The sequence below is a fragment of the Allobosea sp. GW821-FHT09G06 genome (assembly GCF_059416005.1).
This window is the reverse complement of the sequence record NZ_JBWKOI010000004.1, coordinates 275,425-386,701: the sequence shown is the minus strand read 5'-3', so window position 1 is coordinate 386,701 and position 111,277 is coordinate 275,425. Positions and strand designations below refer to the sequence as shown.

Annotated in this window: 110 protein-coding genes and 2 tRNA genes (2 of these 112 running past the window's edge); 79 read left to right on the top strand and 33 right to left on the bottom strand. The window is 66.5% G+C overall.

Annotation, left to right across the window (positions count from 1 at the left end; genetic code table 11):
- The 9 genes from AC07NY_RS21095 to AC07NY_RS21055 all read left to right on the top strand — a co-directional run.
- Window positions 1–411, top strand: partial view of a cysteine desulfurase family protein gene (locus AC07NY_RS21095; protein ID WP_494585492.1) — the final stretch only. 795 nt of this gene lie to the left of the window's left edge; 411 of the gene's 1,206 nt are visible here — the last part of the coding sequence; its start codon lies off the left edge, out of view; it ends in the stop codon at window positions 409–411.
- Between the two features lie 60 nt (window positions 412–471).
- The gene (sufB, locus tag AC07NY_RS21090; protein WP_494585426.1) at window positions 472–1,944 is read left to right on the top strand and encodes a Fe-S cluster assembly protein SufB; all 1,473 of its coding nucleotides are present in this window, start codon (window positions 472–474) and stop codon (window positions 1,942–1,944) included.
- Between the two features lie 149 nt (window positions 1,945–2,093).
- Complete coding sequence (sufC, locus tag AC07NY_RS21085; protein WP_061967769.1) at window positions 2,094–2,846, top strand: Fe-S cluster assembly ATPase SufC; 753 nt, start codon at window positions 2,094–2,096, stop codon at window positions 2,844–2,846.
- Window positions 2,846–4,195, top strand: coding sequence for a Fe-S cluster assembly protein SufD (gene sufD / locus AC07NY_RS21080; protein WP_494585425.1), 1,350 nt, complete (start codon window positions 2,846–2,848; stop codon window positions 4,193–4,195). The genes sufC and sufD overlap by 1 nt, the downstream gene beginning before the upstream one ends.
- Window positions 4,195–4,404 carry a tautomerase family protein gene (locus AC07NY_RS21075; RefSeq protein WP_257734814.1) on the top strand — a complete coding sequence of 70 codons (210 nt, stop codon included), beginning with the start codon at window positions 4,195–4,197 and terminating at the stop codon, window positions 4,402–4,404. The genes sufD and AC07NY_RS21075 overlap by 1 nt, the downstream gene beginning before the upstream one ends.
- Before the next feature lie 4 nt (window positions 4,405–4,408).
- The gene (locus AC07NY_RS21070; RefSeq protein ID WP_336813457.1) at window positions 4,409–5,647 is read left to right on the top strand and encodes a cysteine desulfurase; all 1,239 of its coding nucleotides are present in this window, start codon (window positions 4,409–4,411) and stop codon (window positions 5,645–5,647) included.
- A 15-nt stretch (window positions 5,648–5,662) separates the two neighbouring features.
- Window positions 5,663–6,046 carry an SUF system Fe-S cluster assembly protein gene (locus AC07NY_RS21065; RefSeq protein ID WP_494585424.1) on the top strand — a complete coding sequence of 128 codons (384 nt, stop codon included), beginning with the start codon at window positions 5,663–5,665 and terminating at the stop codon, window positions 6,044–6,046.
- A 38-nt stretch (window positions 6,047–6,084) separates the two neighbouring features.
- Entirely contained in the window at window positions 6,085–6,423 is a 339-nt protein-coding gene (locus tag AC07NY_RS21060) for a hypothetical protein (RefSeq protein ID WP_494585423.1), read from the top strand.
- Window positions 6,424–6,537: 114 nt separating this feature from the next.
- On the top strand, window positions 6,538–7,425 hold the full coding sequence (locus AC07NY_RS21055) for a PhzF family phenazine biosynthesis protein (RefSeq protein ID WP_494585422.1): 888 nt from the start codon (window positions 6,538–6,540) through the stop codon (window positions 7,423–7,425).
- Here AC07NY_RS21055 and AC07NY_RS21050 read toward each other — a convergent pair.
- Together AC07NY_RS21050 and AC07NY_RS21045 are read right to left on the bottom strand one after the other, a co-directional pair.
- Window positions 7,420–7,776: an MmcQ/YjbR family DNA-binding protein gene (locus AC07NY_RS21050; RefSeq protein WP_494585421.1), complete on the bottom strand. Its 357-nt coding sequence runs from the start codon at window positions 7,774–7,776 to the stop codon at window positions 7,420–7,422. The genes AC07NY_RS21055 and AC07NY_RS21050 overlap by 6 nt on opposite strands.
- A 3-nt stretch (window positions 7,777–7,779) precedes the next feature.
- On the bottom strand, window positions 7,780–8,847 hold the full coding sequence (locus AC07NY_RS21045; protein WP_494585420.1) for a malate/lactate/ureidoglycolate dehydrogenase: 1,068 nt from the start codon (window positions 8,845–8,847) through the stop codon (window positions 7,780–7,782).
- Window positions 8,848–9,079: 232 nt separating this feature from the next.
- On the opposite strand from AC07NY_RS21045, the gene AC07NY_RS21040 reads away from it, so the two are divergent.
- Window positions 9,080–9,469: a HesB/IscA family protein gene (locus AC07NY_RS21040; RefSeq protein WP_494585419.1), complete on the top strand. Its 390-nt coding sequence runs from the start codon at window positions 9,080–9,082 to the stop codon at window positions 9,467–9,469.
- Window positions 9,470–9,475: 6 nt separating this feature from the next.
- Here AC07NY_RS21040 and AC07NY_RS21035 read toward each other — a convergent pair whose 3' ends face one another.
- Both AC07NY_RS21035 and AC07NY_RS21030 read right to left on the bottom strand, forming a co-directional pair.
- On the bottom strand, window positions 9,476–10,534 hold the full coding sequence (locus AC07NY_RS21035; RefSeq protein ID WP_492286210.1) for a GGDEF domain-containing protein: 1,059 nt from the start codon (window positions 10,532–10,534) through the stop codon (window positions 9,476–9,478).
- 184 nt (window positions 10,535–10,718) lie between these two features.
- Window positions 10,719–12,191 (bottom strand): DEAD/DEAH box helicase, encoded by a 1,473-nt coding sequence (locus tag AC07NY_RS21030; protein WP_494585418.1) that lies wholly within the window; start codon window positions 12,189–12,191, stop codon window positions 10,719–10,721.
- Window positions 12,192–12,353: 162 nt separating this feature from the next.
- Here AC07NY_RS21030 and AC07NY_RS21025 point away from each other — a divergent pair, with 162 nt between their 5' ends.
- Entirely contained in the window at window positions 12,354–13,049 is a 696-nt protein-coding gene (locus AC07NY_RS21025; protein WP_494585417.1) for an alpha/beta fold hydrolase, read from the top strand.
- A gap of 6 nt (window positions 13,050–13,055) precedes the next feature.
- Here the strand turns inward: AC07NY_RS21025 and AC07NY_RS21020 are convergent, their stop codons facing one another.
- The 3 genes from AC07NY_RS21020 to parE form a co-directional block, all read right to left on the bottom strand.
- Window positions 13,056–13,316 carry a hypothetical protein gene (locus tag AC07NY_RS21020; RefSeq protein WP_494585416.1) on the bottom strand — a complete coding sequence of 87 codons (261 nt, stop codon included), beginning with the start codon at window positions 13,314–13,316 and terminating at the stop codon, window positions 13,056–13,058.
- A gap of 101 nt (window positions 13,317–13,417) precedes the next feature.
- Window positions 13,418–14,359 (bottom strand): LysR family transcriptional regulator, encoded by a 942-nt coding sequence (locus tag AC07NY_RS21015; protein ID WP_494585415.1) that lies wholly within the window; start codon window positions 14,357–14,359, stop codon window positions 13,418–13,420.
- A 156-nt stretch (window positions 14,360–14,515) separates the two neighbouring features.
- Entirely contained in the window at window positions 14,516–16,597 is a 2,082-nt protein-coding gene (parE, locus tag AC07NY_RS21010; RefSeq protein ID WP_494585414.1) for a DNA topoisomerase IV subunit B, read from the bottom strand.
- A gap of 210 nt (window positions 16,598–16,807) precedes the next feature.
- On the opposite strand from parE, the gene AC07NY_RS21005 reads away from it, so the two are divergent.
- The 3 genes from AC07NY_RS21005 to AC07NY_RS20995 all read left to right on the top strand — a co-directional run bounded on the left by AC07NY_RS21005 (window position 16,808) and on the right by AC07NY_RS20995 (window position 19,500).
- Window positions 16,808–17,074 (top strand): hypothetical protein, encoded by a 267-nt coding sequence (locus tag AC07NY_RS21005; protein ID WP_494585413.1) that lies wholly within the window; start codon window positions 16,808–16,810, stop codon window positions 17,072–17,074.
- A gap of 162 nt (window positions 17,075–17,236) precedes the next feature.
- Entirely contained in the window at window positions 17,237–18,628 is a 1,392-nt protein-coding gene (locus tag AC07NY_RS21000) for a hypothetical protein (RefSeq protein ID WP_494585412.1), read from the top strand.
- Window positions 18,625–19,500, top strand: coding sequence for a glycosyltransferase family 2 protein (locus tag AC07NY_RS20995; protein WP_494585411.1), 876 nt, complete (start codon window positions 18,625–18,627; stop codon window positions 19,498–19,500). Before AC07NY_RS21000 ends, AC07NY_RS20995 begins: the two co-directional genes overlap by 4 nt.
- A gap of 6 nt (window positions 19,501–19,506) precedes the next feature.
- Here AC07NY_RS20995 and AC07NY_RS20990 read toward each other — a convergent pair whose 3' ends face one another.
- The 3 genes from AC07NY_RS20990 to AC07NY_RS20980 form a co-directional block, all read right to left on the bottom strand.
- Entirely contained in the window at window positions 19,507–20,610 is a 1,104-nt protein-coding gene (locus AC07NY_RS20990) for a glycosyltransferase family 4 protein (protein ID WP_494585410.1), read from the bottom strand.
- Window positions 20,611–20,819: 209 nt separating this feature from the next.
- Window positions 20,820–22,229 (bottom strand): type I glutamate--ammonia ligase, encoded by a 1,410-nt coding sequence (glnA, locus tag AC07NY_RS20985; protein WP_492286219.1) that lies wholly within the window; start codon window positions 22,227–22,229, stop codon window positions 20,820–20,822.
- Between the two features lie 98 nt (window positions 22,230–22,327).
- Entirely contained in the window at window positions 22,328–22,666 is a 339-nt protein-coding gene (locus AC07NY_RS20980) for a P-II family nitrogen regulator (RefSeq protein WP_257734831.1), read from the bottom strand.
- 279 nt (window positions 22,667–22,945) lie between these two features.
- Here AC07NY_RS20980 and AC07NY_RS20975 point away from each other — a divergent pair, with 279 nt between their 5' ends.
- Entirely contained in the window at window positions 22,946–24,481 is a 1,536-nt protein-coding gene (locus tag AC07NY_RS20975) for an NAD(P)H-hydrate dehydratase (RefSeq protein WP_494585409.1), read from the top strand.
- Window positions 24,482–24,561: 80 nt separating this feature from the next.
- Here AC07NY_RS20975 and AC07NY_RS20970 read toward each other — a convergent pair whose 3' ends face one another.
- Window positions 24,562–25,125, bottom strand: a complete 564-nt coding sequence (locus tag AC07NY_RS20970; RefSeq protein ID WP_494585408.1) for a PRC-barrel domain-containing protein — start codon at window positions 25,123–25,125, stop codon at window positions 24,562–24,564.
- A 269-nt stretch (window positions 25,126–25,394) separates the two neighbouring features.
- Here AC07NY_RS20970 and AC07NY_RS20965 point away from each other — a divergent pair, with 269 nt between their 5' ends.
- The gene (locus tag AC07NY_RS20965; protein WP_494585407.1) at window positions 25,395–25,598 is read left to right on the top strand and encodes a hypothetical protein; all 204 of its coding nucleotides are present in this window, start codon (window positions 25,395–25,397) and stop codon (window positions 25,596–25,598) included.
- 20 nt (window positions 25,599–25,618) lie between these two features.
- Here the strand turns inward: AC07NY_RS20965 and AC07NY_RS20960 are convergent, their stop codons facing one another.
- Complete coding sequence (locus AC07NY_RS20960; protein ID WP_156407096.1) at window positions 25,619–25,786, bottom strand: hypothetical protein; 168 nt, start codon at window positions 25,784–25,786, stop codon at window positions 25,619–25,621.
- A 279-nt stretch (window positions 25,787–26,065) separates the two neighbouring features.
- On the opposite strand from AC07NY_RS20960, the gene AC07NY_RS20955 reads away from it, so the two are divergent.
- From AC07NY_RS20955 to AC07NY_RS20895, 13 genes are all read left to right on the top strand, one after another.
- Window positions 26,066–26,344, top strand: a complete 279-nt coding sequence (locus tag AC07NY_RS20955) for a hypothetical protein (RefSeq protein ID WP_494585406.1) — start codon at window positions 26,066–26,068, stop codon at window positions 26,342–26,344.
- Between the two features lie 89 nt (window positions 26,345–26,433).
- Window positions 26,434–26,508: transfer RNA gene (locus AC07NY_RS20950), tRNA-Lys, on the top strand.
- 169 nt (window positions 26,509–26,677) lie between these two features.
- Window positions 26,678–26,908: an FtsB family cell division protein gene (locus tag AC07NY_RS20945; RefSeq protein WP_494585405.1), complete on the top strand. Its 231-nt coding sequence runs from the start codon at window positions 26,678–26,680 to the stop codon at window positions 26,906–26,908.
- 274 nt (window positions 26,909–27,182) lie between these two features.
- Window positions 27,183–28,277, top strand: coding sequence for a pyruvate dehydrogenase (acetyl-transferring) E1 component subunit alpha (pdhA, locus tag AC07NY_RS20940; RefSeq protein ID WP_494585404.1), 1,095 nt, complete (start codon window positions 27,183–27,185; stop codon window positions 28,275–28,277).
- Between the two features lie 59 nt (window positions 28,278–28,336).
- Window positions 28,337–29,737 (top strand): pyruvate dehydrogenase complex E1 component subunit beta, encoded by a 1,401-nt coding sequence (locus AC07NY_RS20935; protein WP_494585403.1) that lies wholly within the window; start codon window positions 28,337–28,339, stop codon window positions 29,735–29,737.
- Between the two features lie 14 nt (window positions 29,738–29,751).
- Window positions 29,752–31,089 carry a pyruvate dehydrogenase complex dihydrolipoamide acetyltransferase gene (locus AC07NY_RS20930; RefSeq protein ID WP_494585402.1) on the top strand — a complete coding sequence of 446 codons (1,338 nt, stop codon included), beginning with the start codon at window positions 29,752–29,754 and terminating at the stop codon, window positions 31,087–31,089.
- Between the two features lie 17 nt (window positions 31,090–31,106).
- Entirely contained in the window at window positions 31,107–32,546 is a 1,440-nt protein-coding gene (lpdA, locus tag AC07NY_RS20925) for a dihydrolipoyl dehydrogenase (RefSeq protein WP_494585401.1), read from the top strand.
- A gap of 70 nt (window positions 32,547–32,616) precedes the next feature.
- Window positions 32,617–33,390 carry an alpha/beta hydrolase family protein gene (locus AC07NY_RS20920; RefSeq protein WP_494585400.1) on the top strand — a complete coding sequence of 258 codons (774 nt, stop codon included), beginning with the start codon at window positions 32,617–32,619 and terminating at the stop codon, window positions 33,388–33,390.
- Window positions 33,391–33,454: 64 nt separating this feature from the next.
- On the top strand, window positions 33,455–33,793 hold the full coding sequence (locus AC07NY_RS20915; RefSeq protein ID WP_494585399.1) for a GlsB/YeaQ/YmgE family stress response membrane protein: 339 nt from the start codon (window positions 33,455–33,457) through the stop codon (window positions 33,791–33,793).
- An 81-nt stretch (window positions 33,794–33,874) separates the two neighbouring features.
- Window positions 33,875–34,153 carry a GlsB/YeaQ/YmgE family stress response membrane protein gene (locus AC07NY_RS20910; protein WP_494585398.1) on the top strand — a complete coding sequence of 93 codons (279 nt, stop codon included), beginning with the start codon at window positions 33,875–33,877 and terminating at the stop codon, window positions 34,151–34,153.
- A 111-nt stretch (window positions 34,154–34,264) separates the two neighbouring features.
- A complete protein-coding gene (gene lipA / locus AC07NY_RS20905; RefSeq protein WP_494585397.1) occupies window positions 34,265–35,278 on the top strand; it encodes a lipoyl synthase in 1,014 nt (337 codons plus the stop codon).
- A 15-nt stretch (window positions 35,279–35,293) separates the two neighbouring features.
- Window positions 35,294–35,770, top strand: coding sequence for a type II toxin-antitoxin system RatA family toxin (locus AC07NY_RS20900; protein ID WP_494585396.1), 477 nt, complete (start codon window positions 35,294–35,296; stop codon window positions 35,768–35,770).
- A gap of 42 nt (window positions 35,771–35,812) precedes the next feature.
- Window positions 35,813–37,921, top strand: coding sequence for a fused MFS/spermidine synthase (locus AC07NY_RS20895; protein WP_494585395.1), 2,109 nt, complete (start codon window positions 35,813–35,815; stop codon window positions 37,919–37,921).
- A gap of 9 nt (window positions 37,922–37,930) precedes the next feature.
- Here the strand turns inward: AC07NY_RS20895 and AC07NY_RS20890 are convergent, their stop codons facing one another.
- Both AC07NY_RS20890 and AC07NY_RS20885 read right to left on the bottom strand, forming a co-directional pair.
- Window positions 37,931–38,428: a CinA family protein gene (locus tag AC07NY_RS20890; RefSeq protein ID WP_494585394.1), complete on the bottom strand. Its 498-nt coding sequence runs from the start codon at window positions 38,426–38,428 to the stop codon at window positions 37,931–37,933.
- Between the two features lie 2 nt (window positions 38,429–38,430).
- Window positions 38,431–39,636: a bifunctional 2-C-methyl-D-erythritol 4-phosphate cytidylyltransferase/2-C-methyl-D-erythritol 2,4-cyclodiphosphate synthase gene (locus AC07NY_RS20885; RefSeq protein WP_494585393.1), complete on the bottom strand. Its 1,206-nt coding sequence runs from the start codon at window positions 39,634–39,636 to the stop codon at window positions 38,431–38,433.
- Between the two features lie 177 nt (window positions 39,637–39,813).
- On the opposite strand from AC07NY_RS20885, the gene dusB reads away from it, so the two are divergent.
- The 7 genes from dusB to hflX all read left to right on the top strand — a co-directional run bounded on the left by dusB (window position 39,814) and on the right by hflX (window position 49,129).
- Window positions 39,814–40,803 carry a tRNA dihydrouridine synthase DusB gene (gene dusB / locus AC07NY_RS20880; protein WP_494585392.1) on the top strand — a complete coding sequence of 330 codons (990 nt, stop codon included), beginning with the start codon at window positions 39,814–39,816 and terminating at the stop codon, window positions 40,801–40,803.
- 27 nt (window positions 40,804–40,830) lie between these two features.
- A complete protein-coding gene (locus AC07NY_RS20875; protein WP_494585491.1) occupies window positions 40,831–41,964 on the top strand; it encodes a two-component system sensor histidine kinase NtrB in 1,134 nt (377 codons plus the stop codon).
- A 16-nt stretch (window positions 41,965–41,980) separates the two neighbouring features.
- Window positions 41,981–43,432 carry a nitrogen regulation protein NR(I) gene (gene ntrC, locus AC07NY_RS20870; RefSeq protein WP_494585391.1) on the top strand — a complete coding sequence of 484 codons (1,452 nt, stop codon included), beginning with the start codon at window positions 41,981–41,983 and terminating at the stop codon, window positions 43,430–43,432.
- 149 nt (window positions 43,433–43,581) lie between these two features.
- Entirely contained in the window at window positions 43,582–45,846 is a 2,265-nt protein-coding gene (locus AC07NY_RS20865) for a sensor histidine kinase NtrY-like (protein ID WP_494585390.1), read from the top strand.
- On the top strand, window positions 45,843–47,210 hold the full coding sequence (ntrX, locus tag AC07NY_RS20860) for a nitrogen assimilation response regulator NtrX (RefSeq protein WP_494585389.1): 1,368 nt from the start codon (window positions 45,843–45,845) through the stop codon (window positions 47,208–47,210). The genes AC07NY_RS20865 and ntrX overlap by 4 nt, the downstream gene beginning before the upstream one ends.
- Window positions 47,211–47,478: 268 nt before the next feature.
- Window positions 47,479–47,727 (top strand): RNA chaperone Hfq, encoded by a 249-nt coding sequence (hfq, locus tag AC07NY_RS20855; RefSeq protein ID WP_038365847.1) that lies wholly within the window; start codon window positions 47,479–47,481, stop codon window positions 47,725–47,727.
- A 73-nt stretch (window positions 47,728–47,800) separates the two neighbouring features.
- Window positions 47,801–49,129 (top strand): GTPase HflX, encoded by a 1,329-nt coding sequence (hflX, locus tag AC07NY_RS20850; RefSeq protein ID WP_494585490.1) that lies wholly within the window; start codon window positions 47,801–47,803, stop codon window positions 49,127–49,129.
- Between the two features lie 12 nt (window positions 49,130–49,141).
- On the opposite strand, the gene mazG is transcribed toward hflX, so the two are convergent.
- The gene (mazG, locus tag AC07NY_RS20845; protein WP_494585388.1) at window positions 49,142–49,978 is read right to left on the bottom strand and encodes a nucleoside triphosphate pyrophosphohydrolase; all 837 of its coding nucleotides are present in this window, start codon (window positions 49,976–49,978) and stop codon (window positions 49,142–49,144) included.
- A 96-nt stretch (window positions 49,979–50,074) separates the two neighbouring features.
- Between mazG and arfB the strand changes: the two genes are divergently transcribed.
- Window positions 50,075–50,494, top strand: coding sequence for an alternative ribosome rescue aminoacyl-tRNA hydrolase ArfB (gene arfB, locus AC07NY_RS20840; protein ID WP_492286243.1), 420 nt, complete (start codon window positions 50,075–50,077; stop codon window positions 50,492–50,494).
- Between the two features lies 1 nt (window position 50,495).
- Window positions 50,496–51,071 carry a regulatory protein RecX gene (locus AC07NY_RS20835; protein ID WP_494585387.1) on the top strand — a complete coding sequence of 192 codons (576 nt, stop codon included), beginning with the start codon at window positions 50,496–50,498 and terminating at the stop codon, window positions 51,069–51,071.
- Window positions 51,072–51,091: 20 nt separating this feature from the next.
- On the opposite strand, the gene AC07NY_RS20830 is transcribed toward AC07NY_RS20835, so the two are convergent.
- The 5 genes from AC07NY_RS20830 to AC07NY_RS20810 all read right to left on the bottom strand — a co-directional run bounded on the left by AC07NY_RS20830 (window position 51,092) and on the right by AC07NY_RS20810 (window position 55,714).
- The gene (locus tag AC07NY_RS20830) at window positions 51,092–51,238 is read right to left on the bottom strand and encodes a hypothetical protein (RefSeq protein ID WP_494585386.1); all 147 of its coding nucleotides are present in this window, start codon (window positions 51,236–51,238) and stop codon (window positions 51,092–51,094) included.
- 75 nt (window positions 51,239–51,313) lie between these two features.
- Window positions 51,314–52,288 (bottom strand): Bug family tripartite tricarboxylate transporter substrate binding protein, encoded by a 975-nt coding sequence (locus AC07NY_RS20825; RefSeq protein WP_494585385.1) that lies wholly within the window; start codon window positions 52,286–52,288, stop codon window positions 51,314–51,316.
- Between the two features lie 216 nt (window positions 52,289–52,504).
- Window positions 52,505–54,292: a peptide ABC transporter substrate-binding protein gene (locus AC07NY_RS20820; RefSeq protein WP_494585384.1), complete on the bottom strand. Its 1,788-nt coding sequence runs from the start codon at window positions 54,290–54,292 to the stop codon at window positions 52,505–52,507.
- The gene (locus tag AC07NY_RS20815) at window positions 54,289–54,615 is read right to left on the bottom strand and encodes a hypothetical protein (protein WP_492286248.1); all 327 of its coding nucleotides are present in this window, start codon (window positions 54,613–54,615) and stop codon (window positions 54,289–54,291) included. The genes AC07NY_RS20820 and AC07NY_RS20815 overlap by 4 nt, the downstream gene beginning before the upstream one ends.
- Before the next feature lie 190 nt (window positions 54,616–54,805).
- Window positions 54,806–55,714, bottom strand: coding sequence for a LysR family transcriptional regulator ArgP (locus tag AC07NY_RS20810; protein ID WP_494585383.1), 909 nt, complete (start codon window positions 55,712–55,714; stop codon window positions 54,806–54,808).
- A gap of 68 nt (window positions 55,715–55,782) precedes the next feature.
- Between AC07NY_RS20810 and AC07NY_RS20805 the strand changes: the two genes are divergently transcribed.
- Complete coding sequence (locus AC07NY_RS20805) at window positions 55,783–56,409, top strand: LysE/ArgO family amino acid transporter (protein WP_494585382.1); 627 nt, start codon at window positions 55,783–55,785, stop codon at window positions 56,407–56,409.
- Between the two features lie 197 nt (window positions 56,410–56,606).
- Window positions 56,607–58,256 (top strand): MFS transporter, encoded by a 1,650-nt coding sequence (locus AC07NY_RS20800; protein ID WP_494585381.1) that lies wholly within the window; start codon window positions 56,607–56,609, stop codon window positions 58,254–58,256.
- A gap of 51 nt (window positions 58,257–58,307) precedes the next feature.
- Here the strand turns inward: AC07NY_RS20800 and AC07NY_RS20795 are convergent, their stop codons facing one another.
- Window positions 58,308–60,914, bottom strand: a complete 2,607-nt coding sequence (locus AC07NY_RS20795) for a bifunctional acetate--CoA ligase family protein/GNAT family N-acetyltransferase (protein ID WP_494585380.1) — start codon at window positions 60,912–60,914, stop codon at window positions 58,308–58,310.
- A 194-nt stretch (window positions 60,915–61,108) separates the two neighbouring features.
- On the opposite strand from AC07NY_RS20795, the gene AC07NY_RS20790 reads away from it, so the two are divergent.
- Window positions 61,109–62,671, top strand: coding sequence for an amidohydrolase family protein (locus AC07NY_RS20790; RefSeq protein ID WP_494585489.1), 1,563 nt, complete (start codon window positions 61,109–61,111; stop codon window positions 62,669–62,671).
- 5 nt (window positions 62,672–62,676) lie between these two features.
- On the top strand, window positions 62,677–63,597 hold the full coding sequence (locus tag AC07NY_RS20785; RefSeq protein ID WP_494585379.1) for a CobW family GTP-binding protein: 921 nt from the start codon (window positions 62,677–62,679) through the stop codon (window positions 63,595–63,597).
- A gap of 42 nt (window positions 63,598–63,639) precedes the next feature.
- On the opposite strand, the gene AC07NY_RS20780 is transcribed toward AC07NY_RS20785, so the two are convergent.
- Window positions 63,640–63,846 carry a hypothetical protein gene (locus AC07NY_RS20780; RefSeq protein WP_492286255.1) on the bottom strand — a complete coding sequence of 69 codons (207 nt, stop codon included), beginning with the start codon at window positions 63,844–63,846 and terminating at the stop codon, window positions 63,640–63,642.
- 210 nt (window positions 63,847–64,056) lie between these two features.
- The gene (locus AC07NY_RS20775) at window positions 64,057–64,572 is read right to left on the bottom strand and encodes a MarR family winged helix-turn-helix transcriptional regulator (RefSeq protein ID WP_494585378.1); all 516 of its coding nucleotides are present in this window, start codon (window positions 64,570–64,572) and stop codon (window positions 64,057–64,059) included.
- A gap of 153 nt (window positions 64,573–64,725) precedes the next feature.
- Here AC07NY_RS20775 and AC07NY_RS20770 point away from each other — a divergent pair, with 153 nt between their 5' ends.
- Window positions 64,726–65,163: a DoxX family protein gene (locus AC07NY_RS20770; protein ID WP_494585377.1), complete on the top strand. Its 438-nt coding sequence runs from the start codon at window positions 64,726–64,728 to the stop codon at window positions 65,161–65,163.
- Window positions 65,156–65,368: a DUF4287 domain-containing protein gene (locus AC07NY_RS20765; RefSeq protein WP_494585376.1), complete on the top strand. Its 213-nt coding sequence runs from the start codon at window positions 65,156–65,158 to the stop codon at window positions 65,366–65,368. The genes AC07NY_RS20770 and AC07NY_RS20765 overlap by 8 nt, the downstream gene beginning before the upstream one ends.
- 168 nt (window positions 65,369–65,536) lie before the next feature.
- On the opposite strand, the gene AC07NY_RS20760 is transcribed toward AC07NY_RS20765, so the two are convergent.
- Window positions 65,537–65,626, bottom strand: a tRNA-Ser gene (locus AC07NY_RS20760).
- A 471-nt stretch (window positions 65,627–66,097) separates the two neighbouring features.
- On the opposite strand from AC07NY_RS20760, the gene AC07NY_RS20755 reads away from it, so the two are divergent.
- The 7 genes from AC07NY_RS20755 to AC07NY_RS20725 all read left to right on the top strand — a co-directional run bounded on the left by AC07NY_RS20755 (window position 66,098) and on the right by AC07NY_RS20725 (window position 73,361).
- Window positions 66,098–67,156: a septal ring lytic transglycosylase RlpA family protein gene (locus AC07NY_RS20755; protein WP_494585375.1), complete on the top strand. Its 1,059-nt coding sequence runs from the start codon at window positions 66,098–66,100 to the stop codon at window positions 67,154–67,156.
- A 120-nt stretch (window positions 67,157–67,276) separates the two neighbouring features.
- Window positions 67,277–68,437, top strand: coding sequence for a D-alanyl-D-alanine carboxypeptidase family protein (locus AC07NY_RS20750; protein ID WP_494585374.1), 1,161 nt, complete (start codon window positions 67,277–67,279; stop codon window positions 68,435–68,437).
- Window positions 68,438–68,446: 9 nt separating this feature from the next.
- Window positions 68,447–69,097, top strand: a complete 651-nt coding sequence (tmk, locus tag AC07NY_RS20745) for a dTMP kinase (protein ID WP_494585373.1) — start codon at window positions 68,447–68,449, stop codon at window positions 69,095–69,097.
- Window positions 69,097–70,167 (top strand): DNA polymerase III subunit delta', encoded by a 1,071-nt coding sequence (locus AC07NY_RS20740; RefSeq protein ID WP_494585372.1) that lies wholly within the window; start codon window positions 69,097–69,099, stop codon window positions 70,165–70,167. Before tmk ends, AC07NY_RS20740 begins: the two co-directional genes overlap by 1 nt.
- A 21-nt stretch (window positions 70,168–70,188) precedes the next feature.
- Window positions 70,189–71,748, top strand: a complete 1,560-nt coding sequence (gene metG, locus AC07NY_RS20735; protein ID WP_494585371.1) for a methionine--tRNA ligase — start codon at window positions 70,189–70,191, stop codon at window positions 71,746–71,748.
- Entirely contained in the window at window positions 71,748–72,548 is an 801-nt protein-coding gene (locus AC07NY_RS20730) for a TatD family hydrolase (protein WP_494585370.1), read from the top strand. The genes metG and AC07NY_RS20730 overlap by 1 nt, the downstream gene beginning before the upstream one ends.
- Before the next feature lie 9 nt (window positions 72,549–72,557).
- Entirely contained in the window at window positions 72,558–73,361 is an 804-nt protein-coding gene (locus AC07NY_RS20725) for an MBL fold metallo-hydrolase (protein ID WP_494585369.1), read from the top strand.
- Between the two features lie 261 nt (window positions 73,362–73,622).
- Here the strand turns inward: AC07NY_RS20725 and hmgA are convergent, their stop codons facing one another.
- On the bottom strand, window positions 73,623–74,975 hold the full coding sequence (gene hmgA / locus AC07NY_RS20720; RefSeq protein WP_494585368.1) for a homogentisate 1,2-dioxygenase: 1,353 nt from the start codon (window positions 74,973–74,975) through the stop codon (window positions 73,623–73,625).
- A 105-nt stretch (window positions 74,976–75,080) separates the two neighbouring features.
- Here hmgA and AC07NY_RS20715 point away from each other — a divergent pair, with 105 nt between their 5' ends.
- From AC07NY_RS20715 to maiA, 14 genes are all read left to right on the top strand, one after another.
- The gene (locus tag AC07NY_RS20715; RefSeq protein ID WP_494585367.1) at window positions 75,081–75,515 is read left to right on the top strand and encodes a MarR family winged helix-turn-helix transcriptional regulator; all 435 of its coding nucleotides are present in this window, start codon (window positions 75,081–75,083) and stop codon (window positions 75,513–75,515) included.
- A gap of 95 nt (window positions 75,516–75,610) precedes the next feature.
- Window positions 75,611–76,975, top strand: a complete 1,365-nt coding sequence (fahA, locus tag AC07NY_RS20710; protein WP_494585366.1) for a fumarylacetoacetase — start codon at window positions 75,611–75,613, stop codon at window positions 76,973–76,975.
- 86 nt (window positions 76,976–77,061) lie between these two features.
- Window positions 77,062–77,802: a GntR family transcriptional regulator gene (locus AC07NY_RS20705; protein WP_494585365.1), complete on the top strand. Its 741-nt coding sequence runs from the start codon at window positions 77,062–77,064 to the stop codon at window positions 77,800–77,802.
- A gap of 127 nt (window positions 77,803–77,929) precedes the next feature.
- Window positions 77,930–79,138: an ABC transporter substrate-binding protein gene (locus tag AC07NY_RS20700; protein WP_310089868.1), complete on the top strand. Its 1,209-nt coding sequence runs from the start codon at window positions 77,930–77,932 to the stop codon at window positions 79,136–79,138.
- 92 nt (window positions 79,139–79,230) lie between these two features.
- Window positions 79,231–80,133 (top strand): branched-chain amino acid ABC transporter permease, encoded by a 903-nt coding sequence (locus AC07NY_RS20695; RefSeq protein ID WP_257732842.1) that lies wholly within the window; start codon window positions 79,231–79,233, stop codon window positions 80,131–80,133.
- Between the two features lie 6 nt (window positions 80,134–80,139).
- The gene (locus AC07NY_RS20690) at window positions 80,140–81,123 is read left to right on the top strand and encodes a branched-chain amino acid ABC transporter permease (RefSeq protein ID WP_494585364.1); all 984 of its coding nucleotides are present in this window, start codon (window positions 80,140–80,142) and stop codon (window positions 81,121–81,123) included.
- Entirely contained in the window at window positions 81,113–81,898 is a 786-nt protein-coding gene (locus tag AC07NY_RS20685) for an ABC transporter ATP-binding protein (RefSeq protein WP_494585363.1), read from the top strand. The genes AC07NY_RS20690 and AC07NY_RS20685 overlap by 11 nt, the downstream gene beginning before the upstream one ends.
- Window positions 81,891–82,604: an ABC transporter ATP-binding protein gene (locus AC07NY_RS20680; protein ID WP_494585362.1), complete on the top strand. Its 714-nt coding sequence runs from the start codon at window positions 81,891–81,893 to the stop codon at window positions 82,602–82,604. Before AC07NY_RS20685 ends, AC07NY_RS20680 begins: the two co-directional genes overlap by 8 nt.
- Before the next feature lie 30 nt (window positions 82,605–82,634).
- On the top strand, window positions 82,635–83,378 hold the full coding sequence (locus tag AC07NY_RS20675; RefSeq protein WP_494585361.1) for an SDR family NAD(P)-dependent oxidoreductase: 744 nt from the start codon (window positions 82,635–82,637) through the stop codon (window positions 83,376–83,378).
- Between the two features lie 10 nt (window positions 83,379–83,388).
- A complete protein-coding gene (locus tag AC07NY_RS20670; protein ID WP_494585360.1) occupies window positions 83,389–85,086 on the top strand; it encodes an FAD-dependent oxidoreductase in 1,698 nt (565 codons plus the stop codon).
- Window positions 85,087–85,101: 15 nt separating this feature from the next.
- A complete protein-coding gene (locus AC07NY_RS20665) occupies window positions 85,102–85,722 on the top strand; it encodes a glutathione S-transferase family protein (RefSeq protein WP_494585359.1) in 621 nt (206 codons plus the stop codon).
- 22 nt (window positions 85,723–85,744) lie between these two features.
- Complete coding sequence (locus AC07NY_RS20660; RefSeq protein ID WP_494585358.1) at window positions 85,745–86,575, top strand: SDR family NAD(P)-dependent oxidoreductase; 831 nt, start codon at window positions 85,745–85,747, stop codon at window positions 86,573–86,575.
- 13 nt (window positions 86,576–86,588) lie between these two features.
- A complete protein-coding gene (locus AC07NY_RS20655; protein ID WP_494585357.1) occupies window positions 86,589–87,359 on the top strand; it encodes an SDR family NAD(P)-dependent oxidoreductase in 771 nt (256 codons plus the stop codon).
- 14 nt (window positions 87,360–87,373) lie between these two features.
- Complete coding sequence (gene maiA / locus AC07NY_RS20650) at window positions 87,374–88,006, top strand: maleylacetoacetate isomerase (protein ID WP_494585356.1); 633 nt, start codon at window positions 87,374–87,376, stop codon at window positions 88,004–88,006.
- Window positions 88,007–88,012: 6 nt separating this feature from the next.
- Here maiA and AC07NY_RS20645 read toward each other — a convergent pair whose 3' ends face one another.
- Together AC07NY_RS20645 and AC07NY_RS20640 are read right to left on the bottom strand one after the other, a co-directional pair.
- Entirely contained in the window at window positions 88,013–88,795 is a 783-nt protein-coding gene (locus AC07NY_RS20645) for a helix-turn-helix transcriptional regulator (protein WP_494585355.1), read from the bottom strand.
- Between the two features lie 136 nt (window positions 88,796–88,931).
- Complete coding sequence (locus tag AC07NY_RS20640; protein WP_494585354.1) at window positions 88,932–89,624, bottom strand: GntR family transcriptional regulator; 693 nt, start codon at window positions 89,622–89,624, stop codon at window positions 88,932–88,934.
- Between the two features lie 178 nt (window positions 89,625–89,802).
- Here AC07NY_RS20640 and aroQ (AC07NY_RS20635) point away from each other — a divergent pair, with 178 nt between their 5' ends.
- On the top strand, window positions 89,803–90,270 hold the full coding sequence (gene aroQ / locus AC07NY_RS20635) for a type II 3-dehydroquinate dehydratase (RefSeq protein WP_494585353.1): 468 nt from the start codon (window positions 89,803–89,805) through the stop codon (window positions 90,268–90,270).
- Window positions 90,271–90,304: 34 nt separating this feature from the next.
- Here aroQ (AC07NY_RS20635) and AC07NY_RS20630 read toward each other — a convergent pair whose 3' ends face one another.
- On the bottom strand, window positions 90,305–90,952 hold the full coding sequence (locus AC07NY_RS20630; RefSeq protein WP_492286282.1) for a TetR/AcrR family transcriptional regulator: 648 nt from the start codon (window positions 90,950–90,952) through the stop codon (window positions 90,305–90,307).
- Between the two features lie 344 nt (window positions 90,953–91,296).
- Between AC07NY_RS20630 and AC07NY_RS20625 the strand changes: the two genes are divergently transcribed.
- From AC07NY_RS20625 to pcaG, 10 genes are all read left to right on the top strand, one after another.
- Window positions 91,297–91,965 carry an amino acid ABC transporter permease gene (locus AC07NY_RS20625; protein WP_492286283.1) on the top strand — a complete coding sequence of 223 codons (669 nt, stop codon included), beginning with the start codon at window positions 91,297–91,299 and terminating at the stop codon, window positions 91,963–91,965.
- 7 nt (window positions 91,966–91,972) lie between these two features.
- Complete coding sequence (locus AC07NY_RS20620; RefSeq protein WP_257732858.1) at window positions 91,973–92,614, top strand: amino acid ABC transporter permease; 642 nt, start codon at window positions 91,973–91,975, stop codon at window positions 92,612–92,614.
- Window positions 92,615–92,663: 49 nt separating this feature from the next.
- Window positions 92,664–93,497: a transporter substrate-binding domain-containing protein gene (locus tag AC07NY_RS20615; RefSeq protein WP_494585352.1), complete on the top strand. Its 834-nt coding sequence runs from the start codon at window positions 92,664–92,666 to the stop codon at window positions 93,495–93,497.
- A gap of 68 nt (window positions 93,498–93,565) precedes the next feature.
- Window positions 93,566–94,297 (top strand): amino acid ABC transporter ATP-binding protein, encoded by a 732-nt coding sequence (locus AC07NY_RS20610; protein ID WP_494585488.1) that lies wholly within the window; start codon window positions 93,566–93,568, stop codon window positions 94,295–94,297.
- 45 nt (window positions 94,298–94,342) lie between these two features.
- Window positions 94,343–94,792: a type II 3-dehydroquinate dehydratase gene (gene aroQ / locus AC07NY_RS20605; RefSeq protein WP_494585351.1), complete on the top strand. Its 450-nt coding sequence runs from the start codon at window positions 94,343–94,345 to the stop codon at window positions 94,790–94,792.
- An 11-nt stretch (window positions 94,793–94,803) separates the two neighbouring features.
- A complete protein-coding gene (locus AC07NY_RS20600; protein ID WP_494585350.1) occupies window positions 94,804–95,862 on the top strand; it encodes a Gfo/Idh/MocA family protein in 1,059 nt (352 codons plus the stop codon).
- Window positions 95,859–96,689: a shikimate dehydrogenase family protein gene (locus AC07NY_RS20595; protein ID WP_494585349.1), complete on the top strand. Its 831-nt coding sequence runs from the start codon at window positions 95,859–95,861 to the stop codon at window positions 96,687–96,689. The genes AC07NY_RS20600 and AC07NY_RS20595 overlap by 4 nt, the downstream gene beginning before the upstream one ends.
- A gap of 14 nt (window positions 96,690–96,703) precedes the next feature.
- Window positions 96,704–98,611: a bifunctional sugar phosphate isomerase/epimerase/4-hydroxyphenylpyruvate dioxygenase family protein gene (locus tag AC07NY_RS20590; RefSeq protein ID WP_494585348.1), complete on the top strand. Its 1,908-nt coding sequence runs from the start codon at window positions 96,704–96,706 to the stop codon at window positions 98,609–98,611.
- 15 nt (window positions 98,612–98,626) lie between these two features.
- On the top strand, window positions 98,627–99,346 hold the full coding sequence (gene pcaH, locus AC07NY_RS20585; RefSeq protein WP_494585347.1) for a protocatechuate 3,4-dioxygenase subunit beta: 720 nt from the start codon (window positions 98,627–98,629) through the stop codon (window positions 99,344–99,346).
- Entirely contained in the window at window positions 99,330–100,046 is a 717-nt protein-coding gene (pcaG, locus tag AC07NY_RS20580; protein WP_494585346.1) for a protocatechuate 3,4-dioxygenase subunit alpha, read from the top strand. Before pcaH ends, pcaG begins: the two co-directional genes overlap by 17 nt.
- Window positions 100,047–100,061: 15 nt before the next feature.
- On the opposite strand, the gene mfd is transcribed toward pcaG, so the two are convergent.
- Together mfd and AC07NY_RS20570 are read right to left on the bottom strand one after the other, a co-directional pair.
- Complete coding sequence (gene mfd, locus AC07NY_RS20575) at window positions 100,062–103,610, bottom strand: transcription-repair coupling factor (protein ID WP_494585345.1); 3,549 nt, start codon at window positions 103,608–103,610, stop codon at window positions 100,062–100,064.
- 180 nt (window positions 103,611–103,790) lie between these two features.
- A complete protein-coding gene (locus tag AC07NY_RS20570) occupies window positions 103,791–104,087 on the bottom strand; it encodes an FAD assembly factor SdhE (protein ID WP_047577233.1) in 297 nt (98 codons plus the stop codon).
- 143 nt (window positions 104,088–104,230) lie between these two features.
- On the opposite strand from AC07NY_RS20570, the gene recG reads away from it, so the two are divergent.
- Together recG and AC07NY_RS20560 are read left to right on the top strand one after the other, a co-directional pair.
- The gene (gene recG, locus AC07NY_RS20565; protein WP_494585344.1) at window positions 104,231–106,330 is read left to right on the top strand and encodes an ATP-dependent DNA helicase RecG; all 2,100 of its coding nucleotides are present in this window, start codon (window positions 104,231–104,233) and stop codon (window positions 106,328–106,330) included.
- Between the two features lie 125 nt (window positions 106,331–106,455).
- Window positions 106,456–107,289, top strand: coding sequence for an AraC family transcriptional regulator (locus AC07NY_RS20560; protein ID WP_494585343.1), 834 nt, complete (start codon window positions 106,456–106,458; stop codon window positions 107,287–107,289).
- Here AC07NY_RS20560 and AC07NY_RS20555 read toward each other — a convergent pair.
- Window positions 107,279–107,995: a DUF502 domain-containing protein gene (locus tag AC07NY_RS20555; protein WP_494585342.1), complete on the bottom strand. Its 717-nt coding sequence runs from the start codon at window positions 107,993–107,995 to the stop codon at window positions 107,279–107,281. The two genes, AC07NY_RS20560 and AC07NY_RS20555, sit on opposite strands and share 11 nt — an antisense overlap.
- 130 nt (window positions 107,996–108,125) lie before the next feature.
- On the opposite strand from AC07NY_RS20555, the gene AC07NY_RS20550 reads away from it, so the two are divergent.
- The gene (locus tag AC07NY_RS20550; protein WP_494585341.1) at window positions 108,126–108,512 is read left to right on the top strand and encodes a YbaN family protein; all 387 of its coding nucleotides are present in this window, start codon (window positions 108,126–108,128) and stop codon (window positions 108,510–108,512) included.
- Window positions 108,513–108,628: 116 nt separating this feature from the next.
- Here the strand turns inward: AC07NY_RS20550 and glmS are convergent, their stop codons facing one another.
- Both glmS and glmU read right to left on the bottom strand, forming a co-directional pair.
- Complete coding sequence (gene glmS / locus AC07NY_RS20545) at window positions 108,629–110,455, bottom strand: glutamine--fructose-6-phosphate transaminase (isomerizing) (protein WP_494585340.1); 1,827 nt, start codon at window positions 110,453–110,455, stop codon at window positions 108,629–108,631.
- A 120-nt stretch (window positions 110,456–110,575) separates the two neighbouring features.
- Window positions 110,576–111,277, bottom strand: partial view of a bifunctional UDP-N-acetylglucosamine diphosphorylase/glucosamine-1-phosphate N-acetyltransferase GlmU gene (glmU, locus tag AC07NY_RS20540; protein ID WP_494585487.1) — the 3' portion only. Its footprint extends 666 nt past the window's final position; only the last 702 of its 1,368 coding nucleotides appear in the window; its start codon lies off the right edge, out of view; it ends in the stop codon at window positions 110,576–110,578.

Below are 111,277 nucleotides of genomic sequence, written 5' to 3'. Positions count from 1 at the left end.
GAGATCGCTGCCAAGCTTCTGGCGGTCGAATCCGCGCGGCTTTCCGGTCTGCGTGACCGCCTGGAGGCGGGGCTTGCGGCGTTGTCGCCGGAGACCGCGATCTTTGCTCAGGCTGCGCCGCGCCTGCCCAATACCAGCGCGTTCGCGACGCCGGGCCTCAAGGCCGAGACCGTGCTGATCAAGCTCGACCTTGCCGGAGCGGCACTATCGTCCGGCTCGGCCTGTTCCTCGGGCAAGGTCAAGCGCTCGCATGTGCTCGATGCGATGAAAATCGACCCCGCCATGAGCGCAGGGGCCTTGCGGGCATCGCTCGGATGGACCACCTCCGGGGCGGATATCGATCTCTTTCTCGCGGCCTACGAAAAGCTCGTGGCCGCGCAAGCCGATCGGAGCGCCCGGGCTGCCGCCTGACGCGTTCCGCAACACGAAGACCAAACCGGCGGGCCTTGAACCCGCACTGGAGACTGAGAAATGGCAGCGGTCCAGGAGACCATCGATCAGGTCAAGTCGATCGACGTGACCGAGTACAAATACGGCTTCGTCACGGAGCTGGAGGTCGAGAAGCCGGCCAAGGGCCTCACCGAGGACACGGTCCGCTATATCTCGGCGCGCAAGAACGAGCCGGAATGGATGCTGGAATGGCGGCTCGACGCCTTCCGCCGCTGGAAGACCATGACCGAGCCGACCTGGTCGCGCGTGAACTACCCGCCGATCGACTATCAGGACCTTTACTACTACGCGGCGCCGAAGAAGGGCGCCTCGCCGCAATCGCTAGACGATGTCGATCCGGCGATCCTGGAGACCTACAAGAAGCTCGGTATCCCGCTGCGCGAGCAGGAGATCCTGGCCGGCGTCGCCCCTGAGAACCGCGTCGCGGTCGATGCCGTCTTCGACTCGGTCTCGGTGGTCACGACCTTCAAGAAGGAGCTGGCGCAAGCCGGCGTGATCTTCTGCTCGATCTCTGAGGCGATCCAGGAACACCCGGAGCTGGTGAAGAAGTATCTCGCGACGGTCGTCCCGGTGACGGACAACTATTTCGCGACGCTGAACAGCGCGGTCTTCACCGACGGCTCCTTCGTCTACATCCCCAAAGGCGTGCGCTGCCCCATGGAGCTGTCGACCTATTTCCGCATCAACGAGCAGAATACCGGCCAGTTCGAGCGCACGCTGATCATCGCCGACGAGGGCGCCTATGTCAGCTATCTCGAAGGCTGCACGGCGCCGAAGCGCGACGAGAACCAGCTCCACGCGGCGGTGGTCGAGCTGATCGCGCTCGACGATGCCGAGATCAAGTACTCGACCGTGCAGAACTGGTTCCCCGGCGACGCCGAGGGCAAGGGCGGCATCTACAACTTCGTGACCAAGCGTGGCGATTGCCGTGGCAAGAACTCGAAGATCTCGTGGACGCAGGTCGAGACCGGCTCGGCGATCACCTGGAAATACCCGTCCTGCATCCTGCGCGGCGACGGCTCGCGCGGCGAATTCTACTCGATCGCGGTGTCGAACGGCATGCAGCAGGTCGATAGCGGCACCAAGATGCTGCATCTCGGCAAGAACACGACCTCGAAAATCATCGCCAAGGGCATCGCGGCCGGCAGGTCGGACTCGACCTATCGCGGCATCGTCTCGGCCCATCGCAAGGCGACCGGCGCGCGCAACTTCACCAATTGCGACTCGCTGCTGATCGGCGACCAGTGCGGCGCGCACACCATCCCCTATATCGAAGCCAAGACCGCGACCGCGATCTTCGAGCACGAGGCGACCACGTCGAAGATCGGCGAGGACCAGATGTTCTACTGCCAGCAGCGCGGCCTTTCCGAGGAGGAGGCGGTGGCGCTGATCGTCAACGGCTTCGTCAAGGAGGTGCTGCAGCAGCTCCCGATGGAATTCGCCGTCGAGGCGCAGAAGCTGATCACCATCTCGCTCGAAGGCTCGGTTGGATAAGGGCGGTCATCCCGTGCGCGGCGCAGCACGAAAGCGCTGCTCCGCAGACACGGGACCGTCATCAGGACCATCACTGGACAAAACGATCCCGCATCAGCGGCGCACCGCCTCGCGCAGCACCGCGCACGGGATGACACAGGAACGAAACGATGCTCGAAATTCGCAATCTGGTCGTCAAGATCGCCGACGAGGACAAGCAGATCCTCAATGGCCTGAACCTCACCGTGAACGATGGCGAGGTCGCCGCCATCATGGGGCCGAACGGCTCCGGCAAGTCGACGCTGAGCTATGTCATCGCCGGCAAGGAGGACTATGAGGTCCTCGACGGCGAGATTCTGCTCAACGGCGAGAACGTGCTGGAGATGGAGGCCGATGCCCGCGCCGCCGCCGGCATCTTCCTCGCCTTCCAGTACCCGCTGGAGATTCCTGGCGTCGCCACCATGACCTTCCTCAAGGCTGCCATGAACGCGCAGCGCAAGGCGCGCGGGCAGGACGAATTGCTGACGCCGGACTTCATCAAGCAGGTCAATGCCGCCGCCGACAAGCTCGGCATCGCCAAGGACATGCTGCGCCGTCCGCTCAATGTCGGCTTCTCCGGTGGTGAGAAGAAGCGCATGGAAATCCTTCAGATGGCTCTGCTTTCGCCGTCCATGTGCATCCTCGACGAGACCGATTCCGGCCTCGACATCGACGCGCTGCGCATCGTCGCCGAGGGCGTCAACGCGCTCCGCGACAAGAACCGCGGCTTCCTCGTCATCACCCACTATCAGCGTCTGCTCGACCATATCGTCCCGGACACCGTCCACGTCATGTCGAAGGGCAGGATCGTGAAGACCGGCGGCAAGGAGCTGGCGCTGGAGCTCGAGAAGTCGGGCTATGCGGCCTATGGGGAGGCGGCGTAATGGCCATCGTCACCCCGCTGAAGACGGCTGCCGAACAGCAGCTCGTCCAGCAATACGCTGACAGCAAGGCCGAGCTGCCGGGCGGCCCGGCCGTGCGCAAGCTGCGCGAGGACGCCTTCGCCGGCTTCGAGGCCAAGGGCCTGCCGCATCGCCGGCTCGAATCCTGGCGCTATACCGACCTGCGCACGCTGCTGCGCGAGGCGCGCCCGTTGGCCGGCGGCGCTGCCGTCACGGCGGCGGTCAAGGCGCGCTTGGCCGCGCTGAAGCTCGATGGCCTGCGCCTCGTGCTGGTCGACGGCGTTTTCGCGCCGGAACTCTCGACGCTCGACGCGATCCCGGAGGGTGTCTCGGTGCAGTCGCTCGCCGAGGCGCTGGTATCGCCGCGCGAGGACCTGACCCGCATCCTCGCCGGTCCTTCGGTCGGCCATGACGACATGGGCCTCGCGCTCAACACCGCGCTGATGCGCGACGGCGTCTTCGTCGAGATCACTGAGGGCGTCGAGCTGGAGCAGCGGATCGTGATCGTCGCGCTCGCTTCGGGCGAGGAAGAGCGCGCGGTGTTCCATCGCTCGGTCGTGCTTGCCGGCAAGGGCGTCAAGGGCACGATCGTCGAGGTCAGCGAAGCCGCAGGCAAGGCCGCGCAGCAGATCAACGGCGCGATCGTCTTCGAGACCGGCGACGAGAGCGAGATCCAGCATGTCCGCATCGTCACCCGCCAGCAGGCGGCGACGGTCGAGGTGCAGAGCCTGCTCGCGACGGTCGGGGCGCAGGCGAAGTTCGATTCCTTCGCGCTGATCTGCAATGCCGGCACGGTGCGCCAGCAGCATTTCGTCCGCTATGCCGGCGAACACACTGAGGTCGGCCTGCGTGGCGTCAACCTGATCAACAAGGCGCAGCATTCCGACGTCACGCTGATCGTCGACCACGAGGTGCCGCACGGCACCAGCCGTGAATTGTTCAAGACGATCGCGGGCGGCGAGGCGACTGGCGTCTTCCAGGGCAAGGTCATCGTGCGGAAATACGCGCAGAAGACCGATGGCAGCATGAAGAGCAACGCGCTGCTGCTGAATGACGGCGCCTCGATGTACAACAAGCCCGAGCTAGAGATCTTCGCCGACGACGTGGTCTGCGGCCATGGCGCGACCGTCGCGCAGATCGACGGCGACCAGCTCTTCTACCTGATGGCGCGCGGCCTGCCGCGGCCGCAGGCCGAGGCGCTGGTGCTGCAGGCCTTCGCCGGCGAGGCGGTCGAGTTCATCACTGATGAGGATGTGCGCGATCTCGTGATCGGCGAGGTCGAGTCGTGGCTGAAGGCCCGCGAGGCCGCTTCCGAGGTGAGCACCGTCTGATGCCCTACATCAATCTCCAGATCACCAAGGGCGCCTCGCGCCAGCAGAAGGCGCAGATCGTGAAGGAATTCACGGAAACGCTGGTCAAGGTGCTCGGCAAGAACCCGCAGAACACCCATATCGTGATCCAGGAGATCGAGCGCGAGGATTGGGGCCATGGCGGCGAACTCGTCGCCGACAAGGCGCCAGTCACGCCCGGAAAGGCCTGAACCGATGAACGCGCTGGCGAAGCCCTATGACGTCCAGGCCATCCGCAAGGATTTCGCGATCCTGAGCCGGGAGGTCTATGGCAAGCCGCTGGTCTATCTCGACAACGCTGCCTCGGCCCAGAAGCCGGAAGCGGTGATCGAGGCGATGACGCGGCTGATGCGGGAGGATTACGCCAATGTCCATCGCGGCCTGCACTATCTCGCCAACGCTTCGACGGAAGCCTATGAGGCGGCTCGCGAAAGCGCGCGCCGCTTCCTGAACGCGGCGCATCTGGAGGAGATCGTGTTCACGCGCTCCTCCACCGGCGCGCTCAACACCGTCGCTTCGTCGCTCGGGCGCCATCTGCAGATCCAGGAAGGCGACGAGATCATCCTCTCGATCCTGGAGCACCATTCCAACATCGTGCCCTGGCACTACTGGCGCGAGCGCCATGGCGCCGTGATCAAATGGGCACCGATCGACGAGGACGGCAATTTCCTCATCGAGGAATTCGAGAAGCTGATCTCGCCGCGCACCAAGGTGGTGTCGCTGACCCAGATGTCGAACGCGATCGGCACGATCATCCCGATCGCCGAGGTCGCCGCGATCTGCCGCTCCTATGGCATTCCGCTGGTGGTCGACGGCAGCCAGGGCGCCGTGCACCTGCCGGTCGACGTGCAGGCGCTGGGCTGCGATTTCTACGCCTTCACCGGCCACAAGACCTATGGCCCGACCGGCTCCGGCATCCTCTGGGGCAAGAAGGAATGGCTCGACAAGCTGCCGCCTTACGAGGGTGGCGGCGAGATGATCGTCACCGTCAGCGAAGACAGCGTGACCTATAACGACCCGCCACATCGCTTCGAATCCGGCACGCCGGCGATCGTCGAGGCGGTGGGCTTGGGCGCCGCGCTCGACTACATGATGGCGCTCGGCCGCGAGAACATCGCCGCTCACGAGGCCAAGCTCGGCGCCTATGCGATGGAGCGGCTCGGCGAGATGAATTCGATCCGCATCTTCGGCAAGGCGCGGGAGAAGGGCGCTATCGTCGCCTTCGAGATGAAGGGCGCCCATGCCCATGACGTCGCGACCGTGATCGACCGTGCCGGTGTCGCAGTGCGCGCCGGCACCCATTGCGCCATGCCGCTTTTGGCACGATATGGGGTGACATCGACCTGCCGTGCCTCCTTCGGGCTCTACAACACGCTCGAAGAGGTGGACAAGCTGGTGGATGCCCTGCGGAAGGCCGAGAGCCTGTTCGCCTGACCGGGATTTGAAGAGATGACCGACAGCGTCGCCGAAGAACTGAAGCCGAACGCCCCCGCCATGGGCAAGGGCACCGCGTTGCCGCCGGAGGAGATCGACCGGCTGACCGACGATATCGTCGCCGCGCTGAAGACGGTCTACGACCCCGAGATTCCCTCCGACATCTATGAGCTCGGCCTGATCTACCGCGTCGACATCGCCGACGACCGGCAGATCACGATCGACATGACGCTGACCGCGCCGGGCTGCCCGGTGGCCGGCGAGATGCCGGGCTGGGTCGAGAATGCCGTCAGCACGGTGCCGGGTGTTGCCGGCGTCACCGTCAACATGACCTTCGATCCGCCCTGGGATCAGTCGCGCATGTCCGACGAGGCCCGCGTCGCGCTCGACATGTGGTGAGACTGGACGGCTTCACCTTCTGGCGCGCATGATGAGGCATGCGCGCGACGAAGTGGGATTACCTCGTCTTTCCGTTCCTGGCCGCCTTGCTCATCGGCGTGTTCTACGCCGCCTTGCGGCTCGTCGGTTTCTTCGGGCTCGGCGTGCTCGGCCTCATCATTGGTTTCATCACCGTGCGGATGGACCTCGAGCGCGATGGGGCGAGCAGCGATCCGTCGGCGCTGGCCGAGCAGTTCAAGGCCCGCGAGCGGATGTCGCGCGCCGAGCGCGCTGAATTCCAGGCGGCGCAGGCGTTCCGGCTGAAACCGCTCTTCATCGCGCAGGTCGTCGCAGCCGGTTTCGTGATATTCGGCTTCGGATTCCATTTCCTGCTGTGACGGCGGAGACGGATCGCGCTCGCGTGATCGATCGCATGACCGACCTTCATTATTCCCGGTTGGGGAAGGGTGGCATCAAGACAGGGCGAATGATCGTCGCCATCGGAGCCTGCCATGCCGAGCTTTCCCTACGAAACCGTCGACGTCTTCACCGATCGCCCCTTCGGTGGCAACCAGCTCGCGGTCTTCACCGATGCCCGCGGGCTGTCCGACGCGCAGATGCAATCGCTCGCGGCGGAGATGAACTATAGCGAGACGACCTTCGTCCTGCCGCCGGACGATCCGGCCAATGACGCGCGCGTGCGCATCTTCCATCGCACGGCCGAAATGCCCTTCGCTGGCCATCCCAATGTCGGCACGGCCTGCGTGCTGGCCCGCCATGGCCGCGACCGCGGCGGCGTGCTGCGCTTCGAGCAGATGGCCGGGTTGGTCGAGATCGCCGTGGAGCGCGATGCCGCCGGGGCGGTCACGGGCGCCGTCATCGCCGCGCCGCAGGCTTTGTCGCTCGGCATCGAATTGCCCGCCGACGGGATCGCGGCCTGCGCGGGCGTGGCGGCTTCCGATATCGTCACCAGCGGCCACAAGCCGGTCCAGGCCTCGCTCGGCGTGAAATTCGTGCTGGCACAGGTCGCGCCGGCCGCGCTTGCAGGCGCGACGCCCGATATCGCCGCCTTCCGCAAGCTTGAAGGGCAGAATCCGGAATTGCAGGGGCGGCTGTCGCTCTTCGTCTATGCCCGCGACGGGAACGCCATAAGAGCACGGATGTTCGCGCCGCTGGCCGGTACCTGGGAAGATCCTGCCACCGGCAGCGCCAGCGCGACGCTCGGTGCATTGCTCCTGTCGCTCGATGGCGGCGACGAGGCCGCCTACAGCATCACCCAGGGCGTCGAGATGGGCCGCCCGAGCCTGCTGAACGTCACCTCGCGCCGCGCTGCCGACGGCTTCCGCTCGCGGGTCGGCGGCGGCTGCGTGCCGATGTTCCGCGGCGAGGCGCTGCTATAGGCCGAGCTCGGCCCGGGCCCGCTTCGTCAGCCCGGCGGCGGCGAGGCGGTGGCTCTCGGCGAGATAATCGCGCAGCACGTCGTCCGGCATGCTCTCTCCGGTGAGCCACTGGATCCACTTCATGCCGCGCGAGGCGAGATAGGGCGCGGGCCTGAGGCCCGGCTGCTCGCTCAGAATTTCGAAACCCATCGGCGAGCATTTGAAGGAAACGGCCATCTCGCCATCCTCCTGCTGCCGCCCGATGGCGAAGACCTTGCCGCCAACCTTCCAGACATCGGCGCCACCCCATTGCACGACATGGCTGGTGGCGGTCAGCGAGGCACAGAAGGCGTTATAGGCTTCAGGCGACATGGCTCAGTAGCTCTCGGCATCGATGCCGTGCTGCTTGGCGGCGGCGACGATCTGCGACCAGGTCTCGTCGTCCAGCGGAATGCCGGCCGCCTGCCGCTCGATCTTGACCTTGCGCTCCTTGTCGCCGGGCGCCAGCACCGGATTGGCGGGGTCCATCGGCTTCGCCGCGCGCACGAAGGCGAGATAACTCTCGGTGCGGCTGCGGCGCAGCTCTGCATCAGGCTCCAGCCGGGCCGGGTCGATGATGACGCCGAAGAGCGAGTTGATCACCCAGGTCTTCTGCGGCTTCTCGTCGATCCGCGCGGCACCCATCAAGCCGGCCGAGAGCAATTCCGCGATCAGCGAGAGGCCGGCACCCTTGTGGTCGCCGAAGGGCAGCAACGCTCCGAGCGGATGGTCGGGGCTGGCGAAGACATGGGCCGGGTCGGTGGTCGGGCGGCCTTCACCGTCGATGATGTAGCCGGGCGCCACCTGCTCGCCCTTGTTGAGGGCGACGCGGGCCTTGCCATGGGCCATGCGGCTGGTGGCGAAGTCGAGGATCAGCGGATCGCCGCCGGGCACGGGGATGCCGATCGCATGGGGGTTGGTGCCGAAGCGGGCTTCCTTCGCCGCATAGGGCGCGACGATCGGCGGGCGGCCGGCGACATTGACCCAGAAGAAGGAGATCAGCCCGGCGTCGGCGGCGACTTCGGCATAATGGCCGATGCGGCCGATATGGTGGGAATCGAGCAGATTGACGATGGCGACGCCGCCGGCCTGCGCCATCGTGATCGCCCGGTCGATGGCGTTGCGCGCATTCGGCTGGCCGAGCGCGATCTTGCCGTCGATGATCAGGAAGGGCGCCGCATCGACCCGCGTCTGCGGCTGCGAGGCTGGACTCAGATTGCCATCGGCCAGCGACTGGAAATAGAGCGGCAGCATGCCGACCCCGTGGCTGTCGTGGCCGCTGAGATTGGCGAGGACGAGATGATCGGCGGTCTCCTGTGCCTCGGCCTGCGTCCAGCCGGCCTTCACGACCATGTCGCGGACGAGGGCATGCAGCGATTCGGGGCGATGCAGACGATGCGCCATGGTGTTCCTGCCGTTTGGAAGAGGTCTTGTTGGAAGAGGTCGTGGAGCCTCGGGGATTCCCAGGCGCCAGAGTGCATGAGCCGGCCCGTTCCGCAATGCGTGAGGCGGGCAGGGGCTGGATCGCGGGCGCATGGCGCGCCGTCTGCATCTCGACGAAAGCCCTGCCGATCCCTATGTTGTCGGGAACAATCTTGCTTCACCGGGCCTTGAACCCGGTCGAGGAGGGAAACAGATGTTTTCGATACCGGGCCTCAAGGTCATTTCGCTGACCGACGCCGCGGCGGCCCGCATCCGCGAGATCATGGTGCAATCCGCTGGTGGGGATGCTCCGGCGCTCGGCCTCAGGGTCGGCGTCAAGAAGGGCGGCTGCGCCGGCATGGAATACACCTTCGAGATCGCGCGGGCGCTCAACAAGGGCGACGAGGTCGTGAGCGACAAGGGCGCGACGGTGGTCGTCGATGCCAAGGCCGTGCTGTTCCTGCTCGGCACCGAGCTCGACTTCAAGACGGACCGGTTCTCCTCGACCTTCGTCTTCAACAACCCCAATCAGGTCTCGGCCTGCGGCTGCGGCGAATCCGTCGAGATCAAGCCGCGCAGCGAGAGCGCCCTGACGGCGCCCTGAGCCAACTCAGGCGACACGGGTCGTCGTTTCCAGCGCATCCTCGGTGACGGTGCGGTTGCGGCCGTCGCGCTTGGCCTGCATCAGCGACTGGTCGGCCCGGTCCACCAGGGAGCCGGCGGTATCGCCGCGGCGATAGCTGGCGACGCCGAGCGAGATGGTGATCCGGCCGAGATTCACATTGGTCGAGCGCTTGATCAACTCGCGGGTCAGCAGCGCCTGGCGCACCGTCTCGGCGCCAAACTTGCCGGCGATCAGATCGGCTTCCGGCAGGATGATGGCGAATTCCTCGCCGCCGAAGCGGGTGATGATCGCCTTGTCCTTGAACTTGTCCTTCATCGTGCGCGCGACCAGGCGGAGCACCTGATCACCCGTCAGATGGCCATGGGCATCGTTGAAGCGCTTGAAGAAGTCGATATCGGCCATGACCAGCGCGAAGGGTTCGCGGCGCAGCGTCGCCTGATCGATCGATTTCTGCAGCATCTCCTCGAAATGCCGGCGGTTGGCGAGCCCGGTCAGCGGATCGGTGAGGGCTTCGGCGCGCGTTGATTCCAGCGCCTCGCGCAGGTTGCGGATTTCATTGGAGCTGTTGCGGAGCTCCGCCTCGAGCTGGGCTTTGCGCGTGACTTCCTCGCGGGTCGACATCACCAGCGCCTCGACCCATTCGCGCAGCTTGTGGCGGTCGGTCGCGGGCGGCACGTCCTCGGACATGGCGCAGAGACGGCCGTGATAGAGCTCGCTGGAGCCGAGCGCCTTGTCGACGAGGCCCATCATCGCGTCGATCTCGCCGAGCACCTGCAGGCTCGTGCGCTCGGCCTGACGCGAGAAGCGCTCGGTGCTGATGAAGCGTTCGTAGAGGCTGTCGATATCGGCGGCGGAGACCTTTCCGTCGCTGCCGGCGATGATCGCGTTCATCGCGATGCTGACGGCCGGTATTTCGCCGCTCAGATGGGCGTACCAGACCTCGAAGGCGCGAGGATAGCTCGGCGAGCCATGCTCTCGCATCGCCGCAACGACGCGCTCGGCGAGATCATCAGTGCGGGCGGGAACCGAAACCAGGTCGTCCATGCCTTCGCCATCCGGTATGAAGCCGGGTCGCGGCCTTCGGCCACGTCAGCTTCGATCAAACAATCGAAGCGGGACATCCTGTCCGTATATACGGCGGCATGCGCCCGTCCGCCGCGAAGGTCATCCCATCGCGACGAAACGCAATCTAGGGCGATGATGTTAAAAACGGGTTGATGCCGTAACGTTATCCGACACGTGTCGGGCGCAGCAGGAAGGCCGGGACGTGATCGCCCAGCCCCTTCACCTGCGGGCCGTCATCATCGTCGCGCGTCCGCGGCGGGCGCGCACGCCGAGTCTCCTCGTGACGCGCGGCGGGCGCGGGGGCTGTCGCCTCGGAATCGGGCCGGATCGGCACGCGGCGCGGCTTGCGCTGCGTATCGTCCGCATTCTCGACCGTGTCGGACCGCGGGGCTCCTGCTTCGGCGCGCGCGCCACGCTCCGGACGCCCGCGCCCACCGCGCGACGACGAGCGCTTCTCGTCGCGGCGGCCGCCACGGCGTTCTTCGCGCGGCTGGCCAGGGGGCAGGGCATCGAGGCCGGGACCTTCGAAGGCGATGGTCTGGCCGGTCAGTTTCTCGATCGCCGCGACGAGCTTGTCGTCATGGCGGGTGACGATGGTGAAGGAGGCGCCTTCGCGGCCGGCGCGGCCGGTGCGGCCGATGCGGTGGACATAGTCCTCGGCATGGGTCGGCACGTCGAAATTGAAGACATGGCTGACGGCGGGGATGTCGAGGCCCCGCGCCGCGACGTCCGAGGCGACGAGGATCGGGTTCTCGCCGGTGCGGAAGGATTCCAGTGCCGCCATGCGGGCGTATTGGTCCATGTCGCCGTGGAGCGCGACGGCCGGGAAGCCATGGCGCTGCAGCGACTTGTGCAGGGTCGCGACATCGCGCTTGCGGTTGCAGAAGACGATCGCGTTCTGGAGATCGGTCGCGCCCTTGATCAGCTGGCGCAGCGTCTCGCGCTTCTCGAAATCCTGGGCGTTCGAGGCGATCAGGCGTTGCGTGATCGTCGCAGCCGCCGTCGCCGGTCGGGAAACCTCGACGCGGACCGGGTTGTGCAGGAACTGCTCGGAGATGCGCGTGATCTCCGGCGGCATCGTCGCGGTGAAGAACAGCGTCTGCCGGGTGAAGGGAACAAGCTTGCAGACACGCTCGATGTCCGGGATGAAGCCCATGTCGAGCATGCGGTCGGCCTCGTCGATGACGAGCAGCTCGACGCCGGTGAGCAAGAGCTTGCCGCGCTCGACATGGTCGAGCAGGCGGCCGGGCGTCGCGATCAGCACGTCGACGCCGCGGGTGATCTTGGCGTCCTGGTCGCCGAAGGAGACGCCGCCGATCAGCAGCGCCACCGAAAGCTTCTGGTTCACGCCGTAGCGGACGAAGTTCTCCTCGACCTGCGCCGCGAGCTCGCGCGTCGGCTCCAGGATCAGGGTGCGCGGCATCCGGGCCCGGGCGCGGCCGGTTTCCAGGATGGTCAGCATCGGCAGCGTGAAGGCCGCGGTCTTGCCGGTGCCGGTCTGGGCGATGCCCAGAACGTCCTTGCGGGCAAGAACATGCGGAATGGCCTGGGCCTGGATGGGGGTCGGCGTGTTATAGCCTGCGGCCGTGACGGCCGTCAGAACCTTTTCGCTCAAGCCGAGTTCGGCAAATGACATCGCGTATCGTGCTTCTTCTGGGTCGGTGAAACGCGGCGGGATGACCTGCTCAACCACCACGTTGGCGCGACGACAGTTCCTGCGCGCCTTCGGACCCGTGTGGAATGCAAAGAAAACGCGGCAAAGTCAATCATCTAGCCATGAAAGGACTGCTTTAGCCCCATGAAGGAGCCGCTCGTTCTCGTTCCCGGCCTGAGTTGCAATGCTGCACTCTACGCTCCGCAATGGCCTGCGCTGGCCGATGGCCGGCCTATTCTCGTCGCCGATCACGCTCGCGACGACACGTTATTCGCCATCGCGCAACGCCTGCTCGCGGCCGCGCCGCCCCGTTTCGCGCTCTGTGGCCTGTCGATGGGCGGCTACATCGCGTTCGAGGTTCTGCGGCAGGCGCCGGAGCGCGTGACGCGGCTTGCCTTGCTCGATACCAGCGCCAAACCGGCGACGCCCGAGACGAACGAGCCACGCGAGCAGATGATCGCGCTGGCCGAGAAGGGCGCCTTCGACAATGTCACGACGCTGCTCTGGCAGAAGCTCGTGGCACCAGCGCGCCTGACCGACGAGCCGCTGCGCCTGCTGGTGCGCCAGATGGCTGATGATGTGGGGGCGGAAGGTTTCGCACGCCAGCAGAAAGCGATCATGAAGCGGCCGGATTCACGGCCGCTACTGGCGAACCTCGCCATTCCGACGCTAGTTGTGGTCGGACAGGAGGACGAGATCACGCCTGTGGCGGAAGCGCGAGAAATGGCCGGCCTTGTCGGCGAGAGGGCCCGCCTCGCGATTGTACCCGGCTGCGGTCATCTGTCGACGCTGGAAGCGCCGGAAGTCGTGACTGCGGAGCTGCTGCGCTGGCTCGGCTGAGTGCCGTCAGCGGGGCAGGGCGCAGGGGTCGAGCTTCGTCGCGTTCGCGGTCTGGCCGATCGAGCCGGTGATCATCGGGTCGGTGGGCAGGCGCTTCGAGGCGGCGAGACTGACCGCGGCCATGCGCTCCTTGTCGAGCGAGGCGGTCTGGCTCGACAGAAAATTCGCGGCGATGACCGACAGGAAGGCGATGGCCGCGCCGGCCTTGGCGATATCGGCGGCCAGCGTGCCGCGGTTGTCCTTCCAGAACATTTCGATCAGGCGCATGGCGCACTCTCCACGGCCCGTGACATCACGAGCTTTGCGGCAGCATGCGCCCGCAGCAGTAAAAGGATGGTTAGCCAAGTCTTGCCGGACTGCCGACGAGTTTAAGGATCGGCCGCGTTATCGGCCATCCGGCCGGCGAGGCGCGCCTGATTCTCCTTGAACAGCTTGCGCAGCGCGCTCAGCACCGCAGCGACGCCGGGCCTGCGACGCGAGACCTCGTGCGAGACCAGGAAGATGTCGTCGCCCGTCTCCTCGGGTGGTGGCTGAAGGCGGCGCAGGCTCGAATCGGCGTCGCCCATGAAACACGGCGCCATCGACAGCGCCCCGGCCGAGCGGATGCTCTCGTAGCGTGCCGCGGAATCGCCGACGCGGGCCGCGATCGGCCGCCCCGCGGCATAAGCCATGATGTGATCGTCGATCCGCGACGAGGTTTCGCGGTTCACCGAGATGATCGGCGCCGTCGCAGGATCGACATCGTGGCGGACATAGAGCGTCTGCATCAGCCGCCCGACCTTCTGGGCGTAATGGCCGGGCTCGCCGGGAACCCTCGTCATCCGCAGCGCGATGTCGGCCTCGCCGCGTGCCAGGTCGAGCCGGCTGCGCGTGCTGATGATCACGATCTCGACCCCGCCGGCCGCCTGCGAGATCGCCGTCGCGTTCATGGTCAGGAGCATGCTGATCGAGGTGGTGGCGGTGATCCGGACCGGTGCATCGGCGCGCGGGCGGGCGGCGTCGGCGCGGATAGCGAAGCGCTTGGCTGCGGCCTCGACGAGGGCAGCCTCGGCCGCGAGCTCCATGCCGATGGCGGTCGGCACGAGCCGGTTGGCCTCGCGGGTGAAGAGCTGCAGGCCGAGTTCGGTTTCGAGGCCCTTGAGCCGGCGCGCGACGGTGGCCTCGCTCAGGCCTAGCTGCGCCGCCGCCACGGCCATCGACCCGCCGACGACGATGGCGTTGAAGATCCGGATGTCGTCCCAGGACGCCTGTCCGGCTGGCGATGCCAGTTCACCGTCGCGTCCAGATGGAGGGGAAGCAGGCTCGCCCATGCCGTCAGTGGCCAGTCCCAGCTGGAGTGGTGGCGGCGGTCATGGCGGTCCGGGAGGTGAGGAGGGTTCGACATGCGCGAACCCTGCCGGGAAACGTTGCGCCGGGCAGCCCGCCGGGCTTGAGCCCCAGCCCTGCAAACATGCAGGGCTCGCGCTTCACAGGTCGATCAGTTCGCCGGCAAAGGCGGCGCGTTCCTGGATGAAGACGAAGCGCGCTTCCGGCTTGTTGCCCATCAGGCGCTCGACCGTATCGGAGGTCTCCTCCTTCGCCTCGTGGTCGACCATGACCTTGAGCAGGATGCGCTTGCTCGGGTCCATCGTGGTTTCCTTGAGCTGAGCCGGCATCATTTCGCCGAGGCCCTTGAACCGCGATATCTCCGGCTTCTTGCCCTTGAATACCGTCTCGATCAGCTCGTCCTTATGGGCGTCGTTGCGGGCATAGACGCTCTTTCCCCCGTGCTGGAGCCGGTAGAGCGGCGGCACGGCGAGGTAGAGATGCCCCTTCTCGATCAGGCGCGGCATCTGGCGCCAGAAGAAGGTGACCAGCAGCGAGGCGATATGGGCGCCGTCGACATCCGCGTCGGTCATGACAATGACCTTCTCGTAGCGCAGGTCATCTTCGCGGAACTGGGTGCCGATGCCGCAGCCGAGTGCGAGGATCAGGTCGGCAAGCTGCTGGTTCTGGTTCAGCTTCTCGCGCGTCGCGTTGGCAACGTTGAGGATTTTGCCGCGCAAGGGCAGGATCGCCTGGTTAGCGCGGTTGCGCGCCTGCTTGGCGGAGCCGCCGGCCGAGTCGCCCTCGACGATGAAAAGTTCGGAGCCGGCCGCGCCGGCATTCGAGCAATCGGCGAGTTTGCCGGGCAGGCGCAGCTTCCGGGTCGCCGTCTTGCGCGAGACCTCCTTTTCGAGGCGCCGGCGCAGGCGCTCCTCGGCCCGGTCGACCGACCAGTCGAGCAGGCGCAAAGCCTGCTGCGGCGCGGCTGCCAGCCAATGGTCGAAGGCGTCGCGGATCGCATTCTCGACGATGCGATGGGCTTCCTGCGTCGCGAGCTTGTCCTTGGTCTGGCCCTGGAATTCCGGCTCGCGAATGAAGACCGAGAGCATGGCGGCACAGGTCGCCATCACGTCGTCGGAGGTGACCTGCGCCATGCGCTTGGACTGGCCGATGCGCTCGGCATGGTCGCGCAGACCGCGCAGCAGCGCGATGCGCAGGCCCTGCTCATGGGTGCCGCCCTCAGGCGTCGGGATCGTGTTGCAGTACGAGGACGAGAAGCCGTCCTCGCCGGTCGCGAGCCAGGCCACCGCCCATTCGAGCGAGCCGTGGCTGCCATCCTTCGTGATCTTGCCGGAGAAGATCGGCTCGGCGACCAGATCCTTGCCCTCGATCTCGCGGCCGAGATAGTCGCGCAAGCCACCGGGGAAGCGGAACACGGCCTCGGCCGCGACATCGCCCTCGGGCTTCAGCAGCGACGGCGCGCAGGTCCAACGGATCTCGACGCCGCCGAAGAGATAGGCCTTGGAGCGCGCCATCCTGAACAGGCGGGCCGGGGAGAAATGCGCGCCCTCGCCGAAAATCTGCGCGTCGGGATGGAAACGCACCCTGGTGCCGCGCCGGTTGGCGACAGCGCCGACCGTCTCAAGCGGCCCCTGCGGCAGGCCGCGCGAGAAGATCTGGCGATAGAGCGTCTTGCCACGCGCAACTTCGACCTCGAGCCGGTCCGAGAGCGCATTGACGACGGAGACGCCGACGCCGTGCAGGCCGCCCGAAGTCTCGTAGGCCTTGGAGTCGAACTTTCCGCCGGCATGCAGCGTCGTCATGATGACTTCGAGCGCCGATTTGCCGGGGAATTTCGGGTGCGGATCGACCGGGATGCCGCGGCCATTGTCGGTCACGGCGAGCGACCCGTCCTCGAACAATTCGACATCGATGAAGGTGGCGTGGCCCGCCACCGCCTCGTCCATGGCGTTGTCGATCACCTCGGCGAAGAGGTGGTGCAGGGCACGTTCGTCGGTGCCGCCGATATACATGCCCGGCCGGCGGCGGACCGGCTCCAGCCCCTCGAGAACCTCGATGGCGGAGGCGTCGTAGCCGGCCTCGGACAGCGTGCCGTTGCGGGCAGGAGCAGCCGGTGGCGGCGCGGCCTTGGGGGCTGCGGCGGGCGGGCGCGCTTCCGGCCGCGGGCTTGCCGCGTCGGGCCGCTCCGGCTCCGAACCGAAAAGATCGCCGTTATCCGCCATTGCCAACCGATTCTTCCTGATTCGCGACTGTGAACTCTAGCGCATTGCGCACCGCAGCGCCCTGTCAGGAACCGCTTATAGACACCTCATCCATGGATCGAAACCGCTGCGCCGGCGCAGTTCGCGTTCCTGTCACATCCCTGTCGTCGGCATGGGCAAGAGCGGGGCGGAACAGAGCCGTTCAGCCCACGTTAACCATCGGTGCCGAGGATGATGAATACGGTCAGGCCTATGCGGATTTCCGCAATGCGCTATGATCGGCCTAAAGGGGAGAAGGCCGTGGCGTCGCGTCAGTCTGTGCCGGTTGCGGGTATCGCGGGCTTGCAGCGTGCTGCACGCCTCGCCGGCGAATCCTTCGGTCATGAGGATGTCATCGGCAGGCCGCTTTCGGCCGCTGACCCGCACGCCTCGCGCTGGCTCTGGTGGCTGGCTGCGGTCGCGGCATCGGCCGGGCTCGCGGTTCTGCACTTCTCCTGAAAGCCGCCCTCGCATAGCGCGGAAATATCAACCTTTTTGCCCTAGGCCTGTGGCCGGAGGGTAATGAAATGCGCCGCGTCGTTATCAGGATTTCCGCATCGGCCGATAGTGGCGCGCCGCGGCTTGCCGCGTCCGGCACGCTCTGAGCGAAAAATCGCGCCGGTGGGCCAGATCGCCGCTCTCGGAGCTTATGTCTACCAGGCCGTGCTGGCGCTGGGGCTGCTGCTGCTCGTCTCCCGCATCCTGCCGGCGCAGGACTTCACGCATTACTCGCTCTTCATCACGATCAGCCAGTTCGGCAGCATCGCCGCCTTCGAATGGCTGCGCTTCTCTTGCAGTCGGTTCTACCCGGGCACGGACGAGGCGGCGCAGCGCTCGGTGATCCTGTATTCCTTCATGGTCTGCGCTGCGCTCTGCTTGCTGGCCGGTGGCGGCGTTTTCGCGTTCGGCGCGGCTTCGATCGGCATCGCCGTCGGCGGGGCGCTGGTCGCCGTATTCCAGGGCGGCAGCGAATTGCACCTGACCATGCTGCGTTTCCGGCAGGATTTCCGGCTGTTCTCCGTCCTCCAGGCCGCTCGCGCTTCGTTCCTGGCTGTCGGAACAATCTGCGGAACGCTCCTCGCCCCCACGCTGGCCGGCACCGTATCAGGCATGCTGGTCGCTTATCTCGCGTATGCCGTGCTGGCGCGCCTTCTGGCCGGCTCGCTCGCCAACGGATTGCAGCGGCCGCAACGCCACTTGCTCGTGAAGCACCTGACCTATGGCGGCGTCTCGGCCGGGGCATCCGTCGCCGGAATCCTGGCACCGCTCGGGCTCAAGGCTTTCCTGACCGCCATGATCGGTGCGCAGGGGGCAGCCGGCGCCTTGCTGGCGCTCGATCTGTTGCAGCGTCCGTTCGTCATGGTGGTCTCGGCGCTTCAGGCCATCCGCTATCCGGAGATCGTCGCCAGTTTTGACCGCGAGCCGGGTGCGCCGGCATTCCGCGAGCGGCTCGGCGACTATTACGCCCAGCTGGCGAGCTGTTCGCTTGTCACAGCCGCTGCGCTCCTGTGCCTGCTGGCGCCTGCCGCAGCCTGGCTGGTCAAGGCGGAACTGCGCGAAACCTTCCTGCTCGCGAGCCCGGCCGTGACGATCCTCGCGCTGCTGCGGGCCTGGGTGCAGACCTTGCTGCCGACCCCGGCGCATCTGCATCAACGCCTGCGACCGATCATCGGGCTCGCGGCTGCCGATGCCATCCTGCTCAATCTTGGTGCCTTCATTGGCTGGCACCTGTCCGGCGGCGTGCTGATCGGATTGCTCGTCGGCGGTGTGGCCGGAGCGGTCGCTGCGGCGATCGTAGGCATGCCCCTGTTCCTGTCGATGCCATTCCGCTGGCATCGGCTTGCGCCTGTGAGCGCCTTGGCCGCACTTGCCGTCGCCGCGCTCGCTAATGGCAGCGCCCCCCAGACATCCTTGCTGGTCTCGCTGGCGGTCTTCCTGCTTTGCATCCCGCCGGCCGTCGCGACCGTCGGCTCGTTGCTCCAGCGCCGTGGCGTTTCGCCGGAGGCTTCATGAAGATCGTCGTCGGCATCGCGACCGCGGGGCGTCGCGATGTCCTGTCGGAAACACTCGCCCATCTGAACGAGCAGAGCCGCCTGCCGGACGCCATCATCCTCTGCCCGGCAGAGCCGGCCGATTTCGACGAATCTGCCGCCTTAGGCCTTTGCGCGCCTGTCCGTCGCGTCGAGGGGCGTCGCGGCAGTTGCGGCCAGCGCAATGCTGTCCTGGCCGCAGCCGGGGATGCCGATCTCGTCGTCTTCCTCGACGACGATTACATGCTGGCGCGTGATTTCCTGGCCGAAGCGGAGAGGCTTTTCGATGGAAGGCCGGAGATCGTCGCGGCCACCGGTGCGGTACTCGCCGACGGCATCCACGGCCCCGGTATCAGCCCGGACGAGGCGCGCGGCATCCTGGCCGCCGACAAGGGCGAGCCGGAAGCGGTCTGGCCGGTCTACAATGCCTATGGCTGCAACATGCTCGTACGAATGGCGGCGGTTCGGGCCACGGCGGCCAGCTTCGACGAAAACCTGCCGCTCTATGGCTGGCAGGAGGATGTCGATTTCTGTCGTCAATTGGCGGGGCAGGGCGAGATTGTCCACAGCACGGCACTGCGCGGCGTCCATCTCGGCAGCAAGCGCGGACGCACATCGGGCCTGCGCTTCGGCTACTCCCAGATCGCCAACCCGATCTATCTCTGGCGCAAGGGCAACATGACGCCCCATAAGGCGCTGCGCCTGATGGCCGGCAACGTCGCGGCCAATCTCATCGGCAGCCTGCGCGAGCAGCCCTATGTCGACCGCCGTGGCCGCCTGAAGGGCAATGGCATCGCGCTGGTCGATCTGATGCGGGCGCGGCTGAATCCGCAGCGCATCCTGTCGTTCAAATAGGAGCCGTCAGCGCCGCGGCGCGGCCATCTCAGACAGGGTCGCGAGAAGCGTCTCGGCGCTCTTGTCCCAGGAGAAGCGAGCGAGATTGGCCCGGCCTTTCTCGGCGAGCCCTAGTGCATCGCCAGCAGCATCCATGACCCGCTGCATCGCCTCTTCGAGGCTGGCACGGTCGCGCGGATCGAAGTACAGCGCCGCCTCGCCGCAGGCTTCGCGCACGGCCGGGATGTCCGCGGCAAGCACCGGGCAGCCCTGCGTCATCGCCTCCAGCGGCGGAATGCCGAAGCCTTCATAGAGGCTTGGGAAGACGAAGGCGCGCGCATGACGTTCGAGCGCGACGATCTCCGCATCCGTCAGCCGCCCGGTGAAGATCAGGTTCTCGGCGCTGGCGGGAGTGTCCGCCTTGAACACGCCGCTCTTGTCGAGCGCGCCGGCGATGACGAGCTTCCAGCCGCGATCGCCGAGCGCATCGAAAGCCCGGATGGCGAAGTCGACATTCTTGTTGGGCTTCAGGGTGCCCAACATGAAGAAGAAATTCGTGCCTACCAGCCCCAGTCGCTGCAGCACGGTTTCATCCGGCGCCACCCCGGAGAAGTGATCGGTGGCGTTGTAGAGCACTGGGACGGTCTCCGGCGCGACTCCAAAGACCGTGCCGAGCTCACCGCGGGAGAAATTGGAGACGGTTGCGATGCGGGCCGTGCGCGTCAGCCCGAAGCCGAGGAGCTTGTGCGTGGCCCGATAGGAGGCGCTGAAGGCTTCCGGGTGTCGGAAGATGGTGACGTCGTGGATCACGACGAGCTGCCGGCGATGCAGCAGCGGCCCGCTGCCGCCGAAGCCGACGAGGGTATCCCCTGCCGCACGGACCGCGAGCGAGGTCTGCTCCCAGAGATGGCCGGAGAACGGTCCGAAGCGCTCCAGGGCGATATGCTGGAACTCCAGCGTTTCGGGGATGTCTTGAGGGGCGAGGACACGCCAGCGGGCATCCTTCAGCGCCTCGGGAACCGCGCCCGCGCCGATCTGCCGATCGAGCGCCTTCGTCATCTCGAGGGCGAAGCGCTGCACGCCGGTCAGCGGCTGGCCGAGAAAACGGCCGTTGATCGAGATCGTCTGCAAATCCGGGGCACCGCTATTCGGCAATTGTCGCCAGAACCTGCCGGATCACGCGTGAAGGTCCAGTTACCTTCGGCCGGATGCGGTGCCGGAAAGGGCACCGGTGCTGAGTGTTTCGCGCCCTACGCGCATGAAAAAGCCGGGACGTTTCCGCCCCGGCCTGATGTTTCCGAGAATGCCGGTGGCTGCCTGCGCAGGCGGCCGGCAATCGCTCAGTAGGAGTAGTACATCGCGAACTCGACCGGGTGCGGCGTCATCTCGAAACGCGCCACGTCCTGCATCTTGAGCTCAATATAGCTGTCGATGAAGTCGTCGTTGAAGACGCCGCCGGCCTTGAGATAGGCGTTGTCCTTCTTGAGCGCTTCCAGCGCCTCGCGCAGCGAGCCGCAGACCGTCGGGATCTTCTTCAGCTCGCGCGGCGGCAGGTCGTAGAGATCCTTGTCCATGGCCGGGCCCGGATCGATCTTATTCACGATGCCGTCGAGGCCGGCCATCAGCATGGCCGCGAAGGCGAGATAGGGGTTCGCCATCGGATCGGGGAAGCGGACCTCGACGCGCTTGGCCTTCGGCGAGGTCGTCCACGGAATACGGCAGGAGGCCGAGCGGTTGCGCGCCGAATAGGCGAGCAGCACCGGAGCCTCATAGCCCGGGACGAGGCGCTTGTAGGAGTTGGTCGAGGGGTTGGTGAAGGCGTTCAGCGACTTGGCATGCTTGATGATGCCGCCGATGTACCAGAGGCACTCCTGCGACAGGTCGGCATACTTGTTGCCGGCGAAGACCGGCTTGCCGTTCTTCCAGATCGACTGGTGGACATGCATGCCCGAGCCGTTGTCGCCATAGATCGGCTTCGGCATGAAGGTCGCGGTCTTGCCGTAGCTCTGGGCCACGTTGTGGATCGCGTACTTGTAGATCTGCATCAGGTCGGCGGTGTGCACGAGCGTGTCGAACTTCATGCCGAGCTCGTGCTGGGCCGACGCGACCTCGTGGTGGTGCTTCTCGACGACCACGCCCATCGACTGCATCGCGGCCAGCATCTCGCCGCGCATGTCCTGCGCCGAATCCTGCGGCGGGACGGGGAAGTAGCCGCCCTTGGTGGCGATGCGGTGGCCGAGATTGCCGCCCTCGTAATCCGAGTAGCCGTTGGTCGGCAGTTCGACGTTATCCAGCTTGAAGCCGGTGTGGTACGGGTCGGCGGCGATCTTGACGTCGTCGAAGACGAAGAACTCGGCCTCGGGGCCGACATAGACGGTGTCGCCGATACCGGTCGACTTCAGATAGGCCTCGGCCTTCTTGGCAATGCCGCGCGGATCGCGGCCATAGGGCTCGCCGGTGCCGGGCTCGAGCACGTCGCAGTTGATGACCATCGTCGCGGCCGAGAAGAACGGATCCATCGTCGCGGTCGTCGGATCCGGCATCAGCAGCATGTCGGACTCGTTGATGGCCTTCCAGCCGGCAATCGAGGAGCCGTCGAACATCGTGCCCTCGGCGAAGATGTCCTCGTCGACCATGCCGACATCGAAGGTCACGTGCTGCCACTTGCCGCGCGGGTCGGTGAAGCGGAAGTCGACATACTTGACGTCGTTGTCCTTGATCGCCTTCAGGACATCCTTGGCGCTTTTCATTTCAGCATTCCTCTTGCCAGCAGTTATTCAATTTCACGCTGCCGCGACCGGCTCCAATCCGGCCAGCGGCTCGTTGTCCAATGATCGGGGAGACGACCTCAGATCGCGTCCGCGCCGGTCTCGCCGGTACGGATGCGGATCACCCCCTCGATAGTCGATACAAAAATCTTGCCATCTCCGATGCGGCCGGTCTGGGCGGCCTTCATGATGGCCTCGATGGCACGATCCAGCATCTCGTCGGCGAGCACGATCTCGATCTTCACCTTCGGCAGGAAGTCGACGACATATTCGGCGCCGCGATAGAGCTCGGTATGGCCCTTCTGGCGACCGAAGCCCTTGGCTTCCAGCACCGTGATGCCCTGCAGCCCGACCTCCTGGAGCGCCTCCTTCACCTCGTCCAGCTTGAAGGGCTTGATGATCGCTTCGATCTTCTTCATGCGCCGACCGGCCTCCTTTGCATCTCGGGCTCCGGCTTGGACCGGAACGTGGCTGGCAGCGCCATTCTGGAGGGGAACAGGCCCCGCTCCGTCCGGCGAATGCAACCTTGCCTCTGCTCATAGCATTGGCGCCGACGCCCCGCCATGCGGCACCGCCCGCGAACGCGCCTCGTGGAAAGGCAGTAAACAGCACAAAAATTGAGCATCTGCATATCTGTTGATCATAAGCGGCATTCCGCCGCAACTTGCGAGATGGCCGGGCCCGCCGGAAGATGCGGCATGGACGATACCGGCGCCAATATCAGGGACAAGGCAGAGCTTGCCTTGCTGACCACGCAGCAAATGGCGGCGGCCGATCGCATCGCGATCGCGCAGGGCACGCCCGGCATCGAGCTGATGGAACGCGCAGGCCGGGCAGTGGCCGATGCCGTCCTCGACCGGGCAGGGGCGGGAAGCGTCGTGACGCTCGTATGTGGCCCGGGAAACAATGGCGGTGACGGCTTCGTCGCGGCGCGCCTCCTGCGCGAGCGCGACCTGACGGTTCGCGTGGTGCTGCCGGGCGGTGCAGACGGATTTGCCGGCGATGCGGCCATCGCGCTGGGGCGCTGGGCAGGCCCGCTCGAGCCGTTGAGCGCGCTCCATGATCTGCGAAGCGACATCATGGTCGATGCGATGTTCGGGGCCGGGCTGAAGCGCCCGCTCTCGGGCGCCTTCGCCGAGGCGGCGAAGATCCTCAACGAGGCCGCTTGCCCCGTCATCGCGGTCGATATCCCCAGCGGCGTATCGGGCGATACCGGCCTTGCGGAGGGCGCGGCGGTCAGAGCAGACGAAACCGTCACCTTCTTTCGGTTGAAGCCCGGCCATCTGCTCCAGCCGGGCAGGGCGCTTTGCAGCCGCGTGCGGCTCGCCGATATCGGCATCCCCGCCGACGCAGCCCTAAGCGCGATCGGCCCAACGGCCTTCCGCAACGATCCCGCGCTCTGGCGGCATGTCCTGCCCCTGCATCACGCGGATACGCACAAATTCCGGCGCGGCGCAGTCGCTGTGCTCGCGGGCGGCGTGTCGGGCGTCGGCGCGCCGCGGCTGGGCGCGCATGCCGCACTACGCATCGGCGCCGGTCTCGCAACGATCCTCTGCGATCCGGAGGCCTTGCCCATGCATGCTGCGCGAGGGCCGGATGCCTTGATGCAGCGAGCCGTGGGCGATCGCCAGACCCTGGAAGCCTTCCTTGCCGATCGCCGGATTGCCGCCGTTCTGGCCGGCCCGGCGCTAGGGCTCGACCTCCGCGCCGAGGCTTTGATCGGGGCTGTGGTCGATTGCGACCGCCCGGCCGTCTTCGACGCCGATGCGCTGACCTGGCTCGCCGGCCTTCCCGATGGTGGCGCGAGCCATCTCCAGAATCGCGCGAAGAGCGCAGCAACGGTGCTGACCCCGCATGAAGGCGAATTCCAGCGCCTGTTCGGCAAGGACTCCGCCATCGCCGGAGAGCCCTCGAAGCTGGAGCGCGCGCGAAGAGCTGCCGCGGCTTGCGGCGCCGTGATTGTCTACAAGGGCGCCGATACCGTCATCGCCGTGCCGGATGGGCAGGCCGCAATCAATGCCACGGGATCTGCGGCTCTGGCGACGGCCGGATCGGGCGACGTGCTGGGCGGGCTGATTACCGGCCTCCTAGCGCAAGGCATGCCCGCATTCGAGGCAAGCTGCGCCGCCGTCTGGCTGCACGGGCTTGCTGGCGAAAGGCTCGGCATGGGCCTGATCGCGGACGATCTGCCCGAGGCGATCCCGCCGTTGCTATGGGATCTCATTGCCGCCTGAGCCGGCTCACAAAAAGGCCCGCCCCGTTTTCACGAGGCGGGCCTGCTCGCTTACATCAGGGCGTTGCTGCCCATGACGGATCAGGTGCCGGAATAGGTCACGCTCGGCGCGGACTTCAACTGGTCCTTGGTCAGCGTGATCTTGCCGTGGTCCGGATACATCGCCGGCGCCTTGGGAGCCGCCGCAGCCGGCGGGGACGCCATGCCGCCACCCGCGCTGCCGGCACTGCCCGCGCTACCGGACGAAGCGGGCGCCGGGGCCGGAGCCGGCGGCGCGATCGGCTGGTCGCTCCAGGTCACCTGGTCGAACGGGATCGCGACATCCTTGGAACCGATGCCGAGGAAGCCGCCGACGCCGATCGTCACCATCTCGACCTTGCCGGTCTTGTCGACGATCACTTCGGTGACATCACCGACCTTCTTGTCGTCGGGACCGTAGACATCGACGCCGATCAGCTTGCTGGTGCGCCACTTGCCCTGGCCGGCGAGATTGGTTTCAGCCGGCGCGCTGGCGCTCGACTGTGTCGCTGCAGGCGCAGCCGGAGCGGACGAGGGCGGGGTCGGGGCGCTGGTCTGGGCCATGGCCGCAGTCGCGAGCATCGCGACGCCGACGGTGGACAGCATGAAACGATGATTCTTGATCATGTCTTCCTCCAGAGTGTTTCCGCGGTGAAGCGGGTTGATTGGACAACAAACGAGAGGCGATTTGGTTCAGGCCAACGATGAATGATTTTCACGATTTGAAGAGATGCTTGTTGGAAAGGGCCATGACTTGCCGTTGACCTGACGGCGCCGCGCAACGACCAGAATGCATCGGCATATTTGCTTGCTAGCCGAAGCTGTGATCGAATACTGCATTCGTGGAAACGCCGCAGGCGCGACACTGTTCCAACCGCTGGGAAAGAGGTGTGCCGATGCCGACAACCCCGATCGCGCTGACCCTCGATGAGCGCACGCTGGCCGCGCTGGACCGGCACATCGCGCTTCATCGACAAGGGCGCTCACGCGCCGACATCATCGCCGAAATCCTGGCCACCTGGGCTGCCAGCCCCGAGCACGCCGCCGCGCCGGATGAAGGACTGCGCCCGGAAGAGCTCAACGCAAGCAATGATTCCTGAGACGGAGAGCGGGCCGACCGTCAGTCGTCGGCGTCGTCGCGCCGCAATTCGAAAGCGAGCATGGCCTCGGCAAGGGCGTGTAGCTCGCGTTCCTTCTCCGCGCCGTCCGGCATCGCATTCAGCTCTTCGACCCGTTGCTGCGCGCGGTCGTAGTCTTCCTCGGTATGGATCACGATGGGCAGCTTCACGGCACTGATCTCCTGAGCAACCAAGCGCTGTGCGAACGCACGATTGCGCTCTCCTGTGACAATCGGGCGGCTGGCAGCAACGATCCCAACGCCGCCTGGCGCGGTGAGTTCCAGAACACTGCCCCGATATCGGGAGGCGCAGGCATTTTCACAACGCTCTTCGCCGCCTGGCTTAAGTCCGAGGCGGCGCAGCGATGGCGGCGCTTAAGCCTTCGGCAAGGCGAAGCCGCCATCATGGACGCTTTCCGGCACGGTACAAGGCGCCGAAGGGGCGGGTGGATGCGTGGCTTTCTGATTCCAGCCTGCCTGGCGGCAGCAATGATCGCCGTCGCGAGCGAGCCGGCACCCGCGTTCTGGCAGCGCTCGCAGGTCTCGGCCTGCTCGGATGCCACGACCGATGCGGAGCGCCAGCGCCTGCGCTGCTGGGAACTCAATGCCTATGCCGATCCGGGTTGGCCCGCGCTCGGGGCAGGCGGTGGGGCCTATCTCATGCCTGCGCCGTCAGCCCGGCACGGGAGAGGTTACAAGGGCGGCGGCGTAACCCGGCGGCTCGGTTGAAAAATGTGAGGAAGAGAGAGAGGCGCAGCCAATCTGCGCGGAACGAGTTGACCGGCGCCGCTCGGCTCCGTATGTCAGCGGCCCGGTGAGGGCGGGTAGCTCAGTGGTAGAGCACGTGACTTTTAATCATGTGGTCGTGGGTTCGATCCCCACCCCGCTCACCATCGCAGGCCGCTGGTCCGCCGCGATGTCCCGCCTGCTTTCTTAAGCCGCATTAACCTGCCGGAAACCAAACCGCCCTAGCGTTTCGGCATGGTTATTCGCCGCGGCCTTCGCTCGATCTTCGTGACATTGGCTCTCTACCTCGTGTCGGGAGCGGCGGTGGCCTATTTCATGTTCCACGCCCAGCATGGCGCGCGCGGCCTTGAGGCGCGCGGCGCGATCCGGGAATCGCTGCGCGACATGGAAGGCGAGCTCGCCACCCTCACGGCCGAGCGCAAGTCCTGGGAACAGAAGCTCGCCCTGGTGCGCAGCGAAGCGGTCGATCGGGATCTCCTTGAAGAAAATGCCCGCGAAATCCTCGGCCGGACCCATAAGAACGACATCGTCATCATGGGACGCTGAGCAGGCGCAGCCGGCACCTTCCAGGCGGCGAACCGCAATCCGCCTCATCGCTTCGGCCTCGTGGTTCTTCGACAGAAGAGTTCCATCTTTCGATCCAGGGGTTCCAGAAGCTGCGACCCTTAGTTCCGGACGTATCGATTAACTCGATTCCGGTTAATGTTGCCGATCCTTTGTTTTTCAAAGGGTTGGATCATGCTGCATTGCGAGATAGCGTCCTCGCCAAGGTTTTTTTGATCCTCTACAACAATAGTCGGATGACCTTGGAGGACCGCCTATGGCTGTTGCTGCGCGTAAGTCGAAAGCTCCCGCTCAACCCAAAGCCGCTGCGAAGCCGGCGAAGGCCCGTTCGGGCAAGGACGGTGCCAAGGCCGAAGGAGCCCTCAGCAACACCCCGACCTTCACCAAGGACGAAGATCTCCACGCCTATCGCGAGATGCTGCTGATCCGGCGTTTCGAGGAGAAGGCCGGCCAGATGTACGGCATGGGCCTGATCGGCGGCTTCTGCCATCTCTATATCGGCCAGGAAGCGGTCGTCATCGGCATGCAGATGGCCTCCAAGGATGGCGACCAGGTCATCACCGGCTATCGCGACCACGGCCATATGCTGGCCTGCGGCATGGAATCGCGCGGCGTGATGGCGGAATTGACCGGCCGGCGCGGCGGCTATTCGCGCGGCAAGGGCGGCTCGATGCACATGTTCAGCCGCGAGAAGAACTTCTACGGCGGCCACGGCATCGTCGGCGCGCAGGTTTCGCTCGGAACGGGCCTCGCCTTCGCCGACTGGTATCGCGACGACAAGACGGTCTCGATGACCTATTTCGGCGATGGCGCGGCCAACCAGGGCCAGGTCTACGAGAGCTTCAACATGGCCCAGCTCTGGAAGCTGCCGGTCGTGTTCGTCATCGAGAACAACCGTTACGCCATGGGCACGGCTGTCAGCCGCGCTTCCGCTCAGACCGATTTCTCCCGCCGCGGCGTCTCGTTCGGCATCCCGGGCGAGCAGGTCGATGGCATGGATGTCCGTGCCGTGCGCGAGGCCGCGGCCCGCGCCATCGAGCATGCACGCTCCGGCAAGGGTCCCTACATCCTGGAGATGCAGACCTATCGCTATCGCGGGCATTCGATGTCCGACCCCGCGAAGTACCGCTCCAAGGACGAGGTCCAGCGCATGCGCGAGGAGCACGATCCGATCGAGCAGGTTCGCGCCCGTCTGGTTCGCGATTTCAAGATCGGCGAGGACGAGCTCAAGGCGATCGACGCCAAGGTGCGCGAGATCGTCAACGACGCCGCCGAGTTCGCGACCCACGATCCCGAGCCGAATCCGTCGGAACTCTACACCGACATCCTGCTGGAAGCCCCGCGGAGCTGATTGCTCCGCGCCTGCCGGCCTTCATCCTTTTCCCCGCGTCTTAGAATCCGGGTGCGTTCATGCCGATCGACATTCTCATGCCTGCGCTTTCTCCCACCATGGAGGAAGGAAAACTGGCCAAGTGGCTGAAGAAAGAGGGCGATCAGGTCAAGGCCGGCGACATCATCGCCGAGATCGAGACCGACAAGGCGACCATGGAGGTCGAGGCGGTCGACGAGGGCGTGCTTGCCAAGATCCTCGTCGCCGACGGCACCGAGAACGTGGCCGTGAACACGCCGATCGGCGTGATCGCCGCCGAGGGAGAGGATGTTGCGGCCGCGGCCAGCGGCGGTGGCAAGGCTGCTGCTCCGGAAGCCAAGGCCGAGCCGGCGCCTGCCGCCGCGAAGGCCGAGGAAGCTCCGGCAGCCGCCCCGGCAACCAGCGTTCCCGCCCAGGCCAAGGCCTATGATTCCTCCTCGGAATTCCCGGCCGGCGCCGAGCTCGTCAGCACCACGGTCCGCGAAGCCCTGCGCGACGCGATGGCCGAGGAAATGCGCCGCGACAAGGACGTCTTCGTGATGGGCGAGGAGGTCGCCGAGTACCAGGGCGCCTACAAGGTCACTCAAGGGTTGCTGCAGGAATTCGGGGCCAAGCGCGTCATCGACACCCCGATCACGGAGCACGGCTTCGCCGGCATCGGCGTCGGCGCGGCGCTCTCCGGCCTGAAGCCGATCGTCGAGTTCATGACCTTCAATTTCGCCATGCAGGCGATCGACCACATCATCAACTCCGCCGCCAAGACGCTCTACATGTCCGGCGGCCAGATGGGCGCGCCGATCGTGTTCCGTGGTCCCAACGGCGCGGCCGCCCGCGTCGGCGCCCAGCACAGCCATGACTATGCGGCGTGGTACTCGAACGTGCCTGGCCTCAAGGTGGTGATGCCCTATAGCGCTTCCGACGCGAAGGGCCTGCTCAAGAGCGCGATCCGCGATCCGAACCCGGTGATCTTCCTCGAGAACGAGATCATGTACGGCAAGTCCTTCGACGTGCCGAAGGGCGACGACTTCCTGATCCCGATCGGCAAGGCGAAGGTGGTGCGTCCGGGCAAGGACGTGACGATCGTCTCCTTCGGCATCGGCATGACCTATGCGCTCGGCGCCGCCGAGGCGCTGGCCAAGGAGGGCATCGAGGCCGAGGTCATCGACCTCCGGACGATCCGCCCGATGGATATCGAGACCGTCATCGCCTCGGTGCAGAAGACCAATCGCTGCGTCGCGGTCGAGGAAGGCTTCCCGCAGTCAGGCGTCACCGCCGAGATCGGCATGAAGATCATGGAGGCGGCCTTCGATTATCTCGATGCGCCCGTCGCCCGCGTCACCGGCAAGGACGTGCCGATGCCCTACGCGGCCAACCTCGAGAAGCTCGCGCTTCCCAACATCGGCGAGGTCGTCGCGGCGGCCAAGGCCGTCTGCTATCGCTGAGAGGGGGCTGACCGATGCCGACGAACATCCTGATGCCCGCTCTCTCTCCGACGATGGAGAAGGGCAATCTCGCCAAGTGGCTGAAGAAGGAAGGCGACACGATCAAGTCCGGCGACATCATCGCCGAGATCGAGACCGACAAGGCCACGATGGAGGTCGAGGCGGTCGACGAGGGCGTGCTCGCCAAGATCGTGGTGCCGGAAGGCACAGCCGATGTCGCGGTCAACGAGATCATCGGCGTGATCGCCGGCGAGGGTGAGGACGCCAAGAGCGTCTCCGCTCCGGCCGCCGGCGGCGCTGCGCCCGCCAAGGCCGAGGCGCCCAAGAGCGACGCGCCGAAGGCTGAGGCTCCGGCCGCTGCCGCCGCGGCTTCTGCCCCGGCGGCTCCGGCTCCTGCCGGCGGCAGCCGCGCCTTCGCCTCGCCGCTCGCTCGCCGCATCGCCAAGGATGCCGGGCTCGACCTCAATGCGATCAAGGGCTCCGGCCCGCATGGCCGCATCGTCGAGAAGGATGTCGAGGCCGCCAAGGCCGGCGGTGGTGCCAAGGCTGCGCCAGTTGCGGCTGCCGCCGGGGCTCCGGCCGCCAAGCCTGCGGCTGCGCCGCTCGCGAGCGGTCCCTCCGACGAACAGGTCAAGAAGCTGTTCGCGCCGGGCTCCTATGAAGAGGTCCCGCATGACGGCATGCGCAAGACGATCGCGCGCCGCCTGACCGAAGCCAAGCAGACGGTCCCGCATTTCTACGTCACCGTGGATTGCGAGCTCGACGCGCTCTTGAAGCTGCGCGGAGAGCTCAATGCTGCGGCACCGGAGAAGGACGGCAAGCCGGCCTACAAGCTCTCGGTCAACGACATGGTGATCAAGGCGCTGGCGCTGGCGCTCAGGGCCGTGCCGGACGCCAACGTGTCCTGGACCGACAACACCATGCTCAAGCACAAGCATGCCGATGTCGGCGTCGCCGTGTCGATCCCGGGCGGCCTGATCACGCCGATCATCCGCGATGCCTGCCACAAGACGCTCTCGCAAATCTCCAACGAGATGAAGGACATGGCGGCGCGCGCCAAGGCCCGCAAGCTGAAGCCCGAGGAGTATCAGGGCGGCACGACGGCGGTCTCCAATCTCGGCATGTTCGGGGTCAAGGACTTCGCGGCGATCGTCAACCCACCGCATGCGACGATCCTCGCGGTCGGCGCCGGCGAGCAACGCGTCATCGTCAAGGGCGGCCAGCCGGCTGTCGCGACGGTGATGTCGGTGACGCTCTCGACCGATCACCGCGCCGTTGACGGCGCGCTCGGCGCCGAGCTTTTGGCGGCGTTCAAGGGCTATATCGAAAAGCCCATGGCGATGCTGGTCTGAGCGGCGGGAGAGACACCATGGCTGACTACGACATCATCGTCATCGGCTCCGGCCCCGGCGGCTATATCGCCGCGATCCGGGCGGCGCAGCTCGGCTTCAAAACCGCGATCGTCGAGCGCGAGCATCTCGCCGGCATCTGCTCGAACTGGGGCTGCATCCCGACCAAGGCGCTGCTGCGCTCGGCCGAGATTCTGCATTACGGCCAGCACGCCAAGGATTACGGACTGGTGCTGGAAGGCTCGTTCAAGGCCGATCTGGAAGCGATCGTGAAGCGCTCGCGCGGCATCGCCACGCGGATGAACAACGGCGTCCAGTTCCTGATGAAGAAGAACAAGGTCGACGTGATCTGGGGCGAGGCCAAGCTGACCAAGCCCGGCACGATCACGGTCGCCCCGACCAAGAAGCCGGCCATGCAGCCGCAGACGCCGCCGCCGAAGAACGCCAAGGGCGAGGGCACCTATACCGCCGATCACATCATCGTCGCGACCGGCGCCCGGCCGCGCGCGCTGCCCGGTCTCGAGCCGGACGGCAAGCTGATCTGGACCTATTTCGAGTCGATGGTGCCGGCCAAGATGCCGAAATCGCTGCTCGTGATGGGCTCCGGCGCCATCGGCATCGAGTTCGCCTCGTTCTACCGGACGATGGGCGTCGAGGTCACTGTGGTCGAGGTCCTGCCGCAGGTCGTGCCCGTGGAGGATGCCGAGATCGGCGCCTTCGCCCGCAAGGCCTTCGAGAAGCAGGGCATGAAGATCCTGACCGGCGCCAAGGTGACGAAGGTCGAGAAGGGTGCCGACTCCGTCACCGCCCATATCGAGGACGAGAAGGGCGGCAAGCAGACGATCACGGCGGACCGGATGATCTCGGCCGTCGGCGTCGTCGGCAATATCGAGAATCTCGGGCTCGAAGCGCTCGGCGTGAAGACCGATCGCGGCTGCATCGTGATCGACGATCTCTGCCGGACCAACGTCAAGGGCGTCTATGCGATCGGCGACGTCGCCGGCCCGCCGATGCTGGCCCACAAGGCCGAGCACGAGGCGGTGATCTGCGTCGAGGCGATCAAGGGCCTGCATCCGCACCCGATGGACAAGCTGATGATCCCGGGCTGCACCTATTGCCACCCGCAGATCGCCAGCGTCGGCCTGACCGAGGCGAAGGCCAAGGCCGCCGGCCACGAGATCAAGGTCGGCCGCTTCAACTTCGTCGCCAACGGCAAGGCCGTGGCGCTTGGCGAGGATAGCGGCATGGCCAAGACGATCTTCGACGCCAAGACCGGCAAGCTGCTCGGCGCCCATCTCGTCGGCCCGGAAGTGACCGAGCTGATCCAGGGCTTCGTCGTCGCCATGAACCTGGAGACGACCGAGGAAGAACTGATGCACACCATCTTCCCGCATCCGACCCTGTCGGAGGTGATGAAGGAGAGCGTGCTCGACGCTTACGGCAAGGTCCTGAACGCCTGAGGCATACGACGATGACGGAGAGCCTGCGGAGCTGGCTCTCCGCGGGCGCGATGGCGGCGGGGGAACAGCCATGAAGCGCTTGGGTGTGAGGTTTCTCGCCGTTCTCGCGGCTGCCTTGTTCGGCAGCGTCGGGGCCCTGGCCTGCGAAGGCGACAAATGCGCCAACGGCCTGGCCTATGAGGCTTTCGGCGCGGCGCCGGGTGGTTCGCGCCCGGTGCTGGCCGTCTTCGTCCATGGCGACGTCTCGGCTGGTGGGCCGGCCGATTACATGTACGCCTATGCCCGGCAATTCGTCTCCGGACGCAAGAACGTGGTGGCCGTCGCCCTGCTGCGACCCGGTTATTACGACCGCACCGGCCATCGCAGCGATGGTTCCGACAACGGCCGGCGCGACACTTTCCACTCCGGCAATAACCGTGCCGTCGCCGGGGCGATCAGCGAGCTGAGGCAGCGCTATAATGCCCGCAGCGTGGTCGCCCTCGGGCATTCGGGCGGAGCCGGCACGATCGGCGTGGTGGCCGGCAACAATCCCGGCCTGATCAACGGCCTCGTGTTGGTCTCCTGTCCCTGCGATGTGCCTGCCTGGAATGCCAGCCGCGGCCGGCGGCCCGGCTCGGCCCAGTCGCCAGTCGACTATGTATCGGACATTCCCGGCGGTACGCCGATCGTCGCAGTCACCGGTCAGGCCGACGACAATACGCGTCCGGAGCTGGCGACGGACTATGTCGCCAAGGCGCAGGCGCGTGGCCTGCCGGCGAAGGCGCAGATCGTCGGCGGCGGGCATGGTTTCAATGGCGCACTGGCTGGAACCTCGGTGTCCGCACTGGGCGCCATGGCGCGCTGATCCCTAGCGAAAAGGGGGCAGGGATCGGCTTGGCGCCGGCCCATCCGCGCTCCATATTGCGCCGATGCCGCCACGCACCCGCAAATCGTCCAAGCCTGATCGCGTCGTCCGCGACGAAGAGATCGAGATCCTGCCGCCGCGCCGGACGCTGCCGCTCGACTGGAGCGTCATCGTGCCGACAGTGGCCTTCGGCACGATGACGGGCTTTGCCGCGAGCCTGGTCGTTGGTGGCGGCGGCCTGATCCGCCATGCGGTCGTCGGCGTGCTCGGCATGCTGATCGGGCAGGGCATCGTGCGCCTGACGGGCTGGCGCCTGAACACCGGCTACAGCTTCCTCGACGACGCCGGCATGGCGGTCATCGGCGCCATCCTCGTCATCCTGCTGGCGCGTTTCATCGCCTGAGATAACATCGCGGCCGGAACCGGCTCAGGCCGGGACCGTTGATGGCGCGCGCATCCGCGCATGGCTAGGGGGATACCCGCGATGGAAAGCTTTGCCGCCACCATGGCCCAGCCAGGCTATGGCTTCTTCATGACGCTGTTGATCGGCGTCCTCGCCGGCTGGATCGCCGAGCGCCTGACCTCGTCCGATCACGGGCTCTTCACCAATATGCTGGTTGGTGTCGCTGGCTCCTTCGTCGGCGCCAAGGTCGCGGAACTCCTGGCGATTCCGGTCTTCGGCTTCTGGCGGACGCTGGTTGCGGCGGTCGCCGGCGCCATCATCGTCATCGTGATCTGGAACGCGGCCCGCCGCCGCAGTTGAAGCTCAGGTGAAGCTCTCTTGCCGGGGCCGGGAGTTGCGGCTGAGCGCTTTGAGGATTAGCTAGAGGAAGCCGGCTTGGCCGGCTCCTGCTGTTGAAGCCCGGACCCCGTTATGGCGCTTGTTCTCGACCTGCTGAACCGCGATCCGCGGCCCAATGCCGGCAATCCGAAGGCGCAAGCCACGGAGGTCCGCCACCCCGAGAAGCAGAAGCGGCCGGAGAACCCGGTCCTGCGCAAGCCTGACTGGATTCGGGTCAAGGCGCCGGGCTCGCCGAAATGGGCCGAGACCCGGGCGATCGTGAAGGCCGAGAAGCTGGTCACGGTCTGCGAGGAGGCCGGCTGCCCCAATATTGGCGAGTGCTGGGAGAAGAAGCACGCCACCTTCATGATCATGGGCGACACCTGCACGCGGGCCTGCGCCTTCTGCAACGTGAAGACCGGCGTGCCGCAGCCTCTCGACCTGGAAGAGCCGCGCAAGGTCGCGGAAGCCGTCGCCAAGCTCGGGCTGGAGCATGTCGTGATCACCTCGGTCGACCGCGACGACCTCAAGGACGGCGGCGCCGAGCATTTCGCCAATGTCATCCACGCGATCCGCAAGGCTTCGCCCGGCACCACGATCGAAATCCTGACGCCGGACTTCCTGCGCAAGCCGGGCGCGCTCGAAGTCGTCGTGGCGGCCCGCCCTGACGTCTTCAACCACAATCTCGAGACCGTGCCGGGCAAGTACCTGAAGGTCCGTCCGGGCGCCCGCTATTTCCATTCGCTGCGCCTGTTGCAGCGGGTGAAGGAGCTCGACCCGACCATCTTCACCAAGTCCGGCATCATGGTCGGCCTCGGCGAGGAGCGGAATGAGGTGCTCCAGCTGATGGACGACCTGCGCTCGGCCGAGGTCGATTTCATGACGATCGGCCAGTATCTGGCGCCCTCGCGCAAGCACCACGCCGTGATCCGCTTCGTCACACCCGACGAGTTCAAGAGCTTCGAGACCATCGCCTATGCCAAGGGCTTCCTGATGGTGTCCTCGACGCCGCTGACCCGCTCCTCGCATCATGCCGGCGAGGACTTCGCCCGTTTACGGGCCGCGCGTGATGCCCAGATCGGTATCGGCCACAACCGCCGCGGCTGAGAAGGCACGTCCTCAATGCCGATGTTCAACAGCACCCGCCGGGTGAGGCACTCGCCCGAGCAGATGTTCGCGCTCGTCGCCGATGTCGAGACATATCCGCAATTCCTGCCGCTCTGCGAGGGGCTGACGGTGCGCCGGCGCACGCCGCGCGAAGGTGGCGGCGAGGTGCTGCTGGCCGACATGAGCGTCGGCTACAAGGCGATCCGCGAGACCTTCACCAGCCGCGTCACGCTCGATCCGACCAATCTCAAGATCCTCGTCGAGTATGTCGACGGGCCGTTTCGCTATCTGGAGAACCGCTGGACCTTCAAGCCGCATGAGACGGGTTGCGAAATCGGCTTCTTCATTTCCTACGAGTTCGCCAGCCGGATGCTCGGCCTGCTGATGGGCGCGATGTTCGACAAGGCCTTCCGCAAATTCGCCGAAGCCTTCGAGAAGCGTGCCGAGCTGGTCTATGGCCGGAATGCCCCAACGGCAGTGACGAGGTCTTAAGTCCTGCATGGCATGGTTCGGCGCTCAGCCGAGGACATGCCCATGGACGGATCCGCAGCGCAGACCGCCGATCGCCTTCAGACGCGCCGTCTGGCGGCAACGCTTCCGGTCTATGTCGCGACGATCTTCGTCTCGGCTTTCCTGCTCTTCGGCATCCAGCCGATGTTCGCCAAGATGGTGCTGCCGAAGCTCGGCGGTTCGCCCGGCGTCTGGTCGGTCGCCATGGTGTTCTTCCAGGCGGTGCTGCTCGCGGGCTACGGCTATGCCCATCTGCTGGTGAGCCGCCTGACCTTGCGCCGCGCCGCGCTCGTCCACCTCACGCTGATGATCGTGGTCCTCGCCGTCAACCTGCCGATCCATATCGCAGCAGGGTTCGAGCGGCCGCCGCAGGAGGGGGAAGTCTTCTGGCTGATCGGCCTGTTCACGGCCTCGGTTGGCCTGCCCTTCTTCGCCGTCGCCGCGAATGGGCCGCTGCTGCAGGCCTGGTTCGCGCGGAGCGGGCATAGCCATGCCGCCGATCCGTATTTCCTCTACGCCGCCTCGAATGTCGGCAGCTTCCTTTCCCTGATCGCCTATCCTTTCGTGATCGAGCCCCTATTGCCGCTCGCCGTACAGGCCTCGGCCTGGACCTGGGGCTTCGCTCTGCTGCTGGCCGGGATCGCGGCTTGCGCCGGGCTTGCCATCGGGACGAGGCGCGCAGACACGCCAGCAAGTCTCGACACCGCAAAGGCCGCTCCCCTCACCATCGCCCAGCGCTTCAGCTGGGTGGCGCTCGCCTTCGTGCCCTCGGGGCTGCTGGTCGCGGTCACCGCGCATGTCTCGACCGATGTCGCCGCGGTGCCGCTGCTCTGGGTCGTGCCGCTGGCGCTGTTCCTTCTCACCTTCGTCATCGTCTTCCAGCGCCGGCCCATTCTGCCGCATCGCTGGATGCTGCATCTCCAGCTCGCCCTGACGGCGCTGCTGCTGGTGGCAATCGTCGCAAAGCTCGATATCGGCTGGATCGGCACGCTCGCCCTGCATCTCGGCCTGTTCTTCACCACAGCCATGGTCGCCCATGGCGAGCTGGTGAAGCGCAGACCCGCCGTGGCGCACCTGACCGAATTCTATCTCTGGATGTCCTTTGGCGGCGTGCTCGGCGGGCTGTTCTGCGGCCTGCTGGCGCCGGTGATGTTCAACTCGGTCGCAGAATATCCGATGCTCCTCGTTGCCGGGCTGCTGTGCCGGCCGGGCTTCGCCGCGATCAGGATGTCGCCCCGCATCCGCTTCGCCTTGGCCGTGGCTGGAGTGAGCGCGATCATCGGCATTGTCCTCGGCGAACAGAGGCGCACGGATTCCATCCGCTCCTTCTTCGGCGTCCACCGCGTCTTCGAGACAGCGGACGGGCGCTTCCGCGATCTCGCCCATGGCACGACGGTGCATGGTACGCAGCGTATCCGCAATGACGACGGCAGCGCCGTCACCGGGCGCCCCGAGCCGCTGACCTATTACTTCACCGGCGGCGGTATCGCGGACGGTATCGATGCCTTGCGTCGGGCCCAGGGCGGCGTGCTCGGCAAGGTCGCGGCTGTCGGCGTCGGCACGGGCTCGCTCGCCTGCCAGATCCGTCCGGGCGAAAGCTGGAGCTTCTACGAGATCGACCCGCATGTGATCGGCATCGCGACCGATCCCGCTCGCTTCTCCTTCATCAACCAATGCGCCCCCCGCATCCCCTTCGTGATCGGCGATGCCCGGCTGACGCTGAGCGATGCAACACCGGGGTCGCTCGATCTGATCGTGATCGACGCCTTCTCGTCGGATGCCATCCCCGTGCACCTGCTCACCAAGGAGGCGATCGGGCTGTACCTCTCGCGGCTCGCTCCAGGCGGTGCCATGCTGTTCCACATCTCCAACCGGCACATGGATCTCGGCCCCGTGGTCGCCGCGACGGCCAAAGAGCACGGGCTGCTCACCTGGCTCAGGGAACCCAGCCAGACTCCGCAGCTGACGCATGAGCGCAAGGTCTCGCCACGCGTCGCGATCGTCGCGCGCAGTGCGGCCGACCTGCGCTTCGCCGAGGGCGAGAACTGGCGGCCTGTCGAGTCTGCAGACGTGAAGCCCTGGCGCGACGACTATGCCGATGTCCTCGGCGCGATCATGCGCAAGTCCCGATAGGGGAGCGACTCAGGGCCCGCCCAGCACCGCGTCGCGCAACAGGTCGAGTGCTTCCAGCACGCTGAGGCGACGGATCTCGTCGCGCGACTGTTCGCCGAAGCGGCGTTCGCGATGGCGCGTACCGGAAGGGCCGGCGCAGGCGAAATGAACCAGCCCGACCGGCTTCTCGACGCTGCCGCCGCCAGGGCCGGCAACGCCAGTGATCGAGACCGCGAAGCTGGCGTCGAGGCGCGTGCGGCCACCCTCTGCCATCGCGCGCGCCACCGGCTCGCTGACGGCGCCATGCTGCTTGATCAACGCCATCGGAACGCCGGCGAGCGCGGCCTTCGCCTCGTTGGAATACGTGATGAGGCCGCCCTGAACCATCGAGGACGAGCCGGCAATGGCCGTCAATGCGCCGCAAACGAGGCCGCCGGTGCAGGATTCGACCGTCGCGACCGTGAAGCCGCGCTGCAGGCTCATGTTCAGCAGTTCGGCTGCGAGCGAGCGGATATCGAGATCGAACATGGCTAGTCCTCCTCGGGCAGGCGGATCGTTGCCGTCCCAAATGCGACGAGACCCTCGCGCCGCCCGGTAAAGCCCATCCGCTCCGAAGTCGTCGCCTTGATCGCGACCTTGCTTGAGGGAATGCCGGCGATCGCCGCGATCTCGGCGCGGATGGCTTCGCGATGCGGGCCGACCTTCGGCGCTTCGCAGACGATTGTGAGGTCGAGGAAATCGATCCGCCCACCGCGCTCTCGAACGCGGGCCGCCGCGAAGGCGAGGAACTGGGCTGACGCCGCGCCGCGCCATTGCGGATCGCTCGGCGGGAAATGCGTGCCGATATCGCCGTCGGCGAGCGCGCCGAGCAAGGCGTCGGTCAGGGCATGGAGTGCGACATCGCCATCGGAATGGGCGATGACGCCCTGGTCATGACCGATCCGAACGCCGCCGAGCCAGACATGGTCGCCCGGCCCGAAGGCATGGACGTCATAGCCGGTGCCGACCCGGGTGACGAGCGCCTTGCCCGGATGGGCTGCGGCCCGCAGGAAATCCGCCGCATGGGTCAGCTTCACATTGGCTGGGTCGCCCTGGAAGGTCGCGACCGGATGACCGGCCCATTCCATCAGGGCGGCATCGTCGGTGAAGCCGTGCAGCAAGGCAGCTTCAGCGGCTTCATGGGCTTCCAGCAATGGCTTGAAGCGGAAGGCCTGCGGCGTCTGGACCGTGACCAGCTGGTCGCGCGGCGGCGTTTCGGCGACATGGCCATCGGCGCTGGTGCGTTTCACGGTATCGGTTACCGGCAGGGCAGGGATGGCGGCGATCGCGCCGGCGCCGAGCCGGTGGATCGCGGCACTGATCTGTGCGCGGGAGACGAAGGGACGGGCGGCGTCATGGACCAGCACGATGCCGTCGAAGCCCTCGCGGGCGAGCGCCAGCAATCCGCGCCGCACCGAGGCCTGCCGTGTCGCGCCGCCCAATGTCGGAGCCACGAGCCGGGCGCTGTCGATCCCGGCCATGGCATTGGCATAACGCACCTCGTCGCCTTCGCCGATCACGATGGCGATGCGCTCGATCGCCCGCTCCGCCAGGAAAGGCATCAGCGCGTGGGCGAGCACAGGGCGGCCCTCGACCAGCCGGTACTGCTTCGGCTCACCTTCGCCGGCGCGCAGGCCACGGCCGGCCGCTACGAGCAGGGCGGCAACGGGCAGGGACGCATCGGAATGAGGGAGCACGGCGCTGGGTCCTGGCTGCAAGCGGGTCATGGGCGCATGCCATAGCCAATTCTGTAGCGCTGGGGCAGGGGGTGCGACGATGTTGCATTGCAACATCAACTTATGGGCGCTTGCGCTCATGCAGCATTGTCCAATAAATATGCATGCAGAGAAATGCCTTAAAAGCAGGCTGAAGCTTTGGACATCGCAGGTATCCCGATCGCGTCCCGCGCCTTCCTGGCGCCGATGTCGGGCGTGACAGACATCGTCATGCGTCGCTTGGCGGCCCGCAGCCATGCCGGCATCGTGGTGTCGGAGATGGTCGCGTCCGACGAGTTCGTGCGCGGGAGCGAAGAAGCGCGCATTCGCGCCGAGGGCGAGGGCGTCTCGCCGCATGTCGTCCAGCTCGCCGGCTGCGACCCGTACTGGATGGGGGAGGCAGCCCGGCTGGCCGAAGCCAATGGCGCCGATATCGTCGACATCAACATGGGCTGCCCGGCCAAGAAGGTAACGGGCGGTTGGGCCGGTTCCGCCTTGATGCGCGATCTCGACCATGCGATCGCGCTGGTCGAGGCGGCCGTTGCTGCCACGACTGTGCCGGTGACGGTCAAGATGCGCCTCGGCTGGGACGATGCCTCCCGTAATGCGCCGGAGCTCGCGCGACGGGCCGTCGATGCGGGTGCGCGGATGATCACGGTCCATGGCCGCACGCGCCAGCAGTTCTACAAGGGCACAGCGGACTGGCGGGCAATCGCAGCGGTGCGTGCCGCCGGCGACTTCCCCCTGGTGGCCAATGGCGACATCCACGATGTCGCGGATGCGCGAGCCTGCCTTGAGCAATCAGGCGCCGATTTCGTCATGGTCGGTCGTGCCGCGCTTGGCCGGCCCTGGCTGGTCGGCGAGATCGGCGCAGCGCTCGACGGGCGTGAATTCCGGCCGCTGACTTTGGCCGAGAAGCTCGCGCTGGCCTGCGAGCATTACGAGGGCCTGCTGGCCCTGATCGGCGTCGCGCATGGTGTTCGTCACGCCCGCAAGCATCTGGCGGCCTATGCGGATGACGCCGTGACCGATGGCTGCGAGCCCGATGCGGACCTGCGCCGCAGCCTGCTGACATCTGACGAACCCCGGAAGGTCCTGGCGGCCCTCTCGGGACTGTTTTCGACCGACCGCAGCCGCGCAGCGGCCTGACGCGGAGAGGATGAGCCGATGACGGCGATGTTTGCCGACAAGGGCCTTGGAAGCCGCAGCACCTACCTGCTCGATCCGATCGAGGTTCAGGCGCTGAATGTGCTGCCCATGCCGGTGCTGGTAATCGGCGAGAGCCATGCGGTGCTCTACGCCAATACGGCAGCCGAAGATTTCTTCCAGTCAAGTGCCGCCCTGCTGAAGCGCCAGCGCATCGACGATCTCATCGCCTTCGGCTCGCCGGTGCTTGGGCTGATCGAGGAGGTGCAGCGCCGTGGCGCCAGCGTCAGCGAATACCGCCTCGATCTCGGCACGCCCCGCCTCGGAACCGATCACATCGTCGATGTCTTTGCCTCTCCCTTGCCCAGTCAGGGCGATGCAGTCGTGCTGATGCTGCAAGAACGGACAATTGCCGAAAAAATGGACAGGCAATTGACGCATCGCGGGGCAGCCCGCTCGATCACCGCGCTCGGCGCGATGCTGGCCCATGAGATCAAGAATCCGCTTTCCGGCATCCGCGGTGCGGCGCAGCTGCTCGAAGGCTCGATTGGCGACGAGGATCGGATGCTGACGCAACTGATCTGCGACGAGACCGACCGGATCGTGAAACTGGTCGAGCGCGTCGAATTGTTCGGCGACGAGCGGCCGAGCGAGCGCGACGCGGTCAATGTCCATGACGTGCTCGACCATGTGAAGCGCCTCGCCCAGTCCGGCTTCGCCCGGCATATCCGCTTCACCGAGACCTACGATCCCTCGCTTCCGCCGGTCGCCGGCAATCGCGACCAGCTCGTCCAGGTGCTGCTGAACCTCGTCAAGAATGCTGCCGAGGCGATCGGCGAGGGCGCTATCGACGGCGAGATCACCCTGACGACCGCCTATCGCCCGGGCATACGCCTGCAGGTGCCCGGTTCCTCGGAACGCATCGCGCTGCCGCTTGAAATCGCCGTGCGCGACAACGGGCCCGGCGTGCCTCCAGATCTGGTGCAGCACCTGTTCGATCCCTTCGTCACGACCAAGGCCCAGGGAAGTGGCCTTGGACTTGCACTTGTCGCCAAGGTGATCGGCGATCACGGCGGAATCGTCGAATGCGAGTCCGTTCCGCGCCGGACGCATTTCAGGATCCTCCTGCCCCTGCACCAGCTCAGGTCGGGGCAGGCAACGTAAAGGCCTCAAGCAACACATGCCGACCGGTCACATCCTCGTCGCCGACGACGACGCCGCGATCCGCACCGTCCTCAACCAGGCGCTCGCCCGTGCGGGTTATGAGGTCAGGACCACGGGCCAGGCTGCCACGCTCTGGACCTGGGCTGCCCAGGGACTGGGCGATCTGATCATCACCGACGTGGTGATGCCGGATGGCAACGCCTTCGACCTGCTGCCGCGCATCAAGCGCGTGCGGCCCGAGCTGCCGATCATCGTGATGAGCGCGCAGAACACCTTCATGACGGCGATCAAGGCCTCCGAGCGCGGCGCCTACGAATATCTGCCGAAGCCCTTCGACCTGAAGGAGCTCGTCGCCATCGTCGGCCGCGCCATGTCGCGCCCGCGCGGCGAGGCGGTCCGCGGTCATGCGGCCGAGCCCGAGGACATTCCGCTGATCGGCCGCTCTCCGGCGATGCAGGACGTCTATCGCGCGCTCGCCCGCCTGATGCCGATCGACCTGACCGTGATGATCAACGGCGAATCCGGCACCGGCAAGGAGCTGGTCGCCCGCGCGCTGCACGACTACGGCAAGCGCAAGAACGGCCCCTTCGTCGCGATCAACATGGCGGCGATCCCGAAGGACCTGATCGAGTCGGAGCTGTTCGGCCATGAGAAGGGCGCCTTCACCGGGGCACTCACCCGCTCGTCCGGCCGCTTCGAGCAGGCGGAAGGCGGCACGCTCTTCCTCGACGAGATCGGCGACATGCCGATGGAGGCGCAGACGCGCCTCCTGCGCGTCCTCCAGCAGGGCGAATACACCACGGTCGGCGGGCGCACCCCAATCAAGACCAATGTCCGTATCGTCGCCGCCACCAACAAGGACCTGCGCATCTCGATCGCGCAGGGCCTGTTCCGCGAGGACCTGTTCTTCCGCCTGAACGTCGTGCCGATCCGCCTGCCACCCCTGCGCGAGCGCATCGAGGACATTCCCGACCTCGTCCGCCACTTCTTCACGCTGGTCGAGAAGGAGGGGCTGCCACGCAAGCAGGTCGATTCGGAAGCGATGGACGTGATGCGGCAGTATCGCTGGCCGGGTAACGTCCGCGAGCTGGAGAATCTCGTCCGGCGTCTGGCTGCGCTCTACCCGCAGGAGACGATCACCGCGCCGATCATCGAGGCCGAGCTGCAGCCGGCAGCGGTGGGGGCAGGCTTTATCAGCAGCACCGCAACGCCGGAGCGCGCCGAGACCCTGTCGGGCTCCGTCGAGCGCCATCTCGGCCAGTATTTCGGCGGATTCGGCGACAATATCCCGCCGCCGGGCCTCTACCACCGTATCCTGCGCGAGATCGAGCCGCCTTTGATCGCCGCGGCATTGGCCGCCACGCGTGGCAACCAGATCCGCGCGGCGGAGCTGCTCGGCCTCAACCGCAACACCTTGCGCAAGAAGATTCGCGAGCTCGACATGCAGGTGGTGCGCTCGCCCCGCTAGAGGGGTGGCTTCACCGCCTTGTGAATGTCATATTTTGACAACACCGTTGCGGCGGCGCATCAGTGGCGCCCTGCAGGCATGATCGGTTCGCGGTCCCTGCCATATCGGAGTTGTCGGGAAACGTGTCCGCTTCTGTCAACGAAGCCAGAATGATGCCGCGCGGCGAGGAGAAGTCCCGCCGCGTCTCGGGCTGGGTCGGCGGGATCGTCGTCGCGCTGGCACTGATCTCGGCATTGCTCACCTTCCTCGTGCTGTCCGGTGCGACGCCGATCGTGCCGGTCCACGAGGTCGTGGTCGGCGTCTTCGTGCTCAACGCGCTCCTGATCCTGCTGCTCGTGGTCATCGTCGCCGTCGAGGCAGCGGTCCTGATCCGCGCCCGCAAGGCAGGGGCGGCGGCGGCAGGGCTTCATGTCCGTATCGTCGGCCTGTTCAGTATCATCGCCGCTCTGCCGGCGGTGCTCGTCGCCATCATCGCGACCGTCACGATCGAGCGTGGGCTGGAGCCGTGGTTCTCGGACCGGATGCGCGATGCGGTGTTCAAGTCGGTCGAGGTCGCCGATGCCTATGCCGCCAGCCAGTGCCGCTCTCTCGGACGCGAGATCCGCGTGCTTGCCGACGACCTGAGCCGGGCCAAGCCCGCCTTCGACGTCGATCGCAAATGGTTCGAGAACTTCCTGACAACGCGCGCGACCGCGCTCGGCGTCCCCGTCGCCGCGATCATGCAGCCGCCGGACAAGATCGTGGTGCGCGCCAATATCAACGTGCTGCGCGACCCGCCCATGCCGGATCAGGCCGCCTTCGACGACGCGCGCTCCGCCCCAGAGCCGATCTGCGTCATCCCGCGGACGGGCACGGTATTCGGCGCCGTGATGAAGCTGCCGGCCTATGACAACAGCTTCCTGCATGTCGCGCGCGAGGTCGACCCGCTCGCGGTCGAGTTCCCCTCGGTGGCGCGTGGCGCGGCCGTCGAATATCTCTCGATCGATGCCCGCCGAAAGGGCGTGCAGATCGCCTTCGCATCGATGTACGGCCTGATCGCGCTGATCCTGCTGCTCTCCGCGATTTGGCTGGGCTTGAGCTTCGCCAACGGCCTCGTCGCGCCGATCCGCCGGATGATCGACGCGACGGACCAGGTCTCGAGCGGAAACTTCTACGTCCAGGTGCCGATCCGGCGAGCGGAGGGCGACCTTGCCCATCTTGGCGAGACCTTCAACAAGATGACGGCGGAGCTGCGCCGCCAGCGCGACAGCCTGGTCACGGCCAGCGAAGTCATCGACCGGCGCCGGCGCTTCACCGAGACGGTCCTGTCCGGCGTCTCCTCCGGCGTGCTCAGCCTCGACAGCGACGGCCATATCACCACGATCAACCGCTCGGCCGAAAGCTTGCTCGGCACCGGCGGGCGGCTGCTCGGCAAACCCATTGCCGAAGCTGCGCCGGAAGTGGCCGGCTTCGTCGCGGAAGCCCTGCAGAACCGGCAGCGCCAGAGCTCGGGCCAGGTCGCCTTCACGCGCGCCGGCCAGGACCGGATGGTCAATATCCGCGCCGTCAGGGAAGGCGAGGGGATCGGGGCCGGGCTCGTGGTGACGCTCGACGACATCACCGATCTCGTCTCGGCCCAGCGCACGGCCGCCTGGGCCGACGTCGCCCGCCGTATCGCGCATGAGATCAAGAACCCGCTGACGCCGATCCAGCTCTCGGCCGAGCGCATCAAGCGCCGCTTCGGCCGCGTCATCACCGAGGGCAAGGACGTCTTCGACCAGTGCACCGACACGATCGTGCGGCAGGTCGAGGATATCCGCCGCATGGTCGACGAGTTCTCCTCCTTCGCCCGCATGCCGAAGCCGTCGCTCGCCCGCGAGGATATCGTCGAGACGGTCCGGCAGATCATCTTCCTCTGGCGGGTCGGCAACCCCCAGACGACGATCGCCGAGGTCTTGCCGGCCGAAGCCGTGCCGGCGCGCTTCGATCGGCGCCTGATCTCGCAGGCGCTGACCAACGTCATCAAGAACGCGACCGAAGCGATCGAGGCCGTGCCGGCGGAGGAGCGCGGGCAAGGCCGGATCGATGTCCAGATGGCACGCCTGGACGACGGCCGGATCGTCATCGACATCATCGACAACGGCAAGGGCCTGCCCGCGGACCAGCGGCAGAAGCTGCTCGAGCCCTATATGACGACGCGCGAAGGCGGCACGGGCTTAGGCCTCGCCATCGTCGGCAAGATCCTGGAGGACCATGGCGGCGGCATCGAATTGCTCGACCGCCCGGATGCCGCCAGCGGTGCAAGGGGTGCGCGCATCCGCCTCTGGTTCCCCGAGACAGGCCCGGCGCAGGACACTGAGGGCGGCGATGCGACCGCCCAGCCGGACAACGGCACGCGCAACACGGATGATTCAAGGAATGGGATACGCCTATGAGCGCTGACATCCTGGTAGTGGACGACGAAGTCGATATCCGCGATCTGGTCGCCGGCCTGCTGGAGGACGAGGGTTACCGGACCCGCAAGGCGGGCTCCGCCGACGAGGCGCTGGCCGCGATCGCATCGCGCCGCCCGAACCTCGTCTTCCTCGACATCTGGCTGCAAGGCAGCCGGCTCGACGGCCTGCAGGTCCTGGAGCTGATCAAGGAGAACCATCCCGATCTCGCGGTGGTGATGATCTCCGGCCACGGCAACATCGAGACGGCGGTCTCGGCGATCAAGAGCGGCGCCTACGACTTCATCGAGAAGCCGTTCAAGGCCGACCGGCTGGTGCTGGTCGCCGAGCGAGCGCTGGAAGCCTCGCGCCTGCGCCGCGAGGTTCGCGAGCTCAAGACCCGCTCGGTGCAGGCAGACCGCATCGTCGGCCGCACCACGGTCGTCAACCAGCTGCGCCAGACGATCGAGCGCGTCGCGCCGACCAATGCGCGCGTTCTGATCACCGGCGAGCCCGGCTGCGGCAAGGAGCTCGCGGCGCGTACGCTGCACAGCGCCTCGACCCGGTCGAGCGGACCTTTCGTCGTCATCAACGCGGCGACGATCACGCCCGAGACGATGGAGGAGGAGCTGTTCGGCATCGAGGGCGGCGACGGGCGCGGGCGCCGGATCGGCGCGCTTGAGGAGGCCCATGGCGGCTCGCTCTATATCGACGAGATCGGCGACATGCCGCGCGAGACGCAGAATCGCATCCTGCGCGTGCTGGTCGACCAGAACTTCCAGCGCGTCGGCGGCGCGACCCGCGTCCATGTCGATGTCCGCGTCATCTCCTCGTCGAGCCGTGACCTGGCCCAACTCATCGCCGACGGGCATTTCCGCGAGGACCTCTATCACCGCCTCAGCGTCGTGCCGATCAAGGTGCCGCCGCTGTCGGAGCGGCGCGAGGACGTGCCCGAGCTGATCGAGTTCTTCATGGATCAGATTTCGGTCGCCAGCGGCCTGCCGAAGCGCCAGATCGGCAGCGACGCCATGGCCGTGCTGCAGTCGCATGAATGGCCCGGCAACATCCGCGAGCTGCGCAACAATGTCGAACGCCTGATGATCCTGACCAAGGGCGATCCGACGGCCGAGGTGACGATCGAGATGCTGCCGGCCGAGGTCGGCGCCATGGTGCCGACGACGCCGTCGGGCTCCGGCGGCGAGCGCCTGATGAGCCTGCCGCTGCGCGACGCGCGCGAAATCTTCGAGCGCGAATACCTGATCGCGCAGATCGCGCGCTTCTCCGGCAACATCTCGCGCACGGCCGAGTTCATCGGCATGGAACGCTCGGCGCTGCACCGGAAGCTGAAGTCGCTCGGCGTCGGCTAGCCATGGAACCGAGCACCTCGCCCCTGACGGAAACGTCCAAGGCGAGGTGATTGCAAGCCGTCAAGCGCGCCACGCATGCCCATTTGCACGCTACGCAGGCGGCATGCGTCTAAAGTCGGCAATGCTGCACTTGCGTTGCGGATGAAGACGACGATCTAATGGAGCATCGGTGTTCCGACGCTGGTGGAATGCGCCGCCGGCCTGAAACGGAACGAATTGGATCGCTGGATTTTAATCCGATCGGCGATCCCAACAACAGGGACTACCCATGGCCGCCGAGCGGGCACAGAATCTCCAGGACACTTTCCTCAACCATGTGCGCAAGCAGAAGATCCCGCTGACGATCTTCCTCGTCAACGGCGTGAAGCTGCAGGGCGTCGTCACCTGGTTCGACAACTTCTGCGTGCTGCTGCGCCGTGACGGCCATTCGCAGCTCGTCTACAAGCACGCGATCTCGACCATCATGCCCGGCCATCCGGTGCAATTGTTCGAGCCCGAGGAAACGGACAAGAACTGATTTGGCGACAAGCCACAAGGACGACAAGGATCGAGCGGCCACGCGCGTCACAGGCGCGAAGCCGCTCGACGAGATCGAACGCGACATCGCGGCGAATACGCGCGCCTTCGTCGTGGGACCCTACCTGCAGAAGCGTGGCATCGCGGTCGATGCCAACCAGCGCTCCTTCGCGGCGCGGCTGGACGAGGCTGTCGGGCTCGCGGCCGCGATCGACCTGACCGTCGTCGAGCCGGTGCAGGTGCTGCTGACCGCCTTGCGCCCTGCGACCTATCTCGGTAAGGGCAAGGTCGAGGAGCTGGCCGAGCGCATCAAGATCGAGGAAATCGGGCTCGTCGTGATGGACTGCGCGCTATCGCCGGTCCAGCAGCGCAATCTCGAAAAGGCTTTCGGCTGCAAGGTCATCGACCGCACCGGCCTGATCCTCGAAATCTTCGGGCGGCGCGCCCGCACCAAGGAAGGCGCGCTCCAGGTCGAGCTTGCGCATCTCAATTACCAGAAGAGCCGATTGGTGCGATCCTGGACCCATCTTGAACGCCAGCGCGGCGGCTTCGGCTTCCTCGGTGGCCCCGGCGAGACCCAGATCGAGGCCGACCGGCGCATCATCCAGGAGCGGATGACGAAGATCGAGCGTGATCTGGAGAGCGTGAAGCGTACGCGCTCGCTGCATCGCGCCAGCCGGAAACGCGTGCCTTATCCGATCGTTGCGCTGGTCGGCTACACCAATGCCGGCAAGTCGACGCTGTTCAACCGGCTGACCTCGGCCGAGGTGCTAGCGCAGGACATGCTCTTCGCCACGCTCGACCCGACGGCGCGCGCGATCAAGCTGCCGCATGGCGCCCGGATCATGCTCTCTGACACGGTCGGCTTCATTTCCGACCTGCCGACGCAGCTCGTCGCCGCCTTCCGCGCCACGCTGGAGGATGCGATCGAAGCCGATGTCCTGCTGCATGTCCGCGACGTCGCGCATGAGGATACGCAAGCGCAGGCCGCCGACGTGCAGGCGATCCTGCGCGATCTCGGCATCAATCCCGACGATGGCCAGCGCGTCATCGAGGTCTGGAACAAGGCCGACCTGCTTGACCCCGCCGAACGCGAGCGCCAGCTCGGCATCGCGACACTGAGGCCCGATGGCTCGCGCCCGGTGCTGGTCTCGGCGCTGACCGGGGAAGGCATCGAGCGCCTGACGCGTTCGATCGAAACCCGCATCGCGCATAGCCGCCCAGTCTATACGCTGGAGCTTGCGCCGGGAGACGGCAAGTCGCTCGCCTGGCTGCATGCCAATGGCGAAATCCTCCAGCGCGAGGATGGCGAGGATGGCGGGCTGAAGCTCGTCGTGCGCCTGCCGCTGGAGCGGGAAGGGGCGTTCACGGCGCGCTTTCCCGATGCTGAGCGGCAGCGGTAAGCCCTGCCGCTGCTAGCCGGCGGCCTTCTCCCGCTGCTTCACCGCCTGCCAGAGCGCTTCCATCTCGTCGAGGCTGGCCTCTTTCACAGTTCGGCCTTCGGCCTCCAGCGCTTCCTCGATGCCCTTGAAACGGCGCTCGAACTTGGCGTTGGCGGCGGCAAGGCAGCCTTCCGGATCGGCATCGGCGTGGCGGGCGAGATTGGCGACGACGAAGAGCAGGTCGCCGATCTCCTCATGGATCGCGGCCTTGTCGCCGCCGGCCAAGGCCTCGTCGATCTCCTGCGTCTCTTCCCGGATCTTGTCGAGCACGAGGCGCGCATCGTTCCAGTCGAAGCCGACGGTCGAGGCGCGGGCCTGCAATTTCCAGGCGCGGGTGAGGGCGGGCAAGGTATGCGGCACGCCGGCGAGCACGCCGCGCTCCTCCGTCTGCGGCGGCAGCCCGGCCGCTTCACGCGCCGCCGCCTTGGCGGCCTTCTCCTCAGCCTTGATCCGGTGCCAGAGCACCTTCACCTCGGATGGCGAGAGATTACGTGCATCACCGAAGACATGCGGATGCCGGCGGATCAGCTTGGTGGTGATCGCCTCGACCACGTCGGGAAAGGCGAAGGAGCCTTCTTCCTCGGCCATGCGGGCGTGAAACGCGACCTGCAGGAGCAGATCGCCGAGTTCGTCCTTGAGGTCGAGCTTGTCGCCGCGGGCGATGGCATCCGCGACCTCATAGGCCTCCTCGACGGTGTAGGGCGCGACCGAGGCGAAATCCTGCTCCAGGTCCCAGGGGCAGCCGGTTTCCGGCGTGCGCAGCGCGGCCATGATCGCGATCAGGCCGTCAATGTCGCGAGAGGGCTTCAACGCTGCATGTCTCCGTGATGTCAGGCGGAGCATTGCGCGAAAGGGGAAACCGGTTTTCGCTGAGGCAATGCGCAAAACTTTGATAATCCTCCTCCCATGATTCAAGCCACCCCGTCCATCGCGATCGACGAGAGCGAAATCGAGGAGAGTTTCGTGCGCGCCTCCGGTCCGGGCGGCCAGCACGTCAACAAGGTCTCGAGCGCGGTGCAAATCCGCTTCGACGTGCGCCGCTCGCCGTCGCTGCCGAACGATGTCGCGATCCGGCTGATGAAACTCGCCGGCAGCAAGCTGACGCAGGAGGGCATCATCGTCATCGTCGCGCAGACGCATCGCAGCCAGAAGCGCAATCGCGAGGAGGCAGTGGAACGCCTGCTGGAACTGATCCGGGCTGCCGCCGTGCGCCCGCAGGTAAGGCGGGCGACGAAGCCAACCAAGGCCTCGAAGGAGCGCCGGCTCGCGTCCAAGGAGAAGCGCTCCGGCGTCAAGGCCGGCCGGCAGAGGCCGGCTTCTGACTGACATGGCGGATGAAGACGACAGGCAAGGGCAGGGCGCACGCCCCGTCCGGGCGCCGCGCCGGATCACGGCCGCTTATCTCCAGCGCGCGGCGATGCATTATCTCGAGCGCTATTCGGCACCGGCCGCGCAATTGCGCCGGGTGCTGGCGCGCAAGATCGCCCTGAGCTGCCGCCATCATGGCGAAGACCCGGCAGCGCACGCGACCGCGCTTGAGGATGTCGTCGCGCGCTGCATCGCGTCCGGTCTGGTCGACGACCAGCGTTTCGCCGAGGCAAGAGCCGCGACGCTCCGGCGCCGTGGCCGCTCGGCGCGCGCCGTGGCCGCCACGCTCACCGCCAAGGGCGTTGGCCGCGAGCTCGCGAAACAGGCCAGCAGCGTCGACGAGGTGGAGGAGTTGGCCACGGCCCGGAAAACCGCGCGGCGCAAGCGGCTGGGTCCCTGGTCGCGGGGAGACCGGGCGGCGAACCGTCAGAAGGATCTGGCGGCGATGGCGCGGGCCGGCTTCACGATGACGATCGCCCGTGCCGTCATCGACGGTGCGGCAGACGAGGACACGAACGGCGACACACTGACCTGACAGCGGTGGCCGCCGTCGTTTCAGGTCGGGATGCAAGTTTGCCTGGCCGCGTCCCACACCCCGTCCTGGCAGGGCATGGTCGCGAAGTCGGCGAGGAAGCCGACCGCCAGAAGGGCGGCAAAGGCGGCCAGTACGACCGCCAAGCCGAGGACGGCCAGCCTCATCATGCTCCATCCCTTTGGCATCAAGGCACTAGCTCAAATCGATGCCGCGGGGGAAGGGCGCTCGCGGAGCCGCCAGCCTCACTCCAGCTTGACCTGCGCCTCCTTGACAACCTTGCCCCAGCGCTCGACCTCGGCCGTGACGAACTTGCTGAAATCATCACCGGCCAAGGTTGGGATCGGCGAGCCGCTCTTCTTCCAGACGGCGTCGATGGCGGGCGTCTTGAGTGCCTTCTGCACCTCGCCGCGCATCCGGGTCACGATCTCGGCAGGCGTGCCCTTCGGTGCCCAGAGCGCATACCAGGTCGAGACTTCGTAGCCGTCGAGCCCGGCCTCCTTGGCCGTCGGCACGTCAGGAATGGCCTCGGAGCGCGTGGGGGCCGCAACCGCGAGAGCCCGCAGCGCACCGCTCTGGATCTGCGCGGCCGAGGAGCCGAGGCCGTCGAACAGCAGGTCGACCTGCCCGGCGACGGTGTCCTGCAAGGCAGGCCCGGCGCCGCGATAGGGCACATGGGTCAACTTGGTCTTCGTCGAGATCTGGAAAAGCTCGCCGGCGAGATGATGCGTCGTGCCGTTGCCGGCCGAGGCATAGTTCAGCTTCTCGGGATTCTTCCGGGCGAAATCGACCAGCTCCGCCACGGTCTTGGCCTGGACCTTGCCGGGATGGACGACGATGACCTGAGGCGGCTGGGCAATGACCGCGATCGGGATGAAATCGCTCTGGATATAGTAGTCGAGCTTGGGATAGAGCGCCGGCGCGATGGCGTGATGCGCCGCCCCGACGAAGAAGGTGTAGCCATCGGGCTTGGCCTTCGCCGCAGCCGATGCGCCAACCGTGCCGCCGGCGCCGCCGCGATTCTCGATGATGATGCGCTGGCCGAGTTGCTGGTCGAGCTGGGCGGCAAGCGGTCTGGCGAAGGTGTCGGTGCCGCCCCCGGCCGGGAAGGGCACGATGAAGGTGATCGGCCTCTGTGGCCAGGTTTCGGCCAGTGCCGGCGCAGCCGCCAGCAGCGCGAAGGCTGCGGTCGCGAGGATCAGGTCTCGTTTCGTCGTCATGGAAAGCTTCTCCCTTGATGCGGCGCTTGTCGGCCCCTGCCTTCGTGGCGTGCAGGGTGCAGGAGAGCCGGAAAATCGGCCGGGCCGCTCGTCGGATTCAGGGCAAGCGCGGCCGCTTCGAACCGGATATGTGGAAGCATTCCCGACCCTGCACGGGCCGGGGCATCTCAGGATCGGAGACCGGGCGAAACCCGGCCTCCGAAGCAGGCAAGGCGCTCAGCTGCGATACCAGCTCGCCAGGTTCCAGGTCGTGACTTCCCAGCCCGAGATATCGGGCGTCAGGTTGTTGGCGGAGGCGCCGACGACCGTGCGCGACAGGACCGGGAGGATGACATTGGCCTCGCAGAAGATCTCGTTGACCTTGATCAGCAGCGCGGCGCGCTTGACCGGGTCGAGCTCCTTCTGCGCGGCCTTGTAGGCCTTGTCGGCTTCCGGATCGGACCAGCGCGAGACGTTGCGGCCGAGCCACTTGTTCTCCTTGCTGGCGATTTCCCAGGAGACGAGCTGGTTGAGGAAGCGCTCCGGATCGGGCTGCGGCTGCGTCGTGGTGTACATTTCCATGTCGCAATACAGCTTGGTGTAAGTGTCCGGGTTGGCGACATCGGACGAGAAATACACCGAGGCCGTGACCGACTTCAGCTCGAGGTCGATGCCGGCGCGCTGGCAGGCCTGCTTGATGATGGCCTGGGTCTTCTGGCGTGGAGCATTGATCGAGGTCTGGAAGACGTATTTGAGCTTCTTGCCGTCCTTCTCTCGGATGCCGTCGGCGCCCTTCTTCCAACCGGCGTCGTCGAGGATCTTGTTCGCCTTGTCGATGTTGAACTCATACTTGAGCTTGGTCGACTTGAACTGCTTGGGCTCGTTGACGAAGCTCGCCGTCGCGACGCCGCCGCGGCCGTAGATGAACTTCTCGATCGAGTCGCGGTCGATCAGGAGGTTGATCGCCTGGCGCACGGCCGGGTCGCTGAGCGAGGGATGCTTGGTCTTGACGCTGGAGCGCTCGCCATCGACCTCGGTCCACGGATCGGTCGTGTTCAGAATGATGAACTCGACGTCGCCGCCCTTCACCGCCACGACCTTGCCGCGCCCGCCGGCTTCCATGCGCTTGAGGACTTCGTCCTCGACCTGCAGGTTCCAGGCGTAGTCGTATTCGCCGGTCTGGAGCACGGCGCGCGCCGCCGAAACCGCGTCGCCGCCGCCCTTGACCTCGAGCGTATCGAACTGCGGCTTGTTCTTGACGTGATAGTCCTCGTTGCGCGCGGCGAGCACGATGTCGCCCGGCTTGAAGTCGACGAACTTGTAGGGGCCGGTGCCGACGGGCTTCAGGTTCGCCGGGGCCTCGCGGGACTTGGCACCCTTGTACTCGCCGAAATGATGCTTCGGGATGATCATCCCGGCGACGCCGACGAAGGGGTCGGCCCAGAACGGGGTCGCTTCCTTGAAGATCACCTTGATGGTGTGGCTGTCGATCTTCTCGACCTTGATATTGGCGTAGGAGCCGGTGGTGTAGGCGGCCGTCGCCGGATCGGCGGCATATTCCCAGGTGAAGACGGCGTCATCGGCCGTGAACGGCTTGCCGTCATGCCACTTCACGTCCTTCTTCAGCTTCCAGGTGACGGTCGTGCCGTCCTCGGACAGGCCGCCATTGGCCTTGGTCGGGACTTCGGCCGCGAGCTGCGGGATCAGGTTGCCTTCCTTGTCCCAGCCGGCGAGTGGTTCGAAGAAGATGCGCGAGGCGATCTGGTCCTTGGTCCCCGAGGCGAAATGCGGGTTCAGCAGCGTCGGGGCCTGCCAGAGCAGGATCTTGAGCGGTCCGCCGCCGCCGGCCTTGGTCGGCTTGTAGGGGTCGGCCGGCTGGGCCATCGCGACATCGTTCCAGGCAAGGATCTGGCTCGCCATCGGTGCCGTGATACCCACGGCCGCCATTCTCTGCATGAAGGAGCGTCGCGACAGCGTGCCTTCCTTCACATCCGCGACCAGGCCGCGGATTTCCTCTTCCTTCATGGGTTTTCCCTCCACCTTTTCAGAAAATCGGTGCCCCGGCATTCGATGCCGTGTTTTCGTTGGCGCGCCAGCAATGCATGGCCGGGCGCAGGCGTCCAGTCGGCGAATGGACGGAGCATGCCGGCAATGACGCCGATGCGCATCGCCGACGGACGTGGAGGCGGCCGGCAGGGCGCCCAACCGATCAAACATCGCTCCAGAACGCGGTTCTCTCGGAAGAATCGCCGCTTGCGCGCAATTTTACGTTCCGAATTGAACGCAATTTGAGAGTTCCCGGCCATTGCTGGCCCCGCGAACATATGGCTGCGGGGGTTCATGTTCACGCGATATCTCACCTTCCTCTTCCTGGTGGGCTTGAGCGCGCTCTTCTTCACGAGCGGGCGTTCGGCAACACGGAACGAAGAGGCCCGGAAGGACCTGGCTCACGTCGTGACAATGGCAGAGCGAGAGGCCTTGCCCGATTCGGCCGAGGCTAACGACGGCTGAGCCGATCGTCTCCTCGGGCGCGCGAACTTACGCTTCTGGCGCGAGCTTTCGAAGCTGTCGCGCAGCCACCGCCTTCACGGCTTTCGTCATGGCGTCGAGCAGCCGCGTGTTCAATCGCGTGCGTTGCCAGTTCAGCGGCACTGCTATCCGGTGGAGCGGCAGCAATTCGACGAGCCGCCCCTCGGCGATCAGCGGCAAGGCCATGGTGATCGGCGCCATCGACCATCCCAGCCCCGCGAGCGTCAGCTCCAGCATTCCGTGGGTCGAGGGTGCCCAATGCGTCGGCGGCAGCAGGGTCACGCCGCAGGCCTCCCGCATCCAGCGCGATTGCAATTCGTCGCGCCGGTCGAAACGCAGCATCGGTGCGGATTGCAGGCTCAGGCCGGCGACACCCTCCGCGAAATGGTCGGCATGGAACGCCGGGCTGGCAACGGCTGCATAATCCAGCACCCCGAGCGGGTGGATCTTGCAACCGGCCACGGGCGCGAGATCGGCGCTGACCGCAGCCACCACCTCGCCGGTGCGAAGTCTCTCCGCGGTATGGGCTTCATCATCCAGGACCAGGTCCAACAGAGCACCCGTGTCGGCGGTGAACTGCGCGGCCGCCTGCGGAAACCAGGTGCTGAGGCTGTCGGAATTGACTGCGACGCGCAGCGTCGGCGTTGTCTCGCCAGCCCCTGCCAGGCCCTGCAGATCATCCGAGATATCGGCTTCGAGCAACCTGACGCGCTCGATATGGGCATGGAGCTTGGCGCCGATCGGGGTCGGCAAGCAGGGCGTTCCACGCGTCAGCAAGGTTGCGCCGAGGCGCTCTTCCAATCCCTTCACACGCTGCGAGACGGCAGACGGCGTGACACCGAGGACCGACGCCGCCTTTTCGAAGCTGCCTTCGCGCAGGACGGCTGCCACCGCGGCAAGCGCCAGATAGTCGAGCATTAGCCAACCTAATTCTGACTTAGAGAATGTAGTTAGACTACGCTGACCGGCTCGGGCATCAAGCGGCCATGAGCACGCTTTTTCTTCCCGCCTTCGCCAAGGGCTTTGCGCTTTCGGCAGGGCTGATCATCGCCATCGGCGCGCAGAACATGTTCGTGCTCAGGCAGGGCCTCAAGCGCGAGCATGTCTGGCCGATCGTGCTGTTCTGCGCCGCGGCCGATGCGACGCTGATCGTCGCCGGTGTCAACGGGCTGGGCGCGTTGCTCTCCGCCGTGCCCGGTCTCTCCGTCGCGCTGAGCCTGGGCGGAGCCGTCTTCCTGATCTGGTATGGCTATGGCGCCTTGCGTCGTGCCATGGCCTCGTCGAGCCTGGTCGTCGAGCAGGAGGCGGGCATCTCGCTGGCCGCTGCGCTTGCCGGCACGGCCGCCTTCACGTTCCTCAACCCTCACGTCTACATCGACACGGTCATGCTGATGGGCGCGATCGGCGCGAGCCTGCCGGTGGACGAACGGTCCTGGTTCGTCATCGGCGGTGCGTCCGCGAGCTTCGCCTGGTTCGCCGCGCTCGGTTTCGGCGCCCGCTTCGTGGCTCCGGTCTTCTCCAGGCCCTCGGCCTGGCGTGTTCTGGATCTGCTCATCGCAATCATGATGGCCGCTCTCGCCGTCAGCCTTCTGCGCAGCGCCTTCGTTACGTAATTGGATCGCCACCTCCATGCCCAGAGGAAACCCTTCCAGGCAAGGAGACGCCTCTCGCGAGTGACAAGCCCATCTCCCAGCGGACCGTCGCCATCCGCTGCTGGCGCTTCTCAAACAGGATTCGTGACGTAAGAGTCCGGTGTCAGGCTCGGAATCAATGCCGGCGCCCATGAACATACGTCGGATCTAAGCCGGTTATGGATGTACGAAAGCCTGCGGCAAGCACGGGGCCGTTTGCGCCGCTCAACAATCTCACGTTCCGGGCGATCTGGCTTGCCGGGCTGATCTCCGGATTGGGATGGCTGATCCAGACCATCGCCATGAGCTGGTTGATGGCGACGATCACGCCGTCCAGCGTGATGGTCGCTCTCGTTCAGGCCGCGACGAACCTGCCGGCCTTCATCCTGTCGATCTTCGCCGGCGCCATCGTCGATAATTTCAACCGCCGCAAGGTGATGCTGGTGGCGCGCTCCCTGATGGCCCTGACGGCCGCCACGCTGACGCTTCTCGTCGCGCTCGGGCTGATCAATCCCTGGATCATCCTGTTCTTCAGCTTCCTTGCGGGCTGCTGCATCGCCTTCAACGATCCGGCCTGGCAGGCGTCGGTGGGCGATATCGTCGATCGAAAGGACCTTGCCGCCGCGGTGACGCTGACATCGGTGGGGTTCAACACCGTGCGCAGCGTCGGGCCGGCGCTCGGCGGCATCATTCTCGCGACATTCGGCCCTCTGACGGCCTTCTGCGTCTATACCCTCGGCCATTTCGCGCCACTGATCGTGGTCTGGCGCTCCAAATGGAAGGTGCCGGAAGCGCGGCTGCCGCCTGAAGCGATGCTGACGGCGATTTCCGACGGCATTCGCTTCACGTCGCTGTCCTCCGAGATCAAGACGGCGCTCGCGCGCGGCTTCCTGTTCGGCCTCGCGGGCATCGCCATCCTCGCGCTTCTCCCGCTGGTGGTGCGCGATCAGCTGAAGCTGGGAGCGGTTGCCTATGGCGTCCTCATGGCCGGTTTCGGCGCCGGGGCGCTCCTCGCGGGACTGACCTCGACGGCACTCAGGCGAAGGCTGTCGGACGAGCAGATGCTGAAGCTGGCTTGCATCGCCTGCGCAACCTGCACGATCAGCCTTGCGCTGACCCAGACCGCGGCTGTCGCCGTCGTCGCGCTCATGCTCGGCGGCGCCGGCTGGGTCCTGGGATGGTCGGGCCTGAGCATCAGCGTGCAATGGGCGAGCCCACGCTGGGTCGTCGGACGGACGATCTCGCTCTACTACGCGCTCACCTCGTTCGGGCTCGCCGTTGGGAGCTGGCTCTGGGGCATGGTCACCGAGTCCTATTCCCTGAGTTTCGCCTTGCAGGCGTCGAGCGCGGCCTCGCTCAGCGTCGCCATTCTCGGCGTGCTCCTGCCCATCCACCAGCGCAAGGACGCCGATGTATCGACGCCCGATCACGTCGAGGCACCCGAGATCAGCCTCGACGTGAAGCCGCGGAGCGGGCCGATCGCGGTCAAGATCGAGTACCGGATCGCCGCCGATCAGGTCGAGCCGTTCCTCGCCTTGATGTTGCAGCGCCGGCGCGCCCAGGGACGCAACGGAGCGCGCCGGTGGATCCTCACGCGCAACCTGCACGATACGGCGGTGTGGACCGAGACGTTCCGCACCCCGACATGGAACGACTATCTGCGCTTCAACTACCGCCAGACGACGGCCGATAGGACGCTGAATGCCAGCCTCGCCGAGCTCCATAGGGGCCCCGGTGGGCCGGGCGTGACGCTCGCGATCGAAAGACCCACCACGACGCCGCGAAAGGCCGAGATCTTCCGGTCCGAAACGCCCAACAGCTCAGCGTGAACGCTCTGCCCTGGGGGCTCGGTCTCTTTCTCGAAGTGCAGGAGGTCTGCTTCAGCCGCTTTTGGACGGCCGGCGCTTTCGGGCCGGGCGGCGCTGACCGGCTTTGCTGCCCCGCTCCTTGCCCGCGGCCTTGTGCAGGTCCAGCGCGACGCGCCTGACGGAGGTATCGTCCGGATCGAGCGTGATCTCGAATCCGAGGTCGCGACAGAGCGCGAGCATCGGCGCGTTCTCCGCGAGAACCTGGCTATGGACGCGCTGCAGCTTCTCCGCCCTGGCCCAGTCGAGGATCAGCTCCATGAGCGCCCGGCCGAGCCCGATGCCCTTCAGGTCGGAGCGCAGCAAGATGGCGTATTCGGCCTCGACATGCCCGGGATCGGCATGCAGGCGAACGGCGCCGGCCGCCTCTCCGCTGCCTTCCTCGATGGCGATGAAGGCCATCTCCCGCGCATAATCGAGCTGGGTCAGGCGGGCGAGAAAGGCGTGGCTGAACGATTTCAGCGGCGCGAAGAAGCGTAGCCGCAGGTCTTCGGCCGTCACCCGCCCGAGCATCGCGCCGATGGAAAGCTCGTCCTCCGGCTTCATCGGGCGAACGAGGAAGCGCCGCTCGCCGAAGGCGAGCTGCAAGGTCCAGCTGCCGGGATAGGGCCGGATCGCCGGACGGCGGCGGCGCGCGGGATCAGGCTCCAGCACGACACGGGCATCGACCGCGATGACGCCGCTCGCATCGGCCAGGATCGGGTTGAGGTCCATGGCGCGGATCTGCGGCAGCGCCGAGGCGATGCTGCCGAGCGCCACCAGAACAGCGGCGATCGCACGCCGGTCGGCCGCGGGAACGTCGCGATAGGCGGCCAGGATGCGCGATACCCGCGTCCGGGCGATCAGGTTCTCGGCCGAGGCGAGATCGAGCGGCGGCAGCGCGACATGCGTGTCGGCAATGAGTTCGGCTGCCGTGCCGCCGCGTCCGAAGACGATGACCGGTCCGAAGCAGGGATCGACCGAAAAGCCTGCGATCAGCTCGCGCGCCTTGCTGCGATGCGCCATCGGCTGCACCAGGAACCCGGCCAGCTGCGCCTCCGGCCGCAACTGGCGCAAGCGCTCCGCCATGCGGGCGGCGGCTTCCCGCACGGCGCGCTCGTTCGCAAGGTCGAGCTCGACGCCGCCGACATCCGATTTATGCGCGATATCGGGGGAGACGATCTTAAGAGCGACCGTGCGGCCAGCCGCGAACTGGACCTTGGCGGCTTCGGCGGCAGCCGCTGCATCCGTGGCGATGACGAGGCCGAGCGTCGGAATCCGGAACAGGGCCAGCAGCTCCGCGACTTCATCCGGTTCGAGCCAGCTGCGACCTTGCGCGATCGCCCGCTCGACGAGCGCGGCAGCGGCAACGATATCCGGCTGGTCATCGTCGTCGAGCACGGGCGGCGTCGCCATCAGCTCCTTGAGCAGCCGGGCATGACGCGTCAAATGCTGGAAGCCGAGGATCGCATCCTGCTCCGTCGCGAAGGACGGAATGCCGGCCGCAGCGAAGGTCCCCGCCATCTCCTCGCCGCCGCCGACCCATACCGCCAGCACCGGCTTGCCCGCCGGAGACGCGGAACGCGCCTCGGCCATGGCACGCGCGCAATCTGCCGGGTCGTCCGGCGCGAGCGGGGCGTTGAGCGCCAGCACGGCGTCGACGTCGCTCTCGGCCAGCAGGCGGGTCGTCGCGTCGCGATAGTCCTGCGCCGTCCGGACGATCACCGGCTCGCGGAGTTGGCGGTCCACGCCACCGGCCCGCCGCAGCCGCGCTGCGGCCAGGGCCGCCAGCCCCTCGCCATTGCTGACGATCGCCAGCCGGCCGGCATCCGCAGCGCGGGCGCGGCCCAGAGTCTCAGCGGCGGCAAAAAGCTCGTCGAGATCGTTGACGCGCAGCAGGCCTGCCCGATGGAACGCGGCATCATGCGCCGCGTCGCTGGTCACGATCAGGGCGGAATGCGTCAGGGCCGGCCAGGGTGGCTCCAGGCGCGGCGGCCTCAGCACCAGCACCGGCTTGAGCCTCGCGGCAGCGCGCGCCGACGAGAGAAAGCGCGCGGCGTCAGTGACGTCGTCGATCGCGAGCAGGATCGTGCGCGTCGCGGAATCGGCGCCGAAATGATCGAGGCCGTCAGCGATATCGACATCGGCACCTTCGCCAAGGACGACGGCGCCCGAAAACCCGATCCCGCGCCGGGCGGCCCAGGCCAGAATTCCGGCCGCCACAGAATTGGATTGCGCGACGAGGGCGAGCGAACCCGCTGCCAGATGCACCGGAACCGCAGTGGCGTTCAGGCCAAGGCGCGGCGCGGCAAGGCCGAGCGACGATGGCCCGATCAACCGGATGCCGGCCGCTCGTGCTGCGCTGCGCAAGCGCCCGGCATCGGCGATGTTTCCGTCAGGCACGAGAAGCCCGGCGCCGCCGCTTTCCACCAGCCGTAGTACCTGCTCCACATCGGCAGCAGGGGCGATCAGGAGATCGCAGGGCCGCAAGGGCGGAACAGCTTTCCCGCCGGGAAGCACCGTGAGCTCGCCGCGATAGGATTGCGAACGGATTTGTGCCGCGAGCACATCCGTTTCAGGAGAGCCGGCGATGAGCGTGATTGTCCTGGGTTCAAGCGCGCGTCGGATCAGGGCGAGCGTCATCGATCGGCGTTTCCGTCTTCGAGGCGGCGAGCAGACGCGATTCCCGGCAATCGGGCCAGCCGTACTTTGCGCGTATCCGATATGGCTCTGATGCCGGCTCGGTCGCCAGCACCCCAGCAAGCGTTGCGCATGCTTGGCCCGCATGATCGACCACAGCCATGCGCCGGGCGGCGCCCTTGCCCCGGCAATTCCGGATCGGCCAACATCGGGCCGGCCATGGCTGCGGCCGGACTAGGCATCCAGAGAACGAGAGGCGAGGGCAGATGAGCGGACTCTTGATCGCGGGCGGCCGCGTCGTCGATCCGGAAAGCGGCCATGACGGCATCGCCGATGTTGCCATCGCTGACGGAAAGATCGTCGCGATCGGCTCCGACCTTGGCCATGCCGAGCGCGTGATCGACGCGCGGGGGCTGATCGTCGCGCCAGGCTTCATCGACCTTCACGCCCATGGCCAGTCGATCCCGGCCGACCGGATGCAGGCTTTCGATGGCGTCACCACCACGCTGGATCTCGAGGCGGGCGTGCTGCCGGTGGCGTCCTGGTATCGCCGGCAGGCGGAGCAGGGCCGCATCCTCAATTACGGCGCCGCGACGAACTGGGCCTTCGCCCGGATCGGCGCGATGATCGGGATCAACGAGGAATCGTCGCTGGAAGCGTTCGGGCGCGCCATGCGCGATCCGCGCTGGATGGACAATATCTCCTCGCCCTCCGAGCAGCAGAACATCCTCGACCGCATCGCGGCCGGGCTCGACGAAGGCGGCATCGGGATCGGCATCCTGAACGCTTACGCACCCGGCGCCGGCGTGCAGGAATTGACGGCGCTCTGCCAGCTCGCCGCCGAGCGCGGCGTCCCGACCTTCACCCATATCGCCTATATGGCGAATACCGATCCGAAGAGCGCTGCGGAGGCCTATATTCGCCTCATCGGCTATGCCGGCGCGACCGGCGCGCATATGCACATCTGCCACTTCAACAGCTCCAGCAAGACCGATGTCGAGCGTTGCGCGCGGCTGATCAGGAAGGCGCAGGAGCAGGGCCTGCCGATCACGGTGGAAGCCTATCCCTATGGCACGGGCTCGACGGTGATCGCCGCCGCGTTCTTCAGCGACCCGGAATTCGAAAGCCGCAACGACACGCGCTACCAGCAGATCCAGCTGGTCACGAGCGGGCGCCGGATCCAGGACCGCGATGACCTGTTGACGGCGCAATCCGAGGATCCGTCGCAGCTCGTCCTCTGGCACGTGCTCGACACCGAGAACAATGCCCGCCACCGCGACATGCTCGACCTCTCGGTGCTGTATCCCGGCGGCGCGATCGCATCGGACGCGATGCCCTGGTCGATGCCGGACGGATCGACCTATACCGGCGACGCCTGGCCGCTGCCTGAGGAAGCGACCTCGCATCCGCGCTCGTCGGGCACCTTCACGCGCTTCCTGCGCCATTGGGTACGCGAGCGGCAGGCGATCGGGCTCAGCGAGGGTATCGCGAAATGCACGCTGATCCCGGCCGAGATCCTGGCCGCAAGCACGCCCGCGATGCGGGAGAAGGGCCGGCTGAAGGCCGGAGCCGACGCCGATGTCGTGGTGTTCGATCTGGACAAGCTGACCGACCGGGCCGAGTTCTCGGCGATGAACCGCCCGGCCGAAGGCGTCCGGCATCTGGTCGTCAGCGGTGAGCCGGTCATCGCCGACGGCCTCATGCATGTCGCAGCGAGGCCCGGCCGGCCGGTGCGCCGCCCCTTCGGCACGGCAGCGTAGCCGCCATGCCGGTTCCGATCCTGCTGGTCACGGGCTTTCTCGGGGCCGGCAAGACGACGCTGGTCAACCGTATCCTGCAGCAGGCCGACGGCCGCCGGATCGCGGCCGTCGTCAACGATTTCGGCGCGATCAATATCGATGCCGAGCTCATTGCCGGCGCCGAGGACGGGGTCGTCAGCCTCGCCAATGGCTGCATCTGCTGTTCGCTGGAAGGCGATCTGCTGCGGACGCTTTCCAGCCTCCTGCGGCGAAGCCCGCGACCGGAAGCCATCGTCATCGAGACCAGCGGCGTCGCCGATCCCGAGGACATCATCCGCAACCTGATGGATCCGGTGGTCTGGCGCGAGGCTCCCCTGGAGACCGTTCTGTGCGTCGCCGATGCCGCGTCACCGGAGCCGGATCTCGGCGATCCCCTGCTTCTGAGCCAGCTCCGCTCCGCCGACCTCGTCGCCATCAGCAAGGGGGATCTTGTCGACGGGCCGGTCCTCGACGCACGCCGCCGCGCCCTGTCGCAGATCAACCGCAGGGCGGCCGTCGTCGAGGCGACCGGGGGCGATATCCCGCTCGATCTCGTCTTTCCGGAGGTCGGGACGGCTCGCGAGCGGACGACGCGCCCGAAACGGCCGAGCATCGACCGTTTCGAGAGCTTCAACTGGATATCCGAGGAACCGATTTCGCTCGGCGGCTTCCAGCAGGCGATCGGCCGGCTGGCGTCCCGGCTCGTGCGTGCAAAAGGGATACTCGACACGATCGAAAAGCCGGATTGCCGCTACCTCTTCCAGCTCGCGGGGGGAAGAGCCACGCTCGCACCGCTCGATCGGGACGATCCGGGGCAGGGCGGCACGCGCCTCGTCTTCATCGCGGAGATCGGGAAGATCTCTCAACCGGAGATCGACGAGGCCCTGAGCCGGGCCGGACGAACATAACCTCCGGCGCCGGCCCGATCGCGGCAGGCAATCCGCCGCGTTTCACTGCCCCTGGTTCGATGACGCCCGCTCGAGGGCGGCCACGACGTCGTCGACGCTCTCCTTCACGCCAAGAAGGAAATCCTTCCGGAACGCGATGATCGTGTCCGGTGGTTCGCCCTTGAACTGATAGACCACCGCCACCTGGTCGGGGTTCACATAGAGGGGCTTCCCGTCGCTGGGCGACGTGAACTTGCAAAGCTTCGGCATGGGCGGCTTCGGTCTCGTGATTGCGAAGCCCCTCCGATACCATAATTTTCCGAAGACGAGGGCTTCCATTCCCTCGAAACAGCGGCCGCTACCGCCTCATTCGTGCGGCTTCTGGACAAGATCGAGCGCATGCGGGCGGCCGTCTCAGCGTCGTCAGGCCCAGCTCACGCCCAACCGGGCCGGCGCCTCGCATCCGCCGGCCTTTGCACCTCATGATTCGATCCCGGATTGCCCGTTCGCAGCTTGTCCGACGAGCAGGGCCAGTTGCTCAAGCAGCCTGGCGAGTTGGCCTCTGTCGTTATCGGACAGGCCGGAGATCAGCCTCCGCTCGACCAGCATGTCCTCTCGAAAGGCAGCCTCGACCAACGCTCGACCTTGGGCGGTCAGCTCTACCGGCAAGCTGCGCTTGTCGCTGCTCGCTTCGGCGCGTGTGATCAAGCCGCGATTGGTGAGGCGATCCAGTCTGGCCGTCAATCCGCCGGAGGTGATCATCAGCGAGCGAAAGAGCTCGGTCGGTCGCAGCCGGTAGGGCGGCCCCGCTCTCAGCAGCGTCGAGAGAACATCGAACTCGCCGGTGTCGAGACCGTGCCGGGCAAACACGGCTTCGATGTCCGGCCTGGCTTGCAGGGTGATCCAACGCATGCGCCCGAGGATCGCCATTCCAGCGGTATCCACGTCGGGCAATTCCCGGCGCCATTGTTCCATACGCGATGACACGTGATCCATGAAACTCTCTTGACGGAAAGATAAATCCGGATATTGTCTTTCCATCAAGATAAATCGCCTCATTGAGAAAAGCTAGCGAAAGAGATGGTTTTGCAGATGACCATGTCGCGGGAACACGCAATGCCCGGACCACAAGGGGTCGGGAAATCGGGCATGAGCCCCAAACTCGTCATGACGGGGCGGGCGATGTCGGCGCTCGTCATCCTGTTTCTCCTGACGGCCTCCGTGGCCCCAAAGCTCGCCGGTGCTGCGGTGGCGACGGAATCGCTCCGCTCGCTCGGGTGGGATCCGCGACAGACGCTGCTGATCGGCCTGATCGAACTCGCCTGCGTCATCCTGTACGCGATCCCTCGGACCAGCGTGCTTGGCGCGATCGTCACAACCGGGCTTCTGGGCGGCGCGATCGCGACGCAGGTCAGGGTGGACAGCCCGCTCTTCAGCCACACCTTGTTCGGGCTCTATCTGGGCTTGCTCCTATGGGGCGGTCTCTGGCTCCGAAATCCCAATCTCAGGGCAATAGTCCCTGTTGGCGGCCGGGCGCGCCCATCGATGGATGCTCCCGGATACAACGAAAGCGGCACTCATGGCTGATGACATAGTCAAGGGCCCGGCCTCCTACTTCCCCTCGATCGAGAAGAAGTACGGACGCCCCGTCGGGGAATGGCAGGAACTGGTCCGCCAGCGGCTTCCGGCAAAGCATATGGAATTGGTCGCGATGCTGAAGATCGACCACGGGATGGGCCACGGCCACGCCAACGCCATTGTGGCCTACACGCTGGCGAAAGAGGCTAAGTAGAGCGAGAAAACCCGGCGAGCAGCAGAGTTCGACAAAGCGCTTCGATCAGGTGATGCGCCCGACATCGGCGCGCGGCTAGGCAAATGACCGAGAGGCGCTGACGATCGCCCCTCGGGGGCCCAAAACCGATGCCGCTGCCAGGGGCTTCTGAAGCCGCCTCATGAAAACTGGCGGAAGGGGTGGGATTCGAACCCACGGTGGGCTTGCACCCACGGCGGTTTTCAAGACCGCTGCCTTAAACCACTCGGCCACCCTTCCGTGCGGCCGTTCAATGCCGGTCGGGGAGCGGATTTGCAAGTGGAAGATGGCACCAATGCGCAGCCGATCGACAGGGTCGCCGCGATGCGCAAACCGCGGTGACGCCTCGCGATCGAGCCGGTTCTGAGCCCGCTCCAACTCCTATCCAGACCGTGTCCTGATGGCCACGCTGCACAGAAAAATGGCTGCCGCGAATGCCCCGGCGTTGACATGCGCCCCATTTCGAACACTCCTGTGGCCGCCCAACGGCGCAGGGATGGCCTGTTCAGTGGTCCGCTTTCCAGCGGATTTTAGCGGCTTAACGATCCCTTAATGGAATTGGCCGAAAACTCGGCTCAATCGCCTATGGCGATGAGCCGACGGAATGTTTTTGGCGCAGAAAGCGGAATTGGCGGAATGACTCAAGACGCTCGCTTCTCGGCCAAGGGGACCAACTCCACGATGTCCGGGTCGCTGCCAGCGTCTTCTTCCATGCCAACCGTCGCCCGCATGGGCTGCGTGATTCTCGTCGGTTTGTTCGCGGCCAACTGCGCCGGCAACCAGACCGCCGGCCGCCGCTCCAAGGAAATCGGGGCCTTCCCGCAATCGAAATATGGCCCCGCCAGCCAGCGTGTGGTGGCGGAGGGCGAAGAAGTGCCGAAGGGCGGCGGACGCCAGCTCGTAGGCAAGGCCTATTCCGTCGCCGGCAAGCGCTACACCCCGTTCGAGAAGCCTGTCGGCTATTCGCAGGTCGGCCTGGCATCCTGGTATGGCGAGGCCTTCCACGGCCGCCGCACCGCCAATGGCGAGGTCTATGACCGCTACAGCGTCTCGGCCGCGCACCCGACCATGCCTCTGCCGGCCTATGCCCGCGTCACCAATCTCCTGAACAGCCGCTCGATCATCGTGCGCGTCAACGACCGCGGCCCCTTCCATGGCGGCCGTATGATGGACCTGTCGCAGACGACGGCCGATGCGCTCGCCTTCCGCCATCTCGGCACGGCGCGGATCAAGATGGAGTATCTCGGCCAGGCCTCGCTTGCCGGCTCCGACGACAAGCTGCTGCTCGCCACGCTGCGCACGGACGGTTCGGCCGCGCCGATCCCGGGCACCAGCGCCCGGACGATGGTTGCCAGCGCCGAGCCTGTCGCCACCACGCGCACCCGCAGCGTCGATGTCGATGCGCAGCCGGCCGTCGAGCCCGAGCCGACCCCGGTCGTGCAGGCCTACGCTCCCCAGCAGCCGCGGACGATCACGCCCTCGACCCCGGTCGTAGCCACTCTCGCATCGACCGTCTCAACGCCGGTCGAAGCGCCGTCCATGCGCGCCGCTCCGCTGCCGCCGAACCGGCCGTTCGACCTCGACACCATCGCCAACGCAGCCAAGCCCGTTGCGGTTCCCGCAACGCTGCGCACCACCCTGCCGCCGACGCGTGCCAGCGTCGCGAGCCTGTTCGCCGCTCCGGAGAAGGGCGCGGGCGAGCGCCTCGCCAAGACCCATCCGCTCAACAAGCTCGCGCCGCACTCCCTGCAGCCGCTCGCGCGGAACTGATCTCCAGCTTGACCTGATGGCGGGCGCTCTGCTTCACATCGAGGCATGAGCGCCTTTTGCCGTCAGCCAGGACTTCGTGAGAAAGGACTTGCCGCGCCGCGCCGGGCTGCCCGCCGGCTGATGGCTGGGCTCGTTCTGGCGTTCGGGCTCCTGTCCGCAGGTCCTGCTGCTCTCGCTCAAGGTTTCCAGTCGCAGGCGCCCTATGCCGTGCTGCTCGATTCGGACACCGGGGCGGTGCTCTACGAGAAGGCGGCCGACGAATTGATGGTGCCGGCGAGCATGGCGAAGCTCGCGACCGTGCTCGTCGCCTTCCAGGACCTCAACTCCGGGCGCCTGACGCTCGACAGCGAGATCGGCATTTCCGAGAACGCCTGGCGCAAGGGCGGCGGGCCCTCGGGCGGCTCGGCGATGTTCGCCATCCTCAACAGCCGGATCAAGCTCTCCGACATCCTGCAGGGCATCATCGTCCAGTCCGGCAACGACGCTTCGATCGCACTGGCCGAGGCCATCGCCGGTGACGAGCCGACCTTCGGACGGATCATGACCGAGCGGGTGAGGGGGCTCGGCCTGACGAAATCCGTCTTCCGCAATGCGACCGGCATGCCTGATCCGCAGCAGCGGGTGACGGCGCGCGAGCTAGCGCTCCTCGCCGACCACATCATCAAGACCTATCCCGAGCTCTACAAGATCTTCGGCCAGCGCGAGTTCACCTGGAACAAGATCCGCCAGCAGAACCGCAACCCGCTATTGACGATGGATATCGGCGCGGACGGGCTCAAGACCGGCAATATCGAGGAATCGGGCTTCGGCCTCGTCGGCTCCGCCGTGCAGAACGGCCAGCGGCTCGTGCTGGTCGTCAACGGCCTCAAGACGGCGCGCGACCGGGCGACGGAAGCCCGCAAGCTGCTCGAATGGGGTTTCCGCGCCTTCGAGCGCCGCCAGCTCTTCGCTGCCGGCGAGACGGTGGGCGAAGCCAGCGTCTTTGGCGGCGAGAAGGGCCGTGTCGCGCTCCGGAGCAAGAACGCGGTGAGCCTGCTGCTGCCGCGCGGCAGCACGGAGCGTCTCGCGGCCCGGATCGTCTATCGCGGCCCGCTGACCGTGCCCGTCCAGGAGGGTGCGGAGGTGGCGCGGCTCGTGGTGACACGCGGTGACATCAGGACGCTGGACATTCCGCTCTACGCGGCCGAGAGCGTGCAGGCCGGCACCTTGCAGTCTCGCGCGCTCGACGCGCTGCTGGAGGCGACGACCGGCTGGGTCCGCAAGGCCCTGAGCCGGAGCTGAGCAGGTCGGGTGAGCAAGGGACGTTTCATCACGCTTGAAGGCGGGGAGGGCGCCGGCAAGTCGACGCTGGCGCGCGCGCTCAGCGAACGGCTCATTGCGGCCGGCCTCACGGCGCGGACGACCCGTGAGCCCGGTGGCTCGCCCAAGGCCGAGGCGATCCGCGAGATGATCCTGGCCGGGCAGGCGCGCGATTACGGCCCCTTCGCCGAGGCACTGATGTTCTACGCCGCGCGGATCGACCATATCGACAGCCTGATCCGCCCGGCGCTCATGCGCGGCGAATGGGTGATCTGCGACCGCTTCATCGATTCGACGCGGGTCTATCAGGGCGTGCTCGGCAAGCTCGACAAGGCCGTGCTGGCCGAGCTTGAGGCCGTAACGATCTCGGGCCTGATGCCTGAATTGACGCTGATCCTCGATCTCGATCCCGAGATCGGTCTCGCCCGCGCCGCCAAGCGCCGCCGTCCGGGCGAGGCGATAGACCGCTTCGAAGGCGAGACGCTGGCCTTCCATCGCAATCTGCGCCAAGCCTACCAGGATATCGCGAGCGCCGAACCGCAGCGCTGCGCCGTGCTCGATGCGACGCTGCCTCCCGAGGCGCTCGCCGAGGCGGCGTGGCGTATCCTGCGCGAGCGCCTGCCCATCGATTCGGACACCTGATGCTAGCGACCAGCGACGAACCCGACCGGCTGCCGAGCGCGCCACATCCGCGCGAGACGCTCGCCATGGTCGGCCATGCCGTGCGCGAACGGACCTTCATCGACGCGCTGGCATCGGGCCGCATGCACCATGCCTGGCTGCTCGGCGGGCCCGAGGGCATCGGCAAGGCGAGCTTCGCCTATCGCGCCGCGCGCTTCCTGCTGGCGGCTGGCGATCCGCAGGAGCGGGCGGCCCGCAGCGCCGATCTCGCCATGCCCGAGAACGATCCGGCGACGCGGCGCGTGATGGCGCAGTCCCATCCCGACCTGCATGTGCTGCGCCGGATTCCGAAGCCGGACGGCAAGAGCTACACGAGCAACATTCCGGTCGATTCGATCCGGCGCGTGATCGATCGCTTCGGGTCGAGCGCGACCGAGGGCGGCTGGCGCGTCTGCATCGTCGATTCCGCCGAGGACATGGAGCGCTCGGCCGCCAACGCCCTGCTGAAGCTGCTGGAGGAGCCGCCGCCGCGCGCGCTGTTCCTGATCGTCGCCCATGCGCCCGGCCGAATGCTGCCGACGATCCGCTCGCGCTGCCGGCTCCTGACCTTCGACCCGCTGGCCGAGGCCGATGTCGCGGAAGCCGGCCGGCTCGCGCTGGAGCGCATGGAGATGCCCTTCGACGGTTCGGCCCTGCGCCGGGCCGCGAGCCTGTCCGAGGGCTCGGTACGCCGCGCGCTGACCTATGTCGATCCCGAGACGCTGGCGCTGGTCGAGGCGGTGAGGGCGCGGCTCGACGCCCTCCCGCAGATCGACCTCACCGCCCTGATGGCGCTGGCCGAGGATGTCGCCGGCAAGGCGGGCGAGCGCGACTTCGCGGTGATGATCGAGACCATCCAGGGTTGGATCTCCGACCATCTTCACGCGCATGCTGCGGCGCAACCGGCGCGCCTTGCACCGCTGGCGGAGGTATGGGAAAAGCTTGGACAGCAGGCGCGCGAGGTCGAGACCTATAATCTCGACCGCCGCCCGCTTGTGATGACCCTGTTTCATGATCTGTCGTCTGCGGTGTCCCGCTCGCGCGCAGCGTGAAGCGAAGCTTTCGGACAGACGATGGCCACGGCCCCGAAATTCTATCTGACGACCGCGATCCACTACACCAACGGGCCGCCGCATATCGGCCACGCCTATGAGATGGTGGCGTCGGACGCGATCGCGCGCTTCAAGCGGCTCGACGGCTATGACGTCTTCGCCATGACCGGCACCGACGAGCACGGCCAGAAGGTGCAGCGCACGGCGGCCCAGAACGGCCTTTCGCCGAAGGATTTCGTCGACAAGATCGCGGCGCGCTTCGAGGAGATGGAGCAGCGTCTCGGCTGTTCCTTCGATCGCTTCATCCGCACCACCGATGCCGACCATCTGCCCTCGACCCAGGAGCTCTGGCGGCGGATGGAAGCCAATGGCGACATCTATCTCGCCAAATATGCCGGCTGGTATTCGGTGCGCGACGAGGCCTTCTACGGCGAGGAGGAGACCACCCTCCAGCCCGACGGCACGCGCCTGGGCGGGCAGGGCACTCCGGTCGAATGGGTCGAGGAGGAGAGCTATTTCTTCCGCCTCAAATCCTATCAGGACCGGCTCCTGAAGCTCTACGAGGATGTGCCGGACTTCATCTCGCCGGAGACCCGCAAGAACGAGGTCGTCTCCTTCGTGAAGGGCGGGCTCGAGGATCTCTCGATCAGCCGCACGACCTTCGACTGGGGCCTGCCCGTGCCGGGCGATCCGAAGCACGTCATGTATGTCTGGGTCGACGCGCTCAACAACTATGTCACCGGGACGGGCTTCCCCGATCCGGCGAGCCCGCGCGCGCATTATTGGCCGGCCGATGTCCATATTATCGGCAAGGACATCGTGCGCTTCCACGCGGTCTACTGGCCGGCCTTCCTGATGTCGGCGGGGCTGCCGCTGCCGAAGCGCGTCTTCGGCCACGGCTTCCTGCTGAACAAGGGCACGAAGATGTCGAAGTCGCTCGGCAACGTGGTCGACCCTTTCGGCCTCGCCGAGGCCTACGGCGTTGATCAGCTCCGCTATTTCTTCCTGCGCGAGGTCTCCTTCGGCCAGGACGGCAATTACAGCCACGACGCCATCGTCGGGCGCATCAATGCCGACCTCGCCAATGATCTCGGCAATCTCGCGCAGCGCTCGCTGTCGATGATCGCCAAGAACTGCGAGGGCAGGGTGCCGCCGCGCGGCACGCTGAACGAGGCCGACGAAACCATGCTCGCCATGGCCGATGCGGCGCTCGCGAAGGCGCGCGAGGCGATGAAGGATTTCGCCCTTCACACCGTGCTGGCCGATCTCTGGGCTCTCATTGCCGAGGCGAACCGCTATTTCGCCAATAACGAGCCCTGGCGCCTGACCAAGACCGACCCGGCCCGCCGTGACACCATCCTGTATGTCACGATCGAGGTGCTGCGCGAGGTCGCGATCCTGGTGCAGCCGGTGATGCCGGTCGCCGCAGGCAAGCTGCTCGACCTGCTCGGCGTCGCACCCGAGGCCCGCAGCTTCGCGGCGCTCGGCGCGGATCATCGGCTCGTCAGCGGCGCGGCCTTGCCGGCGCCGAGCGCGATCTTCCCGCGCTATGTCGAGCCCGAGGACGGCCAGGCGGCGTGATGGTCATCGATACGCATTGCCATCTCGACTTCCCGGATTTCGCCGAGGAGTTGCCGGCCTATGTCGCGCGGGCCGAGGAAGCCGGGGTTAGCCGGATGGTGACGATCTCGACGCGGGTCGCGCGCTACGCCGACTATGCCGCGTTGGCGGAGCGCTTTCCGTCCGTCTGGTTCTCGGTCGGCACGCATCCGCACAACGCCCATGAGGAGCTCGACGTCACGGCCGAGCGCCTTGTGGAGTTGTCGCGCCATCCACGCTGCGTCGCCATCGGCGAGGCCGGGCTCGACTATCACTACGATTCGAGCCCGCGCGCCGCGCAGGCCCAGGGCTTGCGCACGCATATCGCCGCGGCGCGGATCACGCAGCTGCCGCTCGTCATCCATTCGCGCGAGGCCGATGACGACATGATCGCGATCCTGCGCGAGGAGATGGGGAAGGGCGCCTTCCCTGCCATCCTGCACTGCTTCACCGCCGGCGAAGCGCTGGCCATGGCCGGTGTCGAGCTCGGGCTCTACGTCTCGTTCTCGGGTATCCTGACCTTCAAGACCTCCGAGAACCTGCGCCGCATCGCCCGGATGGTCCCGCGCGAACGCCTGCTGGTCGAGACGGATGCGCCCTATCTGGCGCCCGTGCCGTTCCGAGGCAAGCGCAACCAGCCTGCCTATGTGGTTGAAACCGCGAAGGTTCTCGGCGAAACGATCGGCGTTTCCTTCGACGAAATCGCCCGGATCACCACGGAAAATGCGCAGCGCTGCTACTGGAAGATGGACCACGCCGCGCCGGTCGCGCAGGTGGCCTGATCCGGCGCCATGACGCTCACCGTCACCATCCTCGGCTGCGGATCATCAGGGGGCGTGCCGCGGCCGGGTTCCGGCTGGGGTGCCTGCGATCCTGCCGAGCCGAAGAACCGCCGCCGCCGCTGCTCGATCCTGGTCGAGCGCATCGGCCCCGACGGCATGACGCGGGTGCTGGTCGATACCTCGCCGGATCTGCGCGAGCAGGTTTTGTCCGCCGAGGTGCCGGCGCTCGACGGCGTCCTGCTGACGCATGACCATGCCGACCATACCCACGGTATCGACGACCTGCGTGCGCTCGTCCTGCACATGCAGCGACGCATCCGCATCTACGCCGATAGCACCACCGAAGCGTCATTGCGCTCGCGCTTCAGCTATCTCTTCGAGACGCCGCAAGGCAGCTACTATCCGCCGATCCTCGATCTCGACCAGATCTCGGCCGGCCGGCCGCACACGATCGACGGCGCCGGCGGGCCGATCACGACGCTCCCGTTCCGGGTCGAGCACGGGCCGAACTACGAGGCGCTGGGCTTCCGCTTCGGCGATCTCGGCTATCTGCCGGATGTCAGCCTGATCCCGCCGGCCGCGATGGAGGCCATGGCCGATCTCGACGTGCTGATCCTCGACTGCCTGCGCGAGACGCCGCATGTGAGCCATTTCCATCTGGCGCAATCGCTGGAGGCGATCGAACGCCTGAAGCCACGCCGCGCGATCATGACCAATCTCCATGTCGATCTGGATTATGCCAGTCTGAGCAAGCGCTTGGATGGCATTGCAGAGGTGGCGTTCGACGGGATGACGATCTCGGTTCCGGCCTGAACACCCAGCATTTCAGGTGGCGTCAGCATCAGAATAAGTTCCATAATATACCTTATGCGAATGAAGACTGGGCGGATTTCAACCCTCTTGCCGTTCAAACAGCGGCGCCTGAAACTTGGCCGGGTTCTCTCAAAACTGCGACGTCATCCCGGCCTTGAGCCGGGATCCATCGTAGAGCGCAGAGTTCTATGATGGATCCCGGATCGGCACTGCTTGCGCAGCTTGTCCGGGATGACACCCTGTTTCCTGCCCGGCTACCTATCAGCGCCTGTTCGGATCGAAATGCTTGGTCAGCTTGTGGCCGTAGCCGCCATAGTCGCGCTGGAGCGAATCCGAGCCGGCGGCGAAGGCCGTCACCTGCTGCGGGAACCGCGTCTCGAACATGAAGGCCAGCGTGCCCTCGAGCTTGTGCGGCTTCAGTTCGACATTGCTCGCCTTCTCGAAGGCATCCATGTCCGGCCCGTGCGGCAGCATGCTGTTATGCAGCGAGATGCCGCCCGGCACGAAGCCGCCGCCGGTCTTGGCGTCGTAGACGCCGTAGACCAGCCCCATGAACTCGCTCATCACGTTCATATGGTACCAGGGCGGCCGGAAGGTGTTCTCGGCCACCAGCCAGCGATCCGAGAAGATGACGAAATCGATATTGGCGGTGCCGGGCGTCTCCGAGGGCGAGGTCAGCACCGTGAAGATCGACGGATCGGCATGGTCGTAGAGGATCGGCCCGACCGGTGAAAAGCGCCTGAGATCATACTTGTACGGGGCGTAGTTGCCATGCCAGGCGACGACGTCGAGCGGCGAATGCTCGATATCGGCGGCCCAGAGATTGCCGCCCCATTTCACATACATCTTCGAGGGCGCGTCGCGGTCCTCATAGGCCGCGACCGGCGTCAGGAAATCACGCGGATTGGCCAGGCAGTTGGCGCCGATCGGCCCGCGCTCCGGCAAGGTGAAGGCGCCGCCATAGTTCTCGCAGATATAGCCGCGAGCCGGCCCGTCCCTCAGCTCGACGCGGATCTTCACGCCGCGCGGGATCACGGCGATCTCGCCGGGCTCGATGTCGATGATGCCGAACTCGGTCCAGAGTCGCAGGGTGCCCTGCTGCGGCACGAACAGCATCTCGCCATCGGCATTGTAGAAATACTCGTCCACCATCGAGCGCGTGATCAGGTAGACATGCGCGCCCATGCCGCCCTGGCTGCCGGCATCGCCGGCGGTCGTCATGCTGCGGATGCCCTCGACGAAGGAGATCGGCTCCGACGGGATCGGGATCGGGCTCCAGCGCAGCGGCGCGATCGGCATGTCGACCTCGCGGGCCGGCGCGGTACGCCAGAACCCGGCATCGACCTTCCGGAATTCGTTCCAATGCGCCACCGTCGGCCGGATGCGATAGAGCCAGGAGCGCTCGTTGGTTGTCCGGGGCGCCGTGAAGGGCGAGCCGGAAAGCTGCTCGGCATAAAGCCCATAGGCGCATTTCTGCGGCGAGTTGCGCCCGAGCGGCAGGGCGCCCGGCAGCGCCTCGGTCTCGAAGCCGTTGCCGAAGCCGGACATGTAGCCGGTCGCGATGGCGCTCTCAGTCTTGGCGGCGCCGGCATGGGCGGGGTTCTGAACGTTCATGGTGGCGCCCTCTCCTCACGACGGCCTTAAGCCGGCGGCATGCCCTGTCCGGGCTTCGTTCGAGATGGTTGCTTTGGTAACTGTCGATTTTGTAACTAACAAGGCATGTCGAAACTCGCGCTCGAGCATTTCCTGCCCTATCGCCTGAACCGCCTGAGTTCGGCGGTCTCGCAGCAGTTCCGGGCGGTCTATGGGCCGCATCACAACCTCACCGTGCCGGAATGGCGGGTGCTGGCCACCCTCGCCCAGTTCGGAACGATGACGGCCAAGGCCATCGGCAAGCATTCCTCGATGCACAAGACCAAGGTCAGCCGGGCCGTGCGGGCGCTGGAGGAGCGGCGCTGGCTGACCCGCCGCGAGAGCGAGCAGGACCGGCGCGAGGAAAGCCTGTCGCTGACGGCACCCGGCCTGCAGGCCTATGGCGAGATCGTGCCGCGGGCGCTGGCCTTCGAAGCCAGCATCCTCGCCGCGCTCGGCCCCCATGCCGAGCCCCTGCTCGAAGCGCTGGCTCTGATGGAAGAGCGCTTCCCCGTCGACTAGCGCCTACGTCCCACGCGCTGGGGACAGAGACCGGGGCCCGCTTCCGCTTAGGCTCGCCGCCGAACTGGCCAAGTCAGAACGGAACGGATGAGCCTATGCAGGGCAGCACTCTCGAAGCGCGGACAGAAAACCCGCCTCGCCCCACATCCTCCGCTACTGCTCTCGACGCCAGCCATGATCCGGCACTGCGCAGCTGGGTCGCGTCGGCGCGGGATCATGCGGAATTTCCGATCCAGAACCTGCCCTTCGGCGTGTTCTCGCCCGATGGAGGGCCAGCGCGCGGGGGCGTCGCGATTGGCGATGAAATTCTCGATCTGGCAGCGCTTGCGGCGTCCGGCCTTGGCGCCGACACCGAGGAGATCGTCGCAGCGGCAGCCGCGCCGAGCTTGAACGGCTTTCTCGGGCTGGGAACGGGTGCGCGGAAGCATCTGAGAGCGCGGCTTTCGGCCTTGCTGGCGGAAGGCTCTTCCGCGCAGACTGCGCTCAAGCCGATGCTGCATCCGGCACGCAATTGCACGCTCGGCCTGCCCGCCCGGATCGGCGACTACACGGATTTCTATGCCGGCATCCAGCACGCCCTGAATATCGGTTCGCTCTTGCGGCCGGACAATCCGCTGCTGCCGAACTACAAGCACATCCCGATCGGCTATAACGGCCGCGCCTCGTCGGTCCGGCCGTCGGGCAAGCCCTTCCTGCGCCCCAACGGCCAGCGCAAGCGCCCTGACGAGGTTGAACCCAGCTTCGGCCCCTGCCGCAATCTCGATTACGAGCTGGAGCTGGGCATCTGGATCGGCCCCGGCAATGCGCAGGGTTCGCCCGTGCCGATCAACGAGGCCGATGATCGGATCGCCGGCTTCTGCCTGCTCAACGACTGGTCGGCGCGCGATATCCAGGCCTGGGAATACCAGCCGCTCGGCCCCTTCCTGTCCAAGGGTTTTGCCACGACGATCTCGCCCTGGATCGTCACGCCGGAGGCGCTCGCGCCCTTCCGAAAGGCGCAGGCGCCGCGTCCGGACGGCGATCCGGCGGCCCTGCCCTATCTCAGCCCGGCCGACGCCACGGTGCCGCATGCGCTCGACGTCACATTGGAGGTCTTCATCGAGACCGCTTCCATGCGTGCGACCGGCCTGGCGCCGCATCGGCTCTCGCTCGGCAGCACGCGCGACCTCTACTGGACGCCGGCGCAGTTCGTCGCGCATCACAGCTCGAACGGCTGCAATCTCGAACCGGGCGACCTCTTCGGCTCCGGCACGATCTCGGGGCGCGATCCCGGCTCCTTCGGCAGCCTGATGGAGATCACACGCGGTGGCCGCGAGCCGATCACGCTGCCCAATGGCGAAAGCCGGACCTATCTCGCCGATGGCGACGCAATCCTGATGCGTGCCAGCGCCCGGCGTGAGGGTTTCGCCTCGATCGGCTTCGGCGCATGCCGGGCCGAGGTGCTGCCGACGCGCGGGTGAAACGGGTGCCGCTGTCCCCTGCTCTGGTGACAGCGGACGCGTTATGGCTTCGGCATCATCCGGTTGACGCTGCTTTCGGGGATCGCATGCAGAAGCGCTTCACACTCGCCGCTTCGGACCAGCCGCCGGGAGACGCCGAGAAGGGCGCGCTCGGCCGGCGCCGCTCCGGCGATGTCTATGAAACCCTGCGCAACGCCATCCTCTCCGGCGAGATGCGCCCGAACGAGCCCTTGATCGAGGCCGATATCGCGGCGGCACTTGCGGTCAGCCGCACGCCGGTGCGCGAGGCCTTGCAGCGATTGGCGGTCGAGCAGCTGATCGTGCCGCGCCGCCGCGGCTGGGCCGTGCGCGAGATCACCGCCGTCGAGGCCAGCGAGAATTCGGAAGTCCGCGCCGCGCTGGAGGGCTATGCCGCCCGCCTCGCCGCCGAGCGGGCGACCGATGACGAGATCGCGGCGGTCGCGGCCGTCCATGCCCGCCGCGTCGCCAGCGACCCCGCCGACGACAGGACCCGCGTCGAGACCAATCGCGAATTCCACGGCATCATCGTCAGCGCAGCCCGCAACGAGAAGCTGCGCGACGCGATCCTGCGTTCGGGCCGGTTCTACTTCAACGGATCGGTGGCGCGGATGACCTCGCCGGCCGAGTTCCGACTCAGCAACGAGGACCACGAGATCATCCTGCAGGCCTTGCGGGCGCGCGACGGCGACCGGGCCGAGCAGGCAATGCGCAAGCACATCATGCGCACCTTCCATATCTTCCGCGAGCTCTCCTACCCCGCCCATGGCGCGCCCTCGCTGGCGCCGCTGCACGGCTCGGAAGGATAGCCGCCAAGATGTCCCACGCCGCTGTGACAGATGTCCACCGCCGGCCGGCTATGATCCCCACAGGATCGGGCCGCCATGAGCTGACGACCTCAACGACAAGATAAACCGACGACCAGGGAGAGAGACGATGAGCGTGAACAAGACCGCAGCCGGCCTGACGCTGGCCGCCAGCCTGCTGATCGGGGCCGCTGCCGGCGCCCAGGAGCCGGGCATCACCGACAAGGCGATCAAGATCGGCATCTTCGGGCCGCTATCCGGCCCGAACATGGCCTATGGCTTCGACGTCGTGAACGCGGCCAAGATGTACTACGACAAGATCAACAAGGAAGGCGGCATCCACGGCCGCAAGATCGAATATGTCGTCGAGGACGACCGCTGCAACGCCAATGACTTGGTCGCTGCGGTGAAGAAGCTGGTCGAGCAGGAAAACGTGTTCATGCTCAACGGCGGCTCGTGCTCAGCCGCCGTCGTCGCCGCCAAGGACTATGTCGTCCGCAACAAGGTGCCCTACCTGATGCTGAACGCGTCGGGCGACGGCGCGCTGTTCCCGCCGACCGATTACATCTTCGGCGCCTATTCGATCTCGCAATATGCCGTCGGTGGCGCGATGGTCGAGTTCGCCGCCAAGCAGTTCGGCGCCAAGAACGTCGCCTATATCAATCATGACGACGCCTATGGCGCCTGGAACCTCGAAGGCTCGAAGAAGGATGCCGAGGTCAACGGGGTGAAGCTCTCGGTCGAGTCGATCAATCCCGGCATCAACGACGTCACCGCGCCCTTCCTGAAGGTGCGCGCCGCCAATCCGGATGCGATCCTGCTGGTCACCTATGCCCGCCCGGCGGCGCTCTTGATCAAGAAGGCGGCCGAGATGGGCTTCAACAAGCCGATCATCCTGTCGGTCACCGGCACGGCCAGCCTCAACCAGCTCGCCGAGAATGTCGGCAAGGACGCGCTCAAGAACTTCTATACGCAGGAAGTGATGATCGACTCCCCCGGCGGCGCCAAGCTGAAGCCGATCTACGACATGTACAAGGCGGCCTATCCGGAGCTCGCGGCCAAGCCCGACCATCCGCAGACCTACATGCCCTATGGCATCCCCCCGGCGATGTCGCTGGTCAAGGCGCTGCAGGATGCCGGCCCGAACCCGACCCGCGAGAAGGTGCTCGCCGCGTTGAAGACGCAGGATTTCGACTCGGGCGTCATGGCCGGCCGCATGCAGTTCGGCCCGGAGCAGCGCGCCGCCAACCGCTCGACGATCTTCATCAAATATGACGGCACGACCATGGCCCCGCTGCCGGGCGTCTTCACCAGCCGCTGGACCTACCAGGCGAAGTGATCGCCACGGGCGGGCCGCTCGGCCCTCCCTCATGAGACCGGGCGGCGGCACCTGCGCCGCCGCCCTTCCCTGACCTGAGCATCGGGCCGGATATGGACCTGCAACTCGCGCTGATCTTCCTGCAGCAAGGCATCGCCTCGGGCCTCGTCTCAGGCAGTGTCTACGCCCTGCTGGCGCTCGCCATCGTGGTGATCTTCAAGACCTCGGACGTGCCGAACTTCGCCCAGGGCGAGGTCTTCATGGCGGCGGGCTATGTCGCGCTTTATCTCTTCGTCTTCCAGAAGATGCCGATCTGGGTCGTGCTGCCGGCGACGCTGGTCGTTGCCTTCCTCGCCATGGCGCTGTTCCGCCGCTTCGTGCTCGATCAGGTCGCTAAGTCCGCGAAGGATCTCGTCTATCTGGTCATCGCGACGCTCGGCCTGTCCTATGTGCTGAAGGGCCTCGTGCGCCGCACCGGCTTCGGCGACACGCCGCGCTCCTTCCCGGCGCTGGTGCCGACCGATTCCATCATGATCGGGCAGGCCTCGGTGACGATGCTCGACCTCGCGATCTTCGGCACAGCCGTCACGGTGATGGCCGCCTTTTTCTGGATGTTCAACTACACCAAGACCGGCCGGGCCATGCGCGCCGTCGGCATGAACCCGAAGGCCGCCCAGCTCGTCGGCGTCGACTTGCGCCGCTGCCATATGCTGATCTGGGGGCTGTCGGGCGTGATCTCCGCCATCGCGGCACTGCTGATCTCGCCGAAGATCCTGATGACGGCGGATATGGGCTCGATTGTCATGCTCGCCTTCGCCGCGGCGATCGTCGGCGGCTTCTCCAGCCTGCCCGGCGCCGTGGTCGGCGGCTTCGTCATCGGCATCGTCGAGAACATGGTCGGGCTGTTCATCTCGTCGCGCGCCATCGTGCTCGCCCCCTTCCTCGCCATCCTGATCGTGCTCGTCTTGCGTCCGCAGGGCCTGTTCGGCGGGAAGCTGACGATCAAGAAGGTCTAAAGCCCGATGTCGTCACCTCCTCTCGCATCTCCGGCGCCAACAAGGCGCGCGCTCTCCGGCCCCGCCCTGATCGGGCTCGTTGTGGCCGTGATCGTCGCCATCGCCCTGCCCGTCTTCACCTCGGGCTATGTCGTCTACATCGCCAATCTGCTGCTGGTCTTCGTGGTGCTCTGCCTCGGCCTGCACATCGTCATCGGCGAAACCGGCCAGTTCTCGATGGCCCATGCCGCCTTCTACGGCATCGGCATCTATGCGAGCGCGCTCGCCAATCGCGCGGTCGACCTGCCCTACCCCTTCGCCATGCTGTTCGGCGCGCTGGTCGCCGGCGCGGTCGGCCTGTTCATCGGCGCGCTCGCACTGCGAATGCGCGACATCTATCTCGCACTCGCGACCTTCGCCTTCGGCGAGGCGATGCAATGGGTCTTCGCCAACTGGGACAGCGTGACCAACGGCCCCAACGGCCTGCGCATCAGCCCGGCCCGCTTCGGCCCGATCGAGATCCTCAGCGACAAGCAGGCCTATCCCTTCGTGCTGTTCTTCTGCCTCGTGATGATCGGGCTCACAGTCGCGATCTCGCGCTCGCGGCTCGGCCGCTCCTTCCGGGCGGTGCGGGAATCGGAGGTCGCGGCGATGGCGATGGGCATCGATGTCCGCCGCGCCCGCATCGTCTCCTTCGGGCTCTCGGCCGCCATCGCAGGCTTTGCCGGCGGCATGTTCGGCCTGTTCCAGACCTTCATCCACCCGGACAGCCTCGGCTTCCAGACCACGATCCTCGTGCTCACCATGGTCGTCGTCGGCGGGCTCGGCTCGATCGCGGGCGCGATCGGCGGGGCGATCGTGTTCGGGCTGATCTCGGAGGTGCTGCGCCAGGCGCCGCAGTACCAGGAGATCATCTACGGCGCGATCCTGATCCTGTTCATGATGTATGCGCCGCGCGGTCTCTTCGCCTTCATCGGCGATCGCATCCGGGAGGCGCGCCATGGCCGTTGAGAGCGCCGCCCCCTTCCTGAATGTCGAGGGGCTGACCATTCGCTTCGGCGGGCTCACCGCGGTCGGCGGGCTCGACATGGCTGTGGCCAAGGGCTCGATCCATGCGCTGATCGGCCCGAACGGTGCCGGCAAGTCGACGACCTTCAACTGCATCTCGCGCTTCTATACGCCGAGCGCCGGGCGCATCACCTATGACGGGCGCGACATCACCCGCATGCCGGCGCGCGAGATGGCGGGCCTCGGCATCGCCCGCAGCTTCCAGAACCTCGAACTCTTCGGCGAGCTCACCGTCTTCGAGAACGTGCTGATCGGCGCCCATGTCCATGCCGGCCGCTCCTGGCGCGACGCGATCAGCGCCCGCCCGCGCGGCATCGTCGAGCATGTCGAGCACTTGCTGGAGCGCACCGGCCTGACCTCCTACGCCCAGACCAAGGCGCGCAATCTCGATTTCGGCCATCAGAAGATGGTCGAGATCGCCCGCGCGCTCGCCATCCGCCCCAAGCTCCTGCTGCTCGACGAGCCGGCTGCCGGCCTGCGCAACCGTGAGATCGCGGCGCTCGACCGCCTGCTCTGCGAATTGCGCGAGCGCGACGGCATCACGATCCTGCTGGTCGAGCATGTCATGCAGCTGGTCATGTCGATCTCGGACAAGATCACGGTGCTGAGCTTCGGCACCAAGATCGCCGAGGGCACCGCCGCCGAGGTACGCGCCAACCCGGCCGTGATCGAAGCCTATCTCGGCCGTGAGGCAGCTCAGGAGGCCGCCCATGGCTGATCTGCTCGAAATCGACGGCATCTCCGCCGCCTATGGCCGCATCCAGGCGTTGTCCGAGGTCTCGCTGAAGGTCCCGGAAGGGGCGATCGTCGCCCTGCTCGGCTCGAACGGCGCCGGCAAGAGCACGACGCTGAACACCGTCTCGCGGCTCGTGCCGGTGACGAAGGGGCGCATCCGCTTCGCCGGCGAGGAGATCCAGTCCTGGCCCTCGCACAAGGTCGTCTCGGCCGGTGTGCTGCAAGTGCCGGAGGGCCGCGAAGTCTTCCGCGACATGAGCGTGCGCGAGAACCTCGACATGGGCGCCTATCGCCGCAGCGATGCCGCCGGGATCAAGCGCGATCTCGACCGCGTGTTCGAATACTTCCCGAAGTTGCAGGAGCGGCTTCAGCAGAAGGCGGGCACGCTCTCAGGCGGCGAGCAGCAGATGCTGCTGATCGGCCGGGCCTTGATGGCGGGCCCGCGCCTGCTCCTGCTCGACGAGCCCTCGCTCGGCCTCTCGCCGGTTCTGGTGCAGCAGATCTTCGCGATCATCGAGCGGCTGAACAAGGACGGGCTCACCATCCTGTTGGTCGAGCAGAACGCGGCGATCGCGCTGGGCTGCTCGACCTATGCCTACATCATCGAAAACGGCGAGATGGCCCTCGAAGGTGCATCCGCAAAACTGCGGCAGGACGACAGCGTCCGCCGCACCTATCTCGGCGGCTGAGCCGGGACGCAACGATACGGGAATCGGCACATGGCTACGCCGCAAGACAAACCCATCGCCCTCGTCACGGGCGGCGCCCGCGGGATCGGCCGGGCCATCGTTGAGCGCCTTTGTGCCGACGGCTTTGCAGTGGGCATTCTCGACCGCGAGGCCGAGATCGCGACCGCGCTCGCGAAGGAGCTGACGGCGCGGGGGCACAGTGTCTTCTTCGAGCAGGTCGATCTCGCCGATCATGCCGGCCTCTCTGCGCTGGCGGAGCGGCTGCCGGTGGCGCAGGCACTGGTCAACAATGCCGGCATCTTCGAGAACAAGCCGTTCTTCGATCTCGGGGCGAGCGATTTCGGCCGGATGATGGATGTCAACGTCACCGCGCTCTTCCTGCTCTCGCAGGCGGTGGCGCGGCGGATGGAAAAGGGCGGGCGCATCGTCAACATCGCCTCCCGCACCTTCCTTGGAGCCCGCAACCATGCCCATTACGTCGCCTCGAAGGCGGCCGTCGTCGGCCTGACCCGGGCGATGGCGATGGAGCTTTTGCCGCGCGGCATCGCCGTCAATGCGGTGGCGCCCGGCGGCGTCGCGACCGAGATGGTGGCGAAGCAGTCGGAAGAGGCCCGCGCCGCCCTGCTTGCCCAGCAGCCGACGGGCGCGCTCGCGGCGCCCGAGGATATCGCCAACGCCGTCGCCTTCCTCGCCTCGCCGCGCACCAATTTCATCTACGGCCAGGTCCTCCTCGTCGACGGCGGCAAGTCGCTCGGCGGCGGCATGGGCGGCTGAGGGCATGGCGATGAGCGAGCAATTCGACGAAATCCGCGACGTCGTCGTGGTCGGCTCCGGCGCCGGCGGCCTATCGGCGGCGATCACCGCCGCCAAGGCCGGGCTCGACGTGCTGGTGATCGAGAAGAGCGAGTATGTCGGCGGAAGCACTGCCGTCTCGGGCGGCGCCATGTGGGTGCCGGAGAACCCGCATGCCGCCAAGGCCGGCCATGCCGATACCCGCGAAGCGGCGATGACCTATCTCGAAGCCGTGCTCGGCAATCGCCTGCGGCCGGACCTGATGCGCGCCTTTCTCGACAACGGGCCGGAGATGGTCCGCTTCTTCGAGCGCGAGACGGCCCTGAAATTCGAGGCACGCGCCTATTCGCCGGACTACCAGCCCGAGCAGCCCGGCGCCTCCAAGGGTGGGCGGACGATCGATCCGGCGCCCTATGACGGCAACGAGCTCGGCGCCGATTTCGCCCTGCTGCGCCCGCCGCTGAAGGAATTCACCGTCCTCGGCGGCATGATGGTGAACCGCAAGGATATCGACGCGCTGGTCGGCCGCTTCCGCAGCCTCGCGAATTTCAAGCACAGCGCGAAGCTCCTGATCCAGTACGGCCTCGACCGCCTGCGCCATCCGCGCGGCGCACGCCTCCTGATGGGCAATGCGCTGGCCGGGCGCCTCCTCAAATCGGCGCGACAGGCCGGTGTCGACCTGCGCATGCAGACGCCGGCCCGCTCGCTGATGCTCAAGGACGGCACTGTCATCGGCATCACCGTCAAAGGCCCGCAAGGCGAGCGCCGCATCGGCGCGCGGCGCGGCGTCGTGCTGGCGAGCGGTGGCTTCCCGGCCAATGCCGCGATGCGGGGCGAGCACATGCCGCATGCGGAGGTCCATCGCTCGATGGCGCCGAAGACCGATACCGGTGACGGCATCAATCTCGGCCTCGCGGCCGGCGGTGCCTTGCGCGACGACAATATCGGCGCTGCCTTCTGGACGCCGGTCTCGGCACTCAGGAAGCCTGACGGCAGCGAGGTCCAGTTCCCGCACCTGATCCTCGACCGCGCCAAGCCCGGCCTGATCGCGGTCGACGGCCAGGGACGCCGCTTCGTCAACGAGGCGACCTCCTATCATGGCTTCGTCGAGGCGATGCATGCGAGCGGAGCCGTGCCCGCCTTCCTCGTCTGCGACAGCATTTTCCTGCGCAAATACGGCCTGGGCCTCGTCCATCCCGGCCTGAAGATGCCGAAGGCCTTCGTTGAAGCCGGCTATCTGTTCGAAGGCGAGAGCGTCGCAGCCCTGGCCGGACAGATCGGCGTGCCGGCCGAGGCGCTGGCGGAGGCCGTCGCCGGCATGAACGCGGCCGCCCGTTCCGGCGAGGATGCCGCCTTCGGTAAGGGCTCGAGCGAGTACAACCGCTATCTCGGCGACCCCAACCACAAGCCCAATGCCTGCCTCGGGCCGATCGAGACTGCGCCCTTCTATGCCGTGAAGGTCTGGCCCGGCGATATCGGCACAGCGACCGGCCTGACCTGCGATCCGCAGGCGCGTGTGCTCGGCCGCGACGGAGGGCCTGTCCCCGGGCTCTACGCCTGTGGCAACGACATGAACTCGATCATGGCCGGCGCCTATCCGGGCGCCGGCATCACGCTCGGCCCCGCGCTCACCTTCGGCTTCATCGCCGGGCGCGCGCTCGCTGCCGAGCCCGACCGCCTGCCGCGCTGAGAAAGAGGCCCCACGATGAAGCTCTACCAGTCCGCCACCTCACCCTTCGTGCTCAAGGTCCGGATCGCCGCCGCCGAGCTCGGCCTCCTCGACCGGATCGAGATGCTCGACGTCTCGCAGGAGTACAAATCCGGCGGGCCGCTGGCGCGCGAGCAGAACATCATCAAGACCAACCCGCTCGGGCAGGTTCCGACCCTGCTGCTCGATGACGGCCAGACGATCGCCGACAGCCGCGTCATCTGCGAATATCTCGACGGGCTCGGTGGCAGCTCGCTGTTCCCGGCAGAGCCCAAGGCGCGCTGGAACGCCCTGACCGAGCAGAGCTATGGTGACGGCCTGCTCGATGCGGCGCTGGCTGCGCGCTACGAGGGCCTCCTGCGCAGCGAGGAGCAGCGCTGGCAGCGCTGGATCGACGGCCAGCTTGCCAAGGTCCATGCCACGCTCGACCTGATCGAGGGCAAGGCCGCCGGCTTCGGCGAGCGCGTCGATATCGGCACGATCACCTTCTACTGCGCGCTGTCCTATCTCGACCTGCGCTTCGCCGACCTGAACTGGCGCGAGGGCCGGCCGCAGGCGACAGCCTGGTACGCCAAGCTGTCCGAGCGCCCCGCCTTCGGCAGCCAGAAGCTGGGCTGAGCCGGATCGGCAGGAGGCTGCGATGGCTGCGAATCTCGGGCTGGCCGGCCGGACCGTTCTGATCACCGGCGGCGCCTCCGGCATCGGGCGGGAATGCGCGCTGGCACTGGCACGCGAGGGCGCCGCTGTCGCCATCGCCGATGCGAACGAGCAGGGCGCGACCGAGACCGTCTGCGAGATCGCGGCGCTTGGCGCCCGTGCTGTCTTGGCCAGCTTCGACGTGCGCAGCCCGACGGCCACTGAAACCGCGGTCGAAGCGATCGAGCGCGATCTCGGCCCGCTCGATGGGCTGATCACCGCGGCCGGCATCTCCCGCCCCGCCCCGGCGACCGAACTCGCCGCCGAAAGCTGGGAGGCCGTGATCGGCGTCAATCTTTCCGGCACCTTCTATTCCTGCCAGGCGGCCGGCCGGCGCATGGTCGCGCGCGGGCGCGGCGCCATCGTCACGATCGGCTCCGTCTCCTCGCTCGGCGGCCAGTCGGGTCGCGCGCATTACTGCGCCTCGAAGGCCGGCGTCGTCGGGCTGACGCGCGATCTCGCCGTCGAATGGGGCTCGCATGGCGTCCGGGTGAACTGCATCGGCCCGAGCGCGACCGACACGCCGATGATCCGGCGCGGCATCCCCGAGAGCTTCGTCTCCGGCGTGATGGAGGATCGCACGCCGCTAGGGCGCCTGGCCCAGCCTTCCGAGGTCGCCTCGGTCTGCCTGTTCCTGCTCTCGGACCTCGCGAGCTACGTCAACGGCGCGCTGATCATGGCCGATGGCGGCGTCTCGGCAGGCTTCTTCACGCGCGGCCATGGCCGCGATTTCTCCTCCAAGGCCCTGCTTGCGCAAGGCGTCTACAGCGAATGAACCGGAGACCGACATGAGCAAGCTCGCCCTCGTCACCGGCGCCGGCCGCGGCATCGGCGCGGCCATCGCCCATAAGCTTGCCGCCGATGGCTGGCGCGTCGCCGTCTGCGACCTGACGAAGGAGCCGGCGGCGGCTGTCGCGAGCGCCCTCCCCGACTCCGGCCATAGCGGCTGGGCGGTCGATGTCTCCGACGAGGCCTCGGTCGAAGCGCTGTTCGATGCGGTCGAGGCGGCGCATGGCCCGGTCACCGGGTTGGTCTGCAATGCCGGCGTGCTCCTGATGGCCGCCGATGGCGAGCGGCCGACCATCTTCGACATGACGCTCGACGACTGGGAGAAGACCCATGCCGTGAACACGCGCGGCGTCTTCCTGAGCATCCGTGCCTATGCCCGCCGCCGCCGTGCATTGCCGGTCGAAGGCGGGCGCGTCACCACGACCAGCTCGGTCGCGGCGGAGCTTGGCGGCTATCGTGGCTCGGCCAGCTATATCTCGTCGAAATCGGCGATCCTCGGCTTTACCAAGGCGATGGCCCGCGAACTGTCGTCGCTCGGCATCACCGTGAACTGCGTCGCGCCCGGCGTGATCGATGCGCCGATGCTCACTGCGGCGACACCACGCTCGGCCGCGCCGGGCTCGATGGATGCGCTGGCTCAGGCCGTGCCGCTCGGCCGGCTCGGCACGCCGGAGGATATCGCCGGGGCCGTGTCCTTCCTGCTCTCGGAGCAGGCTTCCTACGTCACCGGCGCGACGATCGACGTCAATGGCGGCTACCGAATGGCCTGACGGGGGAGACCGACATGATCCTGCACGGCTATTTCCGCTCCTCGGCCGCCTGGCGCGCGCGGATCGCCTTCAACCTCAAGGGCGTGACACCGCAGAGCGTGATCCACAATCTGCGCGACGGCGCCCAGAACGAGCCAGCCTATGCGGCAATCAACCCACAGAAGCTGATCCCGGCACTGGATCTCGACGACGGTACGGTGCTGACGCAGTCGCTTGCGATCATCGGCTGGCTCGATCGCGAGGTGCCGCAGCCGCCGCTTGTCCCGGCCGACAATGCCTTGCGGGCCCGCGTCGAGGCCTTCGCGCTGGTCATCGCTTGCGAGACACACCCCTTCCAGAATCCGAAGATCCAGAAGCGCCTGCGCGGCAAGGGCTTTTCGGAAGCCGACGTGCAGGATTGGCTCGCCGTTGCGATGAACGAGGGCCTCGGGGCCTGCGAAAAGCTGATCCAGGACCAGCCCGGCCCGTTCTGCTTCGGGGACGCGCCGACATTGGCCGATATCTGCCTCGTGCCGCAGATCGGCAGTGCCCGGCGCTACGGGATCGACCTTGCGCCCTATCCGAAGCTCGTCGCCATCGACGCGCATTGCGCCACCCTGCCCGCCTTCATCGCGGCAAGGCCCGACCAGCAATCGGACGCCGTCTGAGCCGGCTCACATCAGGATGCGCATCAACTCGTTCTGCGAGGAGATGCCGAGCCTTGCATAGGCACGCTTGCGATAGGTCAGCACGGTGTTGATGCCGACGCCGAGCTCCAACGCTATGCCCTCCGAGGTCAGGCCGGCGGCGACGAGCGCACAGACGTCCCGCTCACGCTTCGATAGCTCCGGCGCAGCCTTTTCCAATCGGGCGTGGAAATCCCGCGCGGCGCCACGGCCACCTGCCGGTTTCGTCACCTCGTAATGGCGCCAAAGCGCCGCCATCAACAGCGGCGCGCTCTCGACCAGATTGTCGATCTCCGCCTCGCTGAAGCTCTCCTTGCGGCGGCGATAGATGCTGAGCCGCAGCATGCCGGCTTCACGGCGCTGCAAAAGCGAGAAGCGCTCGGACAGGCCGACCGAGAGATAGCATTCGCTGCGATAGGCCGAGCTTTCGATATCGCCGGCTTTCATCCGCACGCCCCAGCAACCGGCCTCGTCGCCCTCATCGAGCGCGATCGTGTTGGCCGGATCGGCGCGCCAATGCCGGGAGACGTAGCGGCGGGCAATCTCGAGCGCCGGCTGCCCGGAATCATAGTGGTTCTCGGCCAGCAGCGTATGGACCTCGCCATCGGGTGCGGCGACGAAGGCGGTCACGATCTCGGTGCCGGTGAAGCGGCGGGCGATGTCGAACAGGCCGCTGGAAAAATTGGAGCGGCCGACGCTTTCGATCACGCGCGGCATGGTCGCCAGGATACTGCGCGCGGCTACGGCCTGCTGGATGGCCACAAGCTGCATTCAAACCTCCCGCCGGCCCCTCTTTCGGTCCGGCTTGCAGCCGGCGGCGGAGGCCGTTTCAGGCTTACAGCGTTAACAGTATCCAACTTCGCATGCAAACTTTTGGATGAGGTGAGACAGGGCGTGGCGGCCGTTGTCAGCCGACCAGCCCGCGCTCCAACGCCATGTCGATGCAGCCATGGATATGGCCGTGCAGAAGCCTTTGCGCCTCGGCCGCGTCGCGATCGAGGGCGCAGTCGAGCAAGGCCTTGTGGTCCTCGGTCGAGGTCGGCCCCCAGAAGACGAAGAAGACCATCTGGTAGCGCAGATAGCGGTCATAGATCCCGGCATGGAGATCGAGCAGCGCCTTCGAGCCGCAGGCCGAGACGAGCGCCTGATGGAACTCGAAATCATAGCGCTTCCAGGCTTGCGTGCCGGCCTCGTCGCCTGCGAGCAGGCGCTGCTCCATCCGGGCGAGCTTGTGATGGGCGGCGACGACGCGCCCTTCCCACTCGACATCGCCGGCCTCGAAGGATTGCGCCAGCGCGTTGCTCTCGATCAGCAGGCGCAGGTGCGCCAGTTCTTTCAGGTCCGTCGCCGAACAGGGCGCGACCTGGAAGCCGCGCTGTCCTTCCGCGACGACGAGACCTTCCGGCGCCAGCCGGTTCAGGATCTCGCGCAAGGTGCTGATGCCGACGCCGTAAACCGACTTCAATCGGTCGAGCGGCAGGCGCTGGCCGGGCCGGAGCACGCCGAAAACGATGTCGTGCTTGATGCGCTCATAGGCCTGCTCGCCGGTCGAGAGAACCGGGATCTCCTCGCCGCCGATCTCGAATGCCGCGTCCGTCATGCCGCTCACCCCCTCGCGCGTTCCTGTCAGGAAGCAAGGCTGCCCGCAAGCCTACGCTCGCGACCGCATAAATCAACTGATGATCGATGAATTATCAGTTGATCTCTCTTTCATCTTGTATCACGTTCCACTCACGAACTGCGAGCGGGGCCGTCAGAGCTTCGCCTGGGAGGGTGTCATGGCGGACAAGGAAGCAGCGGCGTCGCGCCGGATTTTCATCCTGAACGGCCCCAACCTGAACCTGCTCGGGCAGCGTGAGCCGCATATCTACGGCTCGACCACGTTCAGCGAGATCGGCGAGCGCTGCGAGGCAAAGGCGCGTTCGCTCGGCTTCTCGGTCGAATTCCGCCAGACCAATTTCGAAGGTGAGCTGGTCGAGAGCGTGCAGCAGGCGCGGCAGGAGGCCTGCGGGATCATCATCAACCCGGCCGGCTACAGCTTCACCTCGGTCGCGCTGCTCGATGCGCTCAAGATGTTCGACGGCCCGAAGATCGAATTGCACATCTCGAATGTGCATGCGCGCGAGAGCATCTATCACAACTCGCTGGTCTCACGGACGGCGACCGGCATCATCGTCGGACTGGGCGCCGCCGGCTACGAACTCGCCATCCAGGCGATGGCTGGCCTCGTCGCGGCGCGGGGCTGAAGCGATGCCCTCGCCTGCCCGCCCCGGCAAGGCTTCAGACGCGCAGCATGCGCAGAACCGTGTCGATCGCAGCAGCGCGGCGGCGCGCCAGCGCCTCGGGCGCGCCCATGTCGTGGCCGAAGACCTGGCGGATGCTGGCGCGGTTGGAGACGTTGTAGAAGGCGAGCGCGCTGATCGTCAGGTGGATGTCGAGCGCCTCGATGCCCGGCCGGAACAGCCCCGCCGCGACGCCGCGCTCATAGGCCTCGCGGATCATGTCGATGGCCGAGAGATTGAGCGACGCGATCCGGTCCGAGGTCGCGAGATGGCGGGCATGGTGGATGTTCTCGACCATGACGAGCCGCACGAAATCCGGGTTCTCGGCATGGTAGTCGAAGGTGAAGCCGGCCAGCAGCGTCATCGCCTCAACCGGCGGCAGGCTGGCGAGGTCGAGACTGCGCTCGAAGCCGCGGATGCGCTCGTACATCTCCTCCAGGACGGCGCGGTAGAGCCCCTCCTTGTCCCCGAAATAATAGTAGATCATCCGCTTGCTGGTCGCGGTCCGGGCCGCGATCTCGTCGACGCGCGCGCCGCTCAGGCCGTTCTCGACGAACTCCTCCTTCGCCACCGCGAGGATGTTGCGGCGGACGCCTTCCGGGTCCTGCGTCCAGGACGCCGGCTTGCGGCCCGTTGCCTTCGGCATCGACGCTGCCTTGCTCATGCTTCACCCGCGAGAGAACCAGCCCGGAAACTAGGGCGAACGCATCAAATTGGACAAGCCGGTACATTGCGCTTGACCAAATGAACTAGATGGTACATTTAACATGTCGTCGGCATAGCGCAAGCCGGCGAGCCTGAAGGCCAAGGCACCCGACGAGAGGTGCCGTGACTGCAGACGGGAACCGGATCGACCCTTCTCAGAAGGTCGGCCGAGACTGCATCGGACCGAGAAGTGGATTCCACTTTTCGAATGAATCCGACGCAACACCAAGGAGATAGATCATCGTTCTCGCGCCCCGTGGGGCGCGCGATGATCTAGGGAGCGCCATGAACTACAAGCTCGATTTCACGCCGGTGATCGACGGGATGCCAGCCCTGCTGATGGGCTGCCTCGGCACCTTCCTGCTCGCGATCAGCGGCATGGCGCTGGCGATCGTCATCGGCATCGGCGGTGTGATCCTGCGCGACTCGAAGATCGCCCCGGTGCGCTGGCTGGTGAAGGCCTTCGTCGAGGTGATCCGCAACACGCCTTTCCTGGTTCAGATCTTCTTCATCTACTTCGCCCTGCCGTTGGCGGGCTTGAGGCTCGACCCGACACCGACCGCGATCATCGCGCTCGGCATCAATGGCGGCGCCTATGCCATCGAGATCATCCGCGGCGGCGTGCAGTCGATCGGCAAGGGCCAGATCGAGGCGGGCCTCGCACTCGGCCTGCACAAGGCCCAGGTCTTCCGATTGATCGTGCTGAAGCCGGCGCTCAGGGCGATCTTCCCTTCGCTCACCAGCCAGTTCGTGCTGCTGACGCTGACCACCTCCATCGCCTCGGCGATCTCGGCCTATGAACTGACCTCGGTGGCGCAGCGGATCGAGTCCGACAGTTTCCGCTCCTTCGAGGTCTACGGCACGATCACGCTGTTCTACCTCCTGATCTCCTGGGTGATGATGCGCTTCTTCGACGCGATCTCGACCCGCTACTTCAGCTATCCGGTGAAGTGAGGGCGCGATGGGATCGAACGAATTCCTCTTCCTGCTCACCGGCCTGAAATGGACCGTGCTGCTCTCGCTGGTCGGCTTCGTCGGCGGCGGCGTGTTCGGGCTCGCGATCGCGCTGATGCGGGTCTCCGGCCGGCCTCTCATGGAGCGGATCACGTCGGGCTATATCGCGCTGTTCCAGGGCACGCCGCTCCTGATGCAGCTCTTCGTGGTCTATTACGGTCTGGCGCTCGTCGGGCTGAAGCTCGATGCCTGGGTCGCAGTCGCGATCGGCTTCACGCTGCATGCCAGCGCCTATCTCGGCGAGATCTGGCGCGGCTCGATCGAGGCCGTGCCCAAGGGCCAGACCGAGGCCGCCAAGGCGCTGAGCCTGAACTACGTCTCGCGCATGCGCGACGTCGTCCTGCCGCAGGCGATCCGCATCTCGCTGCCGGCGACGATCGGCTTCCTGGTTCAGCTCATCAAGGGTACCTCGCTCGCCGCCATCGTCGGCTTCACCGAGCTGACGCGGGCCGGGAACATCGTCTCGAACCAGATCTTCCAGCCGCTCCTCGTCTTCGGGATCGTCGGCATCCTCTACTTCCTGCTGTGCTGGCCGCTCTCGCTCTACGGCTCGCATCTGGAACGCCGCATGGCCATCGCCGCGCGCTGACCCCGTTCACCGCCTGAACCAACCACCAAGCACGAAGAGGGAGAGAAACATGATGAAGTCCAAGACCACCCGCCGCAGCCTGCTCATCGCCGGTGCCGCCGCCTTGGCGATGCCGGCTCTGCTCGGCAGCCCAGCGCAGGCCGTCACCCCGGCCGAGATTAAGGCCAAGGGCAAGATCGTCGTCGGCATCCAGGGCGACAATCCCCCGTGGGGCTTCGTCACCAGCGCCGGCAAGCAGGACGGGCTCGATGCCGATATCGCGACGCTCTTCGCCAAGGAACTCGGCGTGCAGGTCGAGTTCGTGCCGCTTGAGGTCAATAACCGCATCCCGGCGCTGACCACCGGCCGCGTCGACGTGCTGTTCGCGACGATGGCGATGCTGCCGGAGCGCGCCAAGGCCGTGCAGTTCTCCAAGCCCTATGTCGCCAACACCATCGTGTTCATTGGCCCGAAGAAGGACAAGATCACCACCAACGAGGATATGGGCCGCTACACGATCGGCGTCGCCAAGGGCGCCGCGCAGGACACGCAGGTGACCAAGAACGCGCCCACGAGCGCCACGATCCGCCGCTATGACGGCGATGCGCCCTCGATCCAGGCGCTGGTCTCCGGCCAGGTCCAGGCGATCGGCGGCAACATCTTCTACATGCAGCGCATCGAGCAGGCCCGCCCCGGCGAGTTCGAGAACAAGCTCGAATTCCAGAACCTCTACAACGGCGCCTGCACCCGTCTCGGCGAGAAGGAGATCAACGCCGCGATCAACACCTTCATCGACAAGATCAAGGCCAATGGCGAGCTGCAGAAGGTCTACGACAAGTGGATGAAGGTGCCGGTGCACAAGTTCCCGGAGAGCCTCGAAGGCATCACCTTCACCGCGAGCTGAGCGCGCGAAGAAACGAGGTCAGGGCCATGAACCAGCCAGCCATCCAGAGTGCCGCTTCGGCGGACGCCATGATCGCCATGACGCATGTCGAGAAATGGTATGGCGAGTTCCAGGCCCTGACCGACATCAATCTGTCGGTCCGCAAAGGCGAGCGCATCGTGCTTTGCGGACCGTCAGGCTCCGGCAAGTCGACGCTGATCCGCTGCATCAACCATCTGGAGAACTACCAGAAGGGCGAGATCAGGGTCGGCGGCACCAGGCTCGGCGATGACGCGAAGACCATCGACGCGGTGCGCCGCGAGGTCGGCATGGTCTTCCAGCATTTCAACCTGTTCCCACACATGACCGTGCTGGAGAACTGCATGCTGGCGCCGATGCGCTCGCTCGGTGCCAGCAAGGCCGAAGCCGAGGCTACCGCCCGCCAGTTGCTCGGCCGCGTGAAGATCCTGGAGCAGGCCGGGAAATACCCGTCCCAGCTCTCGGGCGGCCAGCAGCAGCGCGTCGCGATCGCGCGAGCGCTCTGCATGAAGCCCAAGGTCATGCTGTTCGACGAGCCGACCTCGGCGCTCGACCCCGAGATGGTCAAGGAGGTGCTCGACACCATGATCGCGCTCGCCGAGGAGGGCATGACCATGATCTGCGTCACCCATGAGATGGGCTTCGCCCGGCAGGTGGCGAACCGGGTCATCTTCATGGCCTCCGGCGCCATCGTCGAGGAGGCCCCGCCCGAAGAATTCTTCCACAACCCGCGCCATGAGCGGACCCGAAAGTTCCTCGGCGAAATCCTCAGCAAGCATTGAAGCCTAGCGTCCGGCTCGGTCGGACATCTCAACGGAACGCGATCGATGTCCCGCCTCGTCTATGTCCTGAACGGCCCGAACCTGAACCTGCTCGGCAAGCGCCAGCCTGACATCTACGGGCACGAGACCCTGGCCGATGTCGAGCGCGACTGCCGCAAGCTCGCCGAGGAGCTGAAGCTGGAACTGCGCTTTCACCAGTCCAACCGCGAATACGAACTGATCGACTGGATTCATGAGGCGCGCGAGGACGGCGCGGGCATCGTCATCAACCCGGCTGCTTTCACGCATACCTCGGTCGCGCTACTCGACGCGCTCAACACCTTCGAAGGACCGGTGATCGAGTGCCATATCTCGCAGGTGCATAAGCGCGAGGCCTTCCGCCACCATTCCTATGTCTCCATGCGTTCGGACGGCGTCATCGCCGGCTTCGGCACGCAAGGCTATCAGCTCGGCTTGCGGCGCATCGCCAAGCTGATCGACGATCAGGCCGCGTGAGGACCAACCCGATGGCTCCGGTGAAGATCGCGGTGATGGGGGCCGGCCTGATCGGCAAGCGCCATGCCGCCCATGTCCGGGCCGAGCCCGGCGCCGTCCTGTCGGCGATCATCGACCCCGCTCCGGCCGGCAAGGCCTTCGCCGAGGAGATCGGCATCGCCTGGTATCCCGGCTTCGACGCCCTCTCCGCCGCCGAGAAGCCGGATGGCGTCATCGTCGCGACGCCGAACCAGCTTCATGTCGCCAACGGGCTGGAGCTGGTCGCGGCCGGCATTCCCATGCTGGTCGAGAAGCCGCTGGCCGACAGCGTCGACAGCGCCCGCAAGCTCGTCCAGGCCGCCGATGCGGCGAATGTGCCGCTGCTCGTCGGCCATCACCGCCGCCACAACCCGATGATCCGGAAGGCGCGCGAGGCGATCGATGCCGGCCGGCTCGGCCGCATCCTGACGCTCAGCGGCCAGTTCTGGCTGGTGAAGCCGGACGATTATTTCGAGGTCGATTGGCGCCGGCAGGAGGGCGCCGGGCCGATCCTGATCAACCTGATCCACGATATCGACCTGTTCCGCTATCTCTGCGGTGAGATCGTCGGCGTGCAGGCGCTGAGCTCCAATGCGGTGCGCGGCAACCCGGCCGAGGAGACCGCCGTCGCGATCCTGCGCTTCGCCAATGGCGCGCTCGGCACGGTCAGTGCCTCCGACACCGTCGTCTCGCCCTGGAGCTGGGAGCTCACGACCGGCGAGAACCCGGCTTATCCAAAGCAAGACCAGTCCTGCTACCAGATCGGCGGCACGCATGGTTCGCTGACGATTCCCGCGCTCGAACTCTGGAGCCACAGCGACAAGCGCGGCTGGTGGGAGCCGCTCAAGCGCGAGCGCATCCCCTTCGTGCCCGAGGATCCGTTGCAGGCGCAGGTCCGGCACTTCTGCGCGGTGATCCGCGGCGAGGAGGCACCCCTCGTTTCCGGCCGCGAGGGCCTCGCAACGCTCGCCGTCATCGCGGCCGTGAAGCAGGCGGCGCGCAGCGGCGGGCCGGTCGAGATCGCCCCGGAACCGGCGAGGGCCGGCGCATGATCAGGGGCACGACACGATTGATCGGCCATCTCGGCTATCCGACCGAGAGCTTCAAGGCGCCGATGATCTACAACCCCTATTTCCAGCGCGAGGGGATCGACGCCGTCGTCGTGCCGATGGGCTGCCGCAGCGAGGATTACCCCGATTTCCTGAAGCTGTTCTTCCGCTTGTCCAACGCCCATGGCGCGCTGGTGACGATGCCGCACAAGGTCACGACGACCGGTCTCGTCGATATGCTCTCGCCGACCGCCGCCATCGCTGGCGCCTGCAATGCCGTGCGGCTCGAAGCGGATGGCCGGCTCAGCGGCGACATGTTCGACGGCGAAGGGTTCGTACGCGGCGTCTTGCGCAAGGGGCACAAGCTCGATGGCGCCCGCGCGCTCGTCGTCGGTGCCGGCGGCGTCGGTTCGGCCATCGCCGCCTCGCTGGCCAAGGCCGGGGTCGCGGAGCTCGGTCTGTTCGACATGCAAGCAACGAACGCCGAGGAACTCGGACAGCGCTTGCTCGCACACTATCCCGCCCTTCGCGTCGCCACCGGCTCGAACGACCCGGATGGCTTCGACATCGTCGTCAACGCCACGCCGCTCGGCATGAAGCCCGGCGATCCCCTGCCGGTCGATATCTCCCGCCTGCCCGCCTCCGCCTTTGTCGGCGAAGTCGTGATGGCGCAGGAGATCACGCCCTTCCTTGCTGCTGCCCGCGCACGCGGCTGCGCCGTGCAGGTCGGCACCGACATGCTGTTCGAGCAGATACCCGCCTATCTGGAATTCTTCGGCCTACCTTCGACCACGGCCGAGGATTTGCGCGCCGTCGCGCGACTGGCTTGAGAGGAGGCACTTCCGTGATCCCATCGATCGCCACCGTCTGCGTCTCCGGCACGCTGCAGGAAAAGCTAGAAGCCATCGCCGCCGCCGGCTTCAAGGCCGTCGAGATATTCGAGAACGACCTGATCGCCTTCCCCGGCTCGCCAACGGAAGTCCGGCGCATCTGCGCCGATCTCGGCCTGACCATCGTCACCTGCCAGCCCTTCCGCGATTTCGAGGGCATGCCGGACGGGCGCCGCCAGCGCGTCTTCGACCGGGCCGAACGCAAGTTCGATCTCTTGCAGGAGCTGGGCACGGACCTGCTCTTCGTCTGCTCCAGCGTTTCGCCGGAAGCGCTGCCCGGCATCGACCGGCTCGCTGCCGATTTCGCCGAACTCGGCGAGCGCGCCGGGCGGCGGGGCCTGCGCGTCGGCTACGAGGCGCTGGCCTGGGGCCGGCATGTCTTCGACTATCGCGACGCCTGGGAGATCGTGCGCCGCGCCAACCGGCCAGAGGTCGGGATCGTGCTCGATTCCTTCCATATCCTGGCGCGCGGGCTCGACCTCGCGGCGATCGGCACGATCCCGCGCGACAAGATCGAGATGGTGCAGATGGCCGATGCGCCGCTGCTGCAGATGGACCCGCTCTCCTGGAGCCGGCACTGGCGCTGCCTGCCGGGACAGGGCGATCTCAATCTCTCCGGCTTCATGCGCGCGCTGGCCGCGACCGGCTATGACGGCGTGCTCTCGCTCGAAATCTTCAACGACCGCTTCCGGGCCGGCTCGGCCCGCTCGGTCGCGCTCGACGGCCATCGCTCGCTGATCTGGCTGCTCGATGAAACCGCCCGGCAGGTCGGAAAGCCTGTGCCCGGCGCGGTGCCGATGCCGCCGCCGGCCCCGGTCGAAGCGGTCGAATTCATCGAGTTCACGGTGTCGGAGGCCGAACGACCGGGCTTCGAGCGGCTGCTGCGCGCGCTCGGCTTTGCGCGTGCCGGCGCGCATCGCTCCAAGGACGTCGATCTCTGGCGCCAGGGTGATATCCGCATTGTCCTGAACAGCGAGGCCGACGGGTTCGCCCATAGCTACCAGATCACCCATGGCACCTCGGTTTGTGCGCTCGCCTTGCGCGTGCCGGATGCACAGGCCGCGATCGCCCGCGCCAAGGCCCTGCTCGACGTGCCCCATGCCGGCGCGATCGGGCCGAACGAACTCGACATCCCGGCCGTGCGTGGCCTCGGCGGCAGCCTCGTCTATTTCATCGACCAGGCCTCGGCGCTCGGCCGCTGGGCCGAGGTCGATTTCGCGGCGACCGGCGAAGCCACGGACGATGCCGGTCTGACCGGCGTCGACCATGTCTCGCAGAGCATGCAGTATGAGGAGATGTTGACCTGGCTCCTGTTCTATTCCTCGCTGTTCGAGACGCGGAAGATGCCGACGCAGGCCGTGCTCGATCCCGGCGGCGTAGTTCAGAGCCAGGTCATCGAGAGCGGGCTCGACGGCAAGAACGGCCACGGCCTCAGGCTCATCCTCAACGGCTCGCAGAGCCATCGTACGCTCTCGGCCCGCTTCATCACCGATTTCTTCGGCTCCGGCGTGCAGCATATCGCCTTCGCGACCGACGACATCGCCGCGACCGTCCGGCGACTGGCCGCGAACGGCGTCGCCATGCTACCGATCCCCGAGAACTACTATGACGACCTTGAGGCTCGCTCGGACCTGACGGGCGAGGAGATCGACGCGATGAAGGCGCTGAACATCCTCTATGACAGCGATGCCGGCGGCGCGTTCCGACAGGCCTATACCCAGACGCTCGATGGCGGCCTGTTCTTCGAGATCGTCCAGCGCGATGGCTATGCCGGTTACGGCGCCGCCAATGCCGGCATCCGGCTCACCGCGCAATCAAGGCTCGCGCGCCCGATCAGCGTTCCCGCGCCGAGCCATGGCTGAGGAGAGATAAGCCGCATGAGCAGCCTGATACTTCCCTATGCGAGGCTCGATGCCGGGCAGCCGGCTTCGCTCTCCCCGGACTATCGCTCGACCGTGGCGCGCAGCCCGCGCCAGGCCCCGATCGCGATCCCGCAGACGCTGACCGAGGTGACCGGGCCGAGCGACTGGTCGCGCCTGATGGGGCCGGCGATGGCCGACCTGACCACCCAGCACAAGGCGGAGCCGCAGGGCCAGCGCATCGTCGTGACCGGCCGCGTGCTCGACGAGGACGGACGGCCCGTGCCGAACACTGTCGTCGAGATCTGGCAGGCCAACGCCGCCGGCCGCTACATCCATGCCAAGGACGACTGGCCGGCGCCGCTCGATCCGAATTTCACCGGCGTCGGCCGCGTGATCACGGATGAGCAGGGCCGTTATCGCTATGTCACGATCCGGCCCGGCGCCTATCCCTGGGGCAATCACAAGAACGCCTGGCGCCCGGCCCATATCCATCTCTCGCTGCTCGGTCCGGCCTTCGCGACGCGATTGGTTACGCAGATGTATTTCCCCGACGATCCGCTGATCGAGATCGACCCGATCGCGAATGCCGTGCCGATGCCTTATCGCCAGCGCATGGTCTCGCGCTTCGATATCGGCACCACCGAGCCGAACTGGGCGCTGGGCTATGTCTTCGACATCGTGCTCAAGGGCCGCGACCAGACGCCGTTCGAGGACGACCATGACGACGACCACTGACACTTTGAGTGGAGACTTGGAAAGCCGCAACGCCGCGCCGCGGCAGGACAGCCAGGACCCGTCGATCTTCGGCCAGACGCCGTGGCAGACGGTCGGCCCCTATTTCCATTACGGCCTGCCCTGGAAGGGCGGCGCCGATCTTGTCGGCCCCTCCGAGATGGGCGCCCGGCCCGACCTGATGCCGCCGGAGCATTTCCTGCTTTCGGGCTCGAATGTCTCAGGTCAACCCGAGGGCGAGGTCATCGCGCTCGCCGGCTACGTCTACGACGCCGACGGCAAGCCGATCGAGGATGCGATGATCGAGATCTGGCAGGCCAATGCCAAGGGTCGCTATGCCAGCCCGGACGATCTGCGCGGGGAGGTGCCGCTCGACGCGCACTTCGTCGGCTTCGGCCGCGCCTCGACCGACAAGTCCGGCATCTTCCGCTTCCGCACGATCCGCCCCGGCCGCGTGCCCGGCCCCGGCAACAGCTTGCAGGCGCCGCATATCGCGCTCTCGGTCTTCGGCCGCGGCTTGCTGAAGCGCCTGCCGACCCGGCTCTATTTCGCCGATGGCGAGGGCAACGAGACCGACCCGATTCTCGCCCTCGTGCCCGAGGCGCGCCGCCAGACCCTGATCGCCCAGCGCAAGCCGGACGGAACGTGGTGGCTCGACATCAACCTCGCCGGCGAGAACGAGACGGTGTTCTTCGACCTGTAGGTGAAAGACGGCCGCTCAGGCCGCCTTCTTCCGCTCCGCGATCCGCGCGAGATCGGTGAGCAGCCGGCGCGTTGCCTTCAGCCGCTGCTCGACCGTGTCGAAATCGTCGATGAAGACGACGCGCATGTCGGGGCGCACCTTCGCCAGCGTGCCGATCTTCGCGACGTACGAAACCAGCCCTTCCGGATTGGCGAACTCGTTGTTGCGGAAGGCGACGATGATGCCCTTCGGCCCGGCCTCGACCTTCTCGACATTGGCGCGCTTGCAGAGCGCCTTGATCGCGACGATCTCCAGGAGCTGGTTGACCTCCTCCGGCAGCGGGCCGAAGCGATCGACCAGTTCGGCGCCGAAGGATTGCAATTCGGCATCGTCGTCCATCGTCGAGAGGCGCTTGTAGAGGGTCAGCCGCAGCGTCAGGTCGGCAACATAGTGCTCGGGGATCATGACCGGCGCGCCGACCTGGATCGCCGGCGACCATTGCGTCTCGGTCTCGAACTCGATGCCTGCCTTGAGCGCGGCCACCGCCTCCTCCAGCATCTGCTGGTAGAGCTCGTAGCCGACTTCCTTGATATGGCCGGACTGCTCGTCGCCGAGCAGGTTGCCGGCGCCGCGGATATCGAGGTCGTGGCTGGCGAGCTGGAAGCCAGCGCCGAGCGTGTCGAGCGATTGCAGCACCTTGAGCCGCTTCTCGGCCTGCTCGGTCAGCTTGCGATTGGCCGGCACGGTGAAGAGCGCATAGGCGCGCGTCTTCGAGCGGCCGACGCGGCCCCGGAGCTGGTAAAGCTGGGCGAGGCCGAACATGTCGGCGCGGTGGACGATCAGCGTGTTCGCGGTCGGGATGTCGAGACCCGACTCGACGATCGTGGTCGAGAGCAGGATATCGTACTGGCCGTCATAGAAGGCGGTCATCACATCTTCCAGCGTGCCGGCCGCCATCTGGCCATGGGCGATCCCGACCTTGCACTCCGGCACCTGCTTGTCGAGGAAGTCCTTGACCTCGGCGATGTCCTCGATGCGCGGCACGACATAGAAGGAACGCCCGCCGCGATAGCGCTCGCGCAACAGCGCCTCGCGCACGATCAACGGGTCGAAGGGCGTGACGAAGGTGCGCACGGCCAGACGGTCGACCGGCGGCGTCGCGATGATCGAGAGCTCGCGCACGCCGGTCATGGCGAGCTGGAGCGTGCGCGGGATCGGCGTCGCCGACAGCGTCAACATGTGCACCTCGGCGCGCAGTTCCTTCAGCTTCTCCTTATGAGCGACGCCGAAATGCTGCTCCTCGTCGACGATGACGAGGCCGAGATCCTTGAAGTCGACGCCCTTGCCGAGCAGCGCATGCGTGCCGACGACGATATCCATCGTGCCGTCCTTGGCGCCCTGCTTCACCGCCTTGAGATCGGCCGAGCCGACGAAGCGCGAGGCCTGTCCGACATGGACCGGCAAGCCGGCAAAGCGATCCGCAAAGTTGCGATAGTGCTGGCGCGCGAGCAGCGTCGTCGGCACGACGACCGCGACCTGCTTGCCGTTCAGCGCAGCGGCGAAGGCCGCGCGCAGCGCGACCTCCGTCTTGCCGAAGCCGACATCGCCGCAGACGAGCCGGTCCATCGGCCGCCCGGCCGCGAGATCGTCGAGCACCGCGTCGATGGTGTTCTGCTGGTCCTCGGTCTCCTCATAGGGGAAGCGGGCGCAGAACTCGTCATAGACGCCGTCAGGCGGGATGAGCCGCGGCGCATCTTTGAGCGCGCGCGCCGCCGCGATCTGGATGAGCTTGCCGGCCATCTCGCGGATGCGCTGCTTGAGCTTGGCCTTGCGCGCCTGCCAGCCGCCGCCGCCCAGCCGGTCGAGCTGGACTTCGGTGTCCTCGGAGCCATAGCGGGACAGAAGCTCGATATTCTCGACCGGCAGGAAGAGCTTGGAATCGCCGGCATAATGGATTTCGAGGCAGTCATGCGGCGCGCCGGCGGCCGTGATCGATTGCAGGCCGATGAAGCGACCGATGCCATGATCGACATGGACGACGAGATCGCCCGGTGCGAGCGAGGAAAGCTCCGCGATGAAATCCTGGGGCCGGCGCGTCTTGCGGCGCGGACGGACTAGGCGGTCGCCGAGGATGTCCTGCTCGCCGACGACGGCGAGGCGCCCGGCCTCGAAGCCGGTCTCGAAGCCCCAGACCGCGAGCGCGATCGTGCCGGGCTTAAGATCGAAAGCGGCGCGCAGCGAGCCGGTCAGTTGCGTGCTCTTCAGGCCGTGATCGGCCAGCACATGCGCCAGACGCTCGCGCGAGCCCTCGGACCAGGCGGCGAGGATGACGCGCTTGCCGTCAGCCTCCAGCGCCTTCACATGGGCGACCGCCGCATCGAACACGCCGCCGGCATCGGCGGAGCGCTCGGCCGCGAAGCTGCGGCCCTGCTTGCCGCCGAGATCGAGGATCAGCTTGCCCTCGCTGTCGGGCAGCTGGAACGGCGTCATGCTGGCGACACCGGAGATGTCGACCACCGCGCGCCAGTCGGCCGGCGAGAGATAGAGCGCATCCGGCGGCAAGGGCTTGTAGGGAATGCCGCCGCCACCACCCTGCTCCAGCGCGGCCTTGCGGGCGTCGTAATAGTCCTTGATCAGGCTGATGCGCTCACCGACCGCGTCCTCGGCCTGATGGTCGAGCACCAGCGGCACGTCGGGCAGATAGGTGAAGAGCGTGTCGAGCTTCTCGGCGAGCAATGGCAGCCAGTGCTCCAGTCCGGCCGGGCGGCGGCCTTCGCTGACAGCTTCGTAGAGCGTGTCGTCGCGACCGGGCGTGCCGAAGGTCGCGATATAGGACTGGCGGAAGCGGCGGATGCTCTCGCTCGTCATCTGCGCCTCGGACATCGGCACGAGGTCGAGCCCGCGCAATTGCCCGGTGGTGCGCTGTGTCTCCGGATCGAAGGTGCGGATCGATTCGAGGCTATCGCCGAAGAAATCGAGGCGGATCGGCGCCGGCATGCCCGGCGGGAACAGATCGACGATGCCGCCGCGCACGGCGAATTCGCCGGTCTCGCGCACGGTCGAGGTGCGCAGATAGCCGTTGATATCGAGCCAGCGCGCCAGTTCCTCGATATCGACCATGTTGCCGGGCGCAGCCGAGAAGCTCTCGGAGGCGACCTTGCCGAAAGCCGGTACGCGCTGGAGCGCGGCATTGACGGTGGTGAGCAGCAGGCGCGGCCGCTCGCCCGACTTGGTCTTGGCGAGGCGCGAGAGCGTCGTCATCCGGTGCGCCACGATGGCGGGCGCGGGAGAGACACGGTCATAAGGCTGGCAGTCCCAGGCCGGGAAGCTCATCACCTCGAGATCAGGCGCGACGAATTGCAGCGCGTTCTCAAGCACCTGAAGGCGTTGGCCGTCACGCGCGATGAAGACGAGCAGCGCCGCTCCCTCCGCCTTCTTGGCGCGGGCGCGGGTCAGGTCGGCGAGCACGACGGCGTCGAAACCATCGGGCACGCCGGCAAGCGTCGGCTTGTCACCGCGGTTCAGCGCATCGAGCAGCCGGTCGAGCTGGGGCTTGGCGATCTGGCTGGGAGGAGGAATGCTCATCGGTACGCTTCAGTTTTTGACTATCGCTTGTCATTCCGGGGCGCGCCGCAGGCGCGAACCCGGAACCCACGACGGGGTGCGAACGCGGTGTGCGGTTGCAAGCGGCTCGCCCGGTCGTGGGTTCCGGGTTCTTCGCTGCGCGAAGCCCCGGAATGACAACGGTGGGAGCTGGCCAAGCCCTCACACATGAATCGGCTTGTCGTGATGGTGGAATGCCCGAAGCTTGCGGAACAGTTCCGTGTCGTAATTCGCGGGCACGGGGGCCTCGCCTGTCACCCAGCTCAGCAGGTCCCGGTCCAGCACCTCGATCAGGCGCTCGAACTCGTCAAGCTCGGCATCGCTGAAGCCGGCGATCGCGTCGTCGGCGAAGCGGCCCATGATCAGGTCCATCTCGCGCATGCCGCGATGCCAGGCGCGGAACAGGATCTTGCGGCGGCGCGGGTCGAGATCGGCGCTGGAGCGGGTCGAGCCGGACATGAGAACCTCGGGGATGGCGCAATGATCATAGGGCCGGCCCCGTCGCGGAGCCTGCCTGAGCAGGCTATATAGCGACGCAGCCCGGCGAAGTCAGCGGCCGAACCGCCGCGATCTTCGCGCTCCTGACAGTTTCGCGAGACGTCTTGCGCCCCTCGATCCTCGATCCGCTCTTCGCTCCCGTCACGACGCTTTCCGGCGTCGGGCCCAAGCTCGGCAAGGTGCTGGACAAGTTTCTTGGCGACGAAACGAGGCCGGCGCGCGTGGTCGACCTGCTCTTCCAGCTCCCAACCGGCGCGGTCGATCGCCGGCCGAGCCCCTCGATCGCGGATACGCCGATCGGCGACGTCGCGACCTTCACCGCCCGCGTCAGCGAGCATCGCGCCGCGCCGGCCGGCAAGAAGGCGCCTTATCGCATCATCGTCGAGGACGAGACCGGCGACGTCACGCTCGTCTTCTTCCATGCCGATTCCCGGCATCTGGCGCAGACCCTGCCGATCGGCGCCTATCGCCTGATCTCGGGCAAGCTCGAGCTCTGGGAAGGCATGCGCCAGATGGTGCATCCCGAGCGCATCCTCGATCCCAAGCTGGCGGCGACGCTGCCGGCCTTCGAGCCGGTCTATCCGCTGACCGAGGGCATCGGCCAGCGCATGATGATGCGGACCGTGCAGGCGGCGGCCGAACGCTGCCCGGAGATGCCGGAATGGCAGGACCCAGCCTTCCTCGCCAAGGCTGATTTTCCTTCCTTCCACGCGGCGATCGAGGCCTTGCACCATCCCGTCGACCGCAAGGCCGCCGAGGGCGACACGGTCGCACGCCGGCGCATCGGCTATGACGAATTGCTGGCGAGCCAGATCGCGCTCGCCCTCGTGCGCCGCCAGCAGAAGAAGATCGCCGGCCGCGCCACCACGGGCGATGGCGGCTTGCGCTTCCGCATCCAGTCCGCCCTGCCCTTTGAGCTGACCGAAGGCCAGCGCAAGGCGATCGCCGATATCCATGCCGATATGGCCAAGCCCGAGAAGATGCTGCGCCTCCTGCAAGGCGATGTCGGCTCCGGCAAGACCGTGGTCGCGCTGATGGCCATGGCCGCCGCCGCCGAAGCCGGGCGTCAGTCGGTCCTGATGGCGCCGACCGAAATTTTGGCCCGCCAGCATGCCGAGAGATTGGCGCCGCTGGCCGAGAAGGCCGGGCTGAAGCTCGCCTTGCTGACGGGTCGCGAAAAGGGCGCCGGCCGCAAGCAGGTGCTCGCCGGACTGGCCGACGGCTCGATCGATATCGCCGTCGGCACCCATGCCTTGTTCCAGGAGGGTGTCGCCTTCCAGGACCTGGCGCTTGCCGTCGTCGACGAGCAGCACCGCTTCGGCGTGCACCAGCGCCTGCTGCTCGGCTCCAAGGGCGAGGCCGTCGACGTGCTGGTCATGACCGCAACACCGATCCCAAGGACGCTCTCGCTGACCTGGTTCGGCGACATGGATATCTCGATCCTCTCCGAGAAGCCGGCGGGCCGGAAGCCGATCGTCACCCGCGCCGTCTCCTCCGAGCGCTATGACGAGGTCGTCGGTGCCATCGGCCGGGCGATCGACACGGGCGCGCAGGCCTATTGGGTCTGCCCGCTCGTGCAGGAATCGGACACGCTCGACGTCGCCGCCGCGCAGGAGCGCTTCGAGGCCCTGCGCGAAATCTTCGGCGACAAGGTCGGATTGCTCCATGGCCAGATGCCCGGCCGCGAGAAGGACGCCGCCATGGCCGCCTTCGTCGCCGGGCAGACCCGCATCCTCGTCTCGACCACGGTGATCGAGGTCGGTGTCGATGTGCCCAATGCCAGCGTCATGGTGATCGAGCATGCCGAGCGCTTCGGCCTCGCCCAGCTCCACCAGTTACGCGGGCGGATCGGCCGCGGATCGGCCGCCTCGACCTGCCTGCTGCTCTACAAGGGGCCGCTCGGGCCGGTTGCCGAAGCGCGCCTCACCATCATGCGCGAGACCGAGGACGGCTTCCGCATCGCCGAGGAAGACCTGCGCCTGCGTGGCGAGGGCGAGGTGCTCGGCACCAAGCAATCGGGTTCGCCGGACTGGCGCATCGCCCGGCCGGAGATCGATGGCGACCTGCTGGCGGCGGCACGCGACGATGCGCGGCTCCTGATCGAACGCGATCCGCATCTGGAGACGCCACGCGGCCAGGCGATCCGCGTGCTGCTCTACCTGTTCGAGCGCGACGTCGCGATACGGCTGCTCAGGGCGGGATAGCCCGGCTCCTGCCACGGCCTCGTCGCCCGGCGCCTAGCAATGACGCCCTGACGCTGCCAGGAGCAATCCTGATCAAGCGAGCCCTCGCTTGCTCGTCCAGTGTCGCGCCACTTCGTGGAGAGAACATGGACCCGGTCAAGGCAGCCATCTGGTGCATCGAGAGCCGCTTCACCACCGAACTCACGCTCGACGAGATTGCCGAGGTCAGCGGCGTCTCGCGCTTCCATCTCAGCCGGGCCTTCGGCGCGGCGACCGGCCGCTCGGTGATGCGCTATGTGCGTGAGCGCCGGCTGTCGGAGGCGGCGCGCCAGCTCGCCGATGGTGCGCCCGACATCCTCTCGGTCGCGCTCGACTGGGGCTATGGCTCCCACGAAGCCTTCACCCGCGCCTTTCGCGAGCAGTTCGGCCTCACGCCGGAAGAACTGCGCGCCCGGCGCGACCTCTCATCGCTCGCCCTCGTGGAGTCGCTGAACATGCATGACATCACCCCCGCCCCCATCGCCGAGCCGCGCATCGTCACCGGCAAGCCCCTGCTGATCGCCGGTTTCAGCGGCCATTTCTCGATGGACAAGACGCAAGGCATCCCGCTGCTCTGGCAGAAGATCGTTCCGCATTTCGGCCATATCCCCGGCCAGCGCGGCTATGTCGCCTATGGCGCGAGCTATAATTGCGACGATGGCGGCGCCTTCGACTATATCGCCGGCGCCGAAGTCTCGTCCTTCAGCGACCTGAGCGACGAGTTCGCGCGGCTCAGCGTGCCGGAACAGCTCTGCGCCGTGTTCGAGCACAAAGGCCACATCACCGGCATCGCCCAGACCTACAAGGCGATCTGGCAGGACTGGTTCCCCAAATCCGGTCGCGAGCCCGAGATGGGCGTCACGCTGGAGCGGATGGACGAGCGCTTCGACGGCGCGACCGGCAACGGCACCGTCGAAATCTGGGTGCCGCTCAAGCGCTGACGGGGGGCTTCACGTCCAGCTTAGGCTTGCCGTTCTGTTCGCCGGGCTGGATCAGCCCGGCCGACATGATCAGCTTGGCGCCATCCTCGACCGAGATCGAGAGTTCGACGACCTCGCGCCGCGGCAGGTAGAAGAAGAAGCCGGTGGTCGGGTTCGGCGTGCAGGGCAGGAAGACGCCGATCTGTTCCTCACCCTCCGGCAGACGCCCGGCGATCTCGGGCGCCGCCTCCTGCGCGATGAAGACGATCGACCACATGCCCGGCTGCGGGAACTGCACCATCCCGACCTTCCGGAACGAGGTGCCGGACTGCGAGAAGATCGTCTCGAAGACCTGCTTCACGCCCTTGTAGAGGCTGCGCACCACCGGCATGCGGTCGAGGATCGCCTCGCCCGCATTGAGGAGCGAGCGCCCGACGAGATTGGCGGTGAGGAAGCCGAGCAGCGTCAGCCCGACCAGCGCGATGACGAGCCCGAATCCCGGAATCGGATAAGGCAGATAGGAATCGGGCAGGTAGGAATTCGGGATGAGCGGCTTCACCAGCCCATCGATGAAATTGATGAACCACCAGGTCACCGAGGCCGTGATGGCGAGCGGCGCGGCGATGACCAGCCCGGTCAGGAAATAGCGGCGCAACCGTGCGCCCCAGGTCGGGCGCAGGATTTCCGTCGGCAGGATCAGGCGCGGATCGGGCGGGCCGGCTGTCATCGTCTCTCCCAAAACACCGGCGCGACCTCCCGCCCGCTTGCGGCCACCCGTGTGGGCGGCGATATGACACGATAAGCGAGGCGGCGCCATCCGCCAGCCCCTGGGGGCAAACGCAAGCAAGGATGAGGCCGTGAGCGAGGACGATCAGCCGCGACGCCGATGGTCGCGGCCGCTGCTGTTCGCCCTGGGCTGGGTGTGCACGGCGCTCGGGGTCATCGGGCTCATCCTGCCGCTGATGCCCGGCACGATCTTCCTGATCGCTGCGGCCTGGTGCTTCTCGCAATCCTCACCGCGTTTCGAGGCCTGGCTGCTTGGGCATCCGAGACTCGGGCCGCATGTCCTGCGTTGGCGTCAGACCGGCGCCATCGCCCGGCGCGCCAAGTACCTCGCCTGCGGCTCGATGCTGCTGAGCTTTGTCCTGCTGATGCAAACAAGCGCGCCGCCGATCGCTCTCGCGACGGCGGCGCTGTGTCTGATCGGCGCGGGCTTCTACGTGGCGAGCCGGCCGGAGGCCTGACGGAGCGCGTCATGCTCGGGCTTGACCCGAGCATCTCGTGACGAAGAGATTCCAGCGCCTCCTCCGGGCCGGGATTCTCGGGTCAAGCCCGAGAATGACGGCAAGCTCGACCGCCGTCACTCCACCGTGACGGATTTCGCCAGATTGCGCGGCTGATCGACATCCTTGCCCATGAAAACCGCCGTCTGATAGGCAATCATCTGGATCGGCAGGGCGTAGACGATTGGCGCGAAGGTCGGGTCCATGTCCGGCAGGATGATCGTCGCCTCAGGCTCGATGCCGCATTCGGCAGCGCCCTTCGCATCGGTGACGAGGATGATCCGGCCGCCGCGCGCCGCGACCTCCTGCATGTTGGAGGCGGTCTTCTCGAACAGCGCGTCATAGGGCGCGACGACAATGACCGGCATGTCCTCGTCAATCAGTGCAATCGGCCCGTGCTTCAGCTCGCCAGCCGGATAACCTTCGGCATGGATGTAACTGATTTCCTTGAGCTTCAGCGCGCCTTCCAGCGCGAGCGGATAGCTCGTACCGCGCCCGAGATAGAGCACGTCCTTGGCGCGCGAAAGCTTGTGCGAGAGCTGCTCGATCTGCGGCTCGAGCTGCAACGCGCGAGCCATCAGCCCCGGCAGCGAGATCAGATGCTGCACATGATCGGCCTCGTCCTCGGCCGAGAGCGTGCCGCGGGCACGGGCTGCGGCGAGCGCGAGGGATGCGAAAACCGCGAGCTGACAGACGAAGGCCTTGGTCGAGGCGACGCCGATCTCGGGGCCGGCGAGCGTCTGCGCGACGGCATCGCTTTCACGCGCGATCGTCGAGGTCGGCACGTTGACGACCGAAAGAATGACCTGCCCGTTCTGCCGGGCATAGCGCAAACCGGCCAGCGTGTCGGCGGTTTCGCCGGACTGCGAAACGAAGAGGGCCAGGCCCTGGTCGGGCAGTGGCGCCTCGCGGTAGCGGAACTCGGAGGCGACATCGATCTCGACCGGCAGGCGCGCCAGCTTCTCGAACCAGTATTTCGCGATGAGGCCGGCATAATAGGAGGTGCCGCAGGCGCTGATCGTCAGGCGCGACAGGCCCTTCCAGTCGATCTGGTCGCCGAAGGGCAGGCGCACCTTGCCATTGGCCATGTCGAGATATTGCGTCAGCGTGTGGCCGACGACCTCGGGCTGCTCGTAGATTTCCTTCGCCATGAAATGGCGGTGATTGCCCTTCTCGACCAGGAAGGCGCCGGCGGCGACGCGCTGGGCGCGGCGTTCCACCTGCTTGTTGGTCTTGTCATAGAAGGTCGCGCCACGGCGGTGGAGCACGACCCAGTCGCCCTCCTCCAGATAGGCGATGAGATTGGTGAAGGGCGCGAGCGCCAGCGCGTCCGAGCCGAGATACATCTCGCCCTCGCCGATGCCGACCGCGAGCGGCGAGCCCTTACGGGCGCCGATCAGCAGGTCGTCCTCGCCCTGGAACAGGAAAGCGAGCGCGAAGGCGCCGTGCAGGCGCGGCAGGCTGGCGGCCACCGCATCGACCGGGCCCTTGCCGCGGTCGAGCTCGCGGGTGACGAGATGGGCGACGATCTCGGTATCGGTTTCCGTCTCGAAGACGTAGCCGTCGGCCTGAAGCTCGGCGCGCAGGTCACGGAAGTTCTCGATGATGCCGTTATGCACGACCGCGAGCTTCGGCGTCGCATGCGGATGGGCATTGGTCTCGTTGGGCTTGCCATGGGTCGCCCAGCGGGTGTGGCCGATGCCGACCAGGCCCTCGAGCGGCTCGTTCGACAGGCGAATCTCGAGATTCTTGAGCTTGCCCTCGGCGCGGCGGCGGGTGAGCTTTCCGGCTTCCAGCGTCGCGACGCCGGCGGAATCGTAACCGCGATATTCAAGCCGCCGCAGCGCCTCGACGACCTGCGTCGCCACTGCTTCCTTGCCCAGAATCCCGACGATGCCGCACATGGGTGAACCCCTCAAGCCGTTGCTGTCGGCAAAGCGCATAGCCGCGATCGGCGCGCGTGCCCAATCAATCTACATGACGAACTGTGAACGGCGGATGGCCCGATCCGCCGCGATTCCTGGCTATTCGGCCGCCTTCTTGGCCGCTTTCCTGGCAGCGGCGGCAGCGCGGAAGGTCGGCGCCCAGCCCTGCTTCTCGACCTGCCGGCCGCGGCCGATCGCGAGCGCGTCCGGCGCGACGTCGCTGGTGATGACCGAGCCGGAACCGACATAGGCACCCTCGCCGATCGTTACCGGCGCGATCAACGACGAGTTCGAGCCGACGAAGGCATTGGCGCCGATCGTCGTCTTCGCCTTGTTGAAGCCGTCATAGTTGCAGGTGACGGTACCGGCGCCGATATTCGCGGCCGCCCCGACCGAGGCATCGCCGATATAGGTCAGATGGTTGACCTTCGCGCCAGGGCCGATATCGGCTGCCTTCACCTCGACGAAATTGCCGACCTTGGCCTTCTCGGCGAGCTTCGCGCCCGGCCGCAGGCGGCCATAGGGGCCGACGCTGGCGTCACGGCCGACCGTGGCGCCTTCAAGGTGCGAGAAGGCATGGATCACCGCGCCGTCATCGACGCGCACGCCGGGCCCGAACACGACATTCGGCTCGATCACGACATCGCGGCCGATCTCAGTGTCATAGCTGAAGAAGACCGTCTCGGGCGCGATCAACGTCGCGCCGCCGAGCATGGCGGCAAGCCGCTTGCGCCGCTGGAAATCCGCTTCCACGGCGGCGAGCTGAGCGCGGTCGTTGACGCCCTGGACCTCGCTTTCGGG

Bases quoted from the DNA above. Each gene is read 5' to 3' on its own strand.
- AC07NY_RS21040 (WP_494585419.1), top strand. From the start codon at position 9,080: ATGTTTTCGATACCGGGCCTCAAGGTCATTTCGCTGACCGACGCCGCG.
- AC07NY_RS21020 (WP_494585416.1), bottom strand. From the start codon at position 13,316: ATGCGCCTGATCGAAATGTTCTGGAAGGACAACCGCGGCACGCTGGCC.
- AC07NY_RS20955 (WP_494585406.1), top strand. From the start codon at position 26,066: ATGCGTGGCTTTCTGATTCCAGCCTGCCTGGCGGCAGCAATGATCGCC.
- parE (WP_494585414.1), bottom strand. From the start codon at position 16,597: ATGGCGGATAACGGCGATCTTTTCGGTTCGGAGCCGGAGCGGCCCGAC.
- AC07NY_RS20610 (WP_494585488.1), top strand. From the start codon at position 93,566: ATGATCGCCATGACGCATGTCGAGAAATGGTATGGCGAGTTCCAGGCC.
- sufC (WP_061967769.1), top strand. From the start codon at position 2,094: ATGCTCGAAATTCGCAATCTGGTCGTCAAGATCGCCGACGAGGACAAG.
- metG (WP_494585371.1), top strand. From the start codon at position 70,189: ATGGCCACGGCCCCGAAATTCTATCTGACGACCGCGATCCACTACACC.
- AC07NY_RS21015 (WP_494585415.1), bottom strand. From the start codon at position 14,359: ATGGGCGAGCCTGCTTCCCCTCCATCTGGACGCGACGGTGAACTGGCA.
- glmS (WP_494585340.1), bottom strand. From the start codon at position 110,455: ATGTGCGGCATCGTCGGGATTCTGGGCAAGGAAGCAGTGGCGACGCAG.
- AC07NY_RS21075 (WP_257734814.1), top strand. From the start codon at position 4,195: ATGCCCTACATCAATCTCCAGATCACCAAGGGCGCCTCGCGCCAGCAG.
- AC07NY_RS20730 (WP_494585370.1), top strand. From the start codon at position 71,748: ATGGTCATCGATACGCATTGCCATCTCGACTTCCCGGATTTCGCCGAG.
- AC07NY_RS20695 (WP_257732842.1), top strand. From the start codon at position 79,231: ATGGACCTGCAACTCGCGCTGATCTTCCTGCAGCAAGGCATCGCCTCG.
- lipA (WP_494585397.1), top strand. From the start codon at position 34,265: ATGGCGCTTGTTCTCGACCTGCTGAACCGCGATCCGCGGCCCAATGCC.
- AC07NY_RS20900 (WP_494585396.1), top strand. From the start codon at position 35,294: ATGCCGATGTTCAACAGCACCCGCCGGGTGAGGCACTCGCCCGAGCAG.
- AC07NY_RS20910 (WP_494585398.1), top strand. From the start codon at position 33,875: ATGGAAAGCTTTGCCGCCACCATGGCCCAGCCAGGCTATGGCTTCTTC.
- AC07NY_RS20765 (WP_494585376.1), top strand. From the start codon at position 65,156: ATGGCTGATGACATAGTCAAGGGCCCGGCCTCCTACTTCCCCTCGATC.
- AC07NY_RS20775 (WP_494585378.1), bottom strand. From the start codon at position 64,572: ATGGATCACGTGTCATCGCGTATGGAACAATGGCGCCGGGAATTGCCC.
- AC07NY_RS20645 (WP_494585355.1), bottom strand. From the start codon at position 88,795: ATGCAGCTTGTGGCCATCCAGCAGGCCGTAGCCGCGCGCAGTATCCTG.
- AC07NY_RS20875 (WP_494585491.1), top strand. From the start codon at position 40,831: ATGTTTGCCGACAAGGGCCTTGGAAGCCGCAGCACCTACCTGCTCGAT.
- AC07NY_RS20770 (WP_494585377.1), top strand. From the start codon at position 64,726: ATGAGCCCCAAACTCGTCATGACGGGGCGGGCGATGTCGGCGCTCGTC.
- AC07NY_RS20555 (WP_494585342.1), bottom strand. From the start codon at position 107,995: ATGACAGCCGGCCCGCCCGATCCGCGCCTGATCCTGCCGACGGAAATC.
- pcaG (WP_494585346.1), top strand. From the start codon at position 99,330: ATGACGACGACCACTGACACTTTGAGTGGAGACTTGGAAAGCCGCAAC.
- AC07NY_RS20685 (WP_494585363.1), top strand. From the start codon at position 81,113: ATGGCCGTTGAGAGCGCCGCCCCCTTCCTGAATGTCGAGGGGCTGACC.
- pcaH (WP_494585347.1), top strand. From the start codon at position 98,627: ATGAGCAGCCTGATACTTCCCTATGCGAGGCTCGATGCCGGGCAGCCG.
- AC07NY_RS20620 (WP_257732858.1), top strand. From the start codon at position 91,973: ATGGGATCGAACGAATTCCTCTTCCTGCTCACCGGCCTGAAATGGACC.
- AC07NY_RS20805 (WP_494585382.1), top strand. From the start codon at position 55,783: ATGAGCACGCTTTTTCTTCCCGCCTTCGCCAAGGGCTTTGCGCTTTCG.
- pdhA (WP_494585404.1), top strand. From the start codon at position 27,183: ATGGCTGTTGCTGCGCGTAAGTCGAAAGCTCCCGCTCAACCCAAAGCC.
- AC07NY_RS20980 (WP_257734831.1), bottom strand. From the start codon at position 22,666: ATGAAGAAGATCGAAGCGATCATCAAGCCCTTCAAGCTGGACGAGGTG.
- ntrC (WP_494585391.1), top strand. From the start codon at position 41,981: ATGCCGACCGGTCACATCCTCGTCGCCGACGACGACGCCGCGATCCGC.
- AC07NY_RS20825 (WP_494585385.1), bottom strand. From the start codon at position 52,288: ATGACGACGAAACGAGACCTGATCCTCGCGACCGCAGCCTTCGCGCTG.
- AC07NY_RS20615 (WP_494585352.1), top strand. From the start codon at position 92,664: ATGATGAAGTCCAAGACCACCCGCCGCAGCCTGCTCATCGCCGGTGCC.
- AC07NY_RS21055 (WP_494585422.1), top strand. From the start codon at position 6,538: ATGCCGAGCTTTCCCTACGAAACCGTCGACGTCTTCACCGATCGCCCC.
- AC07NY_RS20755 (WP_494585375.1), top strand. From the start codon at position 66,098: ATGCCAACCGTCGCCCGCATGGGCTGCGTGATTCTCGTCGGTTTGTTC.
- AC07NY_RS20970 (WP_494585408.1), bottom strand. From the start codon at position 25,125: ATGATCAAGAATCATCGTTTCATGCTGTCCACCGTCGGCGTCGCGATG.
- AC07NY_RS20835 (WP_494585387.1), top strand. From the start codon at position 50,496: ATGGCGGATGAAGACGACAGGCAAGGGCAGGGCGCACGCCCCGTCCGG.
- arfB (WP_492286243.1), top strand. From the start codon at position 50,075: ATGATTCAAGCCACCCCGTCCATCGCGATCGACGAGAGCGAAATCGAG.
- AC07NY_RS20625 (WP_492286283.1), top strand. From the start codon at position 91,297: ATGAACTACAAGCTCGATTTCACGCCGGTGATCGACGGGATGCCAGCC.
- AC07NY_RS20690 (WP_494585364.1), top strand. From the start codon at position 80,140: ATGTCGTCACCTCCTCTCGCATCTCCGGCGCCAACAAGGCGCGCGCTC.
- AC07NY_RS20680 (WP_494585362.1), top strand. From the start codon at position 81,891: ATGGCTGATCTGCTCGAAATCGACGGCATCTCCGCCGCCTATGGCCGC.
- AC07NY_RS20945 (WP_494585405.1), top strand. From the start codon at position 26,678: ATGTTCCACGCCCAGCATGGCGCGCGCGGCCTTGAGGCGCGCGGCGCG.
- AC07NY_RS20935 (WP_494585403.1), top strand. From the start codon at position 28,337: ATGCCGATCGACATTCTCATGCCTGCGCTTTCTCCCACCATGGAGGAA.
- fahA (WP_494585366.1), top strand. From the start codon at position 75,611: ATGCAGGGCAGCACTCTCGAAGCGCGGACAGAAAACCCGCCTCGCCCC.
- AC07NY_RS20865 (WP_494585390.1), top strand. From the start codon at position 43,582: ATGATGCCGCGCGGCGAGGAGAAGTCCCGCCGCGTCTCGGGCTGGGTC.
- AC07NY_RS20750 (WP_494585374.1), top strand. From the start codon at position 67,277: ATGGCTGGGCTCGTTCTGGCGTTCGGGCTCCTGTCCGCAGGTCCTGCT.
- AC07NY_RS20785 (WP_494585379.1), top strand. From the start codon at position 62,677: ATGCCGGTTCCGATCCTGCTGGTCACGGGCTTTCTCGGGGCCGGCAAG.
- AC07NY_RS20705 (WP_494585365.1), top strand. From the start codon at position 77,062: ATGCAGAAGCGCTTCACACTCGCCGCTTCGGACCAGCCGCCGGGAGAC.
- AC07NY_RS21060 (WP_494585423.1), top strand. From the start codon at position 6,085: ATGCGCGCGACGAAGTGGGATTACCTCGTCTTTCCGTTCCTGGCCGCC.
- AC07NY_RS20675 (WP_494585361.1), top strand. From the start codon at position 82,635: ATGGCTACGCCGCAAGACAAACCCATCGCCCTCGTCACGGGCGGCGCC.
- AC07NY_RS20915 (WP_494585399.1), top strand. From the start codon at position 33,455: ATGCCGCCACGCACCCGCAAATCGTCCAAGCCTGATCGCGTCGTCCGC.
- glnA (WP_492286219.1), bottom strand. From the start codon at position 22,229: ATGAAAAGCGCCAAGGATGTCCTGAAGGCGATCAAGGACAACGACGTC.
- hfq (WP_038365847.1), top strand. From the start codon at position 47,479: ATGGCCGCCGAGCGGGCACAGAATCTCCAGGACACTTTCCTCAACCAT.
- aroQ (WP_494585353.1), top strand. From the start codon at position 89,803: ATGGCGGACAAGGAAGCAGCGGCGTCGCGCCGGATTTTCATCCTGAAC.
- AC07NY_RS20965 (WP_494585407.1), top strand. From the start codon at position 25,395: ATGCCGACAACCCCGATCGCGCTGACCCTCGATGAGCGCACGCTGGCC.
- AC07NY_RS21045 (WP_494585420.1), bottom strand. From the start codon at position 8,847: ATGGCGCATCGTCTGCATCGCCCCGAATCGCTGCATGCCCTCGTCCGC.
- AC07NY_RS20670 (WP_494585360.1), top strand. From the start codon at position 83,389: ATGAGCGAGCAATTCGACGAAATCCGCGACGTCGTCGTGGTCGGCTCC.
- AC07NY_RS20595 (WP_494585349.1), top strand. From the start codon at position 95,859: ATGATCAGGGGCACGACACGATTGATCGGCCATCTCGGCTATCCGACC.
- mfd (WP_494585345.1), bottom strand. From the start codon at position 103,610: ATGAGCATTCCTCCTCCCAGCCAGATCGCCAAGCCCCAGCTCGACCGG.
- AC07NY_RS20570 (WP_047577233.1), bottom strand. From the start codon at position 104,087: ATGTCCGGCTCGACCCGCTCCAGCGCCGATCTCGACCCGCGCCGCCGC.
- AC07NY_RS21050 (WP_494585421.1), bottom strand. From the start codon at position 7,776: ATGTCGCCTGAAGCCTATAACGCCTTCTGTGCCTCGCTGACCGCCACC.
- AC07NY_RS20630 (WP_492286282.1), bottom strand. From the start codon at position 90,952: ATGCCGAAGGCAACGGGCCGCAAGCCGGCGTCCTGGACGCAGGACCCG.
- lpdA (WP_494585401.1), top strand. From the start codon at position 31,107: ATGGCTGACTACGACATCATCGTCATCGGCTCCGGCCCCGGCGGCTAT.
- AC07NY_RS21035 (WP_492286210.1), bottom strand. From the start codon at position 10,534: ATGGACGACCTGGTTTCGGTTCCCGCCCGCACTGATGATCTCGCCGAG.
- AC07NY_RS20830 (WP_494585386.1), bottom strand. From the start codon at position 51,238: ATGATGAGGCTGGCCGTCCTCGGCTTGGCGGTCGTACTGGCCGCCTTT.
- AC07NY_RS20600 (WP_494585350.1), top strand. From the start codon at position 94,804: ATGGCTCCGGTGAAGATCGCGGTGATGGGGGCCGGCCTGATCGGCAAG.
- aroQ (WP_494585351.1), top strand. From the start codon at position 94,343: ATGTCCCGCCTCGTCTATGTCCTGAACGGCCCGAACCTGAACCTGCTC.
- AC07NY_RS20895 (WP_494585395.1), top strand. From the start codon at position 35,813: ATGGACGGATCCGCAGCGCAGACCGCCGATCGCCTTCAGACGCGCCGT.
- sufB (WP_494585426.1), top strand. From the start codon at position 472: ATGGCAGCGGTCCAGGAGACCATCGATCAGGTCAAGTCGATCGACGTG.
- AC07NY_RS20975 (WP_494585409.1), top strand. From the start codon at position 22,946: ATGGACGATACCGGCGCCAATATCAGGGACAAGGCAGAGCTTGCCTTG.
- AC07NY_RS21030 (WP_494585418.1), bottom strand. From the start codon at position 12,191: ATGTCATTTGCCGAACTCGGCTTGAGCGAAAAGGTTCTGACGGCCGTC.
- AC07NY_RS20890 (WP_494585394.1), bottom strand. From the start codon at position 38,428: ATGTTCGATCTCGATATCCGCTCGCTCGCAGCCGAACTGCTGAACATG.
- AC07NY_RS20795 (WP_494585380.1), bottom strand. From the start codon at position 60,914: ATGACGCTCGCCCTGATCCGACGCGCGCTTGAACCCAGGACAATCACG.
- AC07NY_RS21025 (WP_494585417.1), top strand. From the start codon at position 12,354: ATGAAGGAGCCGCTCGTTCTCGTTCCCGGCCTGAGTTGCAATGCTGCA.
- AC07NY_RS20820 (WP_494585384.1), bottom strand. From the start codon at position 54,292: ATGAAGGAAGAGGAAATCCGCGGCCTGGTCGCGGATGTGAAGGAAGGC.
- AC07NY_RS20740 (WP_494585372.1), top strand. From the start codon at position 69,097: ATGCTAGCGACCAGCGACGAACCCGACCGGCTGCCGAGCGCGCCACAT.
- AC07NY_RS20930 (WP_494585402.1), top strand. From the start codon at position 29,752: ATGCCGACGAACATCCTGATGCCCGCTCTCTCTCCGACGATGGAGAAG.
- AC07NY_RS20725 (WP_494585369.1), top strand. From the start codon at position 72,558: ATGACGCTCACCGTCACCATCCTCGGCTGCGGATCATCAGGGGGCGTG.
- AC07NY_RS20810 (WP_494585383.1), bottom strand. From the start codon at position 55,714: ATGCTCGACTATCTGGCGCTTGCCGCGGTGGCAGCCGTCCTGCGCGAA.
- maiA (WP_494585356.1), top strand. From the start codon at position 87,374: ATGATCCTGCACGGCTATTTCCGCTCCTCGGCCGCCTGGCGCGCGCGG.
- AC07NY_RS20800 (WP_494585381.1), top strand. From the start codon at position 56,607: ATGGATGTACGAAAGCCTGCGGCAAGCACGGGGCCGTTTGCGCCGCTC.
- AC07NY_RS21070 (WP_336813457.1), top strand. From the start codon at position 4,409: ATGAACGCGCTGGCGAAGCCCTATGACGTCCAGGCCATCCGCAAGGAT.
- AC07NY_RS20640 (WP_494585354.1), bottom strand. From the start codon at position 89,624: ATGACGGACGCGGCATTCGAGATCGGCGGCGAGGAGATCCCGGTTCTC.
- AC07NY_RS20780 (WP_492286255.1), bottom strand. From the start codon at position 63,846: ATGCCGAAGCTTTGCAAGTTCACGTCGCCCAGCGACGGGAAGCCCCTC.
- AC07NY_RS21005 (WP_494585413.1), top strand. From the start codon at position 16,808: ATGATGAATACGGTCAGGCCTATGCGGATTTCCGCAATGCGCTATGAT.
- AC07NY_RS20920 (WP_494585400.1), top strand. From the start codon at position 32,617: ATGAAGCGCTTGGGTGTGAGGTTTCTCGCCGTTCTCGCGGCTGCCTTG.
- AC07NY_RS21065 (WP_494585424.1), top strand. From the start codon at position 5,663: ATGACCGACAGCGTCGCCGAAGAACTGAAGCCGAACGCCCCCGCCATG.
- AC07NY_RS20660 (WP_494585358.1), top strand. From the start codon at position 85,745: ATGGCTGCGAATCTCGGGCTGGCCGGCCGGACCGTTCTGATCACCGGC.
- AC07NY_RS20715 (WP_494585367.1), top strand. From the start codon at position 75,081: ATGTCGAAACTCGCGCTCGAGCATTTCCTGCCCTATCGCCTGAACCGC.
- hmgA (WP_494585368.1), bottom strand. From the start codon at position 74,975: ATGAACGTTCAGAACCCCGCCCATGCCGGCGCCGCCAAGACTGAGAGC.
- AC07NY_RS20560 (WP_494585343.1), top strand. From the start codon at position 106,456: ATGGACCCGGTCAAGGCAGCCATCTGGTGCATCGAGAGCCGCTTCACC.
- ntrX (WP_494585389.1), top strand. From the start codon at position 45,843: ATGAGCGCTGACATCCTGGTAGTGGACGACGAAGTCGATATCCGCGAT.
- sufD (WP_494585425.1), top strand. From the start codon at position 2,846: ATGGCCATCGTCACCCCGCTGAAGACGGCTGCCGAACAGCAGCTCGTC.
- AC07NY_RS20655 (WP_494585357.1), top strand. From the start codon at position 86,589: ATGAGCAAGCTCGCCCTCGTCACCGGCGCCGGCCGCGGCATCGGCGCG.
- AC07NY_RS20700 (WP_310089868.1), top strand. From the start codon at position 77,930: ATGAGCGTGAACAAGACCGCAGCCGGCCTGACGCTGGCCGCCAGCCTG.
- AC07NY_RS20995 (WP_494585411.1), top strand. From the start codon at position 18,625: ATGAAGATCGTCGTCGGCATCGCGACCGCGGGGCGTCGCGATGTCCTG.
- AC07NY_RS20665 (WP_494585359.1), top strand. From the start codon at position 85,102: ATGAAGCTCTACCAGTCCGCCACCTCACCCTTCGTGCTCAAGGTCCGG.